The organism is Paenibacillus sp. CF384 (genome assembly GCF_900106745.1).
Taxonomy (GTDB): domain Bacteria; phylum Bacillota; class Bacilli; order Paenibacillales; family Paenibacillaceae; genus Paenibacillus_Z.
The window spans coordinates 1-115,343 of the sequence record NZ_FNNV01000020.1; the positions used below are offsets into that span (position 1 = coordinate 1).

General features: G+C 51.8%; 97 protein-coding genes and 1 pseudogene (1 of these 98 running past the window's edge). 21 read left to right on the plus strand and 77 right to left on the minus strand.

Annotation, left to right across the window (positions count from 1 at the left end):
- Nucleotides 1-130 precede the first annotated feature (130 nt).
- The 10 genes from BLW29_RS25780 to BLW29_RS25825 all read right to left on the minus strand — a co-directional run bounded on the left by BLW29_RS25780 (nt 131) and on the right by BLW29_RS25825 (nt 16,866).
- Complete coding sequence (locus BLW29_RS25780) at nt 131-2,152, minus strand: glucosidase family protein (protein ID WP_090985063.1); 2,022 nt, start codon at nt 2,150-2,152, stop codon at nt 131-133.
- Between the two features lie 280 nt (nt 2,153-2,432).
- Nucleotides 2,433-6,830, minus strand: coding sequence for a S8 family serine peptidase (locus BLW29_RS25785; protein WP_256208905.1), 4,398 nt, complete (start codon nt 6,828-6,830; stop codon nt 2,433-2,435).
- A 42-nt stretch (nt 6,831-6,872) separates the two neighbouring features.
- Complete coding sequence (locus BLW29_RS25790; RefSeq protein ID WP_090985067.1) at nt 6,873-10,202, minus strand: S8 family serine peptidase; 3,330 nt, start codon at nt 10,200-10,202, stop codon at nt 6,873-6,875.
- A 707-nt stretch (nt 10,203-10,909) separates the two neighbouring features.
- Nucleotides 10,910-12,241 (minus strand): ABC transporter permease, encoded by a 1,332-nt coding sequence (locus BLW29_RS25795; RefSeq protein ID WP_090985068.1) that lies wholly within the window; start codon nt 12,239-12,241, stop codon nt 10,910-10,912.
- Nucleotides 12,234-13,136, minus strand: coding sequence for an ABC transporter ATP-binding protein (locus BLW29_RS25800; RefSeq protein ID WP_090985070.1), 903 nt, complete (start codon nt 13,134-13,136; stop codon nt 12,234-12,236). The genes BLW29_RS25795 and BLW29_RS25800 overlap by 8 nt, the downstream gene beginning before the upstream one ends.
- 3 nt (nt 13,137-13,139) lie before the next feature.
- Complete coding sequence (locus BLW29_RS25805; RefSeq protein ID WP_090985072.1) at nt 13,140-14,039, minus strand: ABC transporter ATP-binding protein; 900 nt, start codon at nt 14,037-14,039, stop codon at nt 13,140-13,142.
- The gene (locus BLW29_RS25810; RefSeq protein ID WP_090985074.1) at nt 14,032-14,463 is read right to left on the minus strand and encodes a GntR family transcriptional regulator; all 432 of its coding nucleotides are present in this window, start codon (nt 14,461-14,463) and stop codon (nt 14,032-14,034) included. Before BLW29_RS25810 ends, BLW29_RS25805 begins: the two co-directional genes overlap by 8 nt.
- Before the next feature lie 29 nt (nt 14,464-14,492).
- Nucleotides 14,493-15,215, minus strand: a complete 723-nt coding sequence (locus BLW29_RS25815; protein WP_090985076.1) for a hypothetical protein — start codon at nt 15,213-15,215, stop codon at nt 14,493-14,495.
- A 432-nt stretch (nt 15,216-15,647) separates the two neighbouring features.
- Nucleotides 15,648-16,370 (minus strand): M24 family metallopeptidase, encoded by a 723-nt coding sequence (locus BLW29_RS25820; protein ID WP_143044467.1) that lies wholly within the window; start codon nt 16,368-16,370, stop codon nt 15,648-15,650.
- Nucleotides 16,371-16,503: 133 nt separating this feature from the next.
- Entirely contained in the window at nt 16,504-16,866 is a 363-nt protein-coding gene (locus tag BLW29_RS25825) for a hypothetical protein (protein ID WP_090985078.1), read from the minus strand.
- A gap of 108 nt (nt 16,867-16,974) precedes the next feature.
- On the opposite strand from BLW29_RS25825, the gene BLW29_RS25830 reads away from it, so the two are divergent.
- Both BLW29_RS25830 and BLW29_RS25835 read left to right on the plus strand, forming a co-directional pair.
- Complete coding sequence (locus tag BLW29_RS25830; RefSeq protein ID WP_256208930.1) at nt 16,975-18,585, plus strand: alpha-amylase family protein; 1,611 nt, start codon at nt 16,975-16,977, stop codon at nt 18,583-18,585.
- Between the two features lie 175 nt (nt 18,586-18,760).
- Nucleotides 18,761-19,120 (plus strand): hypothetical protein, encoded by a 360-nt coding sequence (locus BLW29_RS25835; RefSeq protein WP_090985081.1) that lies wholly within the window; start codon nt 18,761-18,763, stop codon nt 19,118-19,120.
- A gap of 451 nt (nt 19,121-19,571) precedes the next feature.
- Here BLW29_RS25835 and BLW29_RS25840 read toward each other — a convergent pair whose 3' ends face one another.
- Nucleotides 19,572-21,143 (minus strand): (Fe-S)-binding protein, encoded by a 1,572-nt coding sequence (locus BLW29_RS25840; protein ID WP_090985083.1) that lies wholly within the window; start codon nt 21,141-21,143, stop codon nt 19,572-19,574.
- Nucleotides 21,136-22,551: an FAD-linked oxidase C-terminal domain-containing protein gene (locus BLW29_RS25845; protein ID WP_090985085.1), complete on the minus strand. Its 1,416-nt coding sequence runs from the start codon at nt 22,549-22,551 to the stop codon at nt 21,136-21,138. Before BLW29_RS25845 ends, BLW29_RS25840 begins: the two co-directional genes overlap by 8 nt.
- 146 nt (nt 22,552-22,697) lie before the next feature.
- On the opposite strand from BLW29_RS25845, the gene BLW29_RS25850 reads away from it, so the two are divergent.
- Nucleotides 22,698-23,423 (plus strand): FadR/GntR family transcriptional regulator, encoded by a 726-nt coding sequence (locus BLW29_RS25850; RefSeq protein ID WP_256208906.1) that lies wholly within the window; start codon nt 22,698-22,700, stop codon nt 23,421-23,423.
- A gap of 66 nt (nt 23,424-23,489) precedes the next feature.
- On the opposite strand, the gene BLW29_RS25855 is transcribed toward BLW29_RS25850, so the two are convergent.
- The 12 genes from BLW29_RS25855 to coxB all read right to left on the minus strand — a co-directional run bounded on the left by BLW29_RS25855 (nt 23,490) and on the right by coxB (nt 35,206).
- Nucleotides 23,490-24,044 (minus strand): D-lyxose/D-mannose family sugar isomerase, encoded by a 555-nt coding sequence (locus tag BLW29_RS25855; protein WP_090985087.1) that lies wholly within the window; start codon nt 24,042-24,044, stop codon nt 23,490-23,492.
- 8 nt (nt 24,045-24,052) lie between these two features.
- Nucleotides 24,053-25,399 carry a carbohydrate kinase family protein gene (locus BLW29_RS25860; protein ID WP_256208908.1) on the minus strand — a complete coding sequence of 449 codons (1,347 nt, stop codon included), beginning with the start codon at nt 25,397-25,399 and terminating at the stop codon, nt 24,053-24,055.
- 2 nt (nt 25,400-25,401) lie between these two features.
- Nucleotides 25,402-26,562: a Gfo/Idh/MocA family protein gene (locus BLW29_RS25865; protein ID WP_090985089.1), complete on the minus strand. Its 1,161-nt coding sequence runs from the start codon at nt 26,560-26,562 to the stop codon at nt 25,402-25,404.
- A 1-nt stretch (nt 26,563) separates the two neighbouring features.
- Nucleotides 26,564-27,412: a class I fructose-bisphosphate aldolase gene (locus tag BLW29_RS25870; protein WP_090985091.1), complete on the minus strand. Its 849-nt coding sequence runs from the start codon at nt 27,410-27,412 to the stop codon at nt 26,564-26,566.
- A gap of 119 nt (nt 27,413-27,531) precedes the next feature.
- On the minus strand, nt 27,532-28,287 hold the full coding sequence (locus tag BLW29_RS25875) for a DeoR/GlpR family DNA-binding transcription regulator (protein WP_090985093.1): 756 nt from the start codon (nt 28,285-28,287) through the stop codon (nt 27,532-27,534).
- 29 nt (nt 28,288-28,316) lie between these two features.
- Nucleotides 28,317-29,357, minus strand: a complete 1,041-nt coding sequence (locus BLW29_RS25880; RefSeq protein ID WP_090985095.1) for an aldose 1-epimerase family protein — start codon at nt 29,355-29,357, stop codon at nt 28,317-28,319.
- A gap of 456 nt (nt 29,358-29,813) precedes the next feature.
- Nucleotides 29,814-30,278, minus strand: a complete 465-nt coding sequence (locus BLW29_RS25885; RefSeq protein WP_090985097.1) for a DUF420 domain-containing protein — start codon at nt 30,276-30,278, stop codon at nt 29,814-29,816.
- A 39-nt stretch (nt 30,279-30,317) separates the two neighbouring features.
- Nucleotides 30,318-31,220, minus strand: a complete 903-nt coding sequence (ctaG, locus tag BLW29_RS25890; RefSeq protein WP_090985099.1) for a cytochrome c oxidase assembly factor CtaG — start codon at nt 31,218-31,220, stop codon at nt 30,318-30,320.
- Between the two features lie 85 nt (nt 31,221-31,305).
- Nucleotides 31,306-31,620 carry a cytochrome C oxidase subunit IV family protein gene (locus BLW29_RS25895; RefSeq protein ID WP_090985102.1) on the minus strand — a complete coding sequence of 105 codons (315 nt, stop codon included), beginning with the start codon at nt 31,618-31,620 and terminating at the stop codon, nt 31,306-31,308.
- A gap of 3 nt (nt 31,621-31,623) precedes the next feature.
- On the minus strand, nt 31,624-32,244 hold the full coding sequence (locus tag BLW29_RS25900; RefSeq protein ID WP_090985104.1) for a cytochrome (ubi)quinol oxidase subunit III: 621 nt from the start codon (nt 32,242-32,244) through the stop codon (nt 31,624-31,626).
- A complete protein-coding gene (ctaD, locus tag BLW29_RS25905; protein WP_177186833.1) occupies nt 32,241-34,094 on the minus strand; it encodes a cytochrome c oxidase subunit I in 1,854 nt (617 codons plus the stop codon). The genes BLW29_RS25900 and ctaD overlap by 4 nt, the downstream gene beginning before the upstream one ends.
- Nucleotides 34,095-34,162: 68 nt before the next feature.
- Nucleotides 34,163-35,206: a cytochrome c oxidase subunit II gene (gene coxB / locus BLW29_RS25910; protein ID WP_090985109.1), complete on the minus strand. Its 1,044-nt coding sequence runs from the start codon at nt 35,204-35,206 to the stop codon at nt 34,163-34,165.
- Between the two features lie 350 nt (nt 35,207-35,556).
- On the opposite strand from coxB, the gene BLW29_RS25915 reads away from it, so the two are divergent.
- The 4 genes from BLW29_RS25915 (at nt 35,557) to BLW29_RS25930 (ending at nt 38,273) form a co-directional block, all read left to right on the plus strand.
- Complete coding sequence (locus BLW29_RS25915; RefSeq protein ID WP_090985111.1) at nt 35,557-36,297, plus strand: hypothetical protein; 741 nt, start codon at nt 35,557-35,559, stop codon at nt 36,295-36,297.
- Between the two features lie 238 nt (nt 36,298-36,535).
- Nucleotides 36,536-36,979: a MarR family winged helix-turn-helix transcriptional regulator gene (locus BLW29_RS25920; RefSeq protein WP_090985112.1), complete on the plus strand. Its 444-nt coding sequence runs from the start codon at nt 36,536-36,538 to the stop codon at nt 36,977-36,979.
- Between the two features lie 82 nt (nt 36,980-37,061).
- Nucleotides 37,062-37,454, plus strand: a complete 393-nt coding sequence (locus BLW29_RS25925) for a DoxX family protein (RefSeq protein ID WP_090985114.1) — start codon at nt 37,062-37,064, stop codon at nt 37,452-37,454.
- Between the two features lie 42 nt (nt 37,455-37,496).
- Entirely contained in the window at nt 37,497-38,273 is a 777-nt protein-coding gene (locus BLW29_RS25930) for a pirin family protein (RefSeq protein ID WP_090985300.1), read from the plus strand.
- Nucleotides 38,274-38,345: 72 nt separating this feature from the next.
- On the opposite strand, the gene BLW29_RS25935 is transcribed toward BLW29_RS25930, so the two are convergent.
- The 5 genes from BLW29_RS25935 to BLW29_RS25955 all read right to left on the minus strand — a co-directional run bounded on the left by BLW29_RS25935 (nt 38,346) and on the right by BLW29_RS25955 (nt 44,965).
- Nucleotides 38,346-39,854, minus strand: a complete 1,509-nt coding sequence (locus BLW29_RS25935; RefSeq protein WP_090985116.1) for an alpha-glucosidase/alpha-galactosidase — start codon at nt 39,852-39,854, stop codon at nt 38,346-38,348.
- A gap of 116 nt (nt 39,855-39,970) precedes the next feature.
- Nucleotides 39,971-40,870: an AraC family transcriptional regulator gene (locus tag BLW29_RS25940; RefSeq protein ID WP_090985118.1), complete on the minus strand. Its 900-nt coding sequence runs from the start codon at nt 40,868-40,870 to the stop codon at nt 39,971-39,973.
- Between the two features lie 52 nt (nt 40,871-40,922).
- Nucleotides 40,923-42,104 (minus strand): SulP family inorganic anion transporter, encoded by a 1,182-nt coding sequence (locus tag BLW29_RS25945; protein WP_256208909.1) that lies wholly within the window; start codon nt 42,102-42,104, stop codon nt 40,923-40,925.
- 174 nt (nt 42,105-42,278) lie between these two features.
- Nucleotides 42,279-43,376, minus strand: coding sequence for a mandelate racemase/muconate lactonizing enzyme family protein (locus BLW29_RS25950; protein WP_090985120.1), 1,098 nt, complete (start codon nt 43,374-43,376; stop codon nt 42,279-42,281).
- Nucleotides 43,377-43,396: 20 nt separating this feature from the next.
- Nucleotides 43,397-44,965, minus strand: coding sequence for a HEAT repeat domain-containing protein (locus tag BLW29_RS25955; RefSeq protein WP_090985122.1), 1,569 nt, complete (start codon nt 44,963-44,965; stop codon nt 43,397-43,399).
- Between the two features lie 149 nt (nt 44,966-45,114).
- Between BLW29_RS25955 and BLW29_RS25960 the strand changes: the two genes are divergently transcribed.
- Complete coding sequence (locus BLW29_RS25960; protein WP_090985124.1) at nt 45,115-46,005, plus strand: AraC family transcriptional regulator; 891 nt, start codon at nt 45,115-45,117, stop codon at nt 46,003-46,005.
- A gap of 58 nt (nt 46,006-46,063) precedes the next feature.
- On the opposite strand, the gene BLW29_RS25965 is transcribed toward BLW29_RS25960, so the two are convergent.
- The 11 genes from BLW29_RS25965 to BLW29_RS26015 all read right to left on the minus strand — a co-directional run bounded on the left by BLW29_RS25965 (nt 46,064) and on the right by BLW29_RS26015 (nt 59,300).
- Nucleotides 46,064-46,789 (minus strand): ABC transporter permease, encoded by a 726-nt coding sequence (locus BLW29_RS25965; RefSeq protein ID WP_090985126.1) that lies wholly within the window; start codon nt 46,787-46,789, stop codon nt 46,064-46,066.
- Nucleotides 46,782-47,708, minus strand: coding sequence for an ABC transporter ATP-binding protein (locus BLW29_RS25970; RefSeq protein WP_090985128.1), 927 nt, complete (start codon nt 47,706-47,708; stop codon nt 46,782-46,784). The genes BLW29_RS25965 and BLW29_RS25970 overlap by 8 nt, the downstream gene beginning before the upstream one ends.
- A gap of 24 nt (nt 47,709-47,732) precedes the next feature.
- Nucleotides 47,733-48,566 (minus strand): ABC transporter permease, encoded by an 834-nt coding sequence (locus BLW29_RS25975; protein WP_090985130.1) that lies wholly within the window; start codon nt 48,564-48,566, stop codon nt 47,733-47,735.
- A complete protein-coding gene (locus BLW29_RS25980; RefSeq protein ID WP_256208912.1) occupies nt 48,563-49,543 on the minus strand; it encodes an ABC transporter ATP-binding protein in 981 nt (326 codons plus the stop codon). Before BLW29_RS25980 ends, BLW29_RS25975 begins: the two co-directional genes overlap by 4 nt.
- Nucleotides 49,540-50,661 (minus strand): hypothetical protein, encoded by a 1,122-nt coding sequence (locus BLW29_RS25985; protein WP_090985132.1) that lies wholly within the window; start codon nt 50,659-50,661, stop codon nt 49,540-49,542. Before BLW29_RS25985 ends, BLW29_RS25980 begins: the two co-directional genes overlap by 4 nt.
- On the minus strand, nt 50,658-51,182 hold the full coding sequence (locus BLW29_RS25990; RefSeq protein ID WP_090985134.1) for a sigma-70 family RNA polymerase sigma factor: 525 nt from the start codon (nt 51,180-51,182) through the stop codon (nt 50,658-50,660). Before BLW29_RS25990 ends, BLW29_RS25985 begins: the two co-directional genes overlap by 4 nt.
- Before the next feature lie 164 nt (nt 51,183-51,346).
- Nucleotides 51,347-52,963 carry an ABC transporter substrate-binding protein gene (locus BLW29_RS25995; RefSeq protein WP_090985136.1) on the minus strand — a complete coding sequence of 539 codons (1,617 nt, stop codon included), beginning with the start codon at nt 52,961-52,963 and terminating at the stop codon, nt 51,347-51,349.
- Between the two features lie 109 nt (nt 52,964-53,072).
- Nucleotides 53,073-53,978: a carbohydrate ABC transporter permease gene (locus BLW29_RS26000; protein WP_090985138.1), complete on the minus strand. Its 906-nt coding sequence runs from the start codon at nt 53,976-53,978 to the stop codon at nt 53,073-53,075.
- Between the two features lie 72 nt (nt 53,979-54,050).
- A complete protein-coding gene (locus tag BLW29_RS26005) occupies nt 54,051-54,968 on the minus strand; it encodes an ABC transporter permease (protein WP_090985305.1) in 918 nt (305 codons plus the stop codon).
- Nucleotides 54,969-55,054: 86 nt separating this feature from the next.
- Complete coding sequence (locus BLW29_RS26010) at nt 55,055-57,898, minus strand: beta-galactosidase (RefSeq protein ID WP_177186827.1); 2,844 nt, start codon at nt 57,896-57,898, stop codon at nt 55,055-55,057.
- 310 nt (nt 57,899-58,208) lie between these two features.
- Nucleotides 58,209-59,300 (minus strand): LacI family DNA-binding transcriptional regulator, encoded by a 1,092-nt coding sequence (locus BLW29_RS26015; RefSeq protein ID WP_090985142.1) that lies wholly within the window; start codon nt 59,298-59,300, stop codon nt 58,209-58,211.
- A 357-nt stretch (nt 59,301-59,657) separates the two neighbouring features.
- Here BLW29_RS26015 and BLW29_RS26020 point away from each other — a divergent pair, with 357 nt between their 5' ends.
- Nucleotides 59,658-60,134: a hypothetical protein gene (locus tag BLW29_RS26020; protein WP_090985145.1), complete on the plus strand. Its 477-nt coding sequence runs from the start codon at nt 59,658-59,660 to the stop codon at nt 60,132-60,134.
- A gap of 539 nt (nt 60,135-60,673) precedes the next feature.
- On the opposite strand, the gene BLW29_RS26025 is transcribed toward BLW29_RS26020, so the two are convergent.
- The 8 genes from BLW29_RS26025 to BLW29_RS26060 form a co-directional block, all read right to left on the minus strand.
- Nucleotides 60,674-61,207, minus strand: coding sequence for a general stress protein (locus tag BLW29_RS26025; protein WP_177186828.1), 534 nt, complete (start codon nt 61,205-61,207; stop codon nt 60,674-60,676).
- A gap of 118 nt (nt 61,208-61,325) precedes the next feature.
- Nucleotides 61,326-62,528: an enolase C-terminal domain-like protein gene (locus BLW29_RS26030; RefSeq protein WP_090985148.1), complete on the minus strand. Its 1,203-nt coding sequence runs from the start codon at nt 62,526-62,528 to the stop codon at nt 61,326-61,328.
- A 24-nt stretch (nt 62,529-62,552) separates the two neighbouring features.
- Entirely contained in the window at nt 62,553-63,302 is a 750-nt protein-coding gene (locus tag BLW29_RS26035; protein WP_090985150.1) for a phytanoyl-CoA dioxygenase family protein, read from the minus strand.
- A 20-nt stretch (nt 63,303-63,322) separates the two neighbouring features.
- Nucleotides 63,323-64,975, minus strand: coding sequence for a glycoside hydrolase family protein (locus BLW29_RS26040; RefSeq protein WP_090985152.1), 1,653 nt, complete (start codon nt 64,973-64,975; stop codon nt 63,323-63,325).
- Between the two features lie 7 nt (nt 64,976-64,982).
- Nucleotides 64,983-65,861: a carbohydrate ABC transporter permease gene (locus BLW29_RS26045; protein ID WP_090985154.1), complete on the minus strand. Its 879-nt coding sequence runs from the start codon at nt 65,859-65,861 to the stop codon at nt 64,983-64,985.
- 60 nt (nt 65,862-65,921) lie between these two features.
- Nucleotides 65,922-66,896, minus strand: coding sequence for an ABC transporter permease (locus BLW29_RS26050; protein ID WP_090985155.1), 975 nt, complete (start codon nt 66,894-66,896; stop codon nt 65,922-65,924).
- Between the two features lie 111 nt (nt 66,897-67,007).
- A complete protein-coding gene (locus tag BLW29_RS26055; protein WP_090985158.1) occupies nt 67,008-68,741 on the minus strand; it encodes a type 2 periplasmic-binding domain-containing protein in 1,734 nt (577 codons plus the stop codon).
- 302 nt (nt 68,742-69,043) lie between these two features.
- The gene (locus BLW29_RS26060; RefSeq protein ID WP_090985160.1) at nt 69,044-70,645 is read right to left on the minus strand and encodes a hypothetical protein; all 1,602 of its coding nucleotides are present in this window, start codon (nt 70,643-70,645) and stop codon (nt 69,044-69,046) included.
- Between the two features lie 856 nt (nt 70,646-71,501).
- Here BLW29_RS26060 and BLW29_RS26065 point away from each other — a divergent pair.
- From BLW29_RS26065 to BLW29_RS26085, 5 genes are all read left to right on the plus strand, one after another.
- Nucleotides 71,502-72,605, plus strand: a complete 1,104-nt coding sequence (locus BLW29_RS26065; protein WP_090985162.1) for a GntR family transcriptional regulator — start codon at nt 71,502-71,504, stop codon at nt 72,603-72,605.
- 76 nt (nt 72,606-72,681) lie between these two features.
- Nucleotides 72,682-73,005, plus strand: coding sequence for an STAS domain-containing protein (locus BLW29_RS26070; protein ID WP_090985164.1), 324 nt, complete (start codon nt 72,682-72,684; stop codon nt 73,003-73,005).
- Nucleotides 73,006-73,038: 33 nt separating this feature from the next.
- Nucleotides 73,039-73,518 carry an anti-sigma B factor RsbW gene (gene rsbW / locus BLW29_RS26075; protein ID WP_090985166.1) on the plus strand — a complete coding sequence of 160 codons (480 nt, stop codon included), beginning with the start codon at nt 73,039-73,041 and terminating at the stop codon, nt 73,516-73,518.
- Nucleotides 73,519-73,571: 53 nt separating this feature from the next.
- Nucleotides 73,572-74,297, plus strand: coding sequence for a sigma-70 family RNA polymerase sigma factor (locus BLW29_RS26080; RefSeq protein ID WP_256208916.1), 726 nt, complete (start codon nt 73,572-73,574; stop codon nt 74,295-74,297).
- Nucleotides 74,298-74,447: 150 nt separating this feature from the next.
- Nucleotides 74,448-75,659 (plus strand): magnesium transporter CorA family protein, encoded by a 1,212-nt coding sequence (locus BLW29_RS26085; protein WP_090985169.1) that lies wholly within the window; start codon nt 74,448-74,450, stop codon nt 75,657-75,659.
- Nucleotides 75,660-76,739: 1,080 nt separating this feature from the next.
- Here the strand turns inward: BLW29_RS26085 and BLW29_RS26095 are convergent.
- Nucleotides 76,740-77,930, minus strand: coding sequence for a PP2C family protein-serine/threonine phosphatase (locus BLW29_RS26095; RefSeq protein ID WP_371264794.1), 1,191 nt, complete (start codon nt 77,928-77,930; stop codon nt 76,740-76,742).
- 155 nt (nt 77,931-78,085) lie between these two features.
- Between BLW29_RS26095 and BLW29_RS26100 the strand changes: the two genes are divergently transcribed.
- Complete coding sequence (locus tag BLW29_RS26100) at nt 78,086-78,871, plus strand: lipase family protein (protein ID WP_256208917.1); 786 nt, start codon at nt 78,086-78,088, stop codon at nt 78,869-78,871.
- Between the two features lie 47 nt (nt 78,872-78,918).
- Here the strand turns inward: BLW29_RS26100 and BLW29_RS26105 are convergent, their stop codons facing one another.
- The 5 genes from BLW29_RS26105 to BLW29_RS26120 form a co-directional block, all read right to left on the minus strand.
- A complete protein-coding gene (locus BLW29_RS26105; RefSeq protein WP_090985173.1) occupies nt 78,919-79,272 on the minus strand; it encodes an MmcQ/YjbR family DNA-binding protein in 354 nt (117 codons plus the stop codon).
- A gap of 18 nt (nt 79,273-79,290) precedes the next feature.
- Entirely contained in the window at nt 79,291-79,755 is a 465-nt protein-coding gene (locus BLW29_RS26110) for an MEKHLA domain-containing protein (protein WP_090985175.1), read from the minus strand.
- An 89-nt stretch (nt 79,756-79,844) separates the two neighbouring features.
- Nucleotides 79,845-80,057: a hypothetical protein gene (locus tag BLW29_RS26115; protein ID WP_090985177.1), complete on the minus strand. Its 213-nt coding sequence runs from the start codon at nt 80,055-80,057 to the stop codon at nt 79,845-79,847.
- A 108-nt stretch (nt 80,058-80,165) separates the two neighbouring features.
- Complete coding sequence (locus tag BLW29_RS31555; protein ID WP_177186829.1) at nt 80,166-80,342, minus strand: hypothetical protein; 177 nt, start codon at nt 80,340-80,342, stop codon at nt 80,166-80,168.
- Nucleotides 80,343-80,511: 169 nt separating this feature from the next.
- A complete protein-coding gene (locus BLW29_RS26120) occupies nt 80,512-82,140 on the minus strand; it encodes a glycoside hydrolase family 26 protein (RefSeq protein ID WP_256208918.1) in 1,629 nt (542 codons plus the stop codon).
- 247 nt (nt 82,141-82,387) lie between these two features.
- On the opposite strand from BLW29_RS26120, the gene BLW29_RS26125 reads away from it, so the two are divergent.
- Nucleotides 82,388-83,377, plus strand: a complete 990-nt coding sequence (locus BLW29_RS26125; RefSeq protein WP_256208919.1) for a M15 family metallopeptidase — start codon at nt 82,388-82,390, stop codon at nt 83,375-83,377.
- 954 nt (nt 83,378-84,331) lie between these two features.
- On the opposite strand, the gene BLW29_RS26130 is transcribed toward BLW29_RS26125, so the two are convergent.
- Entirely contained in the window at nt 84,332-85,249 is a 918-nt protein-coding gene (locus tag BLW29_RS26130; protein ID WP_090985179.1) for a nucleoside hydrolase, read from the minus strand.
- Nucleotides 85,250-85,425: 176 nt separating this feature from the next.
- Here BLW29_RS26130 and BLW29_RS26135 point away from each other — a divergent pair, with 176 nt between their 5' ends.
- Nucleotides 85,426-86,187, plus strand: coding sequence for a helix-turn-helix transcriptional regulator (locus tag BLW29_RS26135; RefSeq protein WP_090985181.1), 762 nt, complete (start codon nt 85,426-85,428; stop codon nt 86,185-86,187).
- A gap of 50 nt (nt 86,188-86,237) precedes the next feature.
- On the opposite strand, the gene BLW29_RS26140 is transcribed toward BLW29_RS26135, so the two are convergent.
- From BLW29_RS26140 to hisJ, 5 genes are all read right to left on the minus strand, one after another.
- The gene (locus tag BLW29_RS26140) at nt 86,238-86,573 is read right to left on the minus strand and encodes a DUF1904 family protein (protein ID WP_090985183.1); all 336 of its coding nucleotides are present in this window, start codon (nt 86,571-86,573) and stop codon (nt 86,238-86,240) included.
- Nucleotides 86,574-86,593: 20 nt separating this feature from the next.
- Nucleotides 86,594-87,151 carry an SLOG family protein gene (locus BLW29_RS26145; RefSeq protein WP_090985185.1) on the minus strand — a complete coding sequence of 186 codons (558 nt, stop codon included), beginning with the start codon at nt 87,149-87,151 and terminating at the stop codon, nt 86,594-86,596.
- Nucleotides 87,152-87,320: 169 nt separating this feature from the next.
- Nucleotides 87,321-88,259: a metallophosphoesterase family protein gene (locus tag BLW29_RS26150; protein ID WP_090985187.1), complete on the minus strand. Its 939-nt coding sequence runs from the start codon at nt 88,257-88,259 to the stop codon at nt 87,321-87,323.
- Nucleotides 88,260-88,275: 16 nt separating this feature from the next.
- Complete coding sequence (locus tag BLW29_RS26155; RefSeq protein WP_090985190.1) at nt 88,276-89,016, minus strand: MgtC/SapB family protein; 741 nt, start codon at nt 89,014-89,016, stop codon at nt 88,276-88,278.
- Between the two features lie 112 nt (nt 89,017-89,128).
- A complete protein-coding gene (gene hisJ / locus BLW29_RS26160; RefSeq protein ID WP_177186830.1) occupies nt 89,129-89,959 on the minus strand; it encodes a histidinol-phosphatase HisJ in 831 nt (276 codons plus the stop codon).
- 231 nt (nt 89,960-90,190) lie between these two features.
- Between hisJ and BLW29_RS26165 the strand changes: the two genes are divergently transcribed.
- Entirely contained in the window at nt 90,191-92,008 is a 1,818-nt protein-coding gene (locus BLW29_RS26165) for an APC family permease (protein WP_090985192.1), read from the plus strand.
- A gap of 517 nt (nt 92,009-92,525) precedes the next feature.
- Here the strand turns inward: BLW29_RS26165 and BLW29_RS26170 are convergent.
- The 7 genes from BLW29_RS26170 to BLW29_RS26200 all read right to left on the minus strand — a co-directional run bounded on the left by BLW29_RS26170 (nt 92,526) and on the right by BLW29_RS26200 (nt 100,644).
- Entirely contained in the window at nt 92,526-93,968 is a 1,443-nt protein-coding gene (locus tag BLW29_RS26170; RefSeq protein ID WP_090985193.1) for a bifunctional 2-methylcitrate dehydratase/aconitate hydratase, read from the minus strand.
- A 22-nt stretch (nt 93,969-93,990) separates the two neighbouring features.
- Nucleotides 93,991-95,223: a citrate/2-methylcitrate synthase gene (locus BLW29_RS26175; protein ID WP_090985195.1), complete on the minus strand. Its 1,233-nt coding sequence runs from the start codon at nt 95,221-95,223 to the stop codon at nt 93,991-93,993.
- 3 nt (nt 95,224-95,226) lie between these two features.
- Complete coding sequence (prpB, locus tag BLW29_RS26180) at nt 95,227-96,129, minus strand: methylisocitrate lyase (RefSeq protein WP_256208923.1); 903 nt, start codon at nt 96,127-96,129, stop codon at nt 95,227-95,229.
- Nucleotides 96,130-96,198: 69 nt separating this feature from the next.
- The gene (locus BLW29_RS26185) at nt 96,199-97,335 is read right to left on the minus strand and encodes an acyl-CoA dehydrogenase family protein (protein WP_090985197.1); all 1,137 of its coding nucleotides are present in this window, start codon (nt 97,333-97,335) and stop codon (nt 96,199-96,201) included.
- Nucleotides 97,336-97,343: 8 nt separating this feature from the next.
- Nucleotides 97,344-98,204, minus strand: a complete 861-nt coding sequence (locus tag BLW29_RS26190; RefSeq protein ID WP_090985199.1) for a 3-hydroxybutyryl-CoA dehydrogenase — start codon at nt 98,202-98,204, stop codon at nt 97,344-97,346.
- Between the two features lie 30 nt (nt 98,205-98,234).
- A complete protein-coding gene (locus BLW29_RS26195; protein WP_090985201.1) occupies nt 98,235-99,443 on the minus strand; it encodes an acetyl-CoA C-acetyltransferase in 1,209 nt (402 codons plus the stop codon).
- A complete protein-coding gene (locus BLW29_RS26200; RefSeq protein WP_090985203.1) occupies nt 99,436-100,644 on the minus strand; it encodes an acyl-CoA dehydrogenase family protein in 1,209 nt (402 codons plus the stop codon). Before BLW29_RS26200 ends, BLW29_RS26195 begins: the two co-directional genes overlap by 8 nt.
- Nucleotides 100,645-100,791: 147 nt before the next feature.
- Between BLW29_RS26200 and BLW29_RS26205 the strand changes: the two genes are divergently transcribed.
- The gene (locus BLW29_RS26205; RefSeq protein WP_090985205.1) at nt 100,792-101,679 is read left to right on the plus strand and encodes an ankyrin repeat domain-containing protein; all 888 of its coding nucleotides are present in this window, start codon (nt 100,792-100,794) and stop codon (nt 101,677-101,679) included.
- Between the two features lie 76 nt (nt 101,680-101,755).
- On the opposite strand, the gene BLW29_RS26210 is transcribed toward BLW29_RS26205, so the two are convergent.
- Nucleotides 101,756-102,253, minus strand: coding sequence for a DinB family protein (locus BLW29_RS26210; protein WP_090985207.1), 498 nt, complete (start codon nt 102,251-102,253; stop codon nt 101,756-101,758).
- Between the two features lie 91 nt (nt 102,254-102,344).
- Complete coding sequence (locus BLW29_RS26215; protein ID WP_090985210.1) at nt 102,345-103,784, minus strand: tetratricopeptide repeat-containing glycosyltransferase family 2 protein; 1,440 nt, start codon at nt 103,782-103,784, stop codon at nt 102,345-102,347.
- 1,041 nt (nt 103,785-104,825) lie between these two features.
- Between BLW29_RS26215 and BLW29_RS32180 the strand changes: the two genes are divergently transcribed.
- Nucleotides 104,826-104,942, plus strand: coding sequence for a hypothetical protein (locus BLW29_RS32180; protein WP_371264797.1), 117 nt, complete (start codon nt 104,826-104,828; stop codon nt 104,940-104,942).
- A gap of 348 nt (nt 104,943-105,290) precedes the next feature.
- Here BLW29_RS32180 and BLW29_RS32185 read toward each other — a convergent pair.
- The 3 genes and pseudogenes from BLW29_RS32185 to queF form a co-directional block, all read right to left on the minus strand.
- Nucleotides 105,291-107,621, minus strand: a pseudogene (locus tag BLW29_RS32185) (Ig-like domain-containing protein); the annotation flags it as partial.
- A 201-nt stretch (nt 107,622-107,822) separates the two neighbouring features.
- Complete coding sequence (locus tag BLW29_RS26225; RefSeq protein ID WP_090985214.1) at nt 107,823-109,028, minus strand: MFS transporter; 1,206 nt, start codon at nt 109,026-109,028, stop codon at nt 107,823-107,825.
- 18 nt (nt 109,029-109,046) lie between these two features.
- Complete coding sequence (gene queF, locus BLW29_RS26230; protein ID WP_090985217.1) at nt 109,047-109,550, minus strand: preQ(1) synthase; 504 nt, start codon at nt 109,548-109,550, stop codon at nt 109,047-109,049.
- A 95-nt stretch (nt 109,551-109,645) separates the two neighbouring features.
- Here queF and BLW29_RS26235 point away from each other — a divergent pair, with 95 nt between their 5' ends.
- On the plus strand, nt 109,646-110,170 hold the full coding sequence (locus BLW29_RS26235) for a DinB family protein (protein ID WP_143044471.1): 525 nt from the start codon (nt 109,646-109,648) through the stop codon (nt 110,168-110,170).
- Between the two features lie 368 nt (nt 110,171-110,538).
- On the opposite strand, the gene deoC is transcribed toward BLW29_RS26235, so the two are convergent.
- From deoC to BLW29_RS26260, 5 genes are all read right to left on the minus strand, one after another.
- Nucleotides 110,539-111,222, minus strand: a complete 684-nt coding sequence (gene deoC, locus BLW29_RS26240) for a deoxyribose-phosphate aldolase (RefSeq protein WP_090985222.1) — start codon at nt 111,220-111,222, stop codon at nt 110,539-110,541.
- Between the two features lie 24 nt (nt 111,223-111,246).
- Nucleotides 111,247-112,167, minus strand: a complete 921-nt coding sequence (locus BLW29_RS26245) for a sugar-binding transcriptional regulator (protein WP_090985317.1) — start codon at nt 112,165-112,167, stop codon at nt 111,247-111,249.
- Nucleotides 112,168-112,245: 78 nt separating this feature from the next.
- Nucleotides 112,246-113,202, minus strand: coding sequence for an ABC transporter permease (locus tag BLW29_RS26250; protein ID WP_090985224.1), 957 nt, complete (start codon nt 113,200-113,202; stop codon nt 112,246-112,248).
- Nucleotides 113,203-113,205: 3 nt separating this feature from the next.
- Complete coding sequence (locus BLW29_RS26255; RefSeq protein WP_090985226.1) at nt 113,206-114,282, minus strand: ABC transporter permease; 1,077 nt, start codon at nt 114,280-114,282, stop codon at nt 113,206-113,208.
- Nucleotides 114,279-115,343: the 3' portion of an ABC transporter ATP-binding protein gene (locus BLW29_RS26260; protein WP_090985228.1), read on the minus strand. 453 nt of this gene lie beyond the right edge of the window; 1,065 of the gene's 1,518 nt are visible here — the last part of the coding sequence; its start codon lies beyond the right edge, outside the window; its stop codon occupies nt 114,279-114,281. Before BLW29_RS26260 ends, BLW29_RS26255 begins: the two co-directional genes overlap by 4 nt.

Genomic DNA, 115,343 nt, shown 5'->3' on the forward strand with positions numbered 1-115,343 from the left:
GCTTTGTAGCTCTGAAAATGGATGTGTTCTACTTCCATTCTTAACCTACGACTTGAAGCAAATACGGGGCTGTTTTTACGTTCATCATAGCTAGAAAATTGTTCATCCGTCCATCTTAATGACGCTGCTCTCAAGACGGGACTTCGGAGGCTTCTCCAATTATATGGATACTTGCACAGCGCTGATGATGAAAGTCTGTTGAAATTCCTAACGTTCTGGCTGGAAAGACCACTTCAATTTTCTCTCCCGGCAAACACTCGTAGGTTAACGCTGCTCCATGAACATCCACTTGAATATGAAGTCGGTTGTCCATTCTAGACACATGAAGATCAAAGTTTCTTCCGAAGGCTCTAATGGAACGAAGGTTCATGGTGGGCCCCTCAGCAGGAAGCTGCGGGGCGCATGTGAAGGAATCTAGACCCGTCGGCTTGATGCCAAATACCCCTTCTGTAAAGATTCGACAATATAAGGCGCTCTCTGCGGATAAATGTCTCTGGTTGCCTTCGGGAAACGCTTCAACCGCATAAGGGACATGGTCCCCGAGAAGCCTTCTTCTCGAATAGGCTTTCAGATATTGGTGGGATTGCTCGACCTCTCCCGCCATGAATGTCGCTTGAAATCCGTATAGCGTAGAGCGATCCCAGAACGTCTTGTCTCCCGACTGCGTGGCAAGACCATCAATCGTCCACAGATTAGGCGAATATAGCGCGTTAACCGTGCCCTCTTGTCGATCCATGATTCCCATGGTCAGAGGCAGACAAATCCAAGAGCGTAATTTATCATTGCCTTCGTAATAACGATAGGTTTCGTATCCATCAACTGTTGCGCCGAAATAACGTTCTATCGCTTGTCTTAACTGTACTGCTTCCGAACTATATTGTTCTTCGATCGTTTCGTCACTCAGAGATCGAGCTAATTTAGACGCCGCACATAACGCCCCGTAGTAGAGGGAAGAAGTAGAGAGATTCGCTTGCCCAGTAGGAAATCTACCTTCAAGCTCATCCGAGTCTGATGCAACCACCCCATCCGTCGTTAGCTTGCGTTTGCAGTATTCCAAACACCACTGAATCGCCGGCCACAGTTCTTGAGCAATTGACGAGTCTCCCTGCGCAAGCGTAAATAACGAGGCTCCATAAGCATACATGGCCGCATCTCCCCGGTCCCCGGCACCTTCCCATATGTCCACACCTTCCGCAATGATTGAGGATGGAATCGGTGAGTAATCAGGCCCCATGAATGCGCGATATAAACGGTAGCAGTTTAAGGACGCCTCAATTGCGGCACTGTCTCCCAGGTAGGGAAAGAACGGACCCACATACTCCGCTTGATCATTGGCCCAGATCGCAGCATAATAGTTTCCGCCTCCCGGTCCGTGCATGAGACCGCCTTTTGTAGCGAATATGCTCTCCGATGCCCGCAGCTTAGCAAAATCAAACATTTGGTTCAGCACGGGATCCGGCGTTTCAAGCTGCAGACTGGAACGGATCCGACTTACGAATGCTGCTCGCTTCGCCTCTTCTTCTTCCCCGCTGCAGACCGGAACCGATTCAAGCAGCTTTCTTCCGCTGATCGTCAAATAGAAGGATAGCTTCTCTGCCGGTTGTAAGGTAACTTTGGAAGGTGCATCGTGGCTAACATCAAGTACATAGATCCCATAAACGCCTCTTCGGGTGATCGTATTCGTTAGCGGAGCTATCTCAATCGTCATGGACTGCTCCGATTCGTTAACAACCGTGTATTTCTCCATTGCCGCGCTGTAATCCGTGGTTGGAAAGAGCACATGTTCGATTCGAAGGTTGTTGTCTGTCCGACTCTTAATGGCCAGCATGCCATTAAACGTTACTTCGTACGGTTTCTCCGATTGAACTCGCTCACCGTTGATTGTGAACTCGGGGATAATTTCCGCACCATACTCTTGAATTAAGCTGGCATGGGTATCATTAGGAATCGTCCGCAGCATGGGCCAGATAATGCCCCGTTTCAGTACCAGCTCTCCCTGATGATCAATCCCATAATGGACGATCATCGATATTCGCTTGCCGCTCATTTCAATGTGATCATGGTGCGGAAGTCTATTATCAGGCTTGATATCCCATTTTATCGTATGCTCACTGTTTAAGGACCAACGTTCGCCGATTTGAATCGTATGCATATGAATCACCTCTCTAGGTTAATTACCCCTCTTATATTAGGGGACTTTGCGAGAATTGAGGATGTACATACCTTCACGGCATGTCTTTTTCATCACTGAATGATAGCGTTTACAGCAAAGAATATACCTGATAATTCATGAAATCGCTATATAAAATAGAAGATTCCTGCCTCTGGGCACGCCCATACAAAAAAAAAGGCAGGTTGACACTTTCGTGTCCGCCTGCCGATTTTCGTTTCAGTTGTCCGTTTACTAAAGAACTGCTCTTGCCTGTGAATCGTTAAATCAAGTGTCCAGCTGTAAGCAATTGATAAAGCACCTTCGCAGCAGCTTCGCGCGTAGTAGGCAGCGTTGGATCGAAGAACAGCTGTCCATGTTTCTCGACACCCTGCATCAAGCCTGCAGCAGTGACGGTTTGGATGCTTGCTTGCGAATATGCACCGAATTTAGATGCATCTGCGTAAGGTTTATCCGGTGTGCCGCTTGTTTGCTTAATATGCAGCAGCTTCACTGCTCTTGCGAGCATGACGGTCAGATCTTGACGTGTAATTTGGTCATTCGGCTTGAACGCTCCGCCGCTGCCTGTGATTAGACCGGCTTTGTACGCAGCAATCACGTCTTGAGCGAACCAATCCGTGCCCTTCACGTCGCTGAACGGCGATGTTCCGGCCTGTTTATTCAAGCCGATTGCGTTCACCAGCATGGAAGTGAATTGCGCACGGGTTACGGCACTCTTCGGCGAGAATGTCGTGGCCGAGGTTCCGTTTAGAATAAATTTGTCGGCAAGCGTCTGGATTTGTGCTGCCGCCCATGACGATTTCGTATCCGTAAAGGATACCTTTCTTACTGCAACCGCGTAGACCGAGAATCCCGGACGTGTGATCGTTACGATCGTGCGGCCATCTGTCGTTTTGTTGAAGGTTGCCGGTACCGGATAAACGCTGCCGCCATCGGTATAAAGCGCGCCGGCATGGCTTGTATCGATCGCCGCATCGAGCAAGAATGCTCTGCGGACGCCTTGATCCGGCTGTAGGACAACCGGCGTCTTCACGCCATTGGAGAGCGAATAAGCTTCGAATGCATATGGCGTTCCGAGAACGGATGTATCGGCATAACCTTTGGCAAATACGGATTTGCTGTCTGCCGACGGCTTGATTTCAAGAATAAACTTGGCATCCGTGCCGACAGCTTTCAATACGGACACAGGGATGGATACCGAAGCATCCTTCCAGGTAAATGCGACGACGCTTCCTTCAGCCGCTGATTGCAGCAGCTTCACTTGCGCGTCCGTCAAGACGAGCTGCGCGTTTGAAGATGTCACATTGCCCGAAGCTGCATTGACGCTGACTACGACCGGAGCGCCTTTGGCATCGTCCAGCGCCTTTTGAAGATCGGCATCCGTTACCGTGATGGCCGCTGTATCTCCTTGCTGAACGGCAGCGCCGGTGACCGATGCCAATTTCCCATTGGCTGGTACGACTGCATTCAGTGTTTCCGACACGGCTGCTTCGGTAGGTACGCCGCCACCGAAACCGCCGTCTGTACCACCGTGACCGCCGTGACCACCGGTTTCTCCTTCGCCACCGCCAGCGCCTCCGCCGTCACCTGGGTCCGACGGATCCGTTGGAATATCGTTGCTTCCATCGCCATCGTCGACGACGATCATCGTGCCGGCCGATTGTACTTTTTTCACTTCGTTATATTCATCGAATTGGGCCACGACCAGATCGAGCACATACTTGCCTTCTGGCAGCTTCTGGATGATGTCAAACCCATTCTCGTCGACGGTCTCGCTGCTGTAACCGCCGTCAATCTTCTCGAACTTCAGTTCCCCTGTAGGCAGCGGGTTCAATTTGGTCAATTCCTCATCGCTGTCGTACATATAAGCCAACGTACCGACATATTCCTCGTCGAGGTTATAAACGTTGATTGCCGCATAGTTCATGTCGCCATCGGCCAGCGTGGCCGACACGTCGATCGGTTGATCCGGCGTAATGCGTTGGCTGGACAAAGTCAGATCCCGCAATGCCAAATTGTTGTTCTCATCGTCGCCGACATGGATGACAAACGGAAGGTGCAGTGTCGGCAGCCCGTCGGCTTCCAATCTGATTTCTCCCTCATAAACGCCATCGATCTCTTCGTCCTTGGCTTTCGCCGAAAGCGTGAACGGTTGGCTCGACAAGGCATCCGCCGTAATCGTGCTTCCATTGGCATCCAGCCCGCCAAGTTCCACTTCGATATTGGTGACATCTGGCGTATCCATTGGGTTTGTTGGATCGGACGTTACGTTGTCATGCATAAGTACAGAAGCCGTGTACGTGACAGATGCTTCCGATAGATTCTTCACGCGCAGCGGCTTCGTCAGTGCTTCAGCCCCAGGCTCTAGCGTGCCGAAGCTCAAGCTGCTTGCTTCGCTGGCAATGACGTTCTCGTTTAATTGCTCATCGTAAATCTTAATCTCGTCCATCGCTTCCACGATGGCCGGCGTTTCGATCGCATCGGCTACGTCGGCCCGTCCGGCGCCTTGCGAGTACACATCGTACTGCGTACCTTCTAAGTCGTGAATGGTATCCGACGTATTGGCAAGCGCTGCACGCACGTCGCGAGGCGTCCATTCCGGATGTTGTTGTTTCATCAGAGCAGCCAAACCCGCGATATGCGGCGCAGCCATGCTCGTACCGCTGATGCGGTAGTACGCCGTCTTATAGCTAGGCACCGGATAACCGAATTCTTTTTCTCCGTATGCTGGCCACGTCGAGAGGATGTTTACGCCCGGTGCGCTGATATCGGGTTTAATGCCGTAATTCCCGTCCGAGTTCGGACCGCGCGAGCTGAAATCGGCGATTTGGTCGCCGGGAACGACAGTCTCCGGGAAATCCGCTCCAAAGGTGAATTTAACGTCTTTATCGTCGTTAGCTGGATCAATTATCCGCTTCGCAAGCGCTCTTCCTTCAAGTCCGGACATATCGAACGTTGGTAAGAAATCGCTGTTCTCGCCCAAGTAGGCGACCGAACCGATCTTGCCGTCCCGCCCCTCAATATGCTCGGACAAATCGGCTTCCGCCGTTCCGTTCAACGCGTTGCCGTTAAACAATATGACCGCTTTGGCCTTTCTTTCCCTAGCAATCTTAATCTTATCTACGAAAGACAAGGTACCGCGAGAGATGAGAACAACTTTGCCTTCGACATCTACGTCGTAGTCACCATAATCACCTAATCCTACGTATACGGCGTCAAACGTTTGACCGCCCAGGTAATTGTTGAAGTCCGATGCGCCATTCGGCCAAGCAATCGCATCGAGTGAAGTAGCAGCAGCCTGCGGCTCTAGTGATTCTTCCACCGCTTGAACTTCTTGAGCATCTTGAGGCTCTTGAGATTCTTGCGGCTCTTGAGCATCTGGCACCGGCGGCTCTTCCGTCTTCGTCACGAACGACTCCGCGAAGCTGCCGCTGAAATGGCTGCTCACGCTCGTTGCCGCGGCAACCGAAATGCCCAGCTGCGCGCTGGCAGGCGAACCCATGGAATAATAATAATAAGGGTTGCCGGCCGCATTGCCGTTTGCAACGACCGCGATTACGCCGGAGAGAACGGCGTTGTTAACCGCGATGGAATCCGGTGAATTCGGACTTTTCTCCATATCGGAACCAAGAGACATGTTGATGACGTCCATATGGTCTTCGATGGCATGCTCGATGCCGTCGATTACTTCTGCCGACGATCCCGTCACGTTAACTTGGTACGTAATCGGGTCCAGTTTCGCACCCAGCACTTTATAGGAATGCAGCTCCGCCTCATAGGCGATGCCTTTCTGTACGATATCGGAGCCTTCTTGGGCCGCGCGTCCTACGATCGTACCGGAGACATGCGTACCATGCTCAGATCCGGGAAAGTTATATCCGATATCCGGAAGATCCTCGTACGGGTCGTTATCTTTGTTGACGGAATCATAACCCCCCTTATATGCATCCTTCAGATCCGGGTGAAGATAATCGACGCCCGTATCAATGACGCCAACCTTCACGCCTTTGCCCGTCCATCCTTTTGTCCAAGCAACATCCGCACCGATCTGTTTGATCGGATTAATATCATAGTATCCTACAGCTGCGCCATCAACATCGAATTCAGGCGTTGCTGCCAGGGGAATCGGAAAATAAGTCCTGTTTTTACTGATCGCCTTGACGCCGCTCATCTGGGCCAGTTTCGGAATTTGATTGGCAGTGATGGTCACTTCCATCCCGTTCAGCACCGTATCGTATTGATAGTTTACGGTCATCGCCACGCCTTTGCTGCTGGCGGTGCTTAAGAAGGAAGCATGCTCCTTCTTAATCGCTTGCGCCGCTGCATCCGGGGAGAACGAGCGTCTCGTCAACTCCGATGCATACTTCGCGACGGAAATCGGCTGCGAGCTTAACTGTACGATGACGTTGATCTTTGCATTGGACGTCGTATCCAGGTCCGAATCAATCGTAGCCGGACCTGTGCTGCTGGCCGCCGTTAATGCTTGCAGCGCAGCCAGGTTCGATTTCAGCGCAGCCGGAAACAGCGGGCTGCTTGGATTTATTACATCGGCAAGTGTCGCTTTCGCTTCTGCCGAAGCCGTGATACCACTGAAGGGCGACGTTACGAGCAGCGCAGCGCTAAGAAGCGCGACGGATCTTTTAACCAATAGATTAGCCACGTGGTGATTCCTCATTTCCTATGAAAAGTATGAGCCGGTCCATTACTTCGTAATTGATATCGCATCCACCGAGATGACCGTTCCGGTTGACAACGGATTCTTCGCGCCTGCATGGACTATCTTGATTGTATGTGCGCCTGGTGCAAGCTGATTCGATTCGAATACCGCCGTGCGATACGAAGTTGCTGCGCGGTACATATCAATTCCGGACGAAACCAGTACGTCGTCGATATAAATATCCGCCATGCCTCGGTCGCTGCCGACAATGGCATACAGCTTCACCTGAGTGCCTTGGAATTTCGCCTTCGCATAGTTGCCTGTTTTAGTCGTATATTTTGCCGAACCTCCAAAATGCTTCATGCTGTAGTTCGTCGCCCACAAGCCGGAGTATTTGAAGGCGTAATCGTTATCCTGAATCAATTGCGCAACGTTGAACGCATCTACGTTAATAAACGTCTTATTCGATTTAGCAGCCGCAGGATCGCGTTCGCCCGTCCATGCAATTTGGATCACATGCTTTCCGAGAGGAAGGCTTTTTTCAAAAATGATCTGCTTGTTCAGCGACGATTTACTGTAGAGCGAAGGCGATGCGACTTTCGAACCGTCTAGATAAACGTCCGCAATCCCTTGATTTACGTTTTTGGAACCGATCCAGGAGAAATAGCTGCCAACGAAAGCAAATTCTACGCTGCCGAATGCGTTGATTTCTTTCTTGGTTCCTTCCGTGTACATGCTGTCATTCACCTTTGCCCACGGACCGCTGAATACAAGCGATTTATTCGTATCGTTATAGCCGCCAAGCTGATTGTTGGTTTGAACGGATAATTGGTATGCGCCGCTGCCTCTATAGGCATATGCGTTCAAATAATACGTACCGCTCTCCGTCACCTTGTAATTGATCGACTCCGTGGAGGTTTTGTCATACTCCGAGAACACGAGCAGATTCTCTGTCGAATTAACGGTAGTGGCATTAGGAGCATACAGATACAGATCGAAGTCCGTGCCTTTGTCGCCTGTCATGGAGAAGTTGATCGTTTCCCCGGCATGAAGTTCGACGGCATACACGTCGTTCACATCCGTGCTTTCATTCAGATTGTTCGTTGTGCTGTCGCTTACCAAAGGCGTACCCGGAATCTCATCGTCGGAGAGCGCTTGATAGGCGTTGATCATTCGTCCGCTTGCGACTCGGCCTGACAGCGAGCTTAACTGGGTACCGCTGTTCACGATGCGCTGCTTGATCGCCTGCGCGCTTAGCGAAGGCTCCTGACTAAGTACCAATGCAGCTGTTCCTGCTGCATTCGCAGCCGCCATTGCAGTGCCCCGCCCATGCGTATAGCTGCTACCGTTGAAATCCCTCGTAATGTTGATCAAATCGATTTTTGTAATCGAAGGATCTCTGGAGATCAAATAGTTGTAGCTGTCTTTATCCTCGTCCAAAGGATACGTTTCTCCCTCGTAAATCGTACCTTTAACGCCGACAGCCTTGCTGTAGAAGTACTGCTCGATGAAAGCCAAGTGCAGCTCGTCTTTCACGAAAGGCGAGTCGATAATGCTGGATTCCTCACCGCCGCCGTATTCCGTCGGTCCGTTGAGCACGTTCGATCCCGTAAGCAGCAGATGCCCGCCGCCGTTTAGATAGTCTGTTAGATTCTTCTGATCGTTCACCGTCAAATTGGAGACGTACCACCGGTCCGCCATGCCCGTGAACCAAATAACCGCGTCGTAGCCGCTTTGCATTTTCGCGAGCGTCGGTCCGTCTCCGCCGTCAGGCGTGGATTGCACGATTTCTACACCGGGATAATCCTCTAGCAGATCGGTATATTTCTTTAATTTGCTGGTACTTGGAAGCTCTGTGTAATTCGAAAGATCATCCTGCACGAGAAGAACTTTCTGTCCGGCATTGGATTTGGAAACGCCAAGATATTCCATCGCTTTATCGAAAGCTTCTTGACGATAGTTTTCGTCCTCTTCCTCGTCGTCCAGAATGTTCTCAAAGCCGATTCCGTTGAAGATCGCCTTCGCGCCGGATACGGGATCGTGAAGCTCAGCCGACAACCCGGGGTTCTCCACCGGAGCAGTCGTAGCAATCGCTTCTCCGGGCGCAGCCACATCGATCGACTCGTAGCCATAATTGGCATCGAACAGCAAATGTCCTTCATTATCGATCGACGTAACCGAGAGTACGTTATCGAGACCGAAGGAAGATGGATAATAAGGAATGCCGTCCGCATTCACGCCATAATCGCCGGCAGGCGTTACAAACAGCATGGAAGAAGCCTGCATGGCGTCTTTCAGAGCTTGGCTGTAATCAAACAATCCGGCATTAATGTCGGCGATCTTCGCGCCGTTGTCCTCCGCGAATTCAATGGCCTTGATCAGATCGGATAGGTAGCCGTATTCTTCTCCGATATACTTAATCGGCATGATCTTCACGTTCGGCGCGATGCCTGCGATTCCGATTCCGTTATCCGTCGCGCCTGCAATAATGCCGGCTACCGCCGTAGCGTGCGAATGCAAATCGAGGTCTTTATAAACGCTGTTGTTGTTCTCGGCGAAATTCCAGCCGTGTACGTCGTCTGCATAGCCATTGTTGTCATTGTCCTTTTGATCGTTACCGGCTGTTTCTCCCGGATTCGTCCAAATACTATTCACGAGGTCCGGATGGTCGATTTGAAGGCCGGTATCGATGACCGCAACGACAACTTTCGCGCTGCCTTTCGTAATGGTCCAAGCTTCAGGGGCTTGGATATCGAGTCCAGGAACGCCTGGGTATCCTTCTTGGTAAGGATTGTTATAGTTCCACGGAGGCGTCTGTCCCGTATTGTGAAGCCCCCATTGTTTCTCGAAATAGGTGTCATTCGGTAGTGAGGGGGAAGGGGCGGCCAGCGATTCGATCGTCTTCTGAAGACGCTCTTCCGACTTGCCGGAGGAATAGATCTTTCGGTCAGGCTCGGCGTACAGCACGTTCGGATCCTTGTTCAGCTTCTCTAGCAGCTGTTTCATATCTGAAGGCACCGATACCTTTACAAGAGTAGCGTCGATGTCCGCCAGCTTGCTGCTGCTCTTCATCGTGCTGGATGTCAGAATCGAAGCTGCTGTCGTACTGAAGCCTTTCTTGTACTTCACGATAATTCGATCCGTGTCATTCAACGAATCGTCAGTCATAGGCGCTGCCGGCTTTACCGCGTCATCCGGCTTTCCCGTCGCAGGAGCGATTTCAACGATTGTGTCTTTTGGTGCATGTTCCACCGTCCACGTGCTTTTCTTAGCTTTCGCCCCTTCCGCATGTACAAAAGCGGGGCTGACCGAACCAATCACGAGCGAAGCGAAGGCCGTGACCGCTAGCGACTTCATTACCTGTTCTCTTTTCAAGTTGTTACCCTCCTGATTGGCAAAAATTTAGGCTTATGCAAACTAGCTGTCAACCTCTCTTAATCGCTTCGCCTCCCCTCCTCTAACGTTGGAATCTACTAAATTCAAGTAAATCTATCATGCTGGGAATTGTAACATAGTGCAAATTCATTATCAATTAAATATTTCTATTTTCTAGCAGTTGAATGTAGAGGAATCACTTAATCCCTCGTAAAATATAATAATTTAAATAACATATCATGTTACTTAAGTGTTATATATAGCTAAACTTAAAACGAAAAACGCTTTTACTCCCTGATTCTTTAGTTAGTTATTTAATTAATTAGCTAATGCGTTAATACAATAAAGTAAATTTTCAATTAATGTGTAATATTTTATAACAACAATTTACGGATAAGTCGTTTGTCATTATATTTATCTATTAATAGATAAATATAAAATTCCGCTCTATTCTCAATTAGTTTTATACAAATAGTGCAAATAAAAATCCCGATTACTAGCTCCTGCTTCAAAAGCCTCTTCGACGATAAAAGAGCTCAAGCCAGAAGGCCAATGTCATTAAGTTAAGGCACTGAACCAAAAAATAAAAATAGAGTGGGCTATCGATAAGATAGCCCACTCTATTTTTTCGTGCGACACGCTAAGCAAACAAACAAATACTTGGCCCATTCTTTTGAGAGGTGCTGTGCACCACTGCGCTGCCAATCTTACTTATAAGCACGCATCGCCTTGCCGAGCTCCTTAAGCGACGGCTTCTTGCCATACATCAGCACACCTGCGCGGTAAATCTTCGCGGACAACCAGCCGAAGACAAGGATGGAAGCCAGCAATGCAGCAATCGATATCCACACCTGCCACAGCGGCGGGTCGGACAAGCCGAGTCGCGAAACCATCGCGTAAGGCGCGAAGAACGGGATAAACGAACAGATCTTCATCAGCATCGAGCCCGGATTGTTCATGCCGCCGAAGATACAGATGTAGAAACCCGCAAGCGACAGCATGGTAATTGGCAGTACCGCTTGACCGAGATCCTCGGTACGGCTGACGATGGAACCGACGGCCGCGAACAACGTCGCGAACAAGAAGTAACCCGTCAAGAAGAATACCAGTGAATACGTAAGCAGTACCGGATCGATGTCGCTTAGCGAGATACCAAGATCGCCAAGCTTATCTGCGTTCTGCGGCAGCGTCATGTTGATCACGATCACGACAACATAAATCGCCATCTGCAGCAGGACGACTAAGAACATGCCGAAGATTTTGCCGAACATGGCTTTCAGCGGCGAGACGCTCGTGATGAGAATCTCCATGACGCGGGAGCTCTTCTCGGCCGTAATTTCGCTGGCAATCATCTGGCCGCTGATCATAATCGCCATGAACAACATGATAATGATCACGTACACCGTTCCGAAATCCATCCCCTGCTGTGCTTTCGTCTTGCCTGAACCGATCGATCCTGCTCCTTCCACAGTGGAAATCTGCACGGAATCAAGCTCAATCGGCTTCGTCAGGAGCGCCTTCACATCGTCGCTCAATCCGCCTCCGCCAATAACCGCTTCCATCTTAACTACCTGCAGTGCCGCGGACAACGATGACGACACCTTCGATTCCATTAAACTCTCGGATTTATACGTAATGGCAGGGAAATCGCTCTCCTTACCCGGCGAGAACTCAATGTAGCCATGAATGACGTCGTCTGCCACAGCCTGCTTCAGCGCTTTCTCGTTAGCTTCCGCAGAACCTGCATCCGCAATCGGAACGAGCTTCAGCTCAGGCTTCTCCTGTTTCCCGTAGTAATTGTTCAGCATAGCTGCAATTCGCGTGGAGGTAAATAACTCTGATTTCACCTTCTCGCTCGTGCTGTCCAAGTAACCAACCGCAGTCGGTTTCCCTTCGCCGCTGAACTTATCGATCATGTAAGGTAAATTGATGACAATGCTCATGATGATTGCAATAATGAGTGTCGTAATCAGGAAAGCTTTGCCGCGCACCTTATTCTTCGTTGTAAATCCGACAACCGTCCAGAAGCTGCTATTCATGGCTCTCACCTACCGTCTTAATAAAGATTTCATTGAGCGTCGGTTCCAAGATTTCAAAACGATTTACGCCGGTTTGCGCCATGGCCAGCTCCAATACAGGTCGGCCTGCAGCCTCATCATTGATTAACAGCTCGTAACCGTACTCATGCCGTTTCACATTCATCACACCGCCGATTGCTTCAAGACCGGTTACATCGCTGTCCGTAGCCAGTATAATGCGCTCTCTGGGAAACTGCTTCTTAATGGCTTTCAGGTTGCCTTGCAGAACCGTATTCGATTTATGCAGAATCGTAATGTTGCGGCAAAGCTCCTCCACATGCTCCATCCGGTGTGTCGAGAACAAGATACATGAACCGGCATCACGCAATTCCTTAACGGTCGACTTGAGCAGTTCCACGTTAACGGGATCCAGTCCGCTGAACGCCTCATCCATAATAACGATGCGCGGATGATGGATGACGGCAGCGATAAATTGGATCTTCTGCTGATTCCCCTTGGACAGCTCCTCGACCTTCTTGTTGTAATACTCCGGCACGCCGAATCGATCCAGCCAGCGCTTCAAGTTCTGGTCGGCATCCCGCTTGGACATGCCGCGCAACTGTGCGAGATAGTGGATCTGATCAGACACCTTCACCTTCGGGTACAGACCGCGTTCCTCCGGCAAATAGCCAAGTCCCTTCAGCAGTTCTTTTCCATACGCTTTGCCATCATATCGAATGCTCCCGGAATCCGGATAAATGAGGCCGAGCACCATACGCATCGTTGTTGTTTTTCCCGCTCCGTTGGCGCCGAGCAATCCATAAATCTCGCCTTGCGCAACTTCGAAGCTGATTCCATTAACGGCTGTTTTGTCCCCGTATTGCTTAAAAACTTGTTCAAGCTTCAATGCATTCATCTTCTAGAAAACTCCCCTCGCATGTTCGATATGATGCAGCAAAATCTCATCGAGCTCCAGCTTCTGTTTGCTGATTAATCCGAGCTTCTGTTCCATTAGCCATCGTTCGGCCTGCAGCGCATCCTCTGTTACCACTTTGTACGTCGTTGCGCCAGATAAGCTCGCATTGCGGTAACCAGGCATCTGCTTCCAGTTGATACTGACTCCGGCGGCATCGATGTACATCACCTGCCATGCGCTTAGCAAGGTATCCTTCTCATAGATCCCGAGCACCTTACCCTGCACCATGAACACAATATAGTCGGCCAGCCGCCTGACTTCGTCGACAATATGAGAAGCCATTAGAATCGTCCGATTGCCCTGCTCCATATAGCGATGCAGCACATCGATCATGGTCTTCCAAGCAATCGGATCCAGACCCGAGGAAGGTTCATCAAGGAGCAGCAGCTCCGGATGATGTGCCATCGTGAGCGATAGATCGAATTTCCGCCGCATCCCCTTTGACATTTTGCCTAGCTTGATCGCAGGGTCTACCTCGAACCGGCGCAGCAGCTCCTGATAGAGGTGAACATCCCACTTCGGATACCACTGCCGGACGAAAGCCGCTTTCTGATTCCCGCGCAGCCCATCCTCCAGATCGACCGCTTGCTCAGGCACATAACCCAATCGCTCCTTCAGCTTCGTATCGTTACCTGATCCGACTGTTTCGCCCAGCAGCTCGATCCGCCCCGTATTCGGTTTGGCGAGGTCCAGCAGCAGTCGAAACAACGAGCTCTTCCCCGAACCGTTAGGGCCGACGATTGCCGTTACGAAGCCGCTCGGAATGACCAGATCGATAGGACCAAGCTCGAAATTCGGCCTGCGCTGCGACATTCCGGTAATTTGAACTGAAGCTTCACTCATCCTTATCCGCCTCCCCGCCCTGATGGTATGCCGTGCTTCCTTCACGCTTCCGGCGGAGCACGTCTTGCAGCATGTCAATCAATTCTTCATCGCTAAAATGTACCCGAAGCCCAGCTTCCACCGCCTGCTCCATCGCTTCTATGACCGCGGTTCGCCGCTGTCGATCCCTTGACTCCGTGTCTACCTTCGCGACAAACGTTCCCATTCCCTGCCGAGTGCGAAGCAGCCCTTCATTTTCTAAATCCTGATACACCCGCCGAACGGTTATGATGCTGCATTTGGTCAGCTGTGCCAATTCACGTATAGATGGAAGCAGCGTCCCTTCCGGCAATTGACCGCTCACAATGAATGCACGAAGCTGCACCTCGATCTGATGGTATAACGGCTCCGCACTATGTTCATTCAGCTGTATAGGAATCCACACCGTCCACACCTTCTCTCGCATTCATTACGCTATTCCAGCAAATTGCGTTTCGTATTTCGCTTCCAAATCAGGACGCCCATCAGTGCGGCAACCGTGAATCCCAAGAGCACCGACAGCAGCGGCCAAAGGATGGAATGATCACGCGACACCTCAATGGCGGTGAACATCAGATGCGTATCTGCCTGCCACAGCATTAAGCCGACTAGAGCGTATAGCAGCAGGTAACAGAAGCAGATGAACATATATATTTTCCCTTTTACGCTCTGTTCAAAGAAGACATAAGTCGATCCTGCCATCATGGCATAGCCGTACCAGATGAACGAGAAGATAACGTACTCCCCGGGCGTCATCAGCTCACGGAGCTCATTTAATGCGACATATTGTAAAGTAAAGAAATATAGAGAAACGATGGTCAATACAACGATAAACTGCAACAGCCTTGCCAGGATGATCGTATTCCAGCCAATCGGCATTGTTCGCAGGTAAGCATTATATCGCGTATACGGATCTCTTCCCCAGTATTGCAGCACACTTCGGTTCATCAGAAAACCCATGGTCGGCAGAATGGACAAATAGACGAGATCATATCCCCAAAAAGAGCCTCCTGTATTCTCATGTTGATGCAAATCGTCAAATATAGGCATCATTACAACAATCATATAACTAACGAATACGATCGTTATCAGCAGTCCGATCCAAGAACGGCTCCCATCAAAACGAAGCAATCTCCATGCACCTTGCCAGCTCGTCATCCCCCGCTCGCCCCCGCTCTGTATACTGTGTATATTCATATATACAGTATACTCAGTCGGCAGTGCAGCTGTCAATCACATCCATCTTTAACTTCTACTTCTACTCCTACTCCCGCTCCAGCCCAGAATTCATCCATATGTAACTAGAAGTGTTGCAGTTTCTGCAACATTTCTGAGCAATATTGCTCTAATCCAGAGGAATGTTGCACAATAGGCAACATTCCATGCTATTTCGGCCACATAGAGGCCAAACTGCTTAGAATTGTTGCAGTTTCTGCAACAATTGCCCATCTACAGCTGCTAGGAGTTTAATATGTTGCATATTCTGCAACATTCGCCAGACTACCAGGGGGCCATCACCCCGTTGAATGCATTATTTTCTCCAATTAGTCCCCATGAAATAACAAAGACGGCTTCATCAGCCGCCCAGTCTCATAAGCAAGCAAGCTTGCCCTCGTCAAAATAATAGATATCCTCTCGCTTGAACCCATACTCGCCATTCTTCCGACGGATGTGCGGTTCAAACGTAAACAGCGCTGCTTCACTGAGCTTCATCGTGTTCCCCTGCTCGAAGTATCTTCGATCGTCCTTGTGAAACGCGATTGTATGGCCTACATTGCCGGCAAAATCAAGATTTTCGCAGCCATGCTGACGCAGAAGCTCATTGATATATTGATAGACTTGCTCAAACGTCCGGTCCGGCTTTACATAGCTAATAAACGCATCATGTAGTGCGATCCCCATTCGGACGCCACCGGCAAAATCAATGTCGCTACCCCGTAACTCCTGTTCCGCCACCACCCTGCCAGCACAAACGACAAAAGTTCGAGCATGATCACCCCAATACGCATTCAGCTCCGGGCTGAGATCGACAGTCACAATGTCATCGCGGCCAACAAGGCACGCCGTCGGTTCGTAGCCTCTCCCAGATTCGGAGATCAGCGTCCGCTTGCCGACATGGACGAAGGCTCCGATCCCATAGTACCAGAAGGTATCAACTCCCTTACTCCGCATGAAGCGCTCCGCTCTGTCCACGATGTCGCGCTCCGTTACACCTTCACGGATATAGGTCTGCAAATCATTCATCGTTGCCCTCGCAATGGATTGGATATGACGATAGTTGGATAAATGGTCCATAAGCATACCACGCTTCAATAGACTTTCACTCCCCACCGCTAATTAGGTTACTCTATTATAGAAAACGATCCGCTTTCTTGTAAACAATTGGAAACGCAAAAAAACACCTTACCAGAGCACTATGCATGCTCTAACTTGGCGGCTGTAAAACTCATTTGAGCCCAGGCTTCTCCTTCATTTGATTCACAATTCGAACGATCTCCTCTTCTTCTCTCAACTTTGCGGCAATATCGTAGTAGATGTCGCTGAGCTGCGGTGGAGACTCCTCATTAGTATAAACACCGGGAAAGCTGCCTAACTGCTCTTGCTTCATTCTGCGAATGGGAGGAAGCTTAGCCACTTCACGTTTCAAAATAAAGCGAAGCAGCAGTGCCGATACGAGCATAACGGTACCCGACTTCCATGAATCCGTAAAGCCCAGCACCAGCATAGCGAATACAATCGCTGGATAGATGAACAGAAGCGTAAAGAGGAGGATCAGTAGTTTTGTCAGGAGAGACTTGAAGGCTTCCATACCTACCACCTCCGCACCCGATGTTACTTATGTGTATGCTGGGAGGGGTTATCCGTATTAGAATAGATCTATAAATCGATTACATAAGGAGGCATTACTTTGACAGCTATGATTTTGTCAAACGAACCAAGCGCAATCGTCATCCGAACGGATGATAAGTGGCACACTCTTGCCCGTGCCGGGGCGGATAGATGGGAAGCAGCCGGTCTTGCCATTACGATGAAACGCAGAGAGAACACTATTGCACTGGAATTGGAAGCGCCTACTGCAGCAGTACGCACAATCAAACTGCGCTGGAACGAAGCACCCGCAGGAAATTTGCTCCTACTCGGCGATCACTGGGAGCGCGGTTATGGGGACCTCGAATGGCGAGGCATCGTGCCGGAGCGCGTTATGCCTTGGTATTTCCTTGCCCATGATGGACTGCGCACAGCCGGTTACGGCGTGAAGACAGGCGCAAATTCGCTCTGTTATTGGCAGCTCGATACGGATGGCGTAACATTCACGGCTGATGTCACAAGCGGGAATAGCGGTGTATGTCTGGGTGCGCGTACTCTCTCAGTAGCCGATATCATATTTGATCCGGGCACACTGGGTGAAACGCCTTTTGCAGCAGCAAGACGTTTCTGCGCCATGATGTGTGACAAGCCTTTGATGCCGAAGCAGCCTGTATACGGCGGAAATAACTGGTATTATGCTTACGGGGAAAGCTCGCATCGAGAGATTTTGGAGGATTCGCGGTTCATTTCTTCGTTGTCTTCGAATACGCTCAATCGTCCGTATATGGTCATTGACGATGGCTGGCAGTCAGCCAAAGATAACGGGGGCAGCTGTAACGGGGGGCCATGGATCGGCAACAGTAAATTTACGGACATGGAGCGACTGGCCGGTGAAATGAAAGAGATTGGCGTGAAGCCCGGCCTCTGGTTCCGCCCGCTCCTGACGACTGAGAACGTGCCTGCAGAATGGATTCGCTATAAGGAAGCATCAACCGGGAGCAGCGTGCTCGATCCTAGTATTCCGGATGTACTGGCACATATTCGCGAATCGGTAGAACGAATGGTAGGCTACGGATTCGATATGCTGAAGCATGATTTTACGACGTACGATATGCTCGGACAATGGGGCTTCACAATGAAATCCAAGCCTCATGCGCTGCCTTATGCGTTCCATGACCGTTCCAAGACAACCGCAGAGATTACGCTCGCTTTGTACCGGACCATTGCCGAAGCCTCCGGTCAGGCGGACATCATTGGCTGCAACACCTTCAGTCATCTCTCTGCAGGCTTGTTCGAAATTCAGCGGACCGGCGATGATACAAGCGGACGCTGGTGGGAGCGGACTCGGTACATGGGCGTGAATACGATGGCTTTTCGCATGGCGCAGCATGGCACTTTCTACAGCCACGACGCAGATTGCCTCGGTTTAACGAAGGATGTGCCTTGGTCGTACAACCGGGAATGGCTGCGCCTGCTCGCAGGCAGCGGTACGCCGTTGTTCGTATCGGCCGATCCGGCCATCGTCACGAAGGAGCAGGAGCTCGAGCTGCGCGCCGCTTTCGAGCTGGCGGCTCAGCCGTTGCCGGTTGGCGAACCACTGGACTGGCTGCGTACGACATGTCCAAGCTGCTGGGTGCTGAACGGCGAAGAGACTTCGTTCCAATGGAACGAAGTTTCCGCAGAACTGCTGGATGAGAAGGATAATGGCTGGTGGGTGTAATTCAGTGACACTCAATCGGCTCGATAAATAGGAGTGCAATGGAGGGGCGAATTCGCTCCTCTTTTTTAATATGGATTTATCTGTTAAATAGATGACCATCTATTACCGAACCTGTCCTCCTCTCATATAGTAGTTAGTAGACTTTCAGATTCGTTAAGCAAGAGGAGGACGAGTTATGCCTATCTATGATTCAGAAGCGATTTGGAACGGCCAGTTTCCACAGATCACCAGCCTTTCGATTTGTGTGTTCACTACTGACCGACAGCCTTCTACTGCAGCAATCCAAGTCTATCAAGTCGTGCCGTCCGGCACCGGAGTCGACGAGAAAATCCCTTATGTCATGAAGCTGGTTTCGCTAAATCCGATTGGAGAACCAAGCTCCAGCTATACGCTGGACAATGTATATGCAGGAGTCAATGTCTTCGGCGTCCGTATTGAGACAACCGGTATCGGAGGCAGCGGCGTTGCTTTTACCGTTTCAGTCACCAGGGACCATGTTCATGTCGAGGATTATTTCCTCATTGGCAGATTGTGAGCGAGACATAGAAAGAGTAGAAACAGTGCGAGCCTGAGGACTCGGACTCGGACTGTCGGGACGACAGGCATAAGAGCCATTATCCAACCTGTAACGGTTGTGACAGTCGTTATTTGTCCACAAAAGCCCGTTTTTATTTTCTAGCGGTTGCTAGCGGGCTTATTTGGACATTCTCCGGCAAAAATCACCACTTGCGCAGTTAATAACGCTGCTGACAACCGTTAGAGTTTTAAGGGCGGCTGTTTTCATGAAATAGCCACGCTGACAACCGTTACGACAGAATAATAGGTTGGCGAACCGACATATGACGCTAATGACCGCGATTGTGCAGAACACGAAGCTATAGGCTATTTATCAAGCCGATAACGCATGAAACCCAACGTTATAAGAACGTTGGGTTTCTTTTCTTTCTGAAGCCGGGACTTGGCCTCCCGGATTGTTCTTTATGTGACTATTCCGACTTACATATCCGCTCATGCAGAAAATCAACCAGATGCACGGCCTCCATCTTGCCGCTCATCCCATGCTTCTCGATGCCGAGCTTCATCTGCAGCAGACAGCCAGGATTGCTCGTGAGCAAGTAGTGGGCATCCGTTCGTTTCACATGATCCATCTTATGATCGAGAATTTGACCGGCCATATCCGGCTGTGTCAAATTGTAGATCCCTGCAGAGCCGCAGCAGCGATCTGCTTCATGGAGTTCAACGAACTCCGCGTTCGCCACGCTGCGCATCAGCTTACGCGGCGCTTCGGATGAGCGCATCGCGTTGCGAAGATGGCAGGAATCCTGGTAGGTGATGCGGACCTTGTCGGTGGATGCGAAGCTTACGCCGCCCCCTCCGCAGGAGCCGCCGCATCCGGCGGCAGCGGCGGTTTCGGCCGCGGCCGTGCTGGCGCTGACGCTGCCAGCCTTCGCCGAGTCGCCGCCGCTGCTTACTGCGGCTGTCGCCGGAGCGCTCGAGCTCGCCTTCGCCGCACCTCCGCCGCAGCTCGGCGCCGCGGCTGCCTTGCTCGCCGCCACGGCCTGCGTCGCCGCAGCCTGCAGGCGGCCGTGCTCCACGAGCAGCTTGCTCACATCAAGCGTGCGCTTCGCAAACCAAGCTGCGCCTTCCGCCCACTGCGGATCATCGTGCAGCAGGTGGTCGTATTCCACCAGCAGCGCGCCGCAGCCGCCGGCATTGGAAGCGATCCAATCGACGCCGGCCGCCTGAAACGCGCGAATATTGCGCTTGGCCAGCTCCTTCGCCCCAGCTTGCTCGCCGCTGTGCGCATGCAGCGCGCCGCAGCAATTTTGCGTCTCGGGAATAACGACATCGAAGCCGGCTTCGTTCAGCAATTCAACCGTGTGCTTATTCGTTTCCGTGAACAGGACATCCATAATGCAGCCCCTGAACAAACCTACCGTTCCCACGCGCTCACCTGAAGCCGGGTGATAGGAGCCGATTTGCTCGACCACGCCGCGATACGAGGCATTCGGCAAGATCTGCTCCATCTGTCCCATATGGGCCGGTAACAGCTTCATGAGACCGACGCCGCGAACGAGCTTGCGCAATCCGGACTGCTGATAGATTTGCAGCACTCCGCCAAGCAGCCGCATCCGATTCTGATGGGGGAACATCCCCTCGAAGGCGGTCTTGCGTGCCAGCTTCACCCACCAGCGATGGCTCGTCGTATGCTGCTCGATGGAATCGCGCGCCTGCTCCAGCAGCTGTCCGTATTTCACATCGGCAGGACATGCCGGTTCGCAAGCACGACAGCCCAAACAATGATTCATCTGGGTCTCGAACGCATAGTCGGGATCCATGATCCCGTCCGCAACTGCCTTCATTAATGCAATTCGTCCGCGCGGCGATTCCGCTTCAATACCCGTCTCGCGGAAGGTTGGACACGCCGGCAAGCAGAAGCCGCAGCGCATGCAATTAGTGAGCTGATCATAATCGAGCGTGCTCTTCAGCGTCGTCGCGAGCTCACTGCACTTGCCGCCTTCCCTGGATTCAAGCAGAGAGACAAGGGAGTTAGCCATGGCCGAGCACCACCCTTTTGCGTGTTGATTTGGCGAACATTTTGCCCGGATTTAAGATGTTGTTCGGGTCAAAAGCCAGCTTGATCGCCCGCATAACCTCCATGCCTGCCGCGCCTACCTTCCACTCCAAATACGGTGCTTTCACAAGGCCAACGCCATGCTCACCCGTGATCGTGCCGCCGAGCGCGATCGCGGCCTCGAAGATTTCCTCGAAAGCCAGCTCCACACGATGAATCTCATCCTTATCGCGCGCGTCCGTCGTAGCGGTCGGATGCAAATTGCCATCCCCGGCATGGCCAAACGTACAGATCGTCACGTTATGCCGCTCCGCAATCTCGTTGATCGCGAGCACCATCTCGGCGATCTTCGAGCGCGGCACCGTCGCATCCTCCAGAATCGTCGTCGGCCGCAGTCTCGCCAGCGCCGTAAAAGCACTCCGCCGCGCAGTCAGCAGCTTCAGCGCCTCCGCTTCATCGGCTGCTATAGATACCCGCTCCGCATCCTCGCTGCGACAGATCTCCGCGATCCGCTCAATATCCCGCTCCACCATCTCCGGATCGCCATCCTGCTCGATGAGCAGAATCGCATCCATATCCAGCGGGAGTCCCAGCTTCGCGAAATCATCCACGACTCGAATCGTTGGATTGTCCAGAAACTCCAGCGTCGCCGGAATAATGCGGCTCTCAATGATCTTGGAGACCGTGCGCGCCGCGCCGTACAAATCCTTATACATCGCGAGCATCGTCTTCTTCGTCTTCGGAGGCGGGATCAGCTTCAGCGTCGCTTCCGTAATCACGGCAAGCGTGCCTTCCGAGCCGACCAGCAGCTTCGTCAGATCATAGCCGGCAACGTCCTTCATCAGCTTCCCGCCGGTACGAAGAATCTGACCATTTGCGAGTACGGCTTCAAGGCCGATGACGTAATCCTTCGTCGTTCCATATTTCAAGCCGCGAAGCCCGCCTGAGCACTCGGCAATATTGCCTCCGATGGTCGAGATCGCCATGCTGCTCGGGTCCGGCGGGTAGAACAGACCCAGCTGCTCCACATGCGTAATAAACTGCTTCGTATTTAAGCCGGGCTGCACGGTAGCCGTGAGATTCTCGAGATCCACTTCCAGAATGCGGTTCATCCGGTGCATCACCATGACGATCCCGCCTTGAACCGGAACGGTTCCGCCGCATAGATTCGTACCGGAGCCGCGGCTGACAACCGGGATGCGGTGCTCCTGCAGCAGCTTCAATATGGCCGACACCTGTGCCGTATCCGCTGGATAAATCACGCCATCCGGCAGCGATTGCAGCATCGGTGTTCCGTCATAAGAATGGGTAATTAGCGATTCCGGATCATCCTTGAACCACTGCTCGCCAACGATGGCGCGCAGCTTGATTGTGACCGTGTCATGAAGCATGAACAAGTTCCCCCTCAGCGGAAAATAGATCAGGTCGTCTGATGACTTTGCTTTGAAAAAAGTATATCATAGGATGGAGAAATGTGACATCGATAAATAACCGTTATTTCGACAATCAGCCACTCACACGCAGGAGGTTTCTCCCTATGAATAGAATGGAACGCCCGCTCAAGAGTAACGAATGGGTTTCTCGCGAGCTCTACAGCCGCATTACATCAGGTGCCATTCTCCCCGGCGACAAGCTTCCGTCCGTTGTGGACCTCGCCGCTGAATACGGGGTCGGACGCTCTACGATACGCGAAGCATTAAGCGCACTCAAAGCGAAAGGGCTGCTCGATATTCGTCAAGGCGGCGGCACCTTTGTCTTAACGCCTGAACCCGCACAGCTTGAGGACAGCTCACCCGCGGCCCTCAAGGAAGACTGGCTGGGTCGCGCCGATTCCTTGCTTCAGCTGCTGGAAGTGCGCAAAGTGCTCGAAACCGGCTGCGCCGCACTCGCCACTAAGCATCGCAGCGCTGACGATCTTGCCGCCCTGCGCGAGACGCTCCGGCAAATGGAGCAGCAGCTCGCAGACGAAGCCTTCAGCGAGCAAGCAGACGTCCGCTTACATGAGCAAATCGCAGCAGCGACCCACAACCCCATGCTCATCGAGCTCATGAAGTCGCTTTCGATACGGCTGCATGAGAGCATGCGCGATACGCGTTCCCTCTGGTTCTACGCGGAACGGCAATCTGCGCGCAGGCTGCTCGAAGAGCACATTGCCCTCGTCGATGCGATCGAACAGCAGGATGAAGCGCTCGCCTCCTCCCGGATGGAAATTCATCTCGCCAAGGTCGAGCAGGTTCTTCGCGACAAAACAGCCACCTTGTAACGCAAGCTGCGGCTATAACAAAACCGGTATCCCATCGCGGAGATACCGGCTTCCACTCTGCACATCCTATAGATCTTCTTCAATGACCGGAATACGCAGTACGTTCGGATCGGTAAAAATATCAAATTCATCGCGGCTCGTGCTTGAGAACTCCGACACAATCGCGCCTTCACCGCCTGCCTGGAACCAATGCTTCGTACCCGGGGAGATGGTATATTGCTCGCCAGGGTTCAGCTCAATTTCATGAAATACCGTGTAATACGGTGCACTGCCTGTCGGAATCACCGCTTGGATAGCTGGAGTCGGCTCCCCTTCTACATAAAGCCACACTTTACCGAAGCGGCAGCGGAATGTTTCCAGCTTGCCGGGATCTGCGCCAACCGGCGGATGCAGATGCTCGGGGCAGGTTTGGCCGGCGAACAAAACAAGTTCTTTCGCGCAATAGCGATCATTATTAATATACGTGATGAGTTCGAGACCTTGCGATTCCAAATCCTCTAAGCCAAACGTTGCAACCTCGATGTTGTCACGTTCCTCCGCCGTCAACACAATTCCGACTTGACCAAACAACTCCGCCGTCCGCTGCTGTGCAGCACGCACATCGCTCCTCTTCACACTCATCCGCCTCCTTAGGATTCAGCCATTCGCGCAGCCCTCGTCACTGCTTCCAACGGCCCATACCAAACGCCTGCCGCCGCTTGCCCGGTGACCACTGTCGGTTTGCCCTCCACTTGCCCCTTCGCCGCTGTCGGTTCTGCCGCCACTCGCTCCGCAGCCACTGCCGCAGCACCCGCAGCTTCGCTGCTCCAGCCGGGCAATGTCAACGTCACCGCTTTTCTTCGCCAGCCTGTCGCCATGCGCTGCTGCAAGGTCTCCCACGCCGGAACGCCGCTCGTCGCATCCGCATGCTCCACATTGCTGGCGCCTACCGCAACCGCGCCATTCAAGACTGCTTCAGGGCTCAACCCTTTTAGCATTCCGGCTATAAATCCTGCAATCGTGCAATCTCCCGCTCCTGTGGTCCCTGCAACTTCGACCTCAAAACACGGCACGAGCAGCTCGCGGTCCAGCCACGCATCTACATCCGCAGGCGTTCCGGCCCCCATAGCCGTCAACTTCTCGCGATTGTCTGTTGTCCGCAGGTACAGCCCGTGCTCGCCGAGCTTCAGCACAACGACGCTGACGCCAAGCTCCAGCAGCTCTTGCGACAGCTCCCGCAGAAGCGGACCGTCTGCGAACGGCAGCAAATCATTCGTATCATGAACGGCTAACAGCCGGTCGTAGTCTTCACGCCGGAGCATATACAGAATCTCCTCGAAGCTCGGGAGGAACACATCTACGTACGGCAGCGCTTTCATAAACACGCTCCGCCAGTCTGCTAAACCTGCAGGCGATTCCGGATCGGGTTTCGCCAGATCCAGCGATACCGTCAGCCCTGCTTCCTTCACGCGCGAGAGCAGCTCAGCCAATTCCATTCCGCCGTCCTCGTACATATTCCGCATCAGCGGCGGGTAACCGAAGTGGAACAACCGCGCGCCTCTCAGCGCTTCAATCGGAAGATCATCGGCCGAATACGTATCGTTAGCCCCCGTACAATGGAGGAAAATCCGGTCGATGTTCGGCGGACTGATAACAAGCGAGTAGGAAGTATGCTCACCGGGAGCAACGATCATGCCACCTGCAAGCTCCTGTCCATATCCGCGCAGCACATCCAAGATAGCCCCTCCGAACAAATCATCGCCGATCTTGCCCATCAGCTTCGTGCCTATACCAAGCCGGTGCAGCGCAAGTCCCGTATTGGACACAGCCCCGCCGGTTGATATCACGGCTGCCCCAATGTCCACCAGTTTGCCCGGAACGAGGATTGCGTCCATTCCGTCTTTCTTCGCCTGCATAGCAGGGATAACATCCAGACAAATATGACCCGCCACCACAACTTCGACATCCGCGTTTGCGCGTAAAGCGCTCAAGCTCAAGGCTAATCCCTCCAGTCGATCGTTACGGTTTCTCCGGTGCGCTGCGATGCCAGTGCCGCCGTAAATACAAGATGGCTGCCACGCGCTTCTTCCGGGGTTGCGCAATAAAACGGCTGCCTCATCCCATCCTTGCCGCTGACAAGTTCATCGCAGAACGCAGCCCACATTTGCAATATCGAATCCGAGAAGCCAAACTCGAAGATCCCGCCCGTAATCGTCCCATAAGCAGACTTATACGGTACGTCCACCGTATGCCACGCCTGCTGCTTACCCGGCGAATAAGGGAGCGAAGATACTTGCTTCGGATTCTTCGTGCTGAATTCCGCGGACATCTCCGTTCCTTGAATGCGAATAAACCAAGTATTCGCATGTCCCGGTGCAATTCTTTTCGTGGATAACACCATTGGGAACTCTTGATCAGCTGTCTTCACTTCGCAGGCTAACACTGCATTATCCCATGTTTCGCAAGGAACCTTATCGCCTTTGCCATCCGGTCGCTCGGATACGATCTTGCTCAGCAAAGCACGTACATTCGCTGGCTTCCAACCGAATCGCATCGGCAGATGAAGCACATGCATCCCCAGATCGCCCATGCAACCATACTCGCCATTGGTAGCTACGCGGCGTTTCCAATTAATCGGCTTCGTCGGATCGAGGTCACTCGAATGCCAGAAGCCTGCCTCCACCTCGATGATTCGCCCGAATTTATTTTCATTCACCCATTGAATGATCTGATGTGCTCCCGGATAGAAAGGGAACTCCGATGAACAGCGGACAATCACCTCGGGATGCGCGATCATTGCGGCATTAATGCGTGAATTCGCTTCTTTGTCGATGCCGAAAGGTTTCTCGCCAAGCAAATGCTTGCCTGCGGCAATAATATCCACATAGATTTGCGCATGCAAATTATGCGGAACAGCGCAGTATACAGCATCCACATCAGGGTCGGACAGCAGCATCTTATAGTCCGAATACACGCGCTCTACGCTTGGCACCTGACGTTGAAACCACTCCGCCGCCGCAGGATTTGCATCACATACCGCCACAATACGGGGTTCAAACCCGACTCCCTCCAGGTGCAGCCATCTTGCCGCCGCACTGGCGAACTCCTTGCCCATCAAGCCGCAGCCGATGACGCCGAAACGAACGATATGTTTCTCCATCCTACTTCGCACCCTCTCCGCCTAGAATGGCCAGTGCTTCCGATGCCGCAGCACCATGATGCACGATCGACATCAGTGCATTCGTCATGCCTGCCGGATTCGGGTGCTGAATGACATTACGGCCATATACGATACCGGATGCGCCTTGGTTCATCAGCTCTACCGTACGATTCACGATTTCTTCGTCGCTTGCCCGACCGCCGCCGCGAACTAGCACCGGAATCCCGGAGGCTACTTCAATAACGCGGTGATATTCCGTCACATCGTCGCATGGATCAGCTTTGATGACATCCGCGCCAAGCTCCACGCCTTGGCGAACAAGCGGCATGATTTTGGTAATATCGCCGTCAACCATATAGCCGCCTTTCGCCGCGTTCGGCAGCATAACCAGCGGTTCGACCATAAGCGGCATGCCGTATTTCTCGCACTCGCTCTTAAGCAGCGAGATGTTCCGCACGCACTGATGATGCAGCTCCGGCTGACCCGGCAGCAGCAGCAGGTTCACGCATACCGCGACGGCATCGAGCGCGACCGCCTTCTCAATTGCACGATCCACAAGCTCGCTAAACAAGAAACGCGGCAGCTCTGTTCCATAGATATTCGCTGCATCCGTACGCAGGACAAGTCCGGGCTTCTTCTTGCCGGGAACCGCCTGCAGCCACTTCGCTTGACCGATGCTGAGCTGAATGCAATCCGGATTCGCCTGGACGATCGTTTCAATCGCCTGCTTCATATTCTCGATACCCGATAGGAAGGAAAACTCATTGAAGAAACCATGATCTACCGCTACATCAAAACACTTCCCTTGCTCGCTAAACATCCGATTGAGACGTGGTGCTGTCGATGCCATATCTACCATTCCCCTCTGTTCTGTTGGAACAAATAATGTTCGTTTATAACATTATTCTATATGACCTTATCCTACCTGTCTATCAAAATGTTTAAAACAAACACATAATGACATGCCTATTACGCTTCCAACAGCTCAAGCCCATTCTCGCGACAAGCCTCAATCAGCGATTGCTCGGGCAACTGATCGCAAATAACGCGATGGACCGCTGACAGCGGAGCGAACGAGAACAGCTCCTTCGCCCCATATTTCGTATGGTCGACGACGACATTGACCTCTGTCGCTTGCACGATGGCCATCCGTTTGATTTCAGCCTCGTACATGTTGGAGTTGCTGAAGCCATGCTTTGCCGTAATCCCTGTCGCGCCAAGGAACACACGGTCAAACGCCATTTTCCCAATCGCCTCTACCGTTCCGGGACCTACTAGCGTAGACGTCGTTTCCAGCGCCATCCCACCCGTGACAACGGTGGTAATCCCTCGTTCCAGAAGCTCCATTGCGATATTCAGTGCATTCGTCACTACCGTGATATTCATTCCCGCCCTCAAGTGCCGCGCGACATAGAGGGTAGTCGTGCCGCCGTCGATAAATATCGAATCGTTCTCGATTACGAGTGCTGCCGCTGCTCTTCCGATTCGATTCTTCTCCTCGGTCATCACGACGGACCGATCCTGCAGCGCCACATCTTTCGATGCCAATATGGCACCGCCGAAGGTGCGCTTCACGTAACCCGCCAGCTCCAGCTTCTCCAGATCGCGGCGAATCGTCATCTCCGTCACGCCGAATGTTTCCTTAAGCCCGGCTACCTTCACCTCGCCGCTGTTCTCCAGCATCCCGAGCAGCTGCTGCTGTCTCTCATTCATGCTTATCGTCATCTAGCTCACTCGCCCTTCCGCACTGCCTTTTAGCTAACTGTCAATTCCAATTCATAGACCAGCGATTCCCCGGCCTCCAGCATGACCAAGCTTCCCCGCTGGCGTTCAATTTCCATCCCTTCCACATCGCAGTTCGAAGGTTCGATGCCAAGGGCATGAACGCCGGCGCCCGGCATTTTCCACTGGACCAGCTTCGGAAGCGTGTCCGTGTTCCAGCTCAGCTTCACCGCTATCGGCGAAGTGTGTCCCATTGCAATTGGGAACTCTGGTTGGTGGATCGTTACGGATGCTTTCTCGCCTACACGCTCGGGCAGTTCATGATAATACACGCGCTCCGCATATTCCGGATCCGGCGTATCCCAGCGGTCGTAGCCCTCAACCGGAACTTCAGCTTCACGCGGCACAACCTTATCCCCATCCGGGAACTCGATCCGCGACTGTTCCGTCAGCAGCGGATAACCAAAATTCACATGATACAGCATCATATGCGGACAAACTTTGAAGCCTGCATTCTCTACGACGTCGCGGATCGTAACTCGATTCTCGCCCAGTCTGCATCGGATCTCGCGCCTAAGCCGAAGATGACCGCCGAACATGGACGTATCCTCCAGCGTTCCTGCAATTCGTATCTCGTACTCATCACCTTCCCACCAACCTTCGGCAACCACTTGCCTTGCAGACGTATGATGGGCTCTGCCGTGCAAACCGTAGTTCCGGCCATCCACTTGACTCGGCGATCCCGCGCTAATCAATCCGCAAGTCATCAACAAACCACCCGAAGCGGTGCGGAGCCATCCTAATCCCTGATCATCATAGTGAGAAGGATGCACATCTCCGTTTGCCGACTGCCAGGATAGCGATCCACCTCCGAACGATGCAGATGAGATATCTAGTCCCTTATCCGGCATCACATCAAACGATAAGCCTGCTCCTGTTCGAACAGACAGCACCGATGAACCGGCTTCATTGCCTTCCGTCAACGTCAGCCTGCGAATCCCGCCAATTTGCTCGATTCGCCCGACTCTGGCTTCTATTTCCCTGCGTGTATACTGTCGTCCATGCAGCTGCATCGCGTTCGCACTCCCCTGTTCGATTCAAACATCATTTGTTCCTTATTCACATATTTTACTGGTTTGCTATCTGTCTGTAAACATAAGCCTATACGAACTTGCCTGGTGCGCGAAAGTTCATGATGAGCGCCTTAGTTATTGCATTTGAAAGTGTTGCAAATCATGCAACATTAGAACCCATTCAGACCTCTATTCTCTCAAATGTTGCAGTACATACAACATTAACTGGAGAATTCATTGCTATCGAGCCATTCCAACTAATAATGCTGCATAAATTGCAACATTTCCCTCAAATCCCCCCGTCACCGCTTCAAATGCTGCATTTCTTGCAACATTTCACAACCAGGTGTGCGAAAAGAGCAACTTTGCACCTCCCCTAAAGCAGAAAGCCCCTAAACGCAAAAAAGTGACGCAGAACATGCTTCTGCGTCACCTTTTAATCTTATACTTGTTTGCTTAACTGCCGAACAATACATCCAGTACCGGCTTCGTATGACCGCCCGGATACAAGAGATAGAGCAGCACGTAAACTGTAATTCCGGTGATTGCCGTGAAGAACCAGATGACTGACGTCACGCGACCCCATTTGCGATGTTTGGCAAAACGGCTCTTGAAGCCAAGTGTCAGCGTTGTGATTCCGAATACGGCGCCTACTGTTGCCAGCACGATGTGGAAGAATAGGAATGTCAGATAGTAGGGCTTCAATTCATCTGAGCCGCCCCAATCTGTATTGCCGACGAATATCGTACGCGATACGTAGATGATAAAGAAAAGCATTGCAGACACAGCGCCCGCAATCATCACTTTCTTGTGAGACTCAAACCTTCTCTTGATAGCCAGGCTCCAGCCGATTGCAACGAGAATCGCACTAAGTGCGATAAAGGAAGTACTTATAGTAGGCAATAACGTGTAAAGTGACAAGGAGCATCCCGTCCATTCATGAAATATCAAACCTATCTTTTAGCTAAGCGCACCACTGTCCGGCAATTCATCGTCGGAATCAGCATGTTCTTTCTTATACCAATGGAAGAAGACATAGGCCAGAATTGCGCCGTACATCACTTCTTGAACCAGCTTCATGACGATACCGCCTAGCTGCTGGTCTTCGGTTACGCCCATTAAATTGAAGAAGGTCGGTCCGCCGTCATAACTCGAGAGCAGTACACTCGGATCGCCGGCTACGCAATAGCCCATCGCCTGAGCCCAAACTTCAGGGTCGTTGTAAGTCGCATACATCGGATGACTGGCGAAAATAATAAGCGCACAAGCCGGCGTAAGCAGCATGCCGCTTGCGAATATATACGCCATTTTACGAACATCGGTCAGACGATTCCACTCCGGTACCGGGCACGTAATCTGGAACCACATCATAAACGAAGTGGCAAGTAATACCAAGTAGTAGATTCGATGAATCGTAAAATGCGTCATGACATAGTCATGAACAGCCGGTACGTGATACACCGAGAATAACATATTAAACAAGACTAACGTGAAGATTGGATTCATTAACGAGCTGAATCTTCTCCAGAACGGTCTGGCAAACACATAACGCCAAATATATGCGGGAATGCCGAGCAAGAGCAGCGGCGGCACGATTAAATACGATAGGGACATATTCACCATATGGAAGGTGAACATCATGTGGCCAAGCAGTTCGAGTGGTCCGCCTTGCGCCAAATAATAAAGCACCATTCCAGATACAAACAAGATCTTCTGCAGCACCGTGACACGAGGTTCAGTGGGCGCATGTTTTTCCTTCCAAGGTCCAGCCAAGTAGAAATAGAGGATAACCAATGCTGTCATCATGAAGAAAACCCACGGGCTCCATAACTCTTCAAAGCTGAAATATTGCAATCCGAGCATGATGGTACCCCTTTCCATACAAACACACATTTACAACAAAAGAGGGGGCCAACTAGGACCTCCCTCTCTTCAATTTAAACCCGTATTACCACCAAGCCCAATATTCGGCCATGATGACAATCGTGAATACAACGAACACGCCCATTAGAATACCGACAATCGGGAAAATATGACCGCGGTCTTTCATGTGCATCCAGAAGCCCATTTGAACGAACACCTGAACTAACGCCATCAGAACCAATGAGATGTAGATAAACGAAGTGTTAATCTCGCCTGCAGCAACCATTGCAAACGCAATGATGGTGAGCAGAATCGAGAAGATGAAAGCAATGATATGCTTCTTAGGACCTTCGTGTTTATGGTGTTTCTTCTCTTCGGCAGCAGAATGTTGACCAGCCATTCGTTAGCCCACCTTTCCCATCAAGTACACGACGGTGAAGATGAATACCCACACGACGTCGATAAAGTGCCAATACATGCCGGCAACATATATCTTAGGAGCAGTTACGACATTTAGACCTTTTTTGAAGATCTGCGCGATCAGAATCGAAATCCAGAGAACCCCGAACAATACGTGAGCACCGTGGAAGCCGACTAGCGTATAGAACGATGTACTGAATGCGCTCGTTGAGAACTTATGTCCTTCGTGAACGTAATGCGTGAACTCATAAATCTCTAGGCCCAAGAACGCAAGACCGAAGAGAACGGTGATAACAAGCCACCATATCATCGACTTTACTTTATTCGTGTGCATCGATTGAATCGCGAACACGCTAGTCAAGGAGGATGTTAACAAGATGAACGTTGCGATTGCAACGGTTTTAAGATCGAACAACTCCATCGGAGTTGGGTTGCCGTCGCCTACTTGGTGGCGGAGTGCCAGGTACGCCGAGAACAACGTACCGAACAATACCGTTTCACCGCCAAGGAACAGCCAGAAACCAAGAACTTTATTACGTCCCTCAAGGGTTGCCTTTTCCGGCTCATGAGGGAGTTTGCCGTCTACGTGTGTATGTCCGCTCATGCTTTAACCCCCTTATTCCCTTGAATCTCATCCACTTCGATATGGAAACCGTGATCGTCATACACCGAACGCAAGAACATGCACGCAAGTGTAATCAGCATTCCGAATATCGCGACAATGTGATGATTTAGAATATACGCCCAAGCGCCTGTACCGTAATCGCCCTTCGCGTACATGAATCCAAGACCTGCGATGAACAAGCCAATCGACATGAAGAAAGGAAGAATGGATGGTGAAGGCATGTGAATCGGACCAAGCGGTTCAGCCGGCACCATTTCTGTTTTGCCTTCCATTTTCTCTTTCCAGTAAGCATCGTATCCGCGAACAAGCGGAGTTTGTGCAAAGTTGAACTCCGGTGCCGGAGAAGGAATCGTCCATTCCAGCGTACGGCCGTCTTCCCACGGATCATTGCTTGCATTGCGTGGTTTCATGGATGTGATAACAATGTTAAGCAAGAAGAGAATCGTACCGACGCCCATTAGCATTGCGCCAATTGTACTGATCAAGTTCAAGTTGTTGAAGCCGAGGCCGTCTAGGTAAGTCCATACACGACGCGGCATACCCATCAAACCAAGGAAATGCTGCACGAAGAATGTAAGGTGGAAGCCGATAAAGAACGTCCAGAACATGATTTTGCCGAGTGTCTCGTTAAGCATGCGACCGAACATCTTAGGCCACCAGTAGTACAAACCTGCGAACAGACCCATGATCAAACCACCAACGATAACGTAGTGGAAATGGGCAACTACGAAGTACGAATCGTGATATTGGAAGTCAGCTGGTGCTGCTGCAAGCATAACGCCCGTTACGCCACCCATTACGAATGTCGGAACGAAACCTACTGCGAACAGATTTGCCGTTGTGAAACGGATCGAACCGCCCCACATCGTGAACAACCAGTTGAAGATTTTGATACCTGTCGGAACTGCGATCAACATGGTTGCAATGGAGAACAATGCGTTCGCAACCGGTCCAAGACCCGTCGTGAACATATGATGCGCCCAAACCATGAAGCCCAAGAAACCGATCAAAACAGTTGCAAATACCATGGAGCTGTAACCGAACAACCGTTTACGCGAGAATACGCTGATGACTTCGGAGATAACCCCGAAAGCAGGCAGGATCAAGATGTAAACCTCAGGATGTCCGAAGATCCAGAAGATATGCTCCCAGAGTACAGCATTACCGCCGTTAGTCGGTTCGAAGAAGTTACCGCTGAATACGCGGTCAAACATCATCGCTACCAAACCGACTGTCAGTGCAGGGAAAGCGAACAAGATAAGCGCCGAAGTAATGAACGCAGACCATGTAAACATTGGCATACGCATGAAGCTCATTCCCGGTGCACGCATGTTGATAATAGTTGCCAAGAAGTTAATACCGCCAACCAACGTTCCGATACCGGCGATTTGAAGACCGATAACATAATAATCGAGACCGTGCGTTGTACTATAAGTCGATGTCGAAAGTGGTGCGTATGCTGTCCATCCCGCATCCGGCGCGCCGCCGGCAAACCAGCTGACGTTCAGTAGAACGCCGCCTGCGAAGAATGTCCAGAAGCCGATTGCGTTAACGAACGGGAACGCAACGTCCCGCGCTCCGATTTGCAACGGTACGATCGCATTCATTAAGGCGAATATGATCGGCATCGCCGCAAGGAAGATCATTGTTGTACCGTGCATCGTCAGCAATTCGTTGAACGTATGCGCCGCTACGAAATCATTCAACGGCTTCCATAGCTGAATCCGAATCAGGAGTGCTTCCAATCCGCCAACCAGGAAGAAGAATCCGCCTGATATCAGATATAGAATGCCGATTTTTTTATGGTCAACGGTCGTCAGCCAATCCATCAGGCCACTATACCGTTTAACCGCATGTCCGTGAGCCAAAGTAGGTACCTCCTTCATTCCGTAAGTAATTAATATTCTAGCTTCAAGCCTGCCAGGTATTTCGCGATGGCATCGACTTGCTCTTTGGTGAGGTCAACCTTAGGCATCAATGTGCCTGGTTTTACTTTTTGTGGATCTGCAATCCATCTCTTCAGGTTCTCTTCAACCGTACCTTCGTTAGCGTATTGCGCTTGGTCCGTATTAACCAGAATACCTGCTACCGATTGTTTGCTTCCGATACCCGTCAGATTCGGATAAATTTGTCCGCCGTTGCCGCCGATTGCGTGGCAAGACAAGCACTGTTTATTAAGCAGTTCCGCGATTTCCTGATTCTCAGGCAGCGCAACCGGATTCTTCATAGCAGCTACCCAGCGTTCGAATGAAGCGCGGTCTACAACCTTCACTTTGAAATCCATCAAGGAGTGAGAAGGTCCGCAGAGCTCGGCACATTTACCTAAGTACACACCTGTCTTCGGTGCTTTGAAGTACATAATGTTCACGTTGCCGCCCGGATTCGTATCTGTTTTACCAGCTAGCGATGGAATCCAGAAGGAGTGAAGCACGTCTGCTGTTTTCGCTTCGATCGAGATAACCGCATCGTTTGGAATGAGCAGCTCTTGTGCAGTCTTCACGCCAAGGTTCGGATATTCGAACTCCCACCAGTATTGGTGAGCCGTAACTTTAACTTGTATTGCAGCCGGATCCTTCGTATAGTCCTTCGCGAGCCCGAATACGGACTTAACGGTCGGAACGCCGAGGATGATCAGCAGGATAATCGGAATGACTGTCCAAATAATCTCCAGCTTGTGATTCCCTTCCACTTGAACAGGGATCGATTTGTCGCCTGGACGGCGGCGAAAGCGAATAATAACATAAACTGCAATAGCGAAAACGACTAGAACGACCCCGATCATAACCCAGATCGTTAATTTCATTAGTCCGTACTGTTCTTCGGCAACCGGCCCTTGCGGTCTAAGCGTCGACAAGTCAGCTCGTCCGCAAGCTGACAGCAGCAACACCATTCCGGCAAGAAGCGGCATTAGCCGTTTTAGAACGTGCCACCGATTCATCATCAATCAACCCCACTTTTTACGTTTTCGCAGCTGCCGTAGATGGCGCAAAAAGCGGCTGTGCTGCGTGAAATCCTAGATGTTTAGACAACTTCTTCAATCTAATCACTTTATTAAATATAAAGTTGAAGGTGTTATTTGTCAATGTTCCCAGGCGTGTTCACAAATTGTTCTCATACCAGTAAAATCGCCGATTTTCACGGTTTTTCCGCTTGCCATTTTACCGTTTCGAACCACCATGTCTATCCTACATTGTGTGCAAAAACCATGGTTCTTTATGTATCGAAATAGCATGCATATTTGTTTCCCTCTAGCCCATCCTAAAGCTAGGTTAATGAAAGGAGCTACCCTTAATGAAAAAGCGAGCAGCTTATCGTTTGTTTCTCATTTTGATTGCCGCCGGTGCAATGGTAACCGTCATGGCCTTAAGCGGCTGTAACTACGAGCGCCATGTTCAGAACAGCACGTTCGACTACGGCTCTAAGAAGAAAGGCGATCCGAAGATGCTCGGCAGCCGGATGTATGGCACAATGAGCGGATTGCCGGGTCAGCACGACAACGACTGGTTTGAATACAGCTCCCTCATTTCGAATGATGTGTCTAATGTGAACGGTGTCGCCGGTGCAATCGTCATGCTTACCGATAAGAATGCTTATGTCGCCATTACAACAGACTGGACTGCTACTGGCACGCGCAAAACAGGCGGTCCCAAAGAGCAAAATAACGGCGGTACAACGGAAGGCGTCTATAATGTCGACAACGGCAGCCCTTATTGGAACAACCAGCGAGTCGCAACACCTTACAACTCTGCTCTCACCATCAATGACCACAATGAAATCTCCGGTGAATTGAAGCAGACGATCGCCATTCATGTCCGCAAGCTGGCTCCGGCTGTACAGGAGGTTCATATCTCGGCGAACAAAGAGTTCAACAACCACATGGTACAATACGCACAGGAGGCTTGGGCTGGACATTCCCTCACGCCGTGGCTGTCTTCATTTAATAAACTCGTTAAACATCAATTCGTTGGCGGGAACGAAGTTCCGCAACCGATCGATAGTCAGCTTCGAGCTCGCGCTCACATGAACCCTTAATAACGATTGTGTTCATACGATTAGCCGGACTGATGCGCAGTATGCGTTTCAGTCCTCTTTTGCGAGTTGTAAATGACATCTATATAATGAAGGGAAAATTCAACCTTGTATTTATTACATGGTATAAGTGTGCTCAAATCGAGGATGACGCAGACTTGACAAATTACCGAAAAACAATTATCTTTAAATTAAGATATCAAATATTAAGACAAAACTTGCCGCATTCGAGGTGAATATCATGTCTAACGAGACCGATCAGGAATTGCATCTCTTCATTACATTGTCCCGAGCTCATCAGTGGGTCAGCGCTCATGTTCATCAAGATATCCGCAAGCACAGCCTCAACCCGACGGAGTTTGGCGTACTCGAGCTCCTGTATCATAAGGGTGAGCAGCCGCTGCAGCAAATTGGCGAGAAAATTCTGATGACGAGCGGAAACATTACTTATGTCATCGACAAACTTGTGGCCAAAGGATTGGCGCATCGCAAAGCCTGCCCGACTGATCGTCGCGTGATCTATGCTGAAATTACGAAGCAAGGCATACAATTTCTTGATGATGTCTTTCCGAGTCACCGTGAAGTGATCTCCGCGGCAGTGAGTGGTTTATCGTCCGAAGAACAGAAGCAAGCCATTCTTCTATTAAAGAAACTCGGTATCGCAGCACAAAACAGCTTTTCGTAGCCCTTCTTCCTTTCGATTTGACGGAATGGATATCTTAATTTTAAGAAACTTAATATTTTTATTGTATGGAGGAAAATCATTCATGAGTGTTGCACTTGGCTTGCTGCTTATTCGGTTGGTTGTTGGTTTGACGTTTGTCGGGCATGGCGTGCAGAAGCTGTTCGGCTGGTTCGGCGGCTATGGCCTGAAGTCGACCGGAGGCTGGATGGATTCCATCGGATTGAAACCCGGCATTCTGATCGCACTGGCTGCGGGTCTTGCTGAGCTTGTCGGCGGTTTGCTCTTCGCCCTCGGCTTATGGCTGCCGGTATCCGCCGTACTTCTTGTACTTACGATGCTTGGCGCAATCATTGCGGTCCATCGCCGAAACGGCTTCTGGATTACAGGCAATGGCATGGAATACAACATTGTTCTCATTGCAATCGCAATCGGAGTTACCCTTATCGGCGCAGGCGAGTACGCAATCGGCGGTTGATCGAATTAATTATACATTCACTCATTGGAGGTAATTTGTATGATACAAACACTCGTATACGGACCTTCTCTTCAAGCAACAGGTGCATTTGATGGCGGCAAAATCACGGAACAGAAGCCAATCGGCTTCTCCGGTGAAGGTTCTGTCGTGAAACGTGTGAGCACCTTGTTCTACTGGGCATGGGCACATGCCAAGCAAGATGGCTATATTCCGCTTCATCCTCACCAAGCCTTCGAAATCATGACCTATGTTGTTGCAGGTCAGGCGGAACATGGCGATACGCTCGGCACCAAGAGCACGGTTGGTCCCGGCGGCGTGCAGCTGATGCAAACGGGCTCAGGCGTCAGTCATGAAGAACGTTTTGTCGGACCGGACATGGAAGGCTTCCAAATCTGGTTCGAGCCCTCTATCCAGGAAGCACTTAAACAGCAGCCGACTTACAACCAGTATGAGCATGAGCATTTCCCACTAATTGAAGGTGCTGGTTATACCAAGAAAACGGTCATGGGGGAAGGCTCGCCAATTTCCATCACGGCAGATGCGCGGATGTGGGATGTTGAACTTGCACCTGGCGCGCAATATACACATCCGATCGCAGGCGGACGGACATTGACTGCTCTGGCCATTCGCGGAGAAGGCTCATGGACTTATTCATCAGAAGAAGCGAAGGATACTGCTTTCAAACATAAAGATTTCATCTTAGCCCGAGCAGCCGAAACGCAAGAAGCCGTCATCACGGCAACCGGCAGCACACCGCTGCGTCTCATTCTGATTGATGTGCCGACCAACGTAGATTACCCTCTTTATCCGAAACGTTAATGATTATTGTATATAGCAAATGGGGATCGAAGTGCCGCATTGGTTGGCACTCTGATCCCCTATTTCTTCTATTTAGTGTGCTGCCGCCGGACGTTCCTCCGCTTTGTCCGCTTCACCCGCGTTACGGGTTGCCGCTTCGCGATCCTCCAGCATCTCTTCGATTGATTTGGTTTTGAGACGGGCCGCACCTTTATAGTCTTGGCGAGTCGGAATGAGATTGCCTGCAGCAAGCCGCTCCTTCGCTTGTTCAATAGAAGCGCTGTATTGCGGCAGCCATTTCTCCTGCGCGACAAGCATCTCGTCGACCATTTGCCAAATTTCCTTCGGATTGCATACTGCACCTACAAGCGGATCCATCATCATCGCTTGACGGAGCAGCTTATCATCGCCATGAACAGCCGCTTCCACTGCGAGACGTTGAACGGAAATGCTCACGTTGCACACGGCAGCGCAGCCAAGAGGCAGCTCGCCGACGACCGGCATATTGATGCCATTCGCATCGACATAACCCGGCGCCTCGATAATGGCATCACCCGGCAAGTTCGCGATTACGCCATTGTTCACAACGTTGAAGTGCCCGCGGTACAACCGGCCTGTTTCAAGCCCTTCAATAATGTAGGAACCGTGCTCCTCCGAGCGTTTCTCCGGACTGTATACGTATGGATCGCCTTTCATCCAGTTCGGGAAATCGGTCTCGAACCAATTACGTCCTTCCGTACATACGCGCAAGTAGCCTCCGGTTTCCCCATTGATCCACACGCCCATATCGATCCAATCCTGAATCTCATCCGCGCGTTTGCGGTACCAAGGCAGATACTCGCTGAGATGACCATTGGATTCCGTCGAGTAATAGCCGAATCTGCGCAGCATATCGATACGCACCTTCTCTGTCTTCTGGAACTCCGGATGGTTCTCGAATGCCTCAAGCAGCTCGCCTGTCTTATCAACACCATCATGTTTAACCGATACATACCAAGTCTGATGATTGATGCCTGCGCAAATAATATCGACTTCTTTCTTAGTAAGCCCAAGTGCCGTCGCGATTTGATGATGACCGCCTTGAACGCCGTGACACAGTCCGATCGTACGCACCCCGCCGTATTTATTGCAAGCCCAAGTCAGCATGGCCATCGGATTCGCATAGTTCAGCAGCAAGACATCCGGTGATGCAACCTCGCGGATATCCTTGCAGATGTCCAGCATTGCGGCGATGCCCCGCTGCCCGTACATGATTCCGCCTGCACAGAGCGTATCGCCAACGCATTGGTCTACGCCATATTTGAGCGGGATGTCGACATCATGCTGGAAGGCTTCCAAGCCGCCGATGCGAACGACGGTAAGTACGTATTTGGCATCCTTTAACGCTTCACGACGATCGGTCGTCGATTTAATTTGGATATGAAGCCCATTCTCGATAATGTCACGTTGGCATAGCTGAGTAACCATGTCCAGATTGTGCGCATTAATGTCCGTAAACGCAAGCTCGATGTCGCGAAATTCAGGTACCGCAAGCAAATCACGCAGCAATCCCCTCGTAAATCCGATACTGCCCGCTCCGATAAAAGTAACTTTGAAAGACATGCTAAACCCTCCTGAGGATAATGGAATTGTTGGATACACGTTCATTACCCTCATTCTAGCAGGAGCATCAAGAATGCGTTTCCACAAATCCAACCGGATTGCCCCAAGCATGTCAACTATTGCAACTGCTTATCGAAGCCTTGCATCGTTTCGATGGACTTTCGGTAAGCCGCCGGAGACATTCCGGTCACTTTCTTAAACAGCATGCTGAAGTATTGCCGGCTGTTCAAGCCGATATAATCGGCGATATCGATAATCGGGACATCGGACCGAGCGAGCAGCATCTTGGCTTTCTCCACGCGCAGCTCGGCTAGATATTCCGTAATCGTCACATTCATGTTCGCTTTGAAAATCCGCTGCAAATACACCGGATGCAGGCTTACTGCAGCAGCAACGTCCTTCGCCTGAATATCGCAATCATAATGCTGATGGATATATTCTGTCGCCTTCCGCACATAGCGGTGATGCTGTCCATGGGCAACATCCTTCGCTTCGTCTGCCGCGAGCCGGGCAACACGAACGAGCAGCTGCGCAAGCAGCAAATGGGTCATGCTGCGGCGCTGCGCTCCGCCGGTATCCATTTCCATGACGATACTCTTGAGCGTATGATGAACTTCATTGGGATCCCGCAGCACGATCGTGCTAACCTTGCGGTCCAATAGCTGGGCCAACGCTTCATGCCCTTGTACAAGCTGCATCATAGACGGATATATGCCATCGCATTCCGTAAAGTTAAACTCCACATTGAGCATCCGGCACGGACTTTCTTTCGGCACGATCAGCTTATGCGATACGCGAGCATCCAGTAAGATTAGATCTCCTTTGCGCATCTGGAACACATCGCTTGTGGTCTCCACCGTACACGTACCGGAAATCACATACATAAATTCAATCGCGTCATGAGCATGGAAGTCCATATCATAATCGAGCCACTGCTTATAATAGTAAGCGACGATATTGGGGCGGTAATCCCCGCCTTCTCTCCAGTAAGGATCGTATAAGCTGTAAGATCGCATGCAAGCACCCGCCTCCATTTCACCGTTTAAGTAGTAGACTTACAGCTGAAGATTACCCTTCAAGCGAACCACGCCCCAGTGACTTCTGCAGCAGGACAATCAAGAAACTGAGAATGACGCCGACGATAACACCGATCGCAAGATCATGAGTAACTACAACCGCAGCCACGGTAACTACCATAACAATCGTTTCGCTGGCGGGGACTGCACGCATTTTAAACACCGATTTCCAGTCAAAAATCGCAATGCATACCATCAGCATAATACCAATAAGCGCGGCCATCGGAATAAGAGCGAGCAGCTCGCCAAGCACGACAACGAGCAGTAACAGGAATAACGCCGCAACGAGCGTTGACAGTCGATTCCGTCCGCCCATCTTCACATTAAGGACAGACTCCGCAACAAGCGCGCAGCCTGCCATCCCGCCGAAGAATCCCGCGATGAAATTCGCGATCCCTTGACCTCGCATTTCTCGGTTCTTGTCGGTCTTGTCGCCTGTCATCTCATCGAGCAGGTTCTGCGTCAGCATCGTTTCGGTGAAACCGACAACGGCCAGAGACAGGGAGTACGGCAATATAATGAAGAACGTTTCCCACGTAAACGGAATATCGGGCAGCAGGAAGGATGGCAGCGAAGCATCGATGGCAGCAATATCCCCAATGCGAGTGACGTCGCTAATTCCCAGCAGCCATACCAGTATCGTCAGCAAGGCCACGGCAACAAGCGGCGACGGCACAGCCTTGAAATAACGCGGAAGGATATAAATGATAAGCAGCGCTGCCGCGATCAGCACGTACATCATGAAGGATGCATCCACGAGATAACGCAGCTGCGACAGGAATATCAGGATCGCGAGCGCATTCACGAAGCCCGTTAAGACCGGCTGCGGTACGAAACGCATCACTTTGCCGAGTTTGAAGACGCCCATCAAATATTGGATAATGCCGGTTAACACGGTCGCTGCGAACAAATAAGCAATCCCGTGCTCCTTCACCAGTGTCAGCATCAGCACCGCCATAGAGCCGGCTGCCGCCGAAATCATCCCGGGCCTCCCGCCTAAGAACGTAATGACGAGCAAAATACAAATGGTCGCGTAAATCCCCACTTGAGGCGGCACCCCAGCCATAAACGAAAACGCCAAGGAGTCCGGTATTAAAGCAAGCGTTGCCGTCATGCCGGCAAGCACATTTAGTCTGACATCCGATGTCCATTGATCACGCCAAGTTCCATTCACGAACCGTTCACCTCTAACAATAGATATAGATGCCGAAATTCCGGTATTCTATCGGTTAGCATAACCCCCGATTCCACGGATGGTCAACGTTCTTTTTGTAAGTTTACAATCCAAAAAAGCCCACAAGCCGCCCCCCTCGAAGAAAGGCACGGTTTGCGAGCTTGATCTGGTCAATTAACGAATTCGGTATTCGTCAAAATAGCGAGGAAGTATCGTCGTTGAAGCGCCGGGCTGCTGCGGAAGCGTATAGAAACCGTCAACTACAGTAGCAGGCTCCTCGAAAATATGACGAATCCACGGGATGTACTCCAGCATAATCGCATTCGAAGTGGAAGCGACCAAATGCTGATGAATCTGGCCCATATCCCCGACATGCGGGCAAATCGGCAAATCGTAAGATGCCGCAAGGCCGGCAACCTGCAGCCATTCCGTAATGCCTGCCACACGTGTCACATCGACCTGAACGTATTCAACGGCGCCTTGGTGAATGTAGTCGCGGAACGCATATTTATTGTAGACATGTTCGCCGAGCGCTATCGGCACATTCAATTCATCCGCCAATTTGCGGTGACCGGCCACATCGTCCGGGTTGAGCGGCTCTTCCAGCCACATCAGATCAAACTGCTCTAGCTTCTTGCCCCATGTCATAGCCGTCGTAATATTCCACTGCTGATTCACATCGATCATCAAGCCGATATCGTCGCCGATGGCTTTGCGTACCGCTTGCACGCGATCAAAGTCCTCGCGCGGATCCGGCTTGCCGACCTTCATCTTCACAGCCGTGAACCCTTGATCCACAATGCCGGCAATATCCGAAAGCAGTCGTTCCTTGCTCCAGTTGAGCCAACCGCCGTTCGTATTGTAGGCTTTGATTTTCTCCGGCTTATGTCCGCCTAGATACTTCCAAAGCGGCAGATTAGCCGCCTTGGATACGATATCCCAGAGCGCGATATCCACGGCTGCGAGCGCCATATGGGTAATGCCTGCCCGTCCAATCCAGTGCATCGGTCCAAAACGCAGCTCATCCCAGATCTGTTTGATCATCGTCGGATCCTTGCCGATCAATACGGGAGCATAGTAACGGTCGATCGTATCCGCAATCATCTCGTCGCCCTTCGCAGTCGTGCCGGTATAGCCATACCCCGTTATGCCTTCATCCGTTTGTATTTTGATGCCCGTTACGCCCCAATGAGTTGCCACGTTGATGGCATCCGTAATAGGCGGTGTGATCGGTACATGCAGGATAAAGCTTTGCGCGCTAACAATTTTCACTGGTTTCTCCTCCGCTGCTCTTAAAATGTACTTACTTTGTGCGTATCCGGGCACCAACGTGCCGTGCGATAGTGGGAAATGAGGACATCGATCGCTTTATCTGTTCGAATGGCAGTCAACGCCTCGAATGCATAGGCTCGTGTATAGCGGTCTGCGCTGCGTAACCCGGATTGCAGACCGGACACCACGAGATCAGGATCGCCGGACTTGCCGATGCGAAGTAAGGACAGCGCTGCCGTATAACCGATTTTGTTCGTGATATATTCTTGATTGTGTACATAGAAGCTTGTACTGCCAGCCGCCTCGTTCTCTGATTGCTCCTGCAGGACAGCTTCCTCCATGACACGAACCAATGCCGGTACCGTCATTTCAGCCGCTCCGTCAATCATCCCGAGAGCTTCTACGGCGTTACGTCTCACCCATTCACTGGAATCCGCAATTGCGGCTATTAAAGCCGGCACTGCGGATGAAGCTTCTTCTCCGAGCATACCGAGTACGAAAGCGGCAAGCGCTCTGCTGTTCTCCTCCTCTGCATGCTGAAGTACGCCGATCAGACTCGGCACTGCTGCACCTCCTGCGGCTTGAAGTCCATAGGCTGCACGCTGCGCAGTTAATTTGGACCCATCCTTAAGGACGCTTAGCAGCTCTTGCATCCCGGCCGATCCCATGTGACCCAGCGCATATACCGCATTTAATGCCGCATCTTCGGCAGAATCTCGGACTAATGCGGCCAGCCTCGGAGCTGCGGTAGCCGCCGCCTCGCCCATCAAGCCGAGCTTGTCTGCAGCGCGTCCGCGACTGACTGCATCTTCGCTCACTAGCTCCTCAATTAATGCCGGCACCTCTTCTTCGTTACCTGCGATGACAGGCGTAAAGTTTTTCTCTCCTCTGAGCCAGTTCCATACGTCATGCCATAAATTAAGATGTGCTGCAGGTGCTTCAACCGGAAACGCCGGCGTGCTATTCGTATGATTCCAGCTTGGCGACTTCGGCTCCCGCAAACGAACGAATTGGAATTTCAACATGTACCGGTCGAGATTCGAGGTGTTCAGCGATGCTTTATGCCAGATATCAAAATGAACTAATGCGATCGTCCCTGCTTTGCCGGTAGGCAATACGACTTCTTCATTCGGGAGTTTCTCGTTGTATTGGGAGCCGGGCATAATAGCGGTCGGTCCCATTGCTTCCGTAATGTCCTGGGTATAGTAGAACATCATGACCCACCAAGGCCGATGGCTCCGCATCGAGGACCAGTAGCCATCCTTATGCCACTGACCGCCGCCCGGTGCTTGATTCCCCGGCTGATTGTAGTGCATATGACGGTGCGGATGCATATAATAGTCAGGTCCGAGGACGCTTGTCAGTGCGCCTCTTACAGTTGGCGTATCAAAGAATCGCTGGATATCAGGCACGCGCGGCAAAATATTATTGCCCGGATTACCTTCATTTTGCAGCACGTAGTCAATTTGTTTCATTACATTCTGATGCAGCACCGACGGCAATTCATTGTGTAAAACCACGAATCCATTGGTAATAAACGAGATCATCTGCTCGTCGCTTAGCAAATTCATTTCATCAAGCACTGTCATGCAGCCCCTTCATTCGTAAGTTATTGTGTTATATTTAATGTATACGAGAAGGTGAATATTGTATTTAGCTTACAGTCATCCAGTTGCACAATAGTCAGGTTGTTTTTGGCCAAATCTACCTACTCACAATAAAGGAGGTCCCTTCGGCCATGGATTTCAGCAAGTTCCATCCCTATGTCTATTACGCGACCAAATACGCCTTCTATCGCGGACAGTCCAGCTTAAACCGTTATGTCTATTCGAGCTCCATCTATATGGTGACGGAAGGGAAAGGCATCTTCGGCTTGCGCGGCCAGCAATACGAGGCACTGCCGGGCATGATGGTCTATATGGAAGCCGGGCAACCTCACGATTGGATTGCGGACGCAACGGACCCGCTCGTTCATGTGTGCTGCTATTTCGATTGGTATTATGTAGACAGAACCGAAGTGTTTAATAATCACGCCGCTCCGCTTTGCTATGACTATGCTCAATTGCGAACCGAGCTGGTAGGAGAAGCGTTCCCTTACCCGCTGCCCGAAATATCCACAATCAGCGCTGCATCCATGCTCAACTGGACGGACCTGCTGCAGAGAAGCTTTATTTCGAGCGAGCATACGACAGAGCGAACCTTCCTGCGGAGCATGGCTGCGCAGAGCCATTTTGCCGTATTCATCAATCACTTCTTAACCTACTCGCTGCAAGAGAGGCATATCCCAGATCCGAGGATTAGCAAGCTGCTCGAACGCATGGAGGCGGATCTAATGAATGGCAATGCTATCGAATTGGAGCACTATTCGGAGCAGCTTGGTGTAAGCCGAGGTTATTTCTTCGAGCTGTTCAAGAAAACAACGGGATTATCACCAGTTCAATACATCAATCAATTTCGCATCAACAGAGCGAGGGAAGATCTGCTCTCTTCCAATTTGAGCGTGATGCAGATCGCGGACAAATACCAGTTCAATTCCGTTCACTACTTCTCCAGAATGTTCAGCAAATATGTCGGCATGTCTCCTCAGACCTACCGTGAAGCTGAAGCCTCGAGCAGAATGCCGCTTTAAATAAAAATAGCCTGGCAGTGCATGCACTGCCAGGCTTAAGGGTCATTTGGAACAGGAACTATCCGCTGTGTACGTCAGCTCTACGGAAATATAACCCGATAAAGAGAAGCGGAACGACAAAGGCGATCAGCATCGTCGTTACACCGATTGAAGTCGTGTTATGTGCCGGCGACATATTGGTAACCAGATTAAGCGGCACACTCCACGGATAATACATAATGAATCTGGACTGCATAATGGTGAGCTCCGAAACGACGGCAAACACGCCAAGGCCCATCGCCGGAATATAACTGCGCCACAATAGGGCTACTGCAGCAGCAATCGGCAGCAAAGCGTACTCCAAGATAAAGAGCAAACCGTATTTCCCGATTATCGTGGTCATGACGGATAAGGTCGGCATTTCGCTTGTAAACAAGAAGCCTGTACCGAAGGTAAGCAAGAACGATAGCAGGATAACCGAGAACAGTACCGGAACAGCGATGATAAACTTAGCGATCAGCACTTGGTTACGGGAATGCGGCCCCGTCAGTAGATTATTAACGGTACGCTCTTGGAATTCCCTTGCAAATAGATAACCGCCTAATAAAGCAAATAAGGACGGACACATCAGCATCGTTAATATGAACAAGTTATTCTCGAACAATCCCTTCCATTCAAAGGCTCCCGAATTGTTCAGCTGTATGAAGAATCCGAGTGCCCCCGGAAGCAGCGCTCCAAGCAAAACCAGCCAAAGCATGCGGGAATTACGCCACTTGAGCCATTCACAGGCAATCAGATTAAGCACGGACCGCACCTCCTTCCACAAGGCGCACAAAGTAGTCTTCAAGCGAATCTTTCATAGCGGAAAGACTATTCACAAGAATGCCTTCCTTCACGAGCAACCGGTTCATCTCGCCCGGAATCAGTCCATCATCATAGATACGCAGCCAGCCGTTCTCATCCAGTCGACAATCGCGAATGCCCATCTCTGAAACCAACAGCTCCCTTGATTTCTCCTGTTGATCCACTTGCAGACTGATATAGTGACGATTACGCTCCTTAAGCGCATCCATAGTCGATTCCTCCAACATGACGCCGCGATGGATGATGCCGACTTTCGTCGCCAACTGCTCCACTTCACTTAGAATATGACTGGAAACGAGAATCGTAATTTTCCGTTTCTGCGCAAGCTCCTGGATCAACAGTCGAATTTCCTTGATTCCCATTGGATCAAGGCCATTAGTAGGTTCATCAAGAATGAGCATCTCCGGACTGTGAAGAATGGCTCTGGCAATGCCCAGACGCTGTTTCATGCCGAGAGAGAATTGAGCCGCTCTACGGTTTCTGGCCTCCCATAAGCCTGTCGTATGGAGTGCATCCTCCATAGCATCTTTTCCGCGAACACCCATCATTTTGCGATGAATATCGAGATTCTGGATAGCCGTTAGATTCGGATAAAAACCGGGATATTCAATTACGGAGCCCACTTTCCGCAGCACGGAATTACGGCCCTTGCCGATCCGCTCTCCAAGCAGTTCAACAGATCCCGCCGTCGGCTGGATGAGTCCCATCATCATCCGAATCGCTGTCGTCTTGCCGGCTCCGTTCTGTCCGAGGAAGCCGTAGATATCGCCGGGCATTAACGTCATGTCAATGCCATTCACGGCTTTAACGCCTTTATAATGTTTGCAGAGTCCGCGGACCTGCAGAATTGGTTGATTCATGGTTAGTAACGCTCCTTCGATGATTTAAGCAATATCTCTGCGGCGGAACCCGAAGCATCCGGCAACGAGCAGCACAAGCAGATAGAAGACCGTATACAGAATAAATGCCATACTAGGAACATTGATGGCGGATAACGGACCCATCGTGTTCACCATATCGGTCGTGACCGGCAAATCGAGTCCATTGAGGAGCTCATACGTCACCCGCTTCAGCATCATATTGGATGGCAGCAACATGGAGAAGACCAACGCGAATTGTGAGATCTTCTCGCTGGCGAACGGGAGATTTTCCAAGAAACCGCTGAATAGACTTATGCCATACAGCATGGCACAAGCGACGCCGTTGCCGAGCATGGGCAAGTAGATCGAGCCAAACATCGTAAGGGCAAGCAGCAGCAGCGGCGCCCAGATGAATAGCAGCAGCGACTTCAGGATGACGAGCGGATACAGCGGGAAGTCCAGCCAGAAGTGAATCGGCAGCAGAATCGCGAAGAACAACACGACGCTATACCCGATGAGCCAGCATGCGATACCTGCATATTTCCCCAGATACACTTTCCATCGCGGGATTGGGCGGGCTAATACGGCCAGCATCAGTCCATTCTCCACTTCACCGGAGATCGCTCCCATCGTCGTGAACAAAACCAGAAAAGCAATAATCATTTGCGCGAAGAGCAGTCCAAGTGAAAGCAGCATCACGCCGTTCATTAACGCAGCCACCTGAAGCTGACTAGGATCAACAGGGGTTCGGGATAATCCATAACAGAACAATCCGATAAACAGCACGGTCAGTACAACGCTGACCCATATGATTTTCTTGCGGAACAATTCTTTGCCGGCAAACGCAATCCACATCATGAACGTACACCGCCTTTACCTGCACCGCTGTTGCCCTGTTCACCGGACATGGCCAGAAACCATTCCTCGAGCCTGCCTTGAACCGGTCGTACCTCGTAGACCGTAACTCCTTCTTCGATCAGCAGCCGGTTCAAATAACCGATCTGCTCCCGCCCCTTGGCGGACACATGAAGCATAGCACCGCCATCTCCATCCTGCTTTGCAATCGTAAAGGACATTCCCGGCAGCAGCTGACTCGCAAGCGATTCCTGCAGCTCCGGCAGCCAGCCCGAAGTCGTAACCTCCCAGCTCGTGCCGCTCCGCAGCAGCTCTCGCATCGGCCCCACTGCACGAAGTTTGCCTAGGTGGAGGAATGCGACATCATCGCAAACCGCTTCCACATCCTCGAGCAAATGGGTGTTCAGGAAAACCGTCTTTCCCTCCGAACGAAGCCTTTCTAGCAGCATGCGAACTTCATAACGGCCGATCGGATCCAGTGCCGAAGACGGTTCATCCAAAATAATAAACTCCGGGTCCATCAGCAGCGCGCAGGCGATTCCGAGTCGCTGCTGCATGCCTTTCGAATAATGACGGACACGGTTCCAGCCTCGTTCGTTCAACCCGCTAATGCGGAAGACTTCCTCAATACGCGCCGTGAAGTCGGCTGATTTCGTCTGAGATCGCGTCATTCCGCATAATCCTGCATGATAACGGAGCACTTCCGCGCCTGTCAGCCATTCCTGGAAGCGAAACAGCTCCGGCAAATAGCCGAGCTTGATTCGTGATTCAGGGTGTCCAATCGGTTTGCCGAAGAGTGTACCGCTGCCGGAATCCGGACGCAGCAAACCGACGACCATCTTCACAAAGGTACTCTTGCCTGCGCCGTTCGGTCCGAGCAGACCGAAGATTTTCCCCTTCTCTATTTCCAGGGAAATATCGGTGCAGCCCGTTCCGGACGCATAGGTCTTAGACAGCCCATTCGTTTGCAGAATCATCATTTCATAATTCCTCTGGCTTCATTAATAAGGGCCTCTTCCGTTGGATAAGCCTTAGTGGAGCCGCTAAGCTGGTACACCCACTCATTCTGCAGCCAAATCAGCGATCTTCCATCGCCCGTCATGGCCAGAATGGCGTCATTGCCGTCCACCTTCAATGTGCGGACATTGTCCGTCGATGTCGATGGAACCGGAAGCGTATGGCGCCAATCGCCAATACCCGCAAGCTTCGCTCTCATTTCATCGGGGATGATCGGCAAATCAAGGACAGCCTGCCGAATTTGCTCCACATCGACGTCATCGGATACTTCAATGGACGGAGCCGGCATCTGTAACAGCTGCTTAGCCGTACTCCCATCCTCGGCTGCCTGATTCATCCTAAACGTGTTCGGCATGCGGATGACGATCGGCGAGTCCTCGACGGAAGACGGGAATGTCGTTTCGCCTCCGAGCAGCGCGATCATTTTGTTAATTTCCTTCGGATGCAGGTTAAAGGTAATCTGCTGCTCCGGCATGTAGGTGATGATGCTCTTCCCATCGCCCGGAAGCTGCTTAAGCTTCTGTGCTCCGGCTAGAGTCGCGGCCTCGGCAGCATCGACATCGCGGGCCGTACCTCCGCCTTCTTGCTTGATATCGCCGTACCGATTGAGATCCAGCTGTTGGATCCCGGCCGTTCCCGCTTGCAGTGCATCGCGGAAACCGTTGATATCGGATTGGCTGATTTCAATGGTCTCAAAGTGCTGCACGCGGAACGTCCCCAGCATGGACGCCATTACGTCTTGCCCCCAAGACGTAAACAACAGCATGCCTGCAAGTACAGCTGCCGTCGCGCCGGACAGCCACCGTTTCTTCAGCCTGCGAGGTTTCTTCAATCGTGTTCCTTCATTAATAGGTGCAATTTGAATTGGCGCTGGCGGCTCTTCTCTCGCAGTCCATTCATCAGTCAAAGGCTGCTCGTTCGAATGCTGCTTGGCTCGGTCGGGCTCAGCATCCTCCATCCAGGCAACTGGTACCTCTTCGTCCTTCACCGCCTCAAACAATCGGTCAAGCGCATGCTCCACATCTGCATCGCTGATGCTGGGTTCATGTGTATCTGCATGATCTAGTCGTTTATGTTTCATTGCTCCATAACCTCCTCGGCATTCATATTCTTCTTAAACCGACTCGCCGCCCGCATGAGCAGGGTCCCGACAATCTTGGGGTTCACCTGCAATGCCTCCGCAATCTCAGCATGCGTATAGCCTTTTTCTTTGAGCAGCAGTGCCTGACGGTCCCGCTCGGATAATTTATTCAGTACATTCCGGACGACATCTCGTTCCCAATTCTGAATGACAGCTGCATCATTAGAAGGATGGACCTGTTCTTCCGTTAATGCTTCGTTCATCTGTTTCTCCGTCAGATTCTGTTGTCTGCCGGACTTGCGGTAATGATCATATACGATACGGGTCAATACCCGGTGCAGCCATGCTCCTGTGCGATCTAGCTCTTCCGGTGGATTTCGGTAAAGCCGCAGGAATACCTCTTGGGTCAAATCCTCCGCTGCTGCGCGATCTCCGATGAGAGCAATAATTTTGCGCAGCACGGCGGGATAATGTTCCCGGAACAACGCTTGAAACCGTTCCGGCCTATTCTGGTTTACCATGTATTCGCCTCCTTCATCTGTTAAGACGACGCATTTAGCCCAAATATAGCACACCGGTAAAAAAAAGCTAACGACGATCTCCGCGCGCGTTGTCACCACACACCAACAACGCAAAAAAAATCAGCCGAGCAGAGCGAACTCTGCCGGCTGATTCTCATCATGCATTAACCTTCAACTAATGTTTTGTACGCATCCAATTGTTTTTGGATTTCGTCTTTTACTTTGTCATAGCCGGCAGCTTTCAGCTTGTCGCGAAGTGCGTTAACTGCAGCAGCCGGGTCGCCTGCTTTACCGAACAGAATCGCTGGCAGTTGCTCGCCGATTACTTGGGAGATGGCAGTCATCTCAGGATCTACGCTTGCTTTGTCGAATACGAATTTGCCGTAAGGGAATGGCTTCTTGATTTGGTCGTATTTCGCATAAACATCGCCAATGCCGCTCCAGTCCGTGTCGGAAGGAATCTCGAATTTGTCGACGCGGCCGCCCCAGAAGTCTGTGTAGAAGCCGTCTTTTGCTTCATCGTAAGCAGCTGGACGGAAACGCTTGCCGTCTTTGATTTCATATTGTACGCCTTCAAGTCCGTAGTTGATCAGTTGGTACACTTCTTTGTCTTGACGGATCAGCTCATAAGCCATCAGAGCGCGTTCCGGATGTTTGCTGTGTGCGCCTACCGAAGTACCGCCGTGCGTAATCGGCATGGAGATCAGGTTACCGCGAGTATCGGAGTAGGAGAACATTTGCAGCTCGGAGCCCGGTTGTTGTTTATCCATTTCAACGCGAAGCCCTTTGTACGTTTGCGTATGGTGGGAATCTGCGCCGGAGAGACCTGCTTTAAGCGCAGCACGCGTATCTCCTTTATAGTTCAGTACATCTTCACGCCAGAAGCCTTTGTCAGCCCATTCCTTCATCAAGCCAGCAAATTTAATGAAATCGTCGTTGAAGATCGGGCTGTCAACGGTGTAGCGATCGTCGTAGGATTTGGCATAGTATACGTTCGCATAACCAGTGGAAATCGGCAGCTCAATGTTGTCGGTGTAAGTAGTAGCAAAGCCGTTATAGAACGTGCTTGTGCCGCCGTTTACATCATAAGGAACTACGCCTTCTTTCTTGTCTTTCACGCCTTGGAAGTACTTGCCAAGTCCTTCGAAATCTTTAATCGGCTCAGTAATGCCGAATTCTTTCGCCCAGTCGCCGCGGTAGTAAACGCCGTGGTTAACCCATTGCGTGTAATGATTCTCCGGAATCAGAACGATATCATCCTTGAATTTACTTTGCTCCCAATCCTCTTGCGGAATTTCAGCAAAAGTTTGTGGTGCATATTGCTCCAGCAAATCGTTCAGCGGCAGGAAAGCACCACGCTGTGCATTGCCCCATGTATCGAGCCAGTCCGTACCGATTGTGATCAAGTCAATCGGTTCGCCGGAAGCAAGCAGCAAGTTGTACTTCGTTTGCCAGTCTGCCCACTCTACCCATTTGAACTCGAGCTTCGCGTTGATTTTTTCCTTCATAATTGCGTTTACTTTCTCCATAACCGCTTCGAGCTGGCCGTTCTTTGGTTTATCGCCTAGCACGACATACGAAATGGTTTCAAATTCACTTGTGTCGATTTTGCCTACATCTGCACTGTCATTGCCCGTATTGCTGGAGGAATCACCTGATGTGTTGCTGGAAGTGTCGTTTGTGTTACCAGTGTTCTTGTTGTTGTTGCTTCCGCAAGCCGCGATACTGAAAACTAGGATGAGCATAAGTACGATAGTGGATACCCGCTTCAAGTTTCCCATTCTTTGTAGCCTCCCTATTTTAGATAAATCGCTTTGTTCCGCCCTTAAGTTATGGAAGCGCTTACGAGCGGCTATGGCAAGAGGGCCGGCAAGCTCCCTCCTATACCTGTTACCCTTTTACTGCACCAACCGTAATCCCTTGAATGAAATAACGTTGTACGAACGGGTAGAACATGATGACCGGCCCTGTCGCAACAACTGCGGTTGCCATCTTCATCGATTCCAGCGGCATATCCCGGAGGGGAACGTTCGACGAAGCTGACGAATTTCGAATGAAATCTGCGCTCGTGATGACGTTATAGAGGAACAGCTGCAGCGGACGATACTTCATATCCGGCGACAGAAACAGCATCGCGTTATACCACTCGTTCCAATAACCCAGTGCAATAAACAAGCCGATCGTAGCGAGCGCAGGTGTTGTCATCGGCAGAATGAGTCGCATGAAGATGGTGAAGTCGCCTGCACCGTCGATCTTAGCGGATTCGGTAATGGCATGCGGGATCGATTTCGTGAAGCTCTTCATCATAATGATGAGGAACGGGCTCATTAATCCCGGCAGCAAGACCGCAAGGTAATTGTCGCCCAAACTTAAGTATTGTTTGATAAGCAGATAGAAGGGAACCAGTCCGCCGGAGAACAGCGTTGTAAAGTAAATGAAGAAGGATATGGAATTCCGCTGCTCGAAGTCCGGCCGCTGCAGCGCGTATCCGGTCATGGCAACCAAGAATAATCCTGCAATAGTGCCTACTATCGTAAGTCCGATCGTCACCGCGTATGAACCGATGATTAAATCCGGATTCTCGAAGACGATTTTGTAAGCAAAGGTACTGAACTCCCGCGGCCAAATATTGAAGCCATGTTTCGCGATGGACGCTTCTTTGGTAAACGAAGTGCCCAGTACGACTAGAAACGGGACCAAGCAGCAGAGTGCGAACAAGCCGATGAATACATAACCGAAGCCTCGAACCATTAAGGACGTCCCATCCGTCCGAATGCGTTTGTGGACCACTTCCATGCGAGTCCCTCCTAAGAGATATACGATTCGTACGCTTCCTCGTGAGTGAAAACTCACTTACGGGAGCATACACTAGAATAACGAGTTATCCGGTGATGTTTTCTTCACAAGCCAGTTTGCTGTGAGGACGACGACGAAACCGAATACTGACTGATACAAGCTTACTGCGCTGCCCATCGAGAAATTGAAGTTGTTCATCAGGGAGCGGAATACATACGTTTCGATAATATCGGTCGTGGCGTAGAGCGACGTATTGTTAGCGCCGACGAGGTTGTAGAACAAACCGAAGTTCCCTCGAAGCACGCCGCCAAGCGAGAACAGAAGCAGAATAATAAACGTCGGCTTCAGCCATGGCAGAACGATGTAGCGTATCCGCTGCAAGGCGTTGGCACCGTCGATCTCGGACGCTTCGACGACTTCGGAATCCAGCCCCATGATGGCGGCAAAATAAACGATGGACCCGTAACCTGTCGACTGCCAGAGGTAAGTGATGATAATGATGAATGGCCACACATGCGGATTGGAGTACGTTTTGACCGGATCCGCACCGATGGTTTTCAAGATCCCGTTCAGCATCCCGTAATCGTAACTTAGGATGTTGTAGGCAATAAGCCCGATAATAACGAATGAGATAAAGAACGGCAGGAACATGATCGTCTGCGATACCTTCTTGAACCATTTCTTGCGCAGCTCATTCAATAGAATGGCGATGAAGATTTGCAGGAAATTTCCGAGTATGATGAAGGCCAGATTATACAGAATCGTATTGGCAGTCAATCGCCAGAGGTCGCCTGTCATCACTAGGAATCGGAAGTTATCCATCCCGATAAATGCGCTTTTGAAAATTCCATCCGTATAGTTGTATCGAATGAAGGCAAGGTACAAGCCCGGCATTGGCAAATAAGCAAATATGGCGAAGAACAGAATAGCCGGTACACACATGAGAAGCAGCGTACGATTGTTCCACAGCCTCTTCCTTCGCGTTTGCATCGACTTTGAAGTCGACTTCGCCGATCCGGCCTGCTGCGCGATTGTTTCCATCCTAACTCCCCCCTCCAGATCAAGTTGTCATTAAACTATAGCTGCACGCCGGCAGGTACAAAGGTTAAGCTCTCAAGCCGAGATGTCGATCCGGCTTCAACCGCTTCGAGCAGAATAATCAGCTTGTTCTCACCCTCCGCGAACCAAGGTCCCGGGAGGAAGAACGAATCCTGACCGCCTCCGCTCATCGCCGGTCGCGAATCGCCGCCTGCTGTCCATAACCGCCCTACTATCACGCCGCCAAAATAAATCGTTGCTTTCATCCCGCTGCCTTTCACATACACCCGCCAGCCATTCGAGCCGCTGGCTTCCGGCAATGTTCCATACAGCCAAGACACACTTCCTGCTTCCATCGAGACCGGCAGCGAAGTTGGTACTGCACCCTGCTGCTCGGCTTCCGCATGAGCGAGCAATCCGGCTTCGTCTGCAGCGGATAGCTGCCAATTACGAGCAGCGTTCCCCTCGTATACGATAACCTCCCCGGCTCCTAATCCGAGTACACGTTCCAGGAATACCGTTACCTGAACCTCTTCGCCCGGCTGTACATGCTTAGAGATATTGAGATACGGATCAAATGGGTGAACCGTACCGATGGATGCACCGTTTACGAACACCTGCGCCAACGCTTGGATTCCTTTGAAGTGCAGCGTCCACGAATCTGCATTCTCTGACGCTGTGAAGGTTTTGCGGTAATATTCACTGGATGGATGATCCGGTGAGAGCCATCCGCCAAAGGTGCATATCGCCCACGCTTGATCATCGTAGTCGCGTTCGAGCACTTCCGGCTGCAGCGTGCGCGATTTCACTCGCAGTATCCGCCAGTGCAGCAAAGGCTTCACGCCTGTGACAGAGACAAGACCGGTTAACCCTTTCATGGAGTCAAGTCTTAGTGCCGGCAGACGAGGATCATCGAAGTTGGTATGTCCCCAAATTTCCACGCGAGCCGTAAGTTTGTTTCCCACACCGCCGCGGATAAATCGGCTGCCGCCCCCGGGCGTCATCGTTCCGAGGTAGCTGTCTCCTGCATAGAGCGAGATCATGTCGCTACCATTCTGAACGAGGATTCCTTGCACAGCTTGTTCTTCTGTATCGATGCCGCTATCGGCTTCGTACCATGCATAACCACGGTAGATTCCGTTATTCTCCAGGAAGTCCGCTGCTGGCAGAGATACTGCTGCATTTATCGACAAGGAAGCAGTTGGTGATACCGCTTTCAATGACCAATCTACAAGTGTCTCTCGAGGAGCATCATCATAAGCAATCGGGCTGCCAATCGTTACTTCGCCGCCATCTTGGATGACATTCATCAGCAGCGCATCCGCTCTTGCCAAGCATACCAGCTCAAGCACCGTACCATCCGCCAGCTCTAAGGTACATGAAGCAATCGTTCCGGCTTTCCCCTGGAAGACGAAGAGATAGTTGCCATCTTCGCCGTTAGCCGATGCTGCAACGCCATTCTCTGCGATGCGAACTGCGGGCTGCTTCAAGTTCAGCGCGATTTCTCCTTCATACTCACTGTGGAATACGATGACCGTCTTAGCAGCTTCGCGGTGTACATCCGTCAGCTCTGCCGTCGAATAGCGCAGTACGCCTTCTATTCCCCAGCCGCTCATCGGAACCCCGATTGGCAGCATTTCGCATCTGGCCGGAATGGTGCGAAGCTTTGAAGTTTGTGGAATCACGCCACCGCCGGTGCCTTGCAGTTCTAGCTGCACGACTTCCTCTTGCTCGCCCACATTGGCTACGAACAGGAGATGTCCGCCTTGCGCAAGCTGCAGTTGACGCTGAACCAGTGTACCCGGTGCTGTCGCATCAGCCGAATCTACTACGAGCCTTCTTGCTGTTGCGATGTCCGCCGCAGGAGCCGATTGCGCTTCTGCAAGCGAGCTGCCATAAGCGGTAATTATGCGGCGCATCAAGCGACCTTCGTACGCTTCAGGGCGAATGTGGCCTTCCGGCGAAATCATGCCGTAGAAGTCATAATCGGAAGTCATCAGCGCTAATGGGTCTCCCCAGTTGTTGGTACCGTTGGTAAAGCCGAAGTTGGTTCCGGAAACTTGCAGGTAAGGGCCGAGCAGCTTCGCCCCGCAGGATAATAAACGTCGAAGCAGAAAATGCGATCGGTTGGTCTCGGTGACTAGCAGCGGTAGATCATGCTCAGCCAGTCTCTGTTCATAAGCGGTTACTTTATATTCAAACTCGGGGTCTTTGTCATTCGGATAGAAATTACAAGTCGGTGCGACATCTTCCACAAGGCCCGAAGCCTCGTAAAGTCCACCTTGCCCCGCACAAGCTATTAACGGGACCTGTATGCCGCGGTTAACTGCCATGTCTCGAAGCGCGGTTATGTAACCTTTCGGATCAGGGCAGTCGTAGAAGTCGAGCTCATTCTCAAGCTGCACGCAGATGATGGAGCCGCCTCGCTGCTGTTCATACTTGGCCATTAGAGGGAGAATACGATCGAACCACTTCTCTACGGCCTGCAAATAAGTGCTGTCTGTGCTGCGGATCACCATATCCGGTTTAGCGAACAGATAAGCGGGAAGTGCGCCTCCATCCCATTCGGAGCAAATGTACGGCCCTGGTCTTGCCACTACCCAGAGACCCACATCAGCAGCCATCTGCAGGAAGGCTTCTACATCCCGTTCGCCGGAGAAATCCCAGCTGCCCTCTTCCAGCTCGTGGAAGTTCCAAGGGAAGTACACATCGATGGCGTTGTACCCGAAGGCCTTCACCTGTTCCAAACGTTCGCGCCAATGGGCACGTGGATTGCGGAAGTAGAAGAGTGAGGCGCAGAGGATAATTTCGGCTTGACCGTCGATGCGGAGTGCCGAAGACGACAGCTGTAAGGCGGAACTTGTTTTCATGTCCATGTTCATGCGTTCGATCCTCCCTGAGGTGAGCAGTGACCACTTTTTTATGAAACCCATTTCATACGCTGTTAAAATAAAAATACACTTTAACGTTGCGGGTTTGAGCGAAGTTTGAACAACATCACAGATACCGTTTGTAAGTGTATTTCAGGAGACTACATGCGTTAGCATCGTGCCGGAATTATACGATTGTGCGGGTTTTATGAAACCCATTTCATACCTGGGTTAAAATTAAACCCTTGCTAGAGGGTCATCTTGATTTGAAGTTTACATTCAAAATGATAGCGCTGTCAATACTATTTTTTTGAAATGTGGTTTATCCCTGCGACGACAGGTAATCAGCCATTTTGATGACATTAACCGACAATGGTGCCGTACTTTCACGCACGACGAGCTCAGGTTGAAGGACGGTCAGCGTATCGATGCTGTTCTTCCCGATCAACTGGTGCAGAATATGAGCAGCCGTACGGCCAAGCTCCAAACATTTGAGCGAAATGGTGGTTAACTCCGGAATCACATTAGCCGCAAGCGGAATATCGTCGAAGCCGATAATCGACATATCCTCAGGCACACGCAAACCATGCTTAACCGCAGATTTGATCGCCCCGATTGCAGATAGATCATTCGCGCAAACGATAGCCGTTGGGCGTGCACCTTCCGTGCTAAGCAGCTCGTTCATGAACACTTTGCCAGCCTCTACTGTGAAACCGCCGGTAATAATCCAATCCTCGCGAATCGGCAATCCAGCTTGCTGCATCGCTTTCGTGTAGCCTTCCAAGCGCTGCACCGTATTGGACATCTGCTTGTAGCCGCCGACAAAAGCAATGTCCTTATGGCCAAGTCCAATCAGATGCTCGGTCGCTAGTACGCCGCCTGCAACTTCATCGATAATGACGCGGTGAAACTTCGCCCCCGGCAAATTGCCGTTAATGAGCACGACAGGCAGACGCTTGTTCACTTCCGCTACTTCCTTCGCCATCTCCTTGCTGCAACGGGCAAGGTCGATCCGGCCGCCAATCATAATGATGCCGTCAACCTGCTTCTCCATGAGGATATTCAAGTACTGGGATTCCCGCTGGTACTGCGCCTTGATGTCCTGGTTGGAGGAGCCTGTGTCGCATAGGAAGAACGTATAGCCGTTATTTCTTGCTTCCTGTTCTAGTCCTGCGAGCACTTCCGGAAAGAACGGATTCGTAATGTCAGGCAAAATAATGCCGATCATGCCGGTTTCCTTCTTGATCAAGCTGCGTGCAAGCGCATTGGGCTGGAATTGGTGTTTCTGGATGAGACCCAAGATGCGTTCCCGAGTCGATGCTTTCACTGGCGCCGTGTTGTTCAAGACACGTGAGACGGTTGCGACGGAAACGTTTGCTTCTCTTGCAATGTCGTAAACAGTAACCGATTTCATTTTGCCTCACCCTTTGGGCTAAGATCTGTCTAGGTGACAGTTTTTCACTAGCATAGCAGAGTAATTTCCTTCTTGTAAATGGGGTTAAATCATCTGATAGGATGGCTGCAGCTTGAAGTCACCTTTCTTGTAATGTCCTGATGAGTTACCGTGGCACGAGTGAAACCAGAATCTAACCTCCTCCCTGGCAACCGAAAAATATGAGATTTCCAATGATAAAAATTACATAAATTAGAAAAAAATCAATGCCACTTTTTCCAAATTTATGTATACTAAAGATACGAATTCATGGCACCTAAGTTCGTAATTTGATTGACACATGTTAGCAAAATACACTTACGGAGGCACTCACATCTCATGAAGAAATCCAAAATTTTCGCTGTTCCATTTACTGCAATTATGTTATCGACCACCTCAGCCGTTTCCTCCGCACCAGCTCCAACTATCATTCAGAATACGCCGGCTGTAAAAACTGAAACCTCTCATATTGTAACTCGAGAAGTAGCCAGCAGCTCCATTTTCCCTTATGAATCCCAAGTTATTAATCCTACACATCATACTGGAGGGGCTTATACAGGCTCTTTTACTACAGCACCGGCTAACGGTAAATTTTTAAATGTCTGGGTTCAGAATCTTAGCTCTTCTACTGTCTATTTAACAATAAAAAGAAATAATGTCGAATTTATTTCTCCGATAGCAATTGCAGGTTCAACACAAAGAACTCAACAATTCGAAGAACAAGTTGCTGCTGGTATCAGCGGTAATTGGCAAGTCTATGTATATAGTTCAACTGGAAATCTACTGGATATTAATGTGTCGGCTAGACAGTTTTAATTTTTCTAATTAGCACTTTATAACATAAAAAAGGGGCTGGCTCATAAGTAGGTCATTCAACTTATGGACAGCCCTATTCACTTAAAATCAGCCATATATTCATAAAGATAGCTCGGCAGTGGGTCTGTCCCTCGGAATAGCCAATGCTTTTACATTGTAACGGTTGTCAGCGTACTTAATTTAGACAAAATTCGATGTTCAGAACGCTAACGGTTGTGACAGAGGTTATATCCAGTAAAAAGGTTGATTTCGGATCGAAAATGGCCATATAAGCTCTATGGCAACCGTTAGCGAATAAAAATGGCCATTTGATGCAAAATAGCCGCTGTCACAACCGTTACAAGTACGAATGTGGTTTCAGAAGAACTATGCAGATGAGAAATGGCGTCACAGGTTTCATGCCTGTGGCGCCATTTTTCGTCTTCGGTCAACACCTCTGCCTATATATTCAAGGGTGCCGAGAACAACCGCGATTGGAAGTACATTCGACTGCGCAGTGTAGGCGGTCAACCTCATTCACTAAAGAGAGCCTCATAAACCTACAATATCTGCGCTGCCCCGCAGTTGCGGAGAGCAGCTTCCGCCGCCCCGCCGCGCGACAAATCCGGTCCGTCAGCCTGATCGCTGTTGCCGATATCCGCAGCCACGATAATGGCTCCCTGACTGAGCGCCTTGCGGCATGGTTCTGCATCACTGCTTGTCAATCCAATGTCAGTCAGCGTATGCTCCACATTGCGGTCATCGCCCAAGAAAGCGGTTGAGATCAGGAAACCGTTGCTCGGATAGGTCATCCCGCCGATGAAGCCGCCGCTGATATTGAGGCCGCTTGCCGCAGACATCGGCGCGTAGATGCGAAGATCTTCTACCCCATGATCGTCTGCAGCCGCGCGCGTGCCAAGCAGGTCCGTCATCTCGTCGGCATGCACGTCCGTTTCCGATTCGACCCGCCGCGAATGCTCTCGATCCTTAGCCAGCACCTTCAGCTCGTGGTTCGTAAACCCCGCCTGTTCCAGTGCCTGAATGGCCGCAACTGCTTCATTTTCCGTATTGAATATGCCAATTTTATATGTCATGTTCATCGCCTCCGCATCCCGTATTTAAGTTTGTTATACCCTAAATAGGGAGGATTAAACCGGATGACGAAGGAAATCCTGCCATTGAAAACAAGCTTCGAACAAGTCCGCAAGACGGTTAAGGACGAGACGGCGAACCGTCCGGAATACGAGAGAGCGTCCACCCCGGCAGCACGTCATGACAAGGGTATAACGCCGCTTTCTGTTCATCCAGCTCCACGCCGAAACCCGGGGTATCCGGGACATAAGCGTACCCGTTGCGAAGTACAGGACTGCCCGGAAACACCTCGCGCATCCGATCGGATATCGCGCTCCATTCCTGGACGCCGAAGTTCGGGCTGCTGAGATCCAGATGGATGTTCGCGGCCATGCCAACCGGCGACAGGTCCGGAGGCCCATGCCAAGCCGTGCGAATGCCGAAGGCTTCGCATAATGTACCCAGCTTCTCCGCAGGCGTCAGCCCGCCAATCGCGCTGACATGGCAGCGGATGAAATCGATCAACCGCTCCGTAATGAGCGGCATCCATTCCGCGGAATGGACGAACAGCTCCCCCATCGCGAGCGGTGTCGCACATTGCGCACGGATGTGTCGGAACCAATCCAAGTGCTCCGGCGGCAGCGGATCTTCGAGGAAGAATAAGCGATGCGGCTCCAGCTGCTTCGCCAATCGCACCGCTTCAATCGGCACAATCCGCTCGTGTATATCGTGCAGCAGCTCGACTTCGAAGCCAAGCTTGGCGCGCAAATGATCGAACATTTGCGGCACGCTGCGCACGTAAGCATCCGGGTCGAAATAAGCACCCGGCAGCACATGATCAGGCTGATGAAGCTTATGTCCCTGACCGCCATAGCCGCCCAATTGGCAGCGGACATACCGGCAGCCCTGCTCCATGAACATGCGAACATTCTCTTCCACTTCGCTGGCATCGCGACCGTCGGCATGGCGATAGACGGCTGCAGCATCACGCACTTTCCCACCTAGCAATTCATAGACGGGTACACCGCATAGCTTGCCTTTGATATCCCACAAAGCCATATCAATGCCGGAGACGGCATTGTTCAGCACCGGGCCGTTGCGCCAATAACCGCTGACCATAGCGGTTTGCCAAATATCCTCGATCCGTCTCGGATCCTTGCCAATCAGGAACGGCTTCAAATAGTGCTCCACCGCCGCCGCGACCGCAAGATGCCGCTGCGTAAACGTTGCACAGCCTAGGCCATATAGACCGGGCTCATTCGTTTCGATCTTCACGACAACGAGATTAACCCCATCGGGCGCGGTCATGATGACCCGTACGTCCCTGATTTCCACTTGTGCCATAGAGAGGACAGCTCCTTTTGAACCCTATAGATTAGCTAGCTGCTCTTCAGCATCCGCGGGAATTTCATGCCAGCCGTCGAATTTGCCGAGCAGCTGCTGAATGTAGAACGGTCCGCTCTCACGGAGCTGACGGGAACGCTCGCCGACGAAGTTATCCACCCGATTCTTGCAGAACGACTGCAAGTAGTTATAATACAAGGCGCGCCGCTCTTCAGTCGGATGCACATTCGGCTTCGCTGCATGCCACAGAGCGCCGTGAAAAATGACGGCATCTCCCGCTTCGACCAGCACATCAATCTGACCTTCGATTTCGCTCAGCCCATCCGGCGGATTCTTCCCAGAGAGATGGGAACCCGGAACGACGACAAGCGGCCCCTTCTCCGACGTAATGTCATCCAAGTAATAGGCGCAGTTGATCGATACCGGAAAATACCAATAAGGCGGCAGTGGATCCGGGTATACATGCGAGTCCATATGCCAGCCGACCGGCATCCCTTTGCCCGGCTTTATACGCGTGGCATTCACGCTTTCCATCTGAATGCGCGGCCCCATCAACGCCCGCATCAGATTAAATACCGGCGGGTTAACAAGCAGCGGCACAAACGCCTCGTCCCGGTCAATAATGTCGGGAAATTCTCGCGACGTAAAGCCCTCCGATATTTCAATCACTTTATCGATTAATGTCGATACATGCGCGGGAGACAAAGCCTGCTTCACGACAAAATACCCATCCCGCTTAAACTGATCGACCTGCTCTTCGAGAGTCATGCTCATTTCCGAAATTCCCCCTTAAATCATGATTTTATGATGAGCGCCTTGTTCATCGGCATGACGCCTCTTGGACTCACATCAAACAATCGATTGCCGATCCAAGTGCCTTCGTATCGCTCGCCGGCTACGATTTCTTCCCGCTTCACGAGCTCCGCAGGAAAGGCCAACTCCACCGTCTCCCCCGCTTCCAGCCCCGCAATAACCAAATACGGATGTGCAAGCCAAACACTCTGCTTACGCGGCGTATAGCAAGCAATCGCTTCTGCGGACAGCCAGCCCGGGACGCGGATATAGAGATCACCGACTTGCTTCGGCTGTACGCGCAGCACGCCGGCCTCCGGCACTTCGTACTCCATCTTGACGTGCTCATTCTCCTTCGTCAGCCACAGATTGACGTAGAGCCGATCTCCGCTGAGCGAGGTCGCATGATCCCAGACCAAGTACAACCCTCGGCCTCCGGCGGCGCAGCAGCAAGCCATCGTATCCACTTTGCCGCGGTTGGAGAAATCATTCGGATTCATCCGCCCCGTGAAGCCGCCGCGATAACGCTTCGGCACGTTGCGATACGTGCGCGTCGGCGTGTCCGGCTTATCGGTCACTTCCCTCGCCCACGACACGTCTCGCACCTGAGAGGCAACGAGCGTATTGGCGAATCGATCCGCATCGTCCCAGCAGGCAATATTGCCGTTCTTCGCCAAGTAAATCGCCGTATGAATCATATCCGTCGTACAGCAGGTTTCACTGTGCTGAATGACGCCCGGCAGCCAGCGGTACCGCTCGTCTACCGGCTCCTCCCCATTCAGGCCCGTGCCTTCCGGGAACCAACCATATGTACTGCCCATGCTGCAGGCCCAGTCATACACCTTCTGACACCAAGCGATGAGCTCCGCATCCTGCTTGATGGTGGCGTAGCGCAGAATGCCGGCAACTGCGCCCATCTTGGAATGGAAATGACCGTCATCCGGGTAACGCCCCTGCGACCAGAAGCTGCCGTCTGCTTCGAAGACTCGTGAATGATTCACGACGAAGCGCGTCAGCTTCTCCAGCATTTCCGCGGCAAGCGGATCGCCATATTGCTCATAATAAATCGCCAGCGGCAGGATGAAGACGCCTCCGCCATAATGCGTCGGCTCCACGATAAACCCATGTTCCGTATAGATCTCCTCCGGTACCGCCATACCCGGAATATACGTCTCAAACGGATAACAGATGTAATCCTCACGCTCGACCGCAATGCTCCGCATTCCTTGCAACATCCGTTCGATCCGCGTCTTCGCCTCATCCTCTTGATCGAATTTGAGCCAGCTTAAGAGCCCCAGAAACACGCTTCGCTGGTCAAACATATTAGCGCCGGCAGGAACATCCCAATCATTGCTCATTCGGTAAAACAGCCCATCCGAATCGCTCTGCATCCAGCGCAGCGCATCCTTCATATGCGTCTCTGCATCCCGGCCAAGACGCTCCCCGACGATCTCGCCGCATAGTATCGAGGCATCGAGAAACCGGCCAACCGCATCGCCGAAGTCCCACTCGCTATGCCAGGCGAACGATTCGTCACTGCCGATCTTCGCGAAGAAATACGGTAAATGATGATAGTCCGGATCAAGCATTTCCTTATAATGATGAATCGCTAACGCGGCCAATTCTCTGTAATCCAGTGCTCTGCCGAGTTCCACCTACTGATCACCCTTTCAATGAGCCTAGCATGATGCCCTTCACGAAATACTTCTGCAAGAATGGATAAATACATAGAATCGGCGCCGTCGTGACGATCAGCATCGCCATCTTGATCGATTCCGCCGTCACCGTAATGGCTCCTTGATGCATCTTGCTCAGAACCGCGAGGTTAGACGCTTCATTCGATTGAATGAGGAACAGCAGCATATTCTGCGCCGTCCACAGCTTCGTATTGGAAATGAACGTAAAGCCCGTGAACCAATCATTCCAGTGACCTACGCCGACGAACAACGCAATCGTAGCCAGAACCGGCTTGGAGAGAGGGAAAATAATGCTGAAGAAAATCCGGAAATCCGAAGCGCCGTCGATCTTCGCCGATTCCTCAAGCGCCTCCGGGAGCTCCGTCATGAACGTGCGCACCAGCATGATGTTAAAGGCGCCGTACAGCCCGGGAATAATATAGGTCCAGAAGCTGTTCAGCAAGTGCAGCTGCTGCAGCGTGATGTAGAACGGGATAAGCCCCCCGCTCAGGAACATCGGAATGACGATCCACCAGTTCAGAAACTTGCGCAGCGGGAATGTCTTCTTCGTGAGGACAAAGGCAAACATAGCCACGAGCAACACTTGTGTAACCACGCCTACGAGTACCCGAGCAATGGTCACGCCATAAGCAAGGAAAATATCTTTATCGTTAAAAATAACGTTGTAATTCTTCCAAGTGAAAATACGCGGCCAGAGGTAAATGCCCCCCTTCTGCGCATCCATCGCATCATTTAGCGAAATCGCCAAAATATAAATGAACGGATAGAGGCACAGCAACGAGAACGCGAGCATGAGCAGCATATTGACAACGTTAAACCATTTTTCTCCACGTGATCTCTGCATGTCTACCCTCCTTATTAGACAAATGCTGAGCCACCTATCGGCAGCTCAAACCAATTGTCGTTAAATAAGCGATTCTTGTTTAAACAACTTGGCGATGAAGTTGCAGAGCAGGAATAGAAGCAATCCCACCGTCGCTTGGAAAACACCCATAGTGGCGCCGAGCGATAGACCCATGAATCCGCCCGAATTGCGCAAATAGCTCAAGATGAGCGTATCCAGAATTTGACCGACCTCTTGCACCTGCAGGTTTCCCATCGTCCAGAGCTGGTCAAAGCCTGCGCTCATGAGTCCGGAAGCGCTCAGAATGAACAAGAGCACCATCGTGCCGCGAATGCCGGGCAGCGCGATATGCCAGATCTGGCGAACTCGGCTTGCGCCGTCGATGCTGGATACTTCGTACAGATGAGGATCGATGCTTGAAAGGGCTGCAAGATAAATGATGGCGTTAAAGCCGATATTTTTCCAAAGTTCAGTGAAGATCACGATCGGCAGGAAAGCACTCGTGCTCCCCATGAAATAGAACGGTTCATTCAAGAAGCCGATCTTCGTCAGCATGTCATTAATAAGCCCGCCATCCGGAGACAGCAGCTTATACCACAGCCCCGCCGCGATAACCCACGAGATAAAATAAGGCAGATAACTGATCGTTTGAACGAAGCGTTTAAATACCGTTTGATGAATCTCATTAATGAGCAGTGCGAATAGAATCGTGGCCGGGAAGCCAATGACCAGTTTAAGTCCGCTGATGATCAGCGTGTTGCGCAGCGCATTCGTAAAGTCAGGCAAATGGAAGATCGTTTGGAAATTATCCATGCCGACAAATTCGCTGCCGGAGTACCCTTTAACCGGATTGTAATCCTGGAAAGCCATAATAATCCCGATCATCGGGTAATAGGAGAACAACAGGAAGAAGATGAGCCCCGGTATCGCAAAGATATACAACCAGCGCTGATCCCACATTTTGCGGCCTATTTTCCCCATGAGAAGCTGTCTCTTGCTTGGCGTGTGCGTCTGCGTTTCAGCGAGAGTCGTCATCGCGAGACCCTCCTTTTCGGATAAATGATGGAGGAGAGCGCAGGAACGCTCCCCTTTCTGCTGATTGGTTTGCGTGTACGATCCAAAGATCGGACATGCAGCATTCAGCTGTTATTTTAAGCTATCGAGATTAATTGACTTCGCCGCTTCCGTTCTTTCTTCCACGACTTTGTCATAGCCGAGCGCACGGGCATTCTTGCCCCAATCCTCTACAAGCTTCTTGATATCATCCGGGTTCTTCGCTGTAATCGACTTCGCCACCAATTGCTTGTAACGATCGCTTTCGCCTACGGTTACTTTGTTCTCTACATCGCCCGGATCTACATAACGCTGCGGATCGGTAATGAACTCCGTCGGGAATTTGGATCCTAGATTCTTCCACGTTTCGATCATATCTTCGCGCATTTCATAGCCGGATGGAGCTTGGTTCTTGATCAGCGCTTCGTAGTTCGGAATGAACGAGTAGACGTCGATACCCAGATGAGCGCGTTTGTTCCAGTCGCCTTGCGTCTCATCGAAGAAGGCTTTCGTGTCTACGATTTTGCCATCGGCGTTGCGCTCCCATTGCTTGCCTTCCAAGCCGTACTTGGTCAGGATCGTACCATCCTCGGAGAGTACATAATCAAGCGTCTTGAAGAAGGTATTGACTTCCTCTTGCGGAAGACCCGCCTTCACGGCCCACAGACTCCAAGCCTCAAGCCGGAATTGAGGCAGACTCGGTCCTTGTGCAATAGTCGGATCATACAGCTGAATGCCGACGAACTTCGCGTTCGGATCGGTCTTCTTCATGCTGTCCGTGTAAGGGTTCGCCTGCTCCCAATAAGCGCCGTGAACGGCACCGATGCGGCCTTGGTTCCCTTTCTCGTCGATCTGGCCTTGCTTGAGCGAGAAGCTTTCTTCTTCAATTAAGCCTTCTTTGTACAGCTTGTTATAGAAGGTCAGCGCACGGATTAAATTATCCGGCTGCGACACGTCAGAACGTGCTGCTTTGCCATCAGCATCCGTGTACCACCAGCCTGTGCCGTTGTTCTGGCCCGGCGGGAAGAACACGTTGATCATGTTGCGGAAGTTCTCGCCGAATGCCGAGTAAGGTACAACCGGCTGGCCGTTCACGTCTTTGATTTGTTCCTTGAATGCTTTCAGCGCGTTATAGAACTCGTCTACTGTCTTGGGATAACCGAGATTGACTTTATCGAGCCAGTCTTTGCGGATCCAGATAGTCGGCTGGTCGATTGCGTAGGCTTGCATGTTGGAGAAGTTTTGTGGGATGCTGTACAGCTTGCCATCGTGGGGATTGGTTGAGAAAGGAAGCAGCTTCTCGACGGCGTGCTTCACATTCGGATATTTCTCAAGCCACGGCGTGAGGTCTTCCAGCTTGCCGCTTTCGCCCATGGTGTTCAGAATCAGCTTTGTTTTGCCGTCTGCCCCAACCGCTACGAAATCCGGCCAATCGGAACCGCCCGTGGATGCCCACAGCTGCAGCTTCTGGACGACATCGCCGTAGCTGCCCGTCTTGAGCACGTCATACGTTAAATTGTTCAGTCCTACGCGCTTCGTCAGCTCGGGGAGGACGATGTCCTTAGCCGGGTCGGCATTATCCCAGCCCCAGTTGAACGCCGTGATCTTCAGATCGCTGACCGTGCCAAGCGGTTTCTCTTCTGTATTCGTCGCTGCTGCATTGTTCGTCGTATTGTTGTTCGTTGCTGCTGCGTTGTTTGTTTTCGCTGCATCATTCGTGGCGGTATTGGTCTTATTGTCGTTGTTATTGCTGCCGCTGCAGCCAACAACGCCTAGAGAAAGGGTTGCTACACTTAACAGAATGCCTACTTTACGCTGGATTCTCACACGTTATTCCCCCTGTACATGAGTGATGGAACCTTGCTCAATAAAGGAACACAACTGATTTTAAGTAGTAGTGCAGTCCAAGCCACCCGGCCAATCGACCGTGCTCCACTCCCCCTTACTTCATTTAAGCGATACCTGTGTGCGGGATTCTCATGCCCCCCTTGGCAATGCCAAGCAATCGCAATCCCCATCTATGTGGTACAGGTGATGCGGGAGAAACGGCCTCCCGCTCATCCTCATCCCGGGTTTGTGGCAGCCATCCGGCTGCGACGACAACGAAGACGACAACAAAGACGAATAGATTACCAATGGACCTTGCCGCTGCGCTGGGCTGCGTATGGAATACCTTGAACCAGCGGCGCTGCCCCCTGATTCATCCATTCGCGCTTAAACAGCGGATAAATGTGACCCGAAGGTGTAACCGAGATAACGGTGTCACCGCGCCAACGAACGTTGTAGTCCTGTCCGGAAACATGCTCGACCTTCTCAACCGTGGTTATTGGGTAGAGGAGTTGCACCAGCTGACCCGATTGCAGACCATCTAAGCGAATATAGCCGTCCTCCGGAAGCTGAACGCTTATGACCTCATCGTCGATGGATACGGTGATATCCTCGAAATTCACCCAATCCGGCACACGTACACGTAAGCTTGGCGCATCGTGGATGGCGAGCTCGAGCTTGCCCTCATACGGCTGATAGCTGATAACCTCAACCCAATCGCTGCTCCGGCTAAACGACATATTGACGGAAACGATACCGGCGTGCTTCGTGACGATATCGTCCCAAACCAGGTAGCAGGCTCGAATGCCTGCTCCGAGGCAGCAGCCCTCCACGCTCTCGCGGCAGTTATCCAGCGATCCCGGCTTCGACCAGGATGCCCAGCTGCCGTACAGCGCCCGCTCGAATTGCGGTTTTTGTGCTTGATCCACGTTCGGCAGCATCGGATCGGTATGTACAATTTGGTTCTCCAGCAACTGATTGCGGGCGAACCGCTCTAAGATCGCATAATAGTTCGAATCGATATGCCGGGCGATTAGCAGTCCCAAATGAATGGCATCCGTAATCGAACAGGATTCGCATGAAGCATCGTCCGGGCCGACGCCATCCGGTATCCAGCCCCACGTGCTGGAATAACGCAGCGTCCAGTCGAAGACCGTTTTCATTTTCTGAATCGTTACGGTGTCATTCGTCTTCAGGGCACGGCGCATGAGCGCAACGGCCGCTGTGAGGATGCCGCCGGAGTGCGTATGTCCCTGATAATGCCCCTCTGCATCGAACGTTCCGCTGACATTCAGCACGAAACGACCCATTCGATCCAGCAAGTCCTCACAATCCGGGGCATCGACGCTTTCAGTGTAGCGAGCTAATGCCAGCATGATCCCGCCGAGCGGGAAGGTGGGATAGCCGTTGAAGTCACCGAATACGGCATGCTCCATCGTGTTCCAGCCTTCGGCATTACGGAACCAATAGCTGTAGTCCTCTTCGTGCTGCAGCTTGCTTCTTATGGCAACGGCGAGCTTCTCGATGATCTCTTGCCCGGCTTCCGTAGGCGAATCCAGATACAAATCGACGTAGGCCAGGAGCATCCTCCCCGCCATGAATGGATTCAGAAACGGATCGCATGTATCCAGCATCGCACGCAGCGCTTGTTCTTCTTCCACATAATCGGTGGTCCCGGTAATCGGACGGCCGAGTAAATACGCATCCGTAAATCGAGAGCACATATCGCCCAAATCCCAGATATGGTGCTCAAGCTTCGGTTCAGGCTGTAAGCGAAGCAGAAAATAAGGCCGCATATTCTGTTCCGGATCTAGTCGGTTCGCAATCGCGCTGAAGCCGCGCTCGATTGCTTCCTGCAAATAATACGTCTTCGGTCTGCTTGCCATGTGAGCTTCGTTTACCATCTCTACTCCCCCTGTTTGCTCAAATAAGAAAGTCGACTTCTATTTCACTGGAATGAATCGCGCTTCTCTACCGACGAAAATAGAGCGCTTACATTTCAGGTTTGAAAAAGATTTGGTAAGGGCCTCCTGACATTCTTGTGCATGGAGGTTAATGTCCACCACCGGCTGCCTCCGTTAGAGTAGAGAATCGAGAATCCCCATTCCCCAGCGGTTGGTTGGCCGCCATCGATTAGTGGTAGCAAATGTTGCGTTTTGTGCAACATTTTCGAGCATTTAAGCCTACAGGGAAGAAATTGTTGCTCGTTATGCAACATTCCCGCTTCGAGTTACAAATTTCCGACCACTTTCTAACCATATGTTGCATTTTGCGCAACATTTAGTCGTGGAATTTAATTCATTCATTTAAATGCTGCAGTTTTTGCAACATTTTCTAAACACATGACATGCCATAAGCGATCAGTCAGTACTACTTTTTTTGCTCAAGGTGGTGGTGCTTGTGGTGGTGGTGGTGCTCTTGGTGTTCGTGTTGATGTTGGTTGTTGATGTTGGTTGTTGATGTTGGTGTTGGTAGTTGCTCTCGGTGTTGGTGTTGGTGTTGGTTGTTGCTCTTGGTGTTGGTGTTTGGTTGTTGCTCTTGGTGTCGGTATGTCTCGTTGAACTTCGATTAGGCGGGCATTACTGAAGTGGTGTGCAAGGAGGCGTTCATAATTATATATCAAATATACAACTTATAAACTTTGCTAGGTGGCTGTTTACCTGCATCATACTCCCATATTAGAGCCTCTGTAAAGAAAAAAATTGGAAACTCGCAAAGAAAGTTGTATATTCATTATATCAGGAGAGAGAGTGTGATTAGATGACTGTACCAACGAAACGAGTTCCTCTTTACAACCAGATACGCACGTACATAACCGACCAAATCGTACAAGGCCAGCTGCTCCCCGGAGATCGACTGCCATCGGAAAACGAGCTTGCGGAGCATTTTGGCGTCAGCCGCATTACCGTCAAAGGTGCCTTATCCTCCCTCGTGAAAGAAGGCACCGTTTACCGCATTCAGGGCAAAGGCTCCTTCATTGCGGACCAAGCCCAGGGTGAGCCTCTTCGTTATCAAACGCCGGAAATTCGCAAGCTGAAGCTGATCTCCTTGCTGATCCCCAGCCTGAAAACCGCCTATATGGTGAATTTGGTCAAAGGTGTGGAAAACGCCGCTTCGAGTCAAGGCTACCGCGTTATTGTCTCGCTGACTCATGAGTCGGTAGAAACAGAGTGTCAGCTGCTTGCTGAAGCTGAGGAAATGGGCGTTGCAGGTGTCATCGTCTACCCTGTCGAAGGGGAGAGCTATAACGAGGATATTCTGCGGATGACCTTGCGCGGCTACCCGATTGTGGTCATTGACCGCTATCTCAAAGGGCTTGAAACCAACTGCGTATGCACGGATCACTTCAGCGGAGCCTATGCGGCCACGTCACATCTCATTGATGCGGGGCATTTCCGGATTGCCTTCCTGACCGCTCCATACACGGGAACGACGAGCATGGAGGACCGGCTCGAAGGCTATCGGCAAGCCTTGGCTGACCATGCCTTATTAAGTGATCCAAGACTCGTCTTTACCCGGACGGAGCCGGAACAAATAGAGCTCTACTTGCAGCAAAATCCGGATATCACCGCTGTATTCGCGCTAAACTCCTCACTCGGCCTGAAAGTATTCGCGGCTGCGGAGCGGCTGCAGCTCTCCATTCCCGATCAATTGTCGGTTATCTTCTTCGATGACTATGAATACTCGACCCGGTGGACGCTGCGTCCGACCTGTATCCTTCAGCAGGAAGAAGAGATCGGCGCCCAAGCCGGCCGACTCATGCTCTCGCTTGTCGCCAATCCTGCCCAGGAGCGCAAGAAGATCGTGCTGTCTCCGCGTCTTGTGATCGGTGGCACAACGGCTGCACCTTCCTTCCGGGCATAAGCCGTTATGTTTCAACTCCCTGTGGAAGGGGTATACAACTCGTAATAAGAAATTTAAGATACAGGAGCGTCGAGCTATGAAACAAACCGATAAACTATTTTTGCGTACGGAGAATCAGGAAGGCAAATGTATCGTTTATGTCGGAGGCGAGCTGGATTTGGAGTCCGCCGTTCATATGCGTGCAGTGATGACCCCACTGATTGAATTGACCGATCGAGAACTGACCCTTAATTTGCGCGAGCTCCGTTATGTGGATAGTACCGGCATCGGCATTCTCGTGTCCGTGCTGAAAGCCAGACATGCCAAGCAAGCACCATTTTCCGTGGAAGCTGTCCCGACTCATATTCGCAAGCTGTTCGACATGACGGGCATCACGCCATTTTTACTCAAACAAGCCTAGTAGGTAATTGCAGCAGAAAGGGACGAGCGCATAATGAACATACAAGTCGAAGAAGTAATCACCTTGCAGGTGCCGGCTTCGGCGGAATATATTGATCTGGTTCGATTGACTCTCTATGGCTTAGCTGTCAAAATCGGATTCTCCTTCGAGGAAATCGAGGATATGAAAGTCGCGGTGTCCGAGGCGTGCAACAATGCGGTTCTGTACGCTTACGGCGATTTGAGCTCCGGGCAGGCCGCTCCCGTTCCACAGCCTGCGCCGCGAATCGAGGTGCGCTTTATTAAGAAGAACGATGCCCTCTCCATTGTTGTCAAAGATGACGGACGCAGCTTTGACGCAACAGCCGCAGCCGCACGTGCGAAGCCGGTAAACGGACAATCGATCGATGAACTTCAGGCAGGCGGACTTGGCCTGTACTTGATGCAAGCGCTGATGGATGATGTGGAAGTGAACAGCGAAACGGGAACGGAAGTGGTTCTTACCAAGCGCCTTGTCAAAAGCGGTGAATTGTAATGAGCGCGCCGCAGCCGATTAAGCAGCCCACGCCCACAAGCATGGAACTTATAATGGCTTATCAAAGCGATCCGTCCAACGAAATCGCTGAACAGCTCATCACCCATTACGAGTCGATGGTTCGAATGGCCGCCGGTAAAATTTCGCGTAACCGCCCGGATTTGTACGAGGATTTAATGCAAGTGGGCCAGATTGCGCTGCTTCGTTTATTCGGCCAATTCGACAGTTCGCTCGGCGTGCAGTTTGAGCCTTACGCCATGAAGAGTATCATTGGGCATATGAAAAATTATCTCCGCGACAAGTCGTGGTACGTTCAGGTCCCTCGTCGGATCAAGGAGAAAGGAATCGCCGTTCAGCAAGCCATCGATGAGCTGACCGTGAAGCTTGAACGTTCTCCGAGGATCGAAGAAATCGCCGAGGTCATGTCGCTGTCCGTGGAAGAAACGACTGAAATTCTGGCAGGTCGCGAGCTCTATCATTACGTCTCGCTGGACACGCCGATTTCGGATGATGACAATACGTCATCGCTTGGTGATTTGCTCGGATCGGATTCCAATGATTTTGACAATATCGATCGGCGACTCGATCTCCAGGCTGCGCTCTCGAAGCTGAAGGCCGAGGAGCAGAAAGTGCTGCTGCTGGCCTATCAGGATGGGCTTCCCCAGCGACAGATCGCGGATCAGCTTGGCATATCACAAATGAGTATTTCCCGAATACAGCGGCGTGCGATCGATAAACTAAAGCAGCTGCTGCATGAGCATCATGAGCAGGAAGAGTAGGAGCACGCTGTAGGCCGAGCATCATGGCCGCGGCGTGCTTTTGTGTTTTTGGATAAAATTGTCGGCGGCGCTGTTGTGCTTCACGCGGGGTTCGCGTTATGATGGTAACATGTATAGCTATACGCACGGACAAGCAGGAGGCTCTAAACTATGATGCATCGGATGCTGCAATTTCCGCAAGCGTGGGAATGGCTCATGCTTCACGAACAGCGGCCGGCGGGAACGTCCGGTCTTAGTCGCAGCAGCAAAGCAGCAGCCGATGATGCCCTTTCGGAGGCGCCTGCTACTGCTGCTGAACTGGCGGCAGAGCTGGCCCACGCGAAACAAGCCGTTATCCAAGCCCACCCGGAGCTTGCCGGCTGGATTCATGATGTCGAAGTCGTTGCACACAATCAAATTATCGTGTCCGAGCTTCCGGGCGGTGACGCTATTCTGCATGGGACCTTGCTGTTCCAGGTGTCAGAGGATGAGAGCGACATTCTTCCTTTGCATTTTCGAATAACCGATCGGAAGCTGGTCACCTATATGTCGGATATGCGATTATCCGTGAGGCTGCAGCTTGATCCTTGGCAGGATAAGCTGAACCGCTGCCAGAGTGCGCCGGAAGGTTTCTTCGTACTGCTTGGCGCCGTGCTGGAGACATTCCATGACGGTCTCGATCGATTCGAGACGCGGCTTGGCGATCTGGAGCAGAAGATGCGCAAGTCGAACCGTACCGGCCTGATGAATGTCATCTTCGAGCGGCGCTATGAGCTGCTGCACTGGAGCCACTTGTTCATTCCCGTCAAGGAAATTCAAGGCGCGGCCAGAGAAGCATTCATGCATACGCTGCTGGAGCAGGAAGAGTTCAAACGGATGGAGCTGAAGCTCGACCGTATTCAGGGCCTGCTCAGCCATTATGCTATGGAGATCGACACGCTGCTCATGATGGACGATGCCATCTCGAACTTCCGCGGCAACGATATCATGAAGACGCTCACGATCTTCACCGCCTTGTTCATGCCGGCCACCGTCATCGGCGCCGTCTGGGGCATGAACTTTAAGGATATCCCTTGGGCCAGCGAGCGATGGGGATTCATCACGGTCAGCCTCGTCATCGTTGTAACCACCATCCTCATCTATTGGTGGTTGTGGCATAAAGGCTGGACAGGCGATCTGCTGACCGGCCGGCACAAGGGCGACCGCGCCGGCAGCTCAGGCGGCGAAGATCTCGCGCTAGTCGGCGGCGACGATGCGCCCCTGTCGCGGCGAAGCCGAGGCGGCCGCGTCAGCGCAGCGGCGACGGGAGCGGTGCGCTCGGCGGACGCCGCCGGCAGCGGCGTCGAACACGACGCGCCGCTGCCGGCGCGAGGGCGGCGATGATGCGCTGGTCGCGGGGTGCGGGAGGCGCGGGCGTAGCCGCGGGGGAGCCTGAGGCGGCGCATGTGGTGAAGTTCGCGGGCAGTTTGGGGGAGTTTCTTGAGCTGAGAGACGGATTTTCGTACTCTCAGCTTCTTTTTTATGCGTTTTCGCCGCTGAGAGTCGGATTTTCCGACTCTCAGCCCTCGGCGCGGGCAGTTCGGGGGAGTTTCTGGTGCTGAGAGACGGATTTTCGTACTTTCAGCTTCTTTTTTGTGCGGTTTCGCCGCTGAGAGTCGGATTTTCCAACTCTCAGCCCTCGGCACGGGCAGTTTGAGGGAGTTTCTGGAGCTGAGAGACGGAATTCCGTACTCTCAGCTTCTTTTTTGTGCGGTTTCGCCGCTGAGAGTCGGATTTTCCGACTCTCAGCCCTCGGCACGGGCAGACTAGCTTGGTTTTTAAGAGAGACATGCTACTATCGGCGAGGGACATCATGTGCTGTGGGCATATTAGTTGGAGTGCCAGGAATGATAAGCGGCATATCCTCTTATCATGCTTTTTTCAGGTGGTTTCCCCTACTTTTAGCGGATATGCAGCTTATGGCGAACGAAACCATATGAAATTAGCTAGTTGGTTGAGTTCCTGAGCATGATAAGCGGCATATCCTCTTATCATGCTTTTTTCGGGCGGTTTCCCCTACTTTTAGCGGATATGCCGCTTACGGCGAACGAAACCATGTGAAATTAGCTAGTTGGTTGAGCTCCTGAACATGATAAGCGGCATATCCTCTTATCATGCTCTTTTCGGGCGGTTTCCCCTACTTTTAACGGATATGCCGCTTACGGCGAACGAAACCATGTGAAATTAGCTAGTTGGTTGAGTTCCTGAGCATGATAAGCGGCATATCCTCTTATCTTGCTTTTTTCGGGCAGTTTCCCCTACTTTTAGCGGATATGCTGCTTACGGCGAACGAAACCATGTGAAATTAGCTAGTTGGTTGAGTTCCTGAGCATGATAAGCGGCATATCCTCTTATCTTGCTTTTTTCGGGTGGTTTCCCCTAAACAAAAAGAGCCCCAGCAACGCGGGGGCTCTTCTAAAAGCGCTACTTCAAATCCACAACGACCAAGCAGCGGTCGTCGGATTGCAGCTCCTCCGCCTGCTCGCGCGAGAAGAGCGCTTCTTCGAGTGCCTGCAGCGGAGCGTGTATGCCATATGGCTGCAGCAGCTCCGTGAGGCTGGCCTCGCGATCTTCCGCGTAGTCGCTGCCGACGAGGTCGTAGATGCCATCGGTCAGCAGCACGATGCGGTCGCCGGGTCCGATGGCGAGCATGTGCTTCTCGATTGGCATCTCGCTGAACATGCCGATGGCGACGCCGCCTTGGGCGAAACGTTCGATGCTGCCATCGCTGCGAATGAGCATGCCAGGCGGATGGCCAGCATTCACGTATTCGAGCGTGCCTGCGCCTAAATCGACGACCATATACAGCCCGGTGAAGTAATACTGGATCAACTGATCCGCAAATTGCAGCTGCAGTGATCGCCGATTCAGCTCCTTGATGACCCGTTTGGCCCCGGACTGCTTCGTCATCGCTTCCTTGAGCACCGATGCGATAAACATGCACGCCAGCGAGGACGATATGCCATGGCCCATCGCATCAATCACAGCTACACCGTAGCGATTCTCATCGATTCGATGCCACGCGTACAAATCGCCGGACAGCTCTTCCGACGGGCGGAATATCGCATCGATGGCAATACGCTCGTCATCCACCGGCTGCGGGAGCGCCGCCAGCTGCACCTCTCGCGCCAGCTGCAGCTCCTCCCGCATCCGCCGATCTCGCTCCTTATGCCAATCCTTCTGCTCCTTCAGCCGGAGCGCCACACGAATACGAGCAAGCAGCTCGATTCGATTAATCGGCTTCGTCACATAATCGATCGCTCCGGCATCCAGCGACTCAGCCAGCTTCTTCGAATCGCCGATCGCCGTCACCATGATGATCGGAATATCCTTCAAACGCGGCGACTCCTGAATCATCGCGCAAGCCGTAATCCCATCCACGCCGGGCATCATCATATCGAGCAAGATCAAATCGATGTCGTGATCGTCATCGCCCGGCACTTCCTCCGGCTCGAGCCCCTGTTTGTTTAACCCGAGCAAACTAAACAATTCGCTGCCAGAGGCAGCCTGCAACACATTCGTATACCCCGCACGCTTCAAAATCTCTCGGACAACCGTAATATTCATCGGATTATCGTCCACGACCGCAATTCGCATCTTCAATTTCCTAGGCATTCTGATCTCCTTATCCTTGTCCTTCACCGGCACGACGTGATGTACTTCGTTACCCCTGCAGATCATGCTTTGAATCTGGAACATGTAGGACAGCTGCCTAAAGCACATTGGCCCATACCCTCATACACTGATAGCAAGGAGAGTGGGTGCAGAAAATGAACAATGGCAGTGCGATGGACATTCGAACGGCCATCTTTTTGGCTGCAGTATGTGGGCAAACTTATGTGCAATACAATAATGGCGGGTACTTCCTTGTGCCGGATTCCTACCGGCTGGTCGGATCGTTTAACGCCGCTTCCTACACTGGCAAAGAAGAACCCTTCGGCTTCGTCATCGAGTCGGACCGAGCGGTCGTGTTGGCTTTCCGCGGCACAAGCTCCCCTACAGACTGGGTCATGGATATGATTGCCCAGCAAATTCCGTTCAAGCCCGTTAAGAATGGCGGCAATACGCACAAAGGCTTTACCGAGGTCTATATGTCCGCACGGGATCAAGTCTTCCGCTTACTCGATCAAGTACCGAAGTCGAAGCCATTATTCATAACCGGACATAGTCTTGGCGGAGCACTGGCGACACTCGCCTCGCTTGACATCGCGACCAACCGCATGCCTGCCGCCCTCATCACCTATACGTACGGATCGCCGCGCACGGGAGATCCCGCCTTCGTTCGCGCCTATAATGCAGCCGTACCCGTCACCTTCCGGGTGCAAAATGAATACGACGTCGTGCCTCACCTGCCGCCGCTCGTCTATCAATCCCCGAATACCGACAAAACGTACTATTATCTGCACGTGAAGGAAGAGGTTAAACTAAACTTCCGCATGGGCTCCGTCGGAGGGAATCATGTGATCAGCAGCTATTTTGCCGATTTGGCACGGGAATCACCTGCATTTACGATGGCGATTTGTTCAGGACCTCCCGGCTGGTGTCCTCAATCATGAGGACATCAGCCAGACCGATCCCTATTAGGTATGTATCGGCGATCCATCTAGCTCTTTGAACCGGCCAGCTCCGCGATGCGGCTTCGCTCCGCCTTCGTCATCCCTTTAAGCACAAGCTCGTAAGAGTGTTTAATCATATCCTGCAGCTCGTCTTGCGGAATCGATCCATCGATCGCGATGGAGTTCCAGTGTTTCTTGTTCAAATGATAGCCCGGCGTAATCGCCTCATATTGCTGCCGCAGATTCTCCGCGATAATGGGATCGCATTTCAAGGACATGCTGCTTTCCGTGAGAATTGCGAACATTTTGCCGCCTGCCTTCATCACCAATGGATCCGGCCCAAAAGGATAATCCTTCTCCGCCCCTGGCATGGACAAGCAATAGGTAAGTAACGCTTCCATCCGCTTATCTTCTCCTCTTCACACCAAAGTATAGTTCGCAAAGGCCGCCGCTTGTCCATAATACTCGCCGGCTTCATCGTACAAATTCCATACGATCGCCTGCTCGATTCGAAAACGTCGGCCGCTGCTGGAAATTCGGATGCCGCTGTAATCGTCAATATACCCTTGCCCCGCGACGGCTTCCAGAAACCGCTGGCGTTCCTCTTGGATCATTGGCTCCGCAGTATGCTTCGATTCGATTCGCGTAAAAGCATCCCAATCCATTTCCCACAACGCCAATGCAGCGCGGTTACCGTAATTGAGTACCGGGTCCTGCTGCGTGCCATGTGATAGCACCACGAGATCCGCATGGAATAATGCTTCAGCCGCCGACTCTTGTTCTGCCTGCGGAATCAACGGCTTGCCCAGCAATCGGTTGTAGCTGTTCAATATAATCGCGGCATGGCGCTCTCCCGCGCCTATGCCTGTCAGTTGCTGCAGCATACTATGATCTTCCTCCATCCTAATCTTCGACTCCAGCTAATTTAAAAGAACTGAAGGTGAAATTCACCCTCAGTTCCTCGGTTCCGCTGCTATACGCCCATTTTCTTGCGTTGATTGTTTACTTTTTTGTGGTTTTGGCTTTTCATCGTTTGTTGGTTGCCGCCTGGACCATGCTTTTGCTTATTGTTCGCATTCGCTTGGTCTTGTTTCTTCTGAGCCAGCTTCTGCTTCATTGCTTCGGCAAGGGAAATTTTCTTCGGCTCTTGCTCTTGCGTTTCCGGCGTCGTTTGGTTTTCTTCCATTTCAGATCACCTCGTCTGTTTGTACTAGTTGTATTGTAGCTTTTTTTTCGCTCGCTTTCCAGTGTACGAGGCAGCAATTTTCACATCTTTGCCATTATATCCCGCATTCTACTCCCGCAGCGCATCCTTTAGCCTGGTGGACATGTTATCCGCGCTTCCCGCACGCAGCATTCCGCGAAGCCTTGCGACCTCTTGCTGCAGACGGAGCTTGTCCCCGCGCAGCTGCTCAATCTCGGCTTGTGCCTGTGTAAGCTGCTCTTGCAATGAAGAAATCGGCTCGTTCATCGCCGGCTTCCCCCTCTCTCTATTCACGTCATTTCTCCCTATTGTAACGCTGACCCGCCCCATTGTACAAAAAAAGCTCCGACATCGCAGCAACCGAAGCTCTCCATGGAGAACGCCAAGTACTGCACCTATCGGAACTTTGCATGTTACCTTGAGACTACTTAGCTTCTTATTTCACCGCAATCGCAACCTTCTGCGTCGTCACGAGGACATTCTTGCTGTCGAACGCTTTGACCACCACATCAATCTTCTTCCCTTTATACGGTGCAAAATCAATCTGTGCCGTCCAAGGCAGCGAAGTTACCGTTGCTACCGTCTTGCCGCCGATCTCATAGGTCACTTTGCTTAGTGTTGGCGACCATGTTTTCACATAGGCTGAAACCTTCTGCGTCGATGCCGGTACCGGCGAAGCGGTGTTAATCGGCTTGTAAGCTACCGGTGATTCATCGCCAAGCCCGCTTAGATAGAAAGGATTCGCAACCGACTGCTTGTAGCCCTCCAGAAGCTTCTGATTGGCCGAAAGCATATAATATTTTATCCGAGCGGAAGCGTCATGGTTGCTGTCGAACCAGAATACCGCCTTTACCTTCGGATACAGCATCGGCAGAGAAGCGTAAAATTCTTTCATTTTGTACACGGCCCAGTCCGTCTTATCTTGCTTCTTCTCCGGGTACATGTACGCTACGCCACCTTCCGAAATATAAACCGGTTTACGCGACGCATACTGCTTGTAGATATAATCGAATTTCTCCAAATGGCTCGAACGATCTTCCCCTTGCTTCAGTGGGTCAAGAGTAGGGTTAAAGATCGTATACAGACTGACACCCACCCAATCTACGGTATCATCACCCGGGTAGTAGTCGTTAATGTTATACTCCGGCGAGCGGTCAGGCGCCCAAACCATGGCCACATTATCCGGCGCTTCCTCGTGGAAGACCTTCGCAACAATACGGAACTTATCGATGTAATTCTTCGGATTCTCTTCATGCCATGGAACCCAATCGCCATTCATTTCATTCGCGAAACGCAGGAACACCTTGACTCCGGATGCCGCAATATCGCGTGCCAGCTGGCGCAAATAATCATCATCTTGAACTACGCCAAGCCCGTCAAGCGGCTGGATGCCAAGCTGAAGGGCAACCCCGGCCTCGCGAGCGCGATCGATGTGGCTCTTAATACTTGAAAGCGGCTTCCCGTATGTAAAATAAATCAAATACGCTGCATGATCCTTGCCCGTAAGCGCCGGAAACCCCTCCGTGTAGAACGGTTTGGCCGTCTTGGCATTGTGAACCGCCGGATCAAGTTCAGCGTAAGCACCGATATAGGCGCCATTCTTCGGTTCGAAAATCGCTCCGTGCGTGTTCGATGAACCGAGTGCGGATGCTGTAGTTTCCACAAACAGTCTTGCCGAGCTGCGAAGCTGATCGGCCTTGCGTTTCGCGGCAATGCTCATTTGCGTCATCTTCGCTTTGCCGGTATACAGCGCTTCCTTATCCCAGTTCGTTACGGCATCGTCATATTTCTTCAGCTTGGCGTAATCGTCGCCGATGCGGCGGTACATACCGGCTGCATTACCGTACTCTTGCTTCTTCAGAAACTCAGGCGCAATTAGATTGTATTTCACAATTGCATCCGCATATTTGCCCTGCTGTTCGAGCTTCTGTGCTTGTTTGAATATCCCCCATACATCCATTGCCTGGACCTCGTAGGTATGGAATGTCGTGAAAGCAACGATAATCGTAAATAATGCCACCATCATTTTACGTCCAAACGAGAAGTAATGCTTGTGAGTCACCATGATTCCTCCGTGTGCTAGTAGTAGAAGTTACAGCGATATTTTACAGCATTTGGAATGGAATGGGAAGATAAAAGTTTTACAAAATGTGACAACAATCAGCATTGTGCAACAAGTTGCGACAGGAGTTCGTTTAATCTGATATAGGCTGCAAGCCATGCTTGGTAGCAGTGACCAGTTGTAAATGAGATTCTAGCGTCTATAATTATCTTTATTATGGTTTGCGCTTTATTCATAGGAGGAACAGCAATTGAAAACGAACAAACGTATGTCCTATCTCATACTCGGAGCGGCGCTTAGTGCCGTTATTCTATCAACCCAAACTGCCTGCACCAACAACTTATTTGGCACAAACAATTCGAGCAGCAATGAACAAAACACCGGCAACTCGGGAGCTGCAGGTCAAGATGCGCCGACAAGCCCAATAAAGACAAGTACCGGCACGAATGGCGATTCGGGAGCCGGCAAGTCCGATCCGAAGGACGGTTCATCCGGCTCAGCAGGCACTGGCACCAGTACTGGTACAGGCACGTCTGACCCCGGAAAATCAAACGACGATGCACCTGCCAATGCCCAAACGGGCAGCGGTCAGTCTTCATTGACGGCGTTTCTGCACGAGAATTCACCGTCTCGCACCATTAAGAAGAAGGACGGCGTCGCTTATGTCACTAATACGGACAGCCAGCTTGTCCTCGTCAATAAGACGCGTGAGCTCGAATCGACTTACGTGCCGAAGGATCTCGTGAAAGCAGACGTGGGCTTCTCCTTCTCCGGCGACAATCCGAAGCAGCAGCTGCGCAAGGTTGCGCCGACGGCGCTGGAGAAGCTGTTTGCCGGTGCCAAAGAAGACGGCATTGAGCTGAAAGCCGTATCCGGCTATCGCTCGTATGCGTCTCAACGTTCCATCTTCAACAACTACGCCAAGAAGAATGGCGAGGAAGAAGCCAATACGTTCAGTGCGCATCCGGGACAAAGCGAGCATCAAACCGGACTTTCGATGGATGTGTCGAGCGCCAGTGTCAAATACGATCTGGATAAGAGCTTCGGCGAAACGAAGGAAGGCAAATGGTTGAAGGAGCATGCAGCGGATTACGGCTTCATCATCCGCTACGAGCTTGGCAAAGAACACGAAACCGGCTACATGTACGAACCGTGGCATATCCGTTACGTCGGCGTTTCCATTGCAAAGGAAATCAAGAAGCAGGGCGTAACGCTGGAAGCTTATATGGCGCAGTTCTAATAGGAAGCTGCCACAAAAGTGTAACGCTCACTTTTGTGGCAGCTTTTGTTTTTGCTCGCGGCCCCAACCAGCTCTGCCCTGACCTACCCGGAGTGGCAGGGCCTGCCTTGCCCTGACCTACCCTGCCGCCCTGCCCTGCCCTGACCTGCCCTGACCTGCCCTGCCCAGACCTGCCCTGCCCTCCTACCCTACCCCGCCCTGCCTTGACCTGACCTGACCTGACTGACCCGACCTGCCTTGCCCTGCCCTCCTACCCTACCCTACCCTACCCTCCTACCTTACCCTACCTCGCCCTGACCTGCCTTGCCCTGCCCTTCCCTTAGGCGGTGCGAGCATCATTGTTGCAGGAAATGCAACATTTTCGCTCTCGCGAGGGCACTGGAGCAGTAATCTTGCAGAAAATGCAACATTTCTGAGCAGATGAGCGCCATATGAGCCTATTGCATCGAAAATGTTGCACTTTGCGCAACATCTCCTTGAATAAGCTCGATAACCTCCGAAAATGTTGCAGATTGCGCAACATTTCTTGGAGATCCTACTACTTAGTCAGTGCGAGCATCATTGTTGCAGGAGATAGCGCAACTCTTGTGATCCTGCTACCTAGGCGAGGCGAGTGAGAAATGTTGCAGAAAATACAGCATTTTTGCACTCAGGAGGCACTTGAGTAGATTATGTTGCAGGAAACGCAACATTTCTAAGCAGATGAGCGCCAAATGAGCTTATCCCTCCGGAAATGTTGCACTTTGCGCAACATCTTCTTGAATACGCGCATTAAACTCCGGAAATGTTGCAGATTGCGCAACATTTCTTGGAGATTCTGCTACTTAGGCGGTACGAGCATCATTGTTGCAGGAGATAGTGCAACATTTCTCGTGATCCTGCTGCTACCTAGGCGAAGCGCAATAAAAAGGTGACTCAGAATCAAGCTCTGAGCCACCTTTTTGTTATGCTGCGCTATTCGCCGAGCTTCTGGAAGAAATCCTTAAAGACGGAGTCACGGTGCGCATAGTGGGCACAGCGAATGAAATGGCGGGAATGATCGACGCTCCAGCGGAAGTCCTCCGACAGCAGCGGACTGTGAACAAGCGTGCTCGGAATCCAGCTTGGATCGACCAGATAAGCAATGGTCGAGATGTCCCAGATTACACGGGAATAGCCGAAGTGATTGTTGCTGCAGTCCCGGTAAGTTTCGTACAAGTATTGGCCGAGCGGCCCTTTGTCACGGACGTAATCCTCGACTTCGGACAAGGTTGTCGCCAGATGGGAAGCTACCCCGGCACAAGGGACCAGAATAAGCGGAACGCCGCTATTCAGCACCGTGCGGGAGGCGTGAAGATCTTGAGCTAGATTAAATTCCGTCGTATCATGCCAATGCAGCGCGTGGCCACCGAGCCAGACGACAACGATTTTCTCAATAATTCGCGGCTCCATCAGCAGGGCAGAAGCTACGTTCGTGATGGCTCCGATCGCAACTACATACAGAGGATCGTCTTCGCTTGCGGCCATTGCCCGTTCCACCAGGTTTCTTGCTGCTTCACTCTCTTGAGGAACGCCGGCTTCTGCCAGGTATCCTTCCGAACCCCGGTAGATCGGAATATCCGTCATCTCTGGCATAATGGATTGAATCTTGAGAAGCTCATTATAGCTCTTCTCCATCCCGTCCTTCGCGCCCTCAGATAAATCATTGAAGAATGGAGCGGCATAGAAAGCTTCGACCGTGACGCTCTCCGGTGATTTCAATGCATAGATGACGGCGAATTGATCGTCGATCTCGTTATATGTATCCGTATCCAATACCATGCGAACCTTGCGCTGTGGATGTTCTAAACGCTGCAAAAGCTTTTGCTGAGGCAATTTTGGAAATTCAACCATGTCCCTTGTCATCCTCCTTGAATATATCCTGTATTCCTTTTATGATGTGGTTATGAATGCAGGAATTTCACTCGCTTGCTACGCTTATTCTACAACGAATACTACAGATGAAGATTATAGGATATGGCTGTTTGTTTGCATGATTTGGCTAGGATAACGGAAGGGGAGCATGCGGGATGCTGGCACAAATGGATTTTCTGTTTCAAGCTACGCGGCACGCGCATTCGTATATGCCGATGCATGATCATACCTGCTATGAACTGGTCTATTATCAATCGGGGAAAGGCCTTACCAGCTTCAACGATAAGGTCTATACCTACACGCCTGGCACGTACACGATCATTGCGGCAGGAACACTGCATGACGAGCGGCGAACAGAGGATACGGATGTTATTTTTGTCGGCTTTCGGTTATCTAGGAGGGAGCTGCTGGTGAAAGAAGGGCTCTATCAGGATGATGCCTCTTCACCCATCTTGCCGCTTCTATTGAAGATGATTGAGGAAATGCAGGAACAACGCGCTTATTATGCCGACCAGTTGAATCATTACATCAGCTCCATCGTAATCGCGCATCAGCGAGCCTCGGATACCGGCACATCGGGAGGATCGGTTGATCACCTTCTATACGCGCGCGCGTTCATCGACGAGAACTGCAACCAGAAGATTACGATCGAGGAATTGGCTGAAATGGTCGGCTACAGCTACCACCACTTCCGGCATCTGTTTAAGGATAAATTCGGTGTATCGCCTATTTCCTACTTGCTCCGTAAGCGCATTCAGAAAGCCGAGCATCTGCTCCTGCATTCTGCGCTACCTGTCACCACCATAGCAATGGAATGCGGTTTCTCGAACGATGCTCAATTCTGTACAATGTTCAAAAGGGAGAAGGGCGAGTCACCTCGCACCTTCAGACAAAGCCGAGCAATCGCTAAGACCTAGAAGTCGGCAGCTGTATGGCATTTGCCAGGTTGCCGCTGACTGCACAGCTATTAGGGCGTCGCACAAGGACGACCGTTGATATAATAGGAGGTCTCTTGATAGACCTTGAACGCGACCTCGACTTCAGCAACGCCAGCCTTATTCAAATGCTGAGTTACGGCACGGGCAAGCTCATCTTGAATGACTTGTCCTCTTTCGAACCAAGCGATTTCTACGAACGGATAGGTCGGTACCGTTTCGCCTCCGAACACGGAAACCATCTGCAGCGCCTCAATTGTGAAGTTATCGGTGCCACACTGACAGATACTAGCCATTTCTTCGACCAAAGCCTTGCTCACTTCCACTAAAATAGACGTTTCAACGCCTCGTACGTTTAATTGGGGCATACCTGTTGTAATCCTCCTGCTTATTCGTATTCGTGCAGCTGCTCTTCCTCTGCAATGCTTTGCAAATCGTAACCGGATATCGTAATGATCCGGTAGTCCGGCGTGATCTCGGCATGCTGCTTAGCCAGCTCCAGCAAATAACGCGGCGACCCATCCTGTTCCTCATCATAGACGAGAATGAGTCCTTCGGAGTTGTCGAGCAGGAACCGATCTCTCGCTTTAAACTGCCATGGACCATCATACTTCTGCTTAGAGATGGCACTCACGTAATCCGCACCAGCCAGAATCTCGCTGTATGTCGTTTTCTTCTGCTCGTTCCAGTTCTCTTCCTGCTCCAGAAAAGGCGTAATAATCGCGAGGCGCAAGCTCTCGTAGCTGGCTTTCAGCTCGATCGTCACTTCCGCTGCCCACAGCTCCACTCCCCAGCCGCCGCTTACAATCACCCACTCCAGTCCATCCTCCACAAGAGCCGTAATCTGCTTCTTCAGCGCCTTCTTGATAATGGCGATGCCGGGATGCTTGGCCGAGAAGATGCCCAGCTCTGTTGCTCTATAGCCTGTAATCAGTACCTGCTTCATCGCGGTTTGCTCCTCGTCTACTCTTCCAGATAAGGGTAGCATACGAGTGGCGAAATTTCACCAACTGTCACGAACGCTTGGATGAATTCGCAGACTGTTCACCTACTTCGAGCAACGAAAAAGCTGTCTCAAACGTGCGCCCACACACGCTCGAGACAGCTCCTTCATTCTATTCCATCCCTTTCGGGTAATGTGGCTTCGGCTCGCGAATGACCGCGCCATCGTCCAGCAGGATCTCGGTTGTAAACTCCCGCGCTCCCTTGTGCAGCTTGATGACGCGCGCGCCGCGGGGGAAGCCTTCCCGGCCGTAGGTCTGATACCCGCTGGCCCGGCCGTAACATAGGCTGATGCCGTACATTTCGCCCTGATAATCATTGACATGATCATGCCCGCAAAAGGTGCCTACAATATCGCCCATCTCTACCATCGCCGTGAACATGCCCGAATTGATCGGCGCGCATGCGACATTCTCGTATTTGCTGCCATAACATAGCTCTTTGCGCCATACTTCGTCGTATTCGGGCAAAGGAATATGGAAGAATGCGAGCGAGGAAAGCGGCTCACCATCGTTGGATTCCGTCAGTGCCGCGGATTGCTGCGTATACCAATCGATCTGGTCACGGCTGATCCAGGCATAACCCTCAAGATTCGGATACTCGGAATAGCTTCCGCTATCGAGCAGGTAGAGGGCATGATGCGGCTTGCCACTGCCCGGCTCTCTGACCAGCAGCACGAAATTACCTACACCCGCAATCTCCTCCGGTCCTGCTTGACTCACACAATGCTCGTGCTCCAATTGGACGTCCATCAACTCTTCTCGCGTGACCTTATGCTCGGAGTCATGGTTGCCAAACACGGCTGCCCACGGGATGCCCCGGGCATCGACTTCACGCACCGCTTCACGGAACGACTGCTTCGGATCGATGCAGTCATCGCTGTAAATCACATCGCCTGTAAAGATGACCAAGTCTGGAGAAGTTTTATCAAGCACCCGCTCCATCAGCAATCGGGTCAGGATGTCGCCCGGCTCCCCGTTCTGCCAATGAAGATCTGTAAATTGCACGATGGTAAACGTGCCGTCCTCGCGGTAATGCAGTTCTTTCCCCATCTTACTCATCCCCCATCTAGAGCGATTCTCCTCCGGCCTCTATCCCGACAACGCCTTCAATGGAAGCAAGACACACGATGACTTCCTCGAAGCGCTTCTTATAATTAAGCTTCACTTGCATGCGGACGATCAACATCTCACCGGAATCGCCTTGTGCGGCTTCTTCGTTCTCGACGATGATTTTGCTGATCTGGATGCCGAAGTGATGAAGCTGAGTTACCACTTGGTTTAGGCTCGAGGAATCTTTATTGATTTTCATCACCAGATCCTGCTTGCGCTTGGTTCGCGAGAACTTCTTCTCGAACTTATTGAGGAAGAACAAGCTGACCACGACTAGCAGTGTGAGTACCGCTGAACCATAATAGAATCCCGCACCCGCCGTAAGTCCAATCGCAGCAACCACCCACAATGAGGCTGCCGTCGTAAGTCCAGATACGGTGATCCCTGTTCGCAAAATCGTCCCTGCACCAAGAAAACCAATCCCGCTGATCACCTGCGCCGCTAACCGAGCCGGATCGAGCCGCACATTCGGATCGGAAGCAAACTCAGCAAACCCGTACATCGATAACAAGACGATCGCCGCTGATCCCAAACAAACGAGAATATGTGTCCTAAATCCTGCTGAATGTCCGCCAAGCTCGCGTTCTAAGCCGATCAAACCGCCTAGAAATAGCGCCAGCACTAATCGAATCGTGAGCTCCAAATAACTGATTTGCCAAATGCTAGGGTCGTATACTTGAACCGCTGTTTCTCCCATATGCGTCAATCCTTCTTGGTTTATGGTCCTTTGCTTATCTATACGCAAGGCGACAGCGAATGCCTACTGATAGGCCGAAAAAATATATATTCCTTACATAAGTCCAGAGCTTCTAGCTTCGTGCAACTTGCGATTCAAACCAATCCCAGCCAGAGCCGACATGCTCGGGACGATGCGCGTCCGAGCCGTAAACTAGTTCGATCCCCTTGGTCATGCAAGCCTGCATAAACCATTCCGGCACATAAGGCTTGCCGCAGCTCGGCACGCGCAGTCCCGCCGTATTGACGTCGATCCCGATATTTCCTTGCTGCAGCAGCGGCAAGATGGTCGTCAAGCGGCTCCGAATTTGCGCTTCATCGATCGGCGGGAGCTTGAGCGCGAATTTCTCAATCAAATTAATATGTCCGATCCGTTTACGCATCGGAAGCTTACTCGCGAAAGCAATGGCCGCTTCGACGTGGTTATAGTATTCGTCCACGACCTTCTCCATCGTACCGTAGTAACTTAAGAGGTTGGCCGAGAAATCGTCTGCCGTGAAATCAACACAATACATACCGTCTTTACCCGGTAAGTAGTGAACTGAATAAACGACATCCTCCAGTTGCTGTTGGTACTGATCAATAATTGCTTCCGTAAACGGAAGCGCGCCTTGCAAATAATCCAGCTCAAGGCCAACGGCGATATCGATTTTCCCTTCATATTGCTGCTTGATCGACTTCGCATAAGCCATATAGAGGGGAAGCTCCTCACTCGGCATGGCAAGCTCGTACATCAGCTTCGCATCCTGCACCCAATTTGCGGGAAGCGGCGGATGCTCACTAATTGTATATCGTGTAAAACCAAGCTCAATGGCACGGTCCACATAGTGTTCCGATGGTGCATCGCTGCCATGGTAGCAAAACTTTGTATGCGTATGTCCATCCCATTTCATTACGTTCGACATGCTGCTCTACCCACTCCTCTAACCGCATAATGACTGCCTGAATGGCAATATGTACCTACTCAGTATATCATCTTGATGAATGCCTTCAATAAGCATCGGGGCACGCAAAACTGCTTCTTCCAACAAGCGGCATTTCTGTTATAATGAATTCTGTTCATTTAGGTTAATCTAAAATAGAAATCCTTGTAAATTTTCCACCCCATGCCCCATGCAAAGAAGAGAGGAACATGTATGATCAGCCGATTCAAACGACTTCTTATCGGGCGGCCGATGAAAAGCGCAGAACTAGAAGGCGAGAAGCTCAGTAAGCTTAAAGCGCTCGCCGTACTTTCCTCCGACGCCTTGTCGTCGGTCGCGTACGGAACGGAGCAGATCTTGCTCGTACTCATGGCTGCCGGTTTTGCCGCAGTCTGGTACTCCATTCCGATATCCATTGCCGTGCTCGGTCTATTACTAATACTAATCATTTCGTATCGTCAAACCATCTTCGCTTATCCCAAAGGCGGCGGCGCTTACGTCGTGGCCAAAGATAACTTAGGTACTTCCACCGGGCTGCTTGCAGGCGGATCGCTGCTGGTCGACTATATTCTGACCGTAGCCGTTAGTTCATCGGCAGGAACGGACGCCATCACATCCGCATTCCCTTCGCTGCATGATCATCGGGTTAGCGTCGCCTTAATCATGATCGTATTTCTAACCGTCATGAACCTGCGGGGAATCGGGGAGTCCGCTTCCGTTCTCGCTTATCCCGTCTATCTGTTCGTCGGTGCGATCTTCGTATTGATCATAGCAGGCGTTGTCAAAGTAATCGTAGGCGGCGTCCATGCCGATGTGCCGGAGATCGGTGCGGCGGTGTCCAACATCAGTTTGTTCATGTTACTTAAGGCGTTCAGCTCCGGTTGTTCGGCGCTAACCGGCGTCGAGGCCGTGTCCAATGCGATCCCGAACTTCAAGAAACCCGCGGAGCGCAATGCCGCGACTACCCTCATCATGATGGGTACCATTCTAGGTGCGATGTTCATCGGTATCAGCTTGCTCGCTTATTGGTACGGCATCGTGCCGAGCGCGACGGAAACCGTCGTTTCCCAAATCGCAAATGCGACGTTCGGACGAGGCATCCTCTATTATGCGATTCAAGGGATTACCGCATTAATTCTGTTCTTGGCTGCCAATACCGCCTACTCGGCTTTCCCGTTGCTCGCGTTCATGCTGGCCAAAGACAAGTACATGCCCCATGCCTTCATGGTGCGTGGAGATCGGCTCGGTTTCTCGAACGGGATTATTTTTCTCGGCGTGTTCTCCGCGCTCTTGGTTGTCCTGTTTCACGGGGATACGGAGAATCTCATCCCGCTCTATGCGGTGGGGGTATTTATCCCGTTCACGCTCTCTCAGCTGGGGATGATGGTGCGCTGGATTAAGCTGAAACCGGCAAACTGGGGCGTTGGACTGACCGTCAATACGATCGGGATGTTGACCACGCTCATCATTACGTTAATCTTTATTTTCACGAAGTTTAGTCAGATTTGGATGGTCTTCATCTTCTTGCCGATCGTAATTATCGGGTTCTACAAGATCAACCGTCACTATATGAACACCGCGGACGAGCTTCGCATTAACATTGATAAAGAAAAGCCGGCCATTAAAGGCAGCACCATAGTGGTTCCTGTAGCTGGTATTACGAAGGTCGTTCTGCAGTCCATCAGCTATGCCAAATCGCTGACGGATAATGTGGTTGCCGTCTATGTCGGGTTCGATGAGGAAGAAATCGAGCGGCTCGAGAAGAAATGGGAAGAGTGGGATCCCGGCGTGAGGCTGATCGTTCTGCGATCCAGCTACCGCAGCATCATCCGCCCGCTTGTCCGCTTCATCGAGACGGTCGAATGGAAGACGCAGGAAACGGATCATATCACCGTGCTGATTCCGCAGTTCATCACAAGGCACTGGTGGCATAACATTTTGCACAACCAGTCCAGTTTGCTGCTTCGCGCGTATTTGTTCAACCAGAAGGACGTTGTTATTGCGACTGTGCCTTACCGGTTGCACCGTTAGTTATAGTTGGCGGGGCATCCCAACCTAAGAAGCCGAGAGTTCGATATTGGAACTCTCGGCTTTGTTTTTGGGCTAGTTTGGCTCTGAGAGTTCGACTTTAAGACTCTCGGATGGCTGGTTTTGTTGTGGGTGGAGGTTTTCTTGGCTGAGAGTTCGATATTGGAACTCTCGGCTTTATTTTTGAGCTAGTTTGGCTCTGAGAGTTCGACTTTGAGACTCTCGGATGGCAGGTTTTGTTGTAGGTGGGGGTTTTCTTGGCTGAGAATTCGATATTGGAACTCTCGGCTTGGTTTTGGGGCTAGTTCGGCTCTGAGAGTCCGACTTTGAGACTCTCGGATGGCTGGTTTTGTTGTGGGTGGAGGTTTTCTTGGCTGAGAGTTCGATATTGGAACTCTCGGCTTGGTTTTGGGGCTAGTTCGGCTCTGAGAGTTCGACTTTGAGACTCTCAGTGGCATGAGTGGTGAGGTTTGAGGCAGCTAACAAATAACCGACTCCTAAGTTAGCGAGTCGGTTCCTTTCAAGGCGCGAACAGCTCTAGAAACGCGCTCACGCTCATCAGTTCCAGCTGTTGCGGATCTTCGCATATCGCTGTAATTCGTGCTGTTTGCTCCACAGAGATTCGTGTCAGCAGGTTCGCTTCGAATTTCTTTTTCAGCAGCGGGATCCCTTCCTCCCTTCTTCGCCTGTGGCCGATCGGATACTCCGTCAGCACCTCGTCCGTCGCGCTGCCGTCCGTGAAGAACACCTGGACGCTGTTCGCGATGGAGCGTTTGCCCGGATCCAGATAGTCGACCGTGAAGTCAGGCCGCTCCTTCACCTCCATCAAGCCCCGCAAACGATCCACCCGCGGATCTGCCGCAGCCTCATCCTCGTAATGATCCGCAGTCAGAGCGCCGTGGAGCAGGCCAATCGCAGTCATATACTGCAAGCAATGGTCACGGTCGGCGGGGTTGTGTAGCGGACCTTTTTTATCGATGATACGGATTGCGGATTCGTGCGTTGTAATAGTAATTCGAGCGATCTCATCAAGTCTATCGGCAACGAGGGGATGCAGTGCGATTGCGCTCTCCACCGCCGTTTGTGCGTGGAATTCGGCTGGAAATGAGATTTTGAACAGCACATGTTCCATGACGTAAGAGCCGTATGGACGGGGGAGCGAGAACGGTCGCCCTTTGAAAAGCACATCATAAAAACCCCACCCCTTCGCCGAAAGCGCGGATGGATAGCCCATTTCCCCTCGCAGCACCATGAGCGACAGTCGCAATGCGCGGCTAGTTGCATCGCCGGCGGCCCAGGATTTGCGCGATCCGGTGTTCGGCGCGTGCCTGTAGGTGCGAAGAGCTTGGCCGTCAACCCACGCATGGGACAAGGCGTCCGTGATCTCATCCTTCGTCCCGCCGAGCAAACCGGTTGCTACCGCGGTGGATGCCACTTTCACAAGCACGACATGGTCGAGGCCTACTCGGTTGAAGCTATTTTCAAGCGCCATCACGCCTTGCAGCTCATGCGCCTTAATCATGGCCGTCAGCACATCGCGCATGACAAGCGGAGGCTGTCCGGCAGCCTGCCTTAATTTGCTTGCATAATCGGCAGCGGCGAGAATCGCCCCGAGATTATCCGATGGATGGCCCCACTCCGCAGCAAGCCAAGTGTCATTGTAATCCAGCCAGCGAATCATGCAGCCAATGTTGAAAGCAGCCGTCACCGGATCTAACTGAAACGCAGTCCCCGGGATACGTACGCCGCCTTCCATCTCTGCCCCTGGCACAATCGGACCGAGCAGTTTCGTGCAAGCCGGATAGTTTAACGCCAGCATGCCGCAGCCCAGCGTATCCATCAAACAATAGCGAGCCGTTTCATAGGCTAACTCGCTGTCCACTGTATAGTCGGTTACATACGCAGCCATATCGGCAAGCACTTGATCCGGCTCAGGCCGATTATTATCCTGACCATATCCCATGGCGGCAACACCTCCCCATCATTTAATGGCGCTCATGTACTGCGAGCCAAGGCAGCGGTTCAGGTCCGACATAAGCGGCAGTCGGCCGGATGATACGGTTATTTTGCCGCTGCTCCATAATGTGCGCTGTCCAGCCCGTCAAACGGGAGATGACGAAGATCGGCGTGAACATCGGCGTAGGGATGCCCATGAAATGATAGGCGGTCGCGCTGTAGAAGTCGAGGTTGGGGAATAAGCTTTTTTCCTGACGCATCACCTGTTCAACCGCTTCCGAAACCGAATAGAGATGGCTGTCCTCCGCCCACAATGAGAGTGTCTCCGACCATTTCTTGATGATGTCCGAACGCGGATCGGACACAGTGTACACGCGATGGCCGAACCCCATAATGAGCTGCTTCGCCGCTAGCCTTGCGCGCGTGGCCGCTTCCGCTTCCTCCGCATTGTCGAACTGCGTGATCAGCTCCATGACCGCCTCATTCGCTCCGCCGTGAAGATTGCCCCGCAGCGTGCCGATGCCGGTCGCAATACAAGAGTAATAGTTCGATAGCGTAGAAGCCGTTACACGAGCGGCGAAAGTCGATGCGTTAAACTCATGCTCGGCATACAGAATAAGCGAAATATCGAATACGCGAATCGCGAGATGCTCCGCATGTTTGCCGTGAAGCAGGTAGAGAAAATGACCCGCAACCGTGTAATGATCAAGGTTGAACGTTTCTTCTTGCGGCTCTGCCGTGTCTGAGCTGCCCGAGGAGGCTGCGGGTTCAGAGACTTCGGGTTCAGGTTCAGACGCCGAGTCCACCTGAGACGTCTCCACCAAACCATCCCCATCAACAGCCTGCCTATGAAAATGATACCAATGCAGCAGCATCGGACCTGTCAGCGCAATGAGCCGATCGGCAATATCGGCTGCATCAACCGATGCCGATTCCGGCTCCATCGTCCCAAGCGCAGTGCAGCCCACCTGAAGCACCTCCATTGGATGGGCATCAGCAGGCAGCAGCTCCAAGATCCGCTGCAGCGTCTCCGGCAATTGGCTCGCATCCGCCAGCTTGCGCCGATAAGCCGCAAGTTCATCGACATTCGGCAGCTTGCCGCGTATGAGCAAATACGCAGTCTCCTCGAAGCTGCCGTGTTCTGCCAAATCCTCGATGGAATATCCGCGGTAGGTGAGTCCAAGTCCATTTTTGCCTACCGTACTGATTGCCGTTTCACCGGCTTCAATGCCGGCCAACCCTCCGGGCTTCTTCACGGTCATCTCTCATTCCTCCTCCGTGTTCCGTGCGGCGAACAGCGCATCCAGCTTGCGCTCGTAATCGTAGTAGCCGAGATAACGATACAGCTCCTCGCGCGTCTGCATGCTGCCAAGCACGGAGGCTTGAGTCCCTTGCTCCCGAATCGTCTGGTACACCTTCAGCGCTGCCGCATTCATCGCACGAAACGCCGACAGCGGATACAATACCAGCGACACTCCGGCTGCCCCCAGTTCATCGACCGTAAAGAGCGGCGTACGCCCGAATTCCGTTATGTTCGCAAGAACAGGCACCTTCACCACGTCCGTGAACGCCCGATATTCCTCCAAGCTGCCAGCCGCCTCCAGAAAAATCATATCCGCGCCGGCCTCCACATACGCTTGCGCCCTTGCTACAGCGCCTTCCATTCCCTCCGCAGCGAGCGCATCCGTACGTGCCATAAGCACAAAATCCGCGTCAACCTTCGCATCTGCCGCGCTTCGAAGGCGATCTACCATCTCCGCTGTGCTGACGATGGCTTTGTTCGGGCGATGCCCGCAGCGCTTGGCGGCCACCTGATCCTCGATATGAATGCCCGCGGCACCGGCGCGGATCATCTCGCGCACGGTCCGCGCAATGTTAAACGCCGAACCGAAGCCGGTATCGGCGTCCACAAGCAGAGGTAAATCAACAGCGCTGCTGATGCGCCGCACGTCCTCCAGCACATCGCCCTGCGTCGTAATACCGAGGTCCGGCAATCCGAACGAAGCGTTTGCCACTCCTGCGCCAGACACGTACAGTGCATGAAAACCCGCCGATTCCGCGAGCAGCGCGGCATAAGCATTTATGACTCCTGCCACCTGAAGCGGCTTCTCCCGCTGAAGCGCCTCTCGAAGCCGAAGTCCCGGCGAACTGCGATTCATTGAACCCATAAGCTCTCATCTCCCTTCACGAACAGAGCGCAAGCAAACAAGCAAACAAGTAAGCAAGCCGCCAACAGATCAACTCCCCCGCAGCAGCTCGCCGGAAATCACCAAACGATGAATTTCGTTCGTACCCTCGTAAATTTGCGTCACCTTCGCATCGCGGAACAACCGCTCGGCATGCAGTTCATCTGCCAACCCGCTGCCACCGCACCACTGCAGCGTCTTCGTCGTCGCGTGCATCGCCGTATCGCTGGCGAACATCTTCGCCATGGACGCTTCCTTCGTGCAGCGTACACCGCGCTGATGCATATCCGCCGCGCGGTACACGAGCAGCGCCGACGCTTCCACCTGTGCCGCGAGCTCCCGATACTCCGCGGCCGCTCTGCTCCGTTCGCGAAGCGGCAGCGCACGCAGCTGCTGCTCGCTCAACGCCAGCGCCGCTCGCGCAATGCCGAGCGCTTGCGCGCCAATGCCGATTCGCCCGCCGTTCAGCGCTGATTTGGCGATGGCGAAGCCTTGCCCTTCCTCGCCGAGGCGCTGACCAACCGGCACGATCGCATCCTCCAGAATCAGCTCGCAGGTGTTCGATCCGTGCAGCCCCATTTTTTTCTCTTTTTTCCCCACACGGAAGCCCGGCGTATTCTTCTCCACCAGAAAAGCAGTAATCCCGCCTACACTGCCGTTCAAGCCGTTATGCACGGAGGCGAACAGCACATATTGATCTGCCTCGCCCGCATTCGTAATGAACACCTTCGTGCCGTTCAGCACATAGTTATCCTCATGTCGAACCGCTGCCGTCCGAATCGTCGAGGCATCGGAACCGGCGTGCGGCTCCGTTAATGCGAAAGCGCCTAACCATTCCCCCGAAGCAAGCTTAGGCAGACATCGCAGCTTCTGCTCCGTAGTGCCATGGTATAGAATCGGAAGCGTCCCAACAGACGTATGCACCGACAAAATAACGCCGACCGTCGCGCTAACACGCGCAATCTCTTCGATTGTGAGAATATAGGAGGTTAGCTCAAGCTCGCTTCCGCCCCATTCAGCCGGCACAGGCAGCCCCATCAAGCCCCTTGAGCCCATCTCCCTCACGAGCTGCGCCGGGAAGCGGTCATGCTCCTCCATTTCAGGGATGACTTTGGTTACTTCCTGCATCGCAAAGTCCCGTACCCTGGCGCGCAACCGTTCTTGTTCATCCGTAAAATGCAGCAGCATAGCAGCGGTCAGCCTCCTTCGTACACGTAAAAGCCTCGCCCGCTCTTGCGTCCAAGCCAACCGGCAGCTACATAATTGCGAAGCAGCGGGCAAGGCCTGTATTTGGAATCGCCGAAGCCTTCGTGCAGCGTTTCCATAATGGCGAGACAGGTGTCGAGCCCAATCAGATCAGCCAATGCCAGCGGTCCCATCGGATGATTCATGCCAAGCTTCATCACGCCGTCAACGGCCTCTATCGAAGCCACGCCTTCATAAACGGTATACACGGCCTCGTTGATCATGGGCATCAGAACGCGGTTGGACACGAATCCCGGAAAATCCCGCACCTCCAGCGGCGTCTTGCCCATTCGCTCCGCCAGCTTCGCAACGGTGTTATAGACATCATCCGATGTACGCAAACCGCGAATGATTTCGACCAGCTTCATAACCGGCACAGGGTTCATAAAATGCATCCCGATCACCTGCTCCGGCCGCCTTGTCGCCGCTGCCAATTCCGTAAGCGACAGCGATGAGGTATTGCTTGCGAGAATCGCCCCCGCCCCGCAAATCCCATCGAGCTTAGCAAGCAGCGCCTTCTTCACCGGCATGCTTTCGGTTACCGCTTCGATGACAAGATCAGCGCCGGAGGCTGCCTCCAAGTCAGCCGCTGCGGTAATCCTTCCAAGCGTCTGCAGAGCCGACCCTTCTGTAGTTCTGCCCTTGGCAACGCTGCTGGTGAGCTGCATGCCGATTTGCGCCAATGCCTTGCTGACGCGTGCCGCTTCCGCATCATGCAGCAGCACTTGGCAGCCTGCCTGCGCGGCAACAAGCGCAATGCCGCTTCCCATCTGGCCTGCTCCGACGACCGACACATGGTGGATATCTGCCATGATTGACTACCGCCTTCCCCTCGCTTCGACCTATCCGCAGCTATCATCCACCCGAACCAACACGGCATCGCCCTGCCCGCCGCCGCTGCATATCGCGGCAACCCCTATCCCTCCGCCGCGCCGCTTCAAGCCGTTAATCAGCGTCATGACAATCCGTGCGCCGCTTGCGCCGACAGGATGGCCGAGCGCAATCGCCCCGCCATGCACGTTGACCTTGTCGGCATCCCAGCCTGCCAGCTTCCCGCAGGCCAAGACGACGACCGCGAATGCTTCATTGACCTCGAATCGGTCAATCGCATCCATCGCGAGTCCGTGCTGCTGCAGCAGCTTCTGCACGGCAAAAGCCGGCGCGATGGGATAATTGCGCGGCTCCACGCTAACCGCGGCATGACCGAGCAGCACAGCCTGCGGGGCAAAGCCTTCCAGCAGCGCCCTGCTCTTCGCAGCCACAACGAGCGCCGCCGCTCCGTCGTTTAGCCCCGGGGCGTTGCCCGCCGTAATCGTGCCGGAACCTCCGGCAGCGAATACCGGCATCAACGCAGCCAGCTTCGCTGCGCTTGTATCTCCGCGAGGCGCTTCATCCTTATCGATCGCGAACACATGGCTCTTCGTCGGCACTGCGCCTGGCAGCGGAACGGGAACAATTTCCGTCTGGAAGTAACCATGCAGACTGTTCTGCACGGCACGTTCGTGGCTGCGCAGCGCCCATTCATCCTGTTCCAATCGGCTGATGCCATACTCAGCCGCAATGTTGTCGGCATAATCACCCATATGCATATCAGCAAACGCGCAGCGCAACCCATCGCGAAGCAGTAGATCCGCTGCCCGGCCATCTCCAAGCCGCATGCCCATACGCGCCTCAGTCAAGGCATATGGGACCTGACTCATGCTCTCCATGCCGCCTGCGACGATCAGCTCCGCATCGCCCGCCCTAATAATCTGCGAGGCCATCGTCAGCGCCCGCATGCCCGATGCGCACACTTTATTGATGGTCTCCGCCGGTATCGTATGGCTAAGCCCTGCCACCATCGCTGCTTGCCTCGCCGGATTCTGGCCTGCTCCCGCTTGAACCGCCATCCCCATAATCACTTCATCTATCGCAGCAGGCGAAATACCGCCGCGACGCAGTGCACCTTCGATGGCGAGACCGCCAAGCTGAGTGGCTCTCATCCCTTTCAGCGCTCCGCCAAACTTGCCGAATGCCGTCCGTGCGCTCCCTACAATGACAAGCTCAGCCATGGCGTCCCCCCCTTTCCCTTCCTCCACTGCCTCTTCCTTTGGGCTGCGGCAACTTCGGACTGAGGTCCAGCCCTTTGAAAATCTGTACCGCCTTCGCATCTCGCATATACCGCTCTACCGGATATTCCTTCATATAGCCGTAACCGCCATAGACCTGAACGGCATGAATCGTCGACGTCATCGCAGCATCCGCGGCAAAGCTGAGTGCCAGCGCAGCTTCCCAGCCTTCTCCGTCTCCCGTAAGCCCCCGATCCTCCTGCCAAGCGGCTTGATACACAAGGAGCTTGGAGGCATCGGCAGCGGTTCGCATATCCGCCAGCATCCAGGCCACCGCCTGATGTTTCGCGATCGGCTTGCCGAACTGCGAACGCGCCTTCGCATAACCAAGCGCAGCATCCGCTGCACCTTGCGTAATACCGGCGGCAACTGCCGCAAGACCGTAGCGCACGCCTGCCGCCGAGCGGCATGCAATCGCGCCGCCTTGACCGTCACGACCGATTCGCTGCCGCTTCGGCACGCGGCAATCTTGAAACTTCAAATGCGCCATACCCGCCGAGCGCAGACCAAGCTTCTTCGTGACCGGCTGAATCAGGAGGCCGGGGCTGTCTTTCTCGATGATAAAAGCGCTATAGCGCTTGCGTCGTCCTCTCGCACTCTCTCCGGTCACTGCATAGATGATGAAGAAGTCTGCCGTCGTGCCGCCAAGGATATATTTTTGCTGACCGTTTAGGACATAACACTCCTCTTGCACGCCATCACCCTGCGACGACTGCAATTGCGCCGAGACGCCGATTCTTAGTGTTGTCCCCGGATCTACTGCTCCCGGCAGCACGCCCGTACCTATACTAATGCCCTCAATAAGTCTCCTTAGATAATGCCGCTTCAGCTCTAAGCTCCCGAATCGATGCAAAGGCCACGCCGACAGAAAAACATGTGCCCACAGCGCCGCGCCAAGCGACGCGCTTACTCTGGACAGCTCCTCCAGCACCAGGACAAAACTGAGAAAACCGCCACCCGCCCCCCCGTCCTCCTCGGGCCAAGGCAATGCTGTAAAACCAAGCTGCGCCATCTCGTCAAACGAACGCCTGTCGAATAATTCGGCCTCATCCAGTCCGCCTGCTTCCCGTGCCACCTCATGCTCCGCAAACCGTGCCGCCATCTCGCGAATCATCAATTGTTCTTCCGTCAGAGAGAATTTCACTTCATACGCTCCCCCTTCTTGAATCAGACAGAAGCGTTGCCTGCTATTTGGCGCTTATTACATCGTATTTTCGCCGGAGCCGATTCATGATAGAGTGGGAACAAAGGCCTTATGATTTGACCATGATGGGTTGGAGTTGATCGACGGATGAATCATAGAAATGAACTCGATAATCAAGCCAAAGAGGAATCGCTTACGGCAGTATTTCCGGATGCTTATGCAGCGGTGAAGACTGGGAATGTAGAGCTGCTCAAGCAGCTGCTGCACGCACATCCTGCATTGGCGAACGCCAGATCGCTGCAAGGGAGAACGCTGCTGCATCATCTATGCGACTGGCCCGGCCATTATCCGAACCAGTTGGAAATTGGACAAGCTCTGCTGGATGCTGGAGCGGATGTGAATGCGAGGGCAATTGATCCGGAGCGGGGAGAAACGTCGCTGCAATGGACAGCGAGCAACGACGATGTTGCGATGGCGAATCTGCTGCTTGATGCAGGAACGCCAATTGACGGCTTGAATGATGACCGGAGACCGCTAGCCCAATCCCTGTGGTACGGCTGCACGAAAGTGACGGACCTGCTCGTCCGCCGAGGCGCGTCGCTTGATCTTGAGCTTGCTGCTGCAGTAGGCCGAACCGATCTGCTTCCCTCTTTCTTCGGTCCCGATGGAGAGCTGCTGCCGAGCGCCGGTAAACATCGCGAGCCTGTAAACACAACGGACCATAGCGCTCCCGAGGAGCTGCTGCAGCAGGCACTCATCTATGCCATCATTGGAGGCAGCCATGAATCGGCCTCTTATCTGGTAGACCGCGGTGCCGATGTGAACGGCATTCCTTCCGGCTTCGACCATACCGGTGCAGCTCCTCTCCACTGGGCAGCGGCCGGAACGAACACGGCTATTATCCAACTGCTTGTGGCCCGAGGCGCAGATCTGAATATCCAGGATCGTCGCTATCACAGTACGCCGATTGGATGGGCGAATCATTTCAAGCGGACCGAGCACGAGGCGCTTCTGCGCAGTTTAGGCGGCGTATAAAGACAGCAAAAAAGCCGAGCAGTCATCCACTCGCATGCGAGTGGAAACCGTTCGGCCTTCTTTTTTGTCCATTACATCACTTCGGAGCTGTCATGCCCATCTGTTCCCATTCTTCCTTGGAAGGGCCGTACACACCTGCAACAGGCAGTCCGGCTTGGCGCATCAGGATGGTCAGTTGACCGCGGTGATGGACTTCATGTTTGATGAACTTCTGCAGCGTATCGCCATTTTCCCATACCTGACCGAACAAGTTGTGGCTCTCGAGCAGCTTCTCATCGGACCACTGCGATGCCGCTTCAAGAATGGATGCCGCTGTCTCGCGGTAAGTATCGGCAATAACAGCGGCCGATTGCGGCTGTTCAGCATTAGCTGCCGGTGCCTTGAAGTTCAGTCCGATCTTGACCAGCATACCTGCATCATCGTGAACCAAATGCCATGCCAGGAACCCAAGCGTTCTGCGGCCTTCTCCGATAGACTGTCCCAGCGATTCATCCGTCAGCAGATCCAACAGCTTCTGCGTCCCTTGCGATTCCTGCTTGTAGTCCTCAATAAAATCTTTCACCGTTCTAAACATATGTTTCGCCTCCATAACCTGCTTCGAATGACTTCTCGTATTTACTATATCGCAGGTCTGCTGACAACAGCATGTCAGTTGAGTTCAACTTTTATACACGGTTCATGCTGTCCAGCTTCTTTCGCACCATGTTCAGCTCGGGGTGACTGGCGAGAATTTGTTCATATTTAGCTTTCGCCTCTGCTTGCTTGCCCGCTATTGCCGTAAGATCCGCGAGCGCAAGATCAGCTTTCCAATCCGCAATGGCAGCATCCGCCGTTACGGTGCCCCGATAAGTACGGAATGCCGCCTTCGATTCTTTGAGGCTGCGCTCTGCCTGCTGCAACAGCACTCCCGCCTGCCTCATCTGCGCTCTGGCCAAATGATACTTGGCGTCCGGGAAGTTCGGCTGCACTTCGAGAGCACGCAAGCATACGCGTACAGCCTGCTCATAATTCTTCGTGCTCATATAAATTTTATTCAAATACATCAGGACATCCAGCAGCCTGCCAAAATTCGGCTTCCCCGGCGCAAGCCGCTCCGCTTCAAGGAATAAGCCCTTCGCTTTCTCAATATCCCCTGTCGCTAGCGTTTCTCTACCGTAATAGAGATACCAGCCCGGATTGTCCGGCTCCTGCTCCACCATCAGCTTCAGCAATCGCAGGTTGCGTTCAAGCTTATTCTGCTGACCCATAATAGCTGGCTCATAGCCGTCATGATGAAGCCGTATACGGACAGGACGCCGCATCATGCGGTCATCATACATATCTTCCCCTTCGATTACGACCTGCTCGTGTACTCGCCCGTAATAATGCAAACCGCGATTAAGCGGGAACATGCGTGGATTCGCATAATCAGCCGATATTTTGCCTTGTATCTGATTGACTTGGCATACATTCAGAACCGTGTGGGGATAGCGATTATGGAACATCGATGCCGCCAACCGTACAGCGCCAATATCCTCCTGAAACAACCATTCATCCGCATCCACCCAGAGCACCCAATCGCTCTTGATGTGCGGCAGGGCTTGATTCCGTTTCCATGCAAAATCATCATTTAGCGCGACGCTCCGAATAATCTTCACCTTAGGCAAATGCTCGACTAGCTCAATCGTGCCGTCCGTTGAATCCGAGTCAATGATGAGGATTTCATCTACGGCATCCTGCAGGCTATTCACGCAGCGGACGATACAGCGTGCTTCATTACGTGTCATAATAGCGGCTGCAACGGTAACGGCTGGTTGCAACTGCCACAATTCCTCTAAATCCGCGCGCGATTCCCCAGGCGGTTTGCCCGCCAATACCTTCTCTACCTCGCTCCCCCACTGCGCCTGCGGGTCGAGCAGACTTCCTCTCTCGAAGGCATGTCCCGCTTCTTGCGTGCAGCCTTGATGCAGCAGCGCTTCGCCAAGAAACACCCAATTCTGTGCAAGCAGCGGCCGATTGCGCAGACTATCCAGTGCCAGCTTCTCTGCCAGTTTGAACTTGCGAGCCGTTAGCGCTTGACGAATGGCGTTCGAAGCTGACTGTTTGTTATCCGTTGCCTGATCCAAGAGCTCATTCTCCTTCGGCTTGATTTGATAAGAAAAGGCCAACCGGAAATGAGTTGGCCAATGGTTAAAATTTCATTGCTACTAAGCAGATCCCGGACCCGGTTCCACCCAAGCAACATTCATGTACAAGGTGAGTACTCGGGTGATAGAGCCGTCCGTAATGGTTACGGTTATGAACTCACTCGCGCCTGGGTACATAACCTCTGAATTGACATCAAAATGTAACGTTGTCCCATTCAGCGTGGCTCCAGGATCATGAATCATGTATTCACTTTCAACACCTAAGAGCGTCAATGAACCTAAGTTCATGCCCGTTAACAGCCCTGCGAGGTCTTTATCAATACTAAAGTCGTCTACAATATCGATGCTATCATCATAAACGGTAAAGTAGCGATAAACACTGTCATCACCAAATGGCAGTCCATCGGATGTACTGATTCTCAGAGACCTTGTGCCGGTTTCTACTCCTGTAACAAACAGAATACCATTCTCATAGTTCGTCGTGATGCAGATGCCGCTTTCGCCACAGATGGAATCGTCAGGCAGGGCAACAACCGAAGTTATTGGATCTCCCTCAGCATCCGTGACCACCAACTCAACCGTTTCGCCTTTCTTGAGCGGGGTCGGCATCTCATTGTCATGGTCTACATACGGAGCCGAATTTTCCCGAATTCGAAGCGTATAGCTTCTTTCGTTGGTTACGATTTGCCCATTTAATGTACGACCTTCAACCGTAATCTCCGACACATTCGTAAATGTCGCATCTGTCCATAGACTTAGATAGTCTTCACTCGTCCATTCGCCCAGCTCATAACTGCCAATGCTCATGACCTCTTCATCGTTATATGCAGTAACTCGGAACTCATCCGCATTTTGGAAGATATCCTTCATGTAAACATGAGCATTGTGATCCGTGTAATACTCCACATTATTGAAAAATTGCACACCGATATCTTTTAATCCCACACCTACATACAAGTTAAAATTATCTGTAATTGTGAGGCCATGGTCATCCCAAGCTGATACGACAACGTTAACGTTGTGATCATCTTCCAATGGAACCGTAAGTGTCGATCCCACGATTTGCAGACCGCTGAAAGGAGGTTCCGTTATATACGAGAAATAATGTCCATAATTTCCTTCAAAATAATCGGCTAAGTCAACAGTATACTCATTCTGCAAGTTACTGATTTCGTATTGATCCGGAAGGCTTCCAAATTCCCCATCGTTGACTTCAACCTCAAGCGGGATCGAAACCCACGTTGCAAAATTATCATCACTAGCCTGTACATCGAAAGAAATGGTACTAAAGGAGCCAAGTGCATTCAAAAATAAATTCGAACCATCGAACGTTCCCGTTAAGCTGTAGCCATTACCTTGGAAGTTCGTTCGGTAGGTGAGCTGCTGACCATCAACCTCTGTAAAAACTTTCGACAGCTCAAGCATGGCGCTCTGATTACGGTGAAGTTGTATGTAGCCTTCTTGGCCTACCATACCAGCCACAGGTATATCGTCTATCGGCGTTATATTCACAGTAACGGTTACTTCTTCCGAATCTACCTTGCCATCATTCACGATATACGTGAACGAATCCGGTCCATTGTAGTTCTCATCCGGCACGTACGTGAATTTGTTTTGCTCCGATGAGCTTGCGATTAACTCGCCATGAATCGGACCTTTGCCCTCTACGATAATCGCTGTCAGCCAATCTTCGTCTTCATCCGTACCGCCGAGCTGAATGGAAGTCGTCGTATCTTCATCCAGTTCCACCACACTGAGTTCATTCGCTACCGGCGCATAATTCACATCGATAATCGTAATTGCTACCGTCTTCACGTCCGAATAGGCTTGGCCGTCATAGATCTTGTATGTAAACGAATCGGACTCGCTCGTCCCATTGTTTTGAACATAAGAAAACTGTCCCGAATTTGGCGAATCCGGCGTAACCATGCCGTATTCCGGCTCGTCGACGATGATATACTGAAGCGTCTCCCCAGAATCCACGTCCCAGCCATTGAAGTTGACTTCTTTACTTGCTCCTTCATTCACTTCAAAGCTGATATCCTGCGCCACCGGCGCGTCATTCACTGGATTTACCGTAATGTTTACGGTAACCTCTTCCGAATCCTCCGTACCATCGTTCACGATATACGTGAACGAATCCGGTCCGTTATAGTTCTCATCCGGCACGTACGTGAACTTGTTCTGCTCCGACGAGCTTGGAATCAACTCGCCATGCGCCGGACCTTTACCCTCTACAATAATCGCTGTCAACTCATCTTCATCTGCATCCGTCCCGCCGAGTTGAATGGATGCCGTGGTGTCCTCATCCAGTTCCACCACACTGAGTTCGTTCGCTTCAGGCGCATGATTCACTGCTTTTACCGTAATGTTTACGGTAACCTCTTCCGAATCCTCCGTACCGTCGTTCACGACATACGTGAACGAATCCGGTCCATTGTAGTTCTCGTACGGCACGTACGTGAATTTGTTCTGCTCCGACGAGCTTGGAATCAACTCGCCATGCGCCGGACCTTTACCCTCTACAATAATCGCTGTCAACTCATCTTCATCTGCATCCGTCCCGCCGAGCTGAATGGAGGCCGTGGTGTCTTCATCCAGTTCCACCACACTGAGTTCGTTCGCCACCGGCGCGTCATTCACTGGATTTACCGTAATGTTTACGGTAACCTCTTCCGAATCCACCGTGCCATCGTTCACGATATACGTGAACGAATCCGGTCCATTGTAGTCCTCATCCGGCACGTACGTGAATCTGTTCTGCTCCGATGAGCTTGGGATCAACTGTCCATGCGACGGACCTTTGCCCTCTACAATAATCGCTGTCAGCTCATCGTCATCTACATCCGTACCGCCGAGTTGAATGGAGGCCGTAGTGTCCTCATTCAGTACCACTACACTTAGTTCGTTCGCCACCGGAGCATGATTCTCCACCGGCGCAGCCCCAACCGTAACACTAAACAGCTTCGTTGCACTCTCTTCACCATCGCTACCATCCACGGTAACGATGAGAGGCTGCAAGCTTGCATTCGTAGCGTACAGGACTAGAGTACTAGTCTCGCTATACAGATGTGCATTTACAAAAGAAGTGCTGGATGGAGGGTCAATCAACTCGAAAGAAAGCTCATCGCCATCTTCGTCACTAAATAGATCATTCAGATGGATTTCGGTGTAGGTTCCTGCTGTCATTACTATGGATGTGGTTTCAGGGGAGACAAGCGGCGCATGATTCGGCGTCGGTACGGTACTTGAAACGGCAGCTTGCAGCAGGGTACGATAATCACCCGTGGTTTGCAACTCACCGGCATGACTGTTGAAATATTTAATAATATCAGCAATCCCAGCCCCGTCTTGATCGGGATCGAGTGCTCCGTTAGCGACAGCCTTCAGCGTGAAGCGTTCATGGATGGACATGCTCTCATTCGGTTTATGTACGATAAGATCCACCATGGTGGATCCGATTTTCTTGAGGTTAATGTTCAAGGTGTTATTGTTCGTGATCTTAACGTCAGCCACGCTGCTGTTCTGGACAACAACGGTATACTCTAGCGTAGAAGCCGCTTCAAAAATCGTGCTCAAGTCGATTTGAAAGGTAGTTCCCGCCTTTAGTTTAGAAGCATGCTCATTGGCGAGTGCACTGTTGATGCTCTTGATGACGACCGGCAGATTATCCGGCTGCGGGATAATCTCAGGGCTTGCACTTGCAAATCCGGGAACCGCGAGGGCAACCGGAATGGCTAGCGCTGCTGCCGTACCGAACATCTCAGCTGCTTTCTTCACGGACTTCAACCGCTGTTTTCTCTGTTTCTTAGTCATGAACGAACAAATCCTTCCCCTGGCTTATATGAAGAGTGGAATCTATGATCGCAATAGGCATTCTATACCATTTATACTACTGCTACTATACCACGGGAGCATTCGATAGAGAATGCGAAAGTGCCATATTTTTGTCATTTTATGACGAAAAAACCGCCTGCGGGATGATTCATCTCGCGAAGCGGTTTCGGATTTCATATTTTATGGTTGCTGACTGGTAACAGCGGAGGAATTCTGCTTTACTTTCAACTTAAACAGCAAGGCAGATAACAGCAGCAGAGCACCGTTAATGACGAAGATATAATGAATCGGCATCATGCCGCCGAGCAAGCCCCCGATAATCGGCCCGGCCATCGTTGCAAGCTGCGAGGCGGACTGGTTCAAGCTGAATGCCCGGCCACGGAATTCCGATTCGGTATTCTGTACAATCATCGCGTTAATCGACGGATTAACGGCGGCGAAGAACAGGCCGTAACCGAACCGCAGCACCCCAAAGCCGATATAGCCGGTAACGAAAACTTGCAGCAGATTGCCGATACCACCGCCGATAAGCCCAATCAGCAGCACCTTCTGATAACCGAGCTTACGCCCCCATTTGCCCCATCTCGGCGCCATGATGACCGTAGCGATACCGACCGCCGAGAAAATAATACCGGAGCTTAGAGAAGCTTTCTCTCGGGAGATGCCCATTTTCAACACATACAGCGTAATCAGCGGCTCCAAAATCATAACCGAGAAGGTGCTGATTCCAACAAGCATCAGCAGAATCATAAACGGCCGATTGGCCAGCGCATGCCTCAGATCATCACGCACATGCGACCTAGCAGCCTTGCGATTGAAATTCTGCTCCTTCGCGAAGAAGGTCGCCACAAGGGCAGAGATCAGAACAATGGCACTGGAGAACAGGAAAGCCTCCCGATTACCGATATAGTGGCTGACTAAGCCGCCTGCTAGCGGTCCAAGTATGCTCCCTGTAGCTCCCGCCGTTGACATAATGCCAAGCGCATAGCCTGTCTTCTCTTCCGGCGTATTCGTTGCCACAAGCGCAATTGAGGCAGGCACGAAGCCTGCGAGCAGCCCTTGGAAGATACGGATAAGCAGAAACCAGTACGGATCATGGACAAAATAGTTCAATAAATAAAGTGCGGCAAGACTGAAGCCTGAGCGAATCAACATCGGCTTGCGGCCGTATTTATCGGCGAGCGAGCCCCAGAAGGGGGATATCAATGCACTCGCCAGAAAGGTAATGCCAAATGCGATCCCGGACCACGCTTCCAGATGATGCTCCACGCCCAGCTCGGTATTCAAGAAGATCGGCAGAAAAGGAATCGAGATGGAGTAGGCCATGCTGCAGAAGAAAACCCCGATCCACAGTACAACTAAGTTCCGTTCCCATGAAAAATTCATTTGCAGCCACTTCCTGACTTATCTGTTATCGATCTTCTCCGGATACAGATCGTGATTCATCAGACGGTATTGTGCCATCTCTTCAAATTTCGTACCCGGACGGCCCCAGTTGGTATAAGGGTCGATCGAGATGCCGCCGCGCGGCGTGAACTTGCCCCATACCTCAATGTAGCGAGGTTCCATCAGCGCAATGAGATCATTCATAATGATGTTCATGCAATCCTCATGGAAATCGCCATGGTTACGGAAGCTGAACAGGTACAGCTTGAGCGACTTGCTCTCCACCATTTTGACATCGGGAATATACGAGATATAGATGGTGGCGAAATCGGGTTGTCCCGTAATCGGGCACAGGCTTGTAAACTCCGGACAGTTGAATTTCACAAAATAATCGCGGCCGATGTGTTTGTTATCGAACGATTCCAGCACCTCCGGGCTGTAGTTGAACAGGTAGGACGTACCTTGATTGCCTAGCTGGGTAATGCCGCCGCTTTGCAGCTCTTCTTTGGATCTTCCTGACATTTTCACATACACTCCTTGTATTTACTTGGTTCGGGGGTTACTCTTGTTCTAGTAGCTTACACCTTATCGCAGGCTCAATTCAACCTAAGGGGATGATGCTCTTGTTAACCAGACCTTCAGCAGATGAATACGGCGCACACTTCGGCACGTATATCGCGGCGGCTCCGGACGGAGATTTGCGCGAACAACTTGAAGTCAATCGCAGTCAAACGACAGCCCTGTTCTCCGCACTGACCGAAGAACAAGCACTCTATCGGTATGCACCTGGCAAGTGGAGTATGAAAGAAGTTCTCGGCCACATCACGGATACAGAACGGATTATGAGCTATCGCCTGCTGAGAGCCGCACGCGGAGATCGTACGCCGCTTCCGGGTTTTGATGAGAATGATTTTGTGCAGGGGGCATCGTTCGATAACGAAACGGTTGCTGCGCTGCTGGACAACTACAACGCCGTCAAAGGCGCAACCGCTTCGCTTCTACGGAGCTTATCGCCTGAGGCATTCCTCCTGAAAGGCTTTGCGAGCAACACTGACATATCCGCCAGAGCACTTGCGTACGTCATCGTCGGCCATGAGCTGCATCATCTAAATGTCATCCGTGAACGATATTTGAATCGCTAGAAAAAGATGTTGTCCCAAATGCGGGGCAACATTTTCTGTTTTCCTGACATTCGCTTAGCTAGATGAAATGTTGCAGTTCCTGCAGCATTTCTAATGAAAAAGTGGGCTAGTGGAGGAAATGCTGCACATAAGTCAACATTTTCAAGCTATTTAGCTTCCTGACCGCCATTCCACAGCCAAATGTTGCATATTGCGCAACATTTGGCTGTTTTTGTTCGTGTTGAGGGGGAAATGTTGCAGTTCCTGCAGCAATTCTGACTCCCCGGTTCCTACAAGCTTCCTCGACTCCATAATGCAAATAAAAACTGCCTCAAAAGTCGTAAAAAGCACTTTTGAGACAGCCCCACACTTTGTCTTGCCGCATGAAATTAGTAACCTTCGCTTGTACCGCCGCTGACGATCGTCACACTCGCACTTGCGCCAATGCGTGTCGCACCTGCTGCAATGAGATTGCGAACTGCTGCCAGATCACGCACGCCGCCCGAAGCTTTAACACCCATATCGGGTCCGACTGTTTGACGCATAAGCGTGATATCTTCAACGGTCGCGCCGCCCGGACCGAAACCGGTCGAGGTTTTCACGAAACCTGCACCGGCACGTTTGCAAATCTCGGAAGCCGTGACTTTCTCTTCATCCGTGAGTAAGCCCACTTCAAGAATCACTTTGCTGGCCGCGCGTCCTTGGCAAGCTTCGACTACGCCGCGAACATCGCGTTCCACTTCTTCGAGGCGTCCGGATTTCAGCGCGCCTATGTTAAGCACCATGTCGATTTCCGTTGCGCCATTGGCGATGGCGTCATTCGTTTCTGCTATTTTGACGAGCGAGCTTGATGCACCCAGTGGGAAGCCGATTACAGTCGTGATGCCGACCCCTGAACCTGCAAGCTGTTTCGCTGCTTCCGATACCCAGTAGGGATTCACGCAAACGGTTGCGAACTTATACTGCTTCGCTTCTTCACAGAGCTTAGCAATTTGCGTCGCTGTCGCTTCCGGCTTCAATAATGTATGGTCAAAATAAGCGGCTAATGCTGCTCCTTGTAACTCGTTACCCATCCTATTTCCTACTCTCTGTCTGTTTTAATTAGTCCGCTCCAGCAGGTACTTGGCGGTGAATTGGTCCGTTATCAGCACATTCGTATATCTTCCGCGCAGTGCGCCATAGATGCCGTCGACCTTGCGGATGCCGCCTGCCACCAGAATGGATTTCTCTTTCTTCTTCAAATCCTCGAGATCAATGCCGATAGTACGCTGATTCAGCTCTTGGGAGCAAATCACGCCATCTAGATTGAAGTATCGCGAGCAAATATCGCCCGCGCCTTTCTCGAAGATCATCCGAAGCTCGTTCTCGTTGAAATAGTTCGCTTTAATCAGGACGGAATCTTCCGTCGGCGCACCCACCGTCACAATCGCGATGTTCGCCTTCTTGCCCAGTTCCAATATATTCTGGATATGGCGATCCGTTTCAATCGTCTTCTTCACGACAGGGTGATCGACGATCGCAGGCAGAGGTATGAAATACGGGACCGTATGGAGCGCTTTACCGAACAGGTTCACAATCTCATACGCGTAGGTGTTCGTCTCGGAATGGCTGACGCCGCCGTTCAACTGTACGACCTTCACGTCCTTGACATGTTTATCCTGCAGGTTAAGCGCAACCTCATACAGCGTAGTTCCCCAAGTGGTAGCGACGATATCGCCGTCCTTGATGATTTTGTCCACGTACTTCGCCGCTGCCGGGCCTAAATACTTCTTGACCACGGCATCCTCATAATGCGGCACATTGACGACAATGACTTTCTTGAGCCCGAACTTACGCTCGATTTGACATGCGAGAAGGTCGTTGTTCTCCAGCGGATCGACGATGCTGATAATCACATAGCCTTCTTCTTTAGCTTGTTGAATGAAGCGACTTACAGTCGGCCTGGATACCCCAAGCGTCTTGGCAATCTCCTGCTGGCTGTAGTCCAGTTGATAGTACATCCGGACCGCATCCAGCATTTTTCCCCTTTTATCATCTGAACGTTCTTCATGCACTGGCTCTCAACTCTCCCCTGTCAATAGCTCATTCACTGTTCATCAACGTTTGCCCGAATCGAATACCTCCCCGGCTGCCTTAGGCGCTTGTGATGTCTTGGAGAACAGAACGAGCGCGATCAAGGTAATGACATATGGGAACACCTTAAGAATAATCGGCGGAAATGAAGCAAAGGCCGGAATAACCTGCGATACGTTGGCAACCGTGCTCGCAAAACCGAAGAACAGCGTTGCGGCCAGAATGCCGATTGGGCGCCATTGTCCGAAGATCAAAGCCGCGAGTGCCAAGAACCCTAGACCGGACACCGTCCCCGTAAATTCACCGGCAATCGTAACCAGATGGATGGCACCACCCAGACCTGCGAAAGCACCGGAGATCAGAACGCCGATATAGCGCATTTTGCGAACATTTACACCGGCTGCTTCTGCCGCTTGCGGATATTCACCGCAAGAGCGCAAGCGCAAGCCGAAAGCCGTCTTCCTCAGCACCCATGAACTGAGAATGACGACGAGCAGAATGATCCAAGTCGTCCAATACGTCTTCGTGAAGAACAGCGGTCCAAGGATAGGAATATCCGATAATCCCCACACATCAAACGGCGGGAAACCGCCGGCAAGGCGGATATTACCGCTGCCTGTAATGTTACGGGAGAGGAACACGGTAAGAGCTCCGGCAATCATATTAATCGCCGTACCGCTGATGACCTGATTCGCGTTGAGATGTATACTCGCAAAAGCATGCAGCAGCGAGAAGAGCGTCCCTACCACAATTGCCACCAGTAGTCCGATCCAGATGGATGCAATCTGATGATCAGGCCAAGCCGTCTGGAGCTTATACATCGTGAAAGCCGCCGAGAAGGAACCAATGACCATCAGCCCTTCTAAACCAATATTCACGACTCCGCTTCGTTCACTGAACAGACCGCCCAGCGCGGTAATGAGTAAGGGAATCGTAAACACGATCGCATACGGGAATATTTGTTGAATCGTAATCCACATGCGCTACACCTTCTCCTTTCCGCTGACCGCTGAGTTTGCAGCTGCCTCTTTGCGTTTGGACATAAATCGCGAAATCAACTTGTCCATCAATACGCTCGTTGCTGCGAAGTAGATAATAATCGCGATAATCGAATCCGCAATTTCCGGCGGTATTTCCGTCATCGCATTCATGAAGCCGCGACCGGAGTACAGGAGGCCGAAGAATAGCGCGGATAACAACACGCCTACCGGAGAGTTGGCACCAAGCAGGGCAACCGCAATTCCATCGTAACCTTGCGTCGGCAATACACCGATCTGAATGTTATTGCCGTTACCGGCATATTGCGCCAAACCGCCAAGTCCCGCAAGAGCGCCGGAAATCAGCATGGACGTGATGATGCTGCGATTCACGCCAATCCCTGCATATTCAGCGGAATGACGGTTGAAGCCGACTGCTTTAAGCTCGTAACCGAGCGTTGTTTTGTTGATGATGAAGGCAATGACGATCACGACAATCACCGCAAGAAACAATCCCAAATTCACATAAGAGCCGCCGAACATATCGGAGAGGAAGGTTGATTTCAACGTAGCCTTATCGGCAAGTGAACGAGATTCCGTCTCGATTTGCTCCGCTTTCAGATAAGCCGGAACCGCATAGTAGATGGTCCAATAAGCGATCCAGTTCATCATGATGGTGGAAACCACCTCATGTACATTAAATCTGGCCTTGAGCAGTCCAGGAATAAATGCCCAAACTGCGCCGCCCAGGATAGCGGCAAGTATCATGAGCAGTAAAAGCAGCGGTCTTGAGGTATCGATATTGAGCCCTACTGCCGAGGCGCAGAAGCCGCCGAACAACATCTGGCCCGCCGCTCCGATATTAAACAAACCGGTACGGAATGCAAAAGCGACCGATAGCCCTGTAAAGATAAGCGGAGTCCCGGTTGCTAACGTGTCTCCGAAGCGCGACGGATTCTTGAGCCCGCCTTCGAAGAGGTACCTATAACCCTCGATTGGCTGATGACCCGTCGCGGCCATCAGAATTGCGCCCCCGAGTAAGCCGAATATCACCGCACATAGGGATATAATGACATTCCTCATTGGTCTCCCCCATTTCCAACTCCGGCCATCATCAGGCCGATATCGTTCTCGTTTGTTTCGGACGCGTTGACGACGCCGATCAATTCTCCGTTATTGAGTACCGCAATGCGGTCTGACACGTTAAGCACCTCGTCAAGCTCCAGCGAGATGAGCAGCACCGCCTTGCCTCTGTTCCGGTGCTCGATCAGTCGCTTGTGAATATATTCAATCGACCCCACATCAAGGCCCCGCGTAGGCTGAACCGCGATCAAGAGACCCGGATCCAGTTCAATCTCACGCCCGATGATCGCCTTCTGCTGGTTACCGCCGGATAGCGAACGCGACATGGAAAGCGGACCTCTTCCTGAACGCACGTCGAAGCTCTCCAATATGCTGCTTGCATATTTACGAATGGCAGCCTTGTTAAGGATGCCGCGCTTAGCGAATGGCTTGCGATTGTAAACCTGCAGGATCATATTCTCTTCAAGCGTGTAATCCAGTACTAACCCGCGTTTCTGGCGATCTTCCGGAATGTGGGCAATGCCCTTATGAATCCGGCCGCGAATGGATTCGCGCGTAATATCTTGACCCTCCATCTCAATGCGTCCGCTCTCCACCTTGCGCAAACCTGTAATCGCTTCCACCAGCTCTGTTTGCCCGTTGCCCTCTACGCCGGCAATACCGACAATTTCGCCTGCCCGAACATCGAGCGTGAAGTTTTTGAGCCCGGGTACGTTCTTATTATTATTCACGGTGAGCCCATCCAGCTTCAGGATCACTTCGCCTGGCCGACTACCTTCTTTTTCAACTTTAAACGAGACATTGCGTCCCACCATCATCTCAGCCATCTTGAGCTCGCTCGTTGTCGCGACGTCAACCGTACCGATTGTTTTGCCGCGGCGGATGACCGTACAGCGGTTAGCTACTGCTTTAATTTCCTTCAGCTTATGCGTGATTAGAATGATGGACTTGCCTTCTGCGATCAAGCTCAGCATGATTTTGCCCAATTCTACAATTTCCTGCGGCGTCAGAACGGCTGACGGTTCATCCAGAATAAGCACTTCCGCATTGCGATACAGCAT

Excerpts from the sequence above, each read along its gene's own strand:
- BLW29_RS25780 (WP_090985063.1), bottom strand. The coding sequence starts at position 2,152 with ATGCATACGATTCAAATCGGCGAACGTTGGTCCTTAAACAGTGAGCAT.
- BLW29_RS25795 (WP_090985068.1), bottom strand. The coding sequence starts at position 12,241 with ATGAATAGCAGCTTCTGGACGGTTGTCGGATTTACAACGAAGAATAAG.
- BLW29_RS25800 (WP_090985070.1), bottom strand. The coding sequence starts at position 13,136 with ATGAATGCATTGAAGCTTGAACAAGTTTTTAAGCAATACGGGGACAAA.
- BLW29_RS25805 (WP_090985072.1), bottom strand. The coding sequence starts at position 14,039 with ATGAGTGAAGCTTCAGTTCAAATTACCGGAATGTCGCAGCGCAGGCCG.
- BLW29_RS25815 (WP_090985076.1), bottom strand. The coding sequence starts at position 15,215 with ATGACGAGCTGGCAAGGTGCATGGAGATTGCTTCGTTTTGATGGGAGC.
- BLW29_RS25825 (WP_090985078.1), bottom strand. The coding sequence starts at position 16,866 with ATGGAAGCCTTCAAGTCTCTCCTGACAAAACTACTGATCCTCCTCTTT.
- BLW29_RS25830 (WP_256208930.1), top strand. The coding sequence starts at position 16,975 with ATGATTTTGTCAAACGAACCAAGCGCAATCGTCATCCGAACGGATGAT.
- BLW29_RS25835 (WP_090985081.1), top strand. The coding sequence starts at position 18,761 with ATGCCTATCTATGATTCAGAAGCGATTTGGAACGGCCAGTTTCCACAG.
- BLW29_RS25840 (WP_090985083.1), bottom strand. The coding sequence starts at position 21,143 with ATGGCTAACTCCCTTGTCTCTCTGCTTGAATCCAGGGAAGGCGGCAAG.
- BLW29_RS25845 (WP_090985085.1), bottom strand. The coding sequence starts at position 22,551 with ATGCTTCATGACACGGTCACAATCAAGCTGCGCGCCATCGTTGGCGAG.
- BLW29_RS25850 (WP_256208906.1), top strand. The coding sequence starts at position 22,698 with ATGAATAGAATGGAACGCCCGCTCAAGAGTAACGAATGGGTTTCTCGC.
- BLW29_RS25855 (WP_090985087.1), bottom strand. The coding sequence starts at position 24,044 with ATGAGTGTGAAGAGGAGCGATGTGCGTGCTGCACAGCAGCGGACGGCG.
- BLW29_RS25865 (WP_090985089.1), bottom strand. The coding sequence starts at position 26,562 with ATGGAGAAACATATCGTTCGTTTCGGCGTCATCGGCTGCGGCTTGATG.
- BLW29_RS25870 (WP_090985091.1), bottom strand. The coding sequence starts at position 27,412 with ATGGCATCGACAGCACCACGTCTCAATCGGATGTTTAGCGAGCAAGGG.
- BLW29_RS25875 (WP_090985093.1), bottom strand. The coding sequence starts at position 28,287 with ATGACGATAAGCATGAATGAGAGACAGCAGCAGCTGCTCGGGATGCTG.
- BLW29_RS25880 (WP_090985095.1), bottom strand. The coding sequence starts at position 29,357 with ATGCAGCTGCATGGACGACAGTATACACGCAGGGAAATAGAAGCCAGA.
- ctaG (WP_090985099.1), bottom strand. The coding sequence starts at position 31,220 with ATGCTCGGATTGCAATATTTCAGCTTTGAAGAGTTATGGAGCCCGTGG.
- BLW29_RS25895 (WP_090985102.1), bottom strand. The coding sequence starts at position 31,620 with ATGGCTGGTCAACATTCTGCTGCCGAAGAGAAGAAACACCATAAACAC.
- BLW29_RS25900 (WP_090985104.1), bottom strand. The coding sequence starts at position 32,244 with ATGAGCGGACATACACACGTAGACGGCAAACTCCCTCATGAGCCGGAA.
- ctaD (WP_177186833.1), bottom strand. The coding sequence starts at position 34,094 with ATGGATTGGCTGACGACCGTTGACCATAAAAAAATCGGCATTCTATAT.
- coxB (WP_090985109.1), bottom strand. The coding sequence starts at position 35,206 with ATGATGAATCGGTGGCACGTTCTAAAACGGCTAATGCCGCTTCTTGCC.
- BLW29_RS25915 (WP_090985111.1), top strand. The coding sequence starts at position 35,557 with ATGAAAAAGCGAGCAGCTTATCGTTTGTTTCTCATTTTGATTGCCGCC.
- BLW29_RS25920 (WP_090985112.1), top strand. The coding sequence starts at position 36,536 with ATGTCTAACGAGACCGATCAGGAATTGCATCTCTTCATTACATTGTCC.
- BLW29_RS25925 (WP_090985114.1), top strand. The coding sequence starts at position 37,062 with ATGAGTGTTGCACTTGGCTTGCTGCTTATTCGGTTGGTTGTTGGTTTG.
- BLW29_RS25935 (WP_090985116.1), bottom strand. The coding sequence starts at position 39,854 with ATGTCTTTCAAAGTTACTTTTATCGGAGCGGGCAGTATCGGATTTACG.
- BLW29_RS25940 (WP_090985118.1), bottom strand. The coding sequence starts at position 40,870 with ATGCGATCTTACAGCTTATACGATCCTTACTGGAGAGAAGGCGGGGAT.
- BLW29_RS25955 (WP_090985122.1), bottom strand. The coding sequence starts at position 44,965 with ATGACAGTGCTTGATGAAATGAATTTGCTAAGCGACGAGCAGATGATC.
- BLW29_RS25960 (WP_090985124.1), top strand. The coding sequence starts at position 45,115 with ATGGATTTCAGCAAGTTCCATCCCTATGTCTATTACGCGACCAAATAC.
- BLW29_RS25970 (WP_090985128.1), bottom strand. The coding sequence starts at position 47,708 with ATGAATCAACCAATTCTGCAGGTCCGCGGACTCTGCAAACATTATAAA.
- BLW29_RS25975 (WP_090985130.1), bottom strand. The coding sequence starts at position 48,566 with ATGATGTGGATTGCGTTTGCCGGCAAAGAATTGTTCCGCAAGAAAATC.
- BLW29_RS25980 (WP_256208912.1), bottom strand. The coding sequence starts at position 49,543 with ATGATGATTCTGCAAACGAATGGGCTGTCTAAGACCTATGCGTCCGGA.
- BLW29_RS25985 (WP_090985132.1), bottom strand. The coding sequence starts at position 50,661 with ATGAAACATAAACGACTAGATCATGCAGATACACATGAACCCAGCATC.
- BLW29_RS25990 (WP_090985134.1), bottom strand. The coding sequence starts at position 51,182 with ATGGTAAACCAGAATAGGCCGGAACGGTTTCAAGCGTTGTTCCGGGAA.
- BLW29_RS25995 (WP_090985136.1), bottom strand. The coding sequence starts at position 52,963 with ATGGGAAACTTGAAGCGGGTATCCACTATCGTACTTATGCTCATCCTA.
- BLW29_RS26000 (WP_090985138.1), bottom strand. The coding sequence starts at position 53,978 with ATGGAAGTGGTCCACAAACGCATTCGGACGGATGGGACGTCCTTAATG.
- BLW29_RS26005 (WP_090985305.1), bottom strand. The coding sequence starts at position 54,968 with ATGCAAACGCGAAGGAAGAGGCTGTGGAACAATCGTACGCTGCTTCTC.
- BLW29_RS26010 (WP_177186827.1), bottom strand. The coding sequence starts at position 57,898 with ATGAACATGGACATGAAAACAAGTTCCGCCTTACAGCTGTCGTCTTCG.
- BLW29_RS26015 (WP_090985142.1), bottom strand. The coding sequence starts at position 59,300 with ATGAAATCGGTTACTGTTTACGACATTGCAAGAGAAGCAAACGTTTCC.
- BLW29_RS26020 (WP_090985145.1), top strand. The coding sequence starts at position 59,658 with ATGAAGAAATCCAAAATTTTCGCTGTTCCATTTACTGCAATTATGTTA.
- BLW29_RS26025 (WP_177186828.1), bottom strand. The coding sequence starts at position 61,207 with ATGACATATAAAATTGGCATATTCAATACGGAAAATGAAGCAGTTGCG.
- BLW29_RS26030 (WP_090985148.1), bottom strand. The coding sequence starts at position 62,528 with ATGGCACAAGTGGAAATCAGGGACGTACGGGTCATCATGACCGCGCCC.
- BLW29_RS26035 (WP_090985150.1), bottom strand. The coding sequence starts at position 63,302 with ATGAGCATGACTCTCGAAGAGCAGGTCGATCAGTTTAAGCGGGATGGG.
- BLW29_RS26045 (WP_090985154.1), bottom strand. The coding sequence starts at position 65,861 with ATGCAGAGATCACGTGGAGAAAAATGGTTTAACGTTGTCAATATGCTG.
- BLW29_RS26050 (WP_090985155.1), bottom strand. The coding sequence starts at position 66,896 with ATGACGACTCTCGCTGAAACGCAGACGCACACGCCAAGCAAGAGACAG.
- BLW29_RS26060 (WP_090985160.1), bottom strand. The coding sequence starts at position 70,645 with ATGGTAAACGAAGCTCACATGGCAAGCAGACCGAAGACGTATTATTTG.
- BLW29_RS26065 (WP_090985162.1), top strand. The coding sequence starts at position 71,502 with ATGACTGTACCAACGAAACGAGTTCCTCTTTACAACCAGATACGCACG.
- BLW29_RS26070 (WP_090985164.1), top strand. The coding sequence starts at position 72,682 with ATGAAACAAACCGATAAACTATTTTTGCGTACGGAGAATCAGGAAGGC.
- rsbW (WP_090985166.1), top strand. The coding sequence starts at position 73,039 with ATGAACATACAAGTCGAAGAAGTAATCACCTTGCAGGTGCCGGCTTCG.
- BLW29_RS26080 (WP_256208916.1), top strand. The coding sequence starts at position 73,572 with ATGGCTTATCAAAGCGATCCGTCCAACGAAATCGCTGAACAGCTCATC.
- BLW29_RS26085 (WP_090985169.1), top strand. The coding sequence starts at position 74,448 with ATGATGCATCGGATGCTGCAATTTCCGCAAGCGTGGGAATGGCTCATG.
- BLW29_RS26095 (WP_371264794.1), bottom strand. The coding sequence starts at position 77,930 with ATGCCTAGGAAATTGAAGATGCGAATTGCGGTCGTGGACGATAATCCG.
- BLW29_RS26100 (WP_256208917.1), top strand. The coding sequence starts at position 78,086 with ATGAACAATGGCAGTGCGATGGACATTCGAACGGCCATCTTTTTGGCT.
- BLW29_RS26105 (WP_090985173.1), bottom strand. The coding sequence starts at position 79,272 with ATGGAAGCGTTACTTACCTATTGCTTGTCCATGCCAGGGGCGGAGAAG.
- BLW29_RS26110 (WP_090985175.1), bottom strand. The coding sequence starts at position 79,755 with ATGCTGCAGCAACTGACAGGCATAGGCGCGGGAGAGCGCCATGCCGCG.
- BLW29_RS26115 (WP_090985177.1), bottom strand. The coding sequence starts at position 80,057 with ATGGAAGAAAACCAAACGACGCCGGAAACGCAAGAGCAAGAGCCGAAG.
- BLW29_RS31555 (WP_177186829.1), bottom strand. The coding sequence starts at position 80,342 with ATGAACGAGCCGATTTCTTCATTGCAAGAGCAGCTTACACAGGCACAA.
- BLW29_RS26120 (WP_256208918.1), bottom strand. The coding sequence starts at position 82,140 with ATGGTGACTCACAAGCATTACTTCTCGTTTGGACGTAAAATGATGGTG.
- BLW29_RS26130 (WP_090985179.1), bottom strand. The coding sequence starts at position 85,249 with ATGGTTGAATTTCCAAAATTGCCTCAGCAAAAGCTTTTGCAGCGTTTA.
- BLW29_RS26135 (WP_090985181.1), top strand. The coding sequence starts at position 85,426 with ATGCTGGCACAAATGGATTTTCTGTTTCAAGCTACGCGGCACGCGCAT.
- BLW29_RS26140 (WP_090985183.1), bottom strand. The coding sequence starts at position 86,573 with ATGCCCCAATTAAACGTACGAGGCGTTGAAACGTCTATTTTAGTGGAA.
- BLW29_RS26145 (WP_090985185.1), bottom strand. The coding sequence starts at position 87,151 with ATGAAGCAGGTACTGATTACAGGCTATAGAGCAACAGAGCTGGGCATC.
- BLW29_RS26150 (WP_090985187.1), bottom strand. The coding sequence starts at position 88,259 with ATGGGGAAAGAACTGCATTACCGCGAGGACGGCACGTTTACCATCGTG.
- BLW29_RS26155 (WP_090985190.1), bottom strand. The coding sequence starts at position 89,016 with ATGGGAGAAACAGCGGTTCAAGTATACGACCCTAGCATTTGGCAAATC.
- hisJ (WP_177186830.1), bottom strand. The coding sequence starts at position 89,959 with ATGTCGAACGTAATGAAATGGGATGGACATACGCATACAAAGTTTTGC.
- BLW29_RS26165 (WP_090985192.1), top strand. The coding sequence starts at position 90,191 with ATGATCAGCCGATTCAAACGACTTCTTATCGGGCGGCCGATGAAAAGC.
- BLW29_RS26170 (WP_090985193.1), bottom strand. The coding sequence starts at position 93,968 with ATGGGATATGGTCAGGATAATAATCGGCCTGAGCCGGATCAAGTGCTT.
- BLW29_RS26175 (WP_090985195.1), bottom strand. The coding sequence starts at position 95,223 with ATGACCGTGAAGAAGCCCGGAGGGTTGGCCGGCATTGAAGCCGGTGAA.
- prpB (WP_256208923.1), bottom strand. The coding sequence starts at position 96,129 with ATGGGTTCAATGAATCGCAGTTCGCCGGGACTTCGGCTTCGAGAGGCG.
- BLW29_RS26185 (WP_090985197.1), bottom strand. The coding sequence starts at position 97,335 with ATGCTGCTGCATTTTACGGATGAACAAGAACGGTTGCGCGCCAGGGTA.
- BLW29_RS26190 (WP_090985199.1), bottom strand. The coding sequence starts at position 98,204 with ATGGCAGATATCCACCATGTGTCGGTCGTCGGAGCAGGCCAGATGGGA.
- BLW29_RS26195 (WP_090985201.1), bottom strand. The coding sequence starts at position 99,443 with ATGGCTGAGCTTGTCATTGTAGGGAGCGCACGGACGGCATTCGGCAAG.
- BLW29_RS26205 (WP_090985205.1), top strand. The coding sequence starts at position 100,792 with ATGAATCATAGAAATGAACTCGATAATCAAGCCAAAGAGGAATCGCTT.
- BLW29_RS26210 (WP_090985207.1), bottom strand. The coding sequence starts at position 102,253 with ATGTTTAGAACGGTGAAAGATTTTATTGAGGACTACAAGCAGGAATCG.
- BLW29_RS26225 (WP_090985214.1), bottom strand. The coding sequence starts at position 109,028 with ATGAATTTTTCATGGGAACGGAACTTAGTTGTACTGTGGATCGGGGTT.
- queF (WP_090985217.1), bottom strand. The coding sequence starts at position 109,550 with ATGTCAGGAAGATCCAAAGAAGAGCTGCAAAGCGGCGGCATTACCCAG.
- BLW29_RS26235 (WP_143044471.1), top strand. The coding sequence starts at position 109,646 with ATGCTCTTGTTAACCAGACCTTCAGCAGATGAATACGGCGCACACTTC.
- deoC (WP_090985222.1), bottom strand. The coding sequence starts at position 111,222 with ATGGGTAACGAGTTACAAGGAGCAGCATTAGCCGCTTATTTTGACCAT.
- BLW29_RS26245 (WP_090985317.1), bottom strand. The coding sequence starts at position 112,167 with ATGCTGGATGCGGTCCGGATGTACTATCAACTGGACTACAGCCAGCAG.
- BLW29_RS26250 (WP_090985224.1), bottom strand. The coding sequence starts at position 113,202 with ATGTGGATTACGATTCAACAAATATTCCCGTATGCGATCGTGTTTACG.
- BLW29_RS26255 (WP_090985226.1), bottom strand. The coding sequence starts at position 114,282 with ATGAGGAATGTCATTATATCCCTATGTGCGGTGATATTCGGCTTACTC.